Raw genomic sequence first — 114810 nt, 5'->3', positions numbered from 1 at the left:
AATTTTTCTAAATGTGAACAAGTACAATACTGCCCGACATTTTTATACCAAATTAGGCTTCAAAATTGTGAAAGACGAAGTAATTGAAATTGGCCGCGGTTACGTTATGGATGATTATGTAATGGAAGTTGAAATTTAACGATTTCTCGAACCGTAATTTCGTTTTCCAGTAAACTTTGCCTTGTTACTCGGTAAACTGGCTTCTTCTGTTTTAGATGATGGAGCGATAAGTTGGTTCAAATCGGTAATTTCCTTTTCAGTAAGTAAACGATAGGCTCCAACAGGAACGTCCAATGAAATATTGATGATACGAGTACGCTTTAAAGCCGTTACTTCGTAATCCAAATACTCACACATTCTTCGAATTTGACGGTTTAAACCTTGTGTTAAAACAATTCGAAACACATATTTGCTTACTTGTTCTACTTTACATTTACGCGTGATGGTTTCCAAAATTGGAATTCCATTTCCCATACGCTGGATAAAACGTTCTGTAATAGGTTTGTTTACGGTAACTACATATTCTTTTTCGTGATTGTTACGAGCGCGTAAAATTTTATTTACAATGTCACCGTCATTGGTAAGAAAAATTAAACCTTCGCTGGCCTTGTCCAAACGGCCAATAGGAAAAATACGTTCAGGATAATTGATATAATCAATAATGTTGTCACGAATTTCGGGATTTGTAGTGCACTCAATTCCAGGAGGCTTGTTGAAGGCTAAATACACAAAACTTCCTTTTTTTTCTTGAACAAGTTGTCCGTTTACGCGAACTTCATCATTTGGACCAATTTTAGTGCCCATTTCAGGGATTTCACCATTAATAGTAACTCTTCCTTGTTCGATTAATTTATCGGCTTCTCTGCGAGAACAAAATCCAGATTCGGATAAAAATTTATTAATACGTGTTAACTTTTCTTCCATACTGCAAAGATATATTCTTTTTGGTAATTGTTGTCTAAGAATGACTTTAAAACAAAAATCCCAATCTTTCGATTGGGATTTTTATATATTAAGATGCAATAAATTACATTTTTGCAAAAAGTTTTTCCATACTTTCTCTTACTTCATCAGCTAATACACTGTCAATTAAAATACGGCCACTGTGCTCATCTGTAATGATTTTTTTACGCCCAGCTATCTCCATTTGTGTTTGTGGTGGAATAGTGAAAAATGAACCAGCAGATGCACCACGTTCAATAGAAACAACAGCTAAACCATTACGAACACTTGAACGGATTCTATTATAAGCTTCTAACAAACGATCTTCAATTTTTCCTTGATATTCTGAAGATTTTTCCATCAAGAAATTTTCGTCTTTCTCAGTTTCAGCCATAATATCGCTTAATTCTGATTTTTTGTGTTTTAAGTGTTGTTGTTTAGCATCTAATTTTTCTTTTGATTGCCCCACAACTTCTTTTTTGTGTTCAATAGAAACTTTCATTTCTTTGATGTGCTTTTCAGCCAATTGAATTTCAAGTTCTTGAAACTCAATTTCTTTAGTCAATGAGTTAAACTCTCTATTGTTACGAACATTTTTTTGTTGCTCTAGATATTTTTTTATCGTTGCTTTATGTTCGTCAATAGCATTTTTTTTCTCTTTGATTTGCGTATCGATAACCTCTAAGTCATTTTTTAACTTGTCTAAACGTGTAGTAAGACCTGCTACTTCATCTTCTAAATCTTCTACTTCTAGCGGTAATTCACCTCTTACGTTTCTAATTTCATCTATTTTAGAATCAATAAGTTGTAAGGCATAAATTGCTCTTAATTTGTCTTCTACGCTTAGTTCTTTTGTGTTTGCCATATTAAAAATATTGAACCGGGTTTGTATTTTCTTCTGATAAAATGATTGCAAAATTAGTGATTTTTTCTTTAAGATAATCAACAATATAATTTTTTGTAAATCTTTCACTCTCAAAGTGTCCGATATCAGCTAAAAGGAGTTTGTTTTCGGCCTCGTAAAATTGGTGGTATTTCAAATCCGCCGTTATATAGGCGTCTGCACCAGAGGCGATAGCGTTATTAATAGCATAACTACCAGAACCACCCAAAACAGCAACTTTTCGAATTACTTTACCAGTAAGTGCACTGTGACGAATTCCTCCACATTGTAAATTATGTTTAGTTAAGGCGAGTAATTCTTGTTCAGTAATAGGTTTTTCAAATTCACCGATCATTCCTAAACCAATATTTTGATGTTGATTTTCTAATGCGTAAATTTCATAAGCCACCTCTTCGTAAACATGATGTTTGAATAAAGCTTTTAAAATTTTAGCTTCTAGATGTTTTTCAAAAGTAACTTCAATTTTTATTTCTTCATTTTCTACAAATTCAAAACGGCTTCCTACTTCTGGATTGCTATCTTCATTCCCCATATAAGTCCCAATTCCCTTACTATTGAAACTGCAGTCTTCATAGTTGCCTATTTTACCAGCACCTGCATCAAACAAAGCATTACGGAGTTCTGTAGCATTCTCAGGTAGGGTATAGGTAACTAATTTTTTAATAAAATTTCGTTTTGGTATTAATATGCGGGTATTTGTTAAGCCTAAAGAGTCACACAAAATTTTATTGACTCCTTTTTTATGATTGTCTAAGGCGGTGTGAATTGCATAAATAGCAATATCGTTTTTGATGGCTTTTAAAATAGCTCTTTCAACGTAGTTTTTACCTGTAATTTTTTTGATTCCACTAAAAAGAATGGGGTGGAAGCAGACAACTAAATTGCACTTTTTTGAAATGGCTTCATCAATTACCGTTTCAAGGGCATCGTGACAAACTAAAATTCCTGTAACGTCTTCATTTTGATTACCAACCAATAAACCGACGTTGTCAAAATCTTCGGCGTAGGCTAGTGGCGCCATTTCATCTAAAATCGTTAGGATTTGATTTAGTTTCATACTGCTTTATTTCTTTCAAACCTACATTTTTTTTGTAAATTCTCAAAGTTATTTTGGATAAAAGTGAAGTGCTTTAGTCTATTTTACCTCATTTTAATTTTAAGCCAATTATAAAAAAACGTACTTTCGTACTATGATTTTGTTACGAAAAATACTATTTCCATTTGCTATAATTTATTGGGTCATAACTTATGTACGCAATTGGTTGTACGATGTTGGTTTTTTTAAAAGTTCGACATTCAATTTGCCTGTAATAGCTGTGGGTAATTTGTCTGTTGGAGGAACAGGTAAAACACCACATATTGAAATGTTGATTCGGATGTTGAATGACTATAAGGTGGCTACTTTGAGTCGTGGTTATAAAAGAACTTCTGAAGGATTTGTTTTAGCAGATAATCAGTCTGATGCTGCAATTTTAGGCGATGAACCCTTTCAGTTTTATTCTAAGTTTCCTCATGTGTCAGTAGCGGTAGATGCGGATAGAAGAAATGGAATTCAAGAGTTGCTAAAAAGAGTGAATCCAGAGGTGATTTTATTGGATGATGCTTATCAGCATCGTAAAGTAAAAGCTGGTTTTTACGTTTTGCTAACGACATATAGTGATTTATTTTGTGATGATTATATTTTACCTTTTGGAAATTTGCGCGAGCCTTCCCGAGGTAAGAAGAGGGCTGATGTAGTAATCGTGACGAAGTGTCCGAGTGGTTTGTCTGAAACGGAGCAATCGGAAATTAAAAAGAAATTAAAAGTAGAAGTTCCAGTATATTTTAGTACGATTGAATATGATCAAAAGGTATATTCAGAGAATGGAACGCAAAGTGTTGCTGATTTGGATGATATTGTATTAGTGGCTGGAATCGCAAAACCGGATTTGTTTTTTGATTTTTTTGGAAAAGTGAAAATTGAGAAAATAATTTTTCCAGATCACCATAATTTTACGGAACAAGATTTGGAAAAAATTAAAAGTACAGCACAAAATCGAAAAATAGTTACTACAGAAAAAGATTATATGAGATTGAAAGGGAAACTGCCTTCTCATCAACTTTTTTATTTGCCAATTCAGTCTAAACTGATACATTCATCGGAAGTGTTTCAACAAACAATATTGCGTTATGTGGGATAAAGTACAAGCAACTGTTAGTTTTATTAAGGGTAAAACTGATTTTGTTCCAGAATATGGAATTGTTCTAGGTTCTGGTTTAGGTGGATTTGTGGAGGATATAGAAGTAGTTTATAAACTGTCTTATGCTGAAATTCCTAATTTTCCGGTTACTACCGTACAAGGACATGAAGGGGGCTTGTTGTTTGGAACCGTAGGAAAGACAAAAGTTGTTGCTATGCAAGGTCGCTTTCACTATTATGAAGGTTATACGATGCAGGAAGTTACATTTCCAATTCGAGTATTGAAATATTTGGGAGTAGATAAGTTGATTGTTTCCAATGCTTCTGGAGGGGTAAATCCGAATTTTAAAGTGGGGGATATTATGCTTATTACAGATCATATTAACATGATGCCTGAACATCCGTTGCGTGGGCATAACGATGAACGTTTTGGGCCCCGTTTTGTCAACATGAGTGAGCCTTATTCTGTTAGTTTGAATAATAGGTTGAAAAGGATTGCTGGTCAATGTGAAATTGAATTGCATGAAGGGGTGTATTTGAGTCTGCAAGGACCTACTTTTGAAACGCTATCCGAGTACAGAATGGTCTATCGTTTAGGAGGTGACTGTGTGGGAATGTCTACGGTACCAGAAGTTATTGTTGCAAAACATATGGGAATGCAATGTTTGGGTTTGTCAGTAATAACAGATGTAGGTAATGAAGCAGCAATTGGATCGGTTAATCATGAGGAAGTACTTGCAGCTGCCAACGCTGCTGAACCAAAAGTGCGTACTTTGATTAAGCGTTTTCTTCTCGATTAGCACGACTTAAAAAGCATGCTAATATTTGGTAGAAATTAGTAGGAACAAATGGTTTTGTGATTACATCATCCATCCCATACGACATGAGCATCTCTTTATTTTCATTTAAAGAAATGGCAGTTAAGGCAATAATTGGTGTTTGAGTGTTGAATTTTCTGATTTCTTCAGTTGCTTCAGTTCCGTTTATACCCGGCAAGTGGACATCCATCAAAATCAAATCGTAAGTATTTGTTTTTAAATGTGAAATTGCGTCTTCACCGTTTTCAATGATTGTACAGATAACGCCTTTTTTCTCCAGCATTTTATGTGTAATCATTTGGTTGATTTTATTGTCTTCAACCAAAAGTATTTTTTTGTTAACAAATAACAGATTGTTATCCTCAACGCTTACATTATTTACTAGAGGTTTTTGATGTAGCTCCCCTTTTTTAAAGTTCAATTCAAATTTGAAAGTAGTACCTTTATTGGTGTCGCTTTCCAACTCGATTTTTGAACCTAATAACTCGATAATCTTTTTTACAATAGATAATCCTAAACCGGTGCCACCGTACGTTCTGTTAATTTCTACTGAACCTTGACTGAAACTATCGAAAATAGCATCTTGTTTGTCTTTTGGAATACCAATACCATTGTCTTTAATTTCAAAAAAGAGGGATATATTATCGACACTCTTTTTGGATTCTTTTATAGTTAGCCATACATCACCATTCTTGCTGAATTTAATCGCATTATTGATTAAATTGATTAAAATTTGAGAAATCTTCGTTGGATCGCCTATGATGTTGTAGTTGATTCTATTGTCAATTTGACAATGGAAATTGATTTTATTTTCAATGATAAACTCATTAAAGGAAGTGTTGATATTGTCAACTAATTCTTTAATGTTAAAACTTATGTTTTCAACTAAAATTTTGTCGGATTCCAAGCGGTTAATTTCCAAAATGTCATTGATGAAATTGAGCAAGTAATTCCCCGAAAACTCCAATGATTTTAAATAATTGAGTTGGCTTGCCTTTGGTCTTTCATGTAGTAGTAAATAGGTGATACCATTAATAGCATTTAAAGGAGTTCTCAACTCGTGACTTACTGTTGCTAAGAATTCTGAACGTGCTTTTGAAGCTTGTTCTGCTTTTTCTTTCTCGATTATTAATTCTTTGTTCTTGTCTTTTAGTAAACGGTTGGTGCTAATTCTAATTTTGTTGTTTTTGTAGAGCGATAAACTCAAAAGTGATAAAATAGAAATTAGCGCGATACTCAATATTACAATTAATTTGGAAAAACGAAGTGTTTTTTGTTGGCTTTTCTTTTCCTTATCAAGTTCTTCAATTGTTTTTAATTGTTTGTCAAATTGAATTTTGTCAAAAGTGTTTTCAGAAACAAAGGTGTTGTAATATTTTCCAATAGAGTCTGATATTATAACATATTTTTGAAGACAAGCATTTGATTTTTCAAATTCGTTGGTTTCAAAATAGGCATCGCTCAATCGTTTTAAAACTTTCTTTTGTAATGCTATATTGTAATTTCCAGAAAGGTTCGTTTTTAGTGCTTGTTCGTAATAAATACTAGCAATGTCATAATGTCTTTTAAGGAATTCAATTTCGCCCAATTGAAAATAGGCTTCAACTTTGGTGTCGTTAAAAGCATCATTATTGCGAATTTTATTGATTGTACTTTTTAAAATACGTTCAGACTCAAATAGATTTCCTTTTTCCTTTTGAATGATAGCTTTTTGTAAATTGATAAGTTCAATTGCATCATTAAAGTTAATTTGTTCGTATAAAGAGGCTGACTTTTTAAAGTAAATTTCAGAAAGGTCGGCTTTGTTTTTTTCCAAATAACATTTGCCTAAATTATAGTAAGCTAGTGCTAAATTTGAATTAGGATTATCTTTTGAGTAGAGATTGATGCTTCGAATATAATTCTCGATAGCTTCATCATTTTTTTGTAAATCTTGGTAAATTCCACCTAAAATCAAATAACAATTGGCAAGTTTTGATTTGTCAGTATGCATCTTGGCAAATTCAATTGCCTTTTCGGTATAAACAATTGCTTTGTTGAATGATTTTTTGTCTTCCTTATTAAAAATTGCAATCTCTAAATAGTAGTCAATACTATCATTGATATGAGCCGTTTCTTTGTACAATGCTTGAGATTTTCCTACTATGGAAAACAGACAAAACAGCAATAAACAAAGTATTTTTTTCAATTTAGGTTAAGAATTGTGGGTTGTAAATTTTTATAAATATAATAAAAAAATTATTTACGCGCTAGTAGTGAAATTAAATCAATTAATCGTGAAGAATAACCTATTTCATTGTCATACCACCCAACAATTTTTACCATATTGTCAATTACGGAAGTGAGTTGTGCGTCAAATAGGCAAGAATTGGAATTGCCTAAAATATCTACAGAAACTATTGGGTCTTCTGTGTAATCTAAAATCCCTTTAAATGTTGTTTCTGAAGCTTTTTTAAAAGCTAAATTTATCTCTTCAATTGAAACTTTTCGTTTGACATTAAGAGTAATGTCGGTTAAGGATCCATCGGGAACAGGTACTCGTATGCCACAACCTCCAATTTTCCCATTCAAATCTGGAAATATTTTGGTGAGCGCTTTAGCCGCACCTGTTGTAGTAGGAACGATGGATTGAGAAGCACCACGCGCTCTACGTAAATCTTTATGAGGTTGATCGTGCAAGCTTTGATCGGTTGTAAAAGAGTGCACAGTAGTAATGTAGGCTTGTTCAATTTCACATAAATCCTGCATTACCTTTATCATGGGAGCGGCATTGTTTGTAGTACAACTGGCATTTGAAATAATAGTTTCAGAACCATCTAGTATGTTTTCGTTTACGCCGAGTACAACAGTCTTTATAGCATCGTCATCAGGTGGAGCAGAAAGAATTACTTTTTTAGCTCCAGCTTCTATATGTTGGTTTGCGGCCTCCCAAGTTTTAAATTTTCCTGTCGCTTCAATTACGAAATCTATGTTTAGTGATTTCCAATCTAAATTCTGGATGTCTCTTTCGTGAAAAAAAAGATATTCTGTGTCGTTGATAAGAATCGCTTTCTCGTTATAGCTGCAATTATAAGGCAATATGCCATGAATGCTATCGTACTTAAGTAAGTGGCTCATGGTTTTATTGTCGGCTAAATCATTTATAGCAACAACTTCAATTGTTGGGTGATTTAGTAATAATCGAAATAAATTTCTTCCTATTCTGCCAAAGCCATTTATTGCAATTCTTGTTTTCAAATTTTTAACTTTCGAATAAATTAATGAATGTGTTTTTCGGCATGGTATGAAGAACGCACTAATGCGCCACTTTCAACATGTCTGAATCCTAATTCTTTTCCTATTTTTTCGTATTTTTCAAATTGCTCAGGGCGAATAAATTCTTTAACCGGTAAGTGTTTTTTACTTGGTTGAAGGTATTGACCTATTGTTACAATATCAACATTAGCATCTTTTAAATCGTGTAGGGTTTGAATTACTTCTTCTTCCGTTTCTCCTAAGCCTAACATAATACCTGATTTTGTTCTTTTGATACCTTGTGCTTTAAGGTAACGTAAAACTTCAAGACTTCTTTCGTATTTTGCTTGAATACGGACTTCTCGTGTAAGTCTCTTTACGGTTTCCATATTGTGTGAAACCACTTCTGGAGCAACTTCAACAATACGATCAATGTTGCGCTCGATACCTTGAAAGTCAGGAATTAAAGTTTCAAGAGTAGTGTTTGGGTTCATTCTTCTGATGGCTTTAACCGTTTCAGCCCAAATAATTGAACCGCCATCTTTGATGTCATCTCTATCTACACTTGTAATAACGGCATGTTTGATGTTCATTAATTTGATAGAACGTGCTACTTTTTCTGGTTCATCCCATTCTACTGTTTCTGGGCGTCCTGTTTTTACACCACAAAAACCACATGAACGCGTACAGATGTTACCTAGGATCATAAAAGTTGCAGTACCCTCTCCCCAACATTCTCCCATATTTGGGCAACTTCCAGATGTACAAATCGTATTTAATTTGTATTTGTCAACCAATCCTCTTAATTCAGTGTATTTTTTTCCTGTAGGTAATTTTACGCGCAACCATTTAGGTTTCGGTTCTCTAGGAGGAAATACATTTTCAGTAACTGTATTCATAGCATTCAATTTGAAATGCAAAGATAATGAGAATTGCTAAAACATCAGAGTAATTATGAAGTTTTAAGATTTGTTTGTGTATTTGAAAAACTCTTAGAAAGATATTGTCTACTTTTTCTTTTTACCCTTTGTAATGACTTCAGCTAATAGTTTTTTAGCACGTAGAATTTTTATCTTGATGTTGTTTAAAGGTTCCTCAAGAAAATCAGCAATTTCTTGATAACTCATCTCCTGAAAATAACGCAGTTGAATAACTTCTTGATAAGGTGCTTTGAGTTGCTTGATGCAGTTAAGCAACTGTGATAAATTTTGCTTGGTAATTAAATCATCTTCAGCACTTGGACTATCGTCTATTACATTAAAAGCGTGACTATCATTCTCGTCGTTAATGTCAATAAAAAGAGAGGATTTTTTTTTGCGAAGCATATCAATGTGGACGTTCTTGGCAATAGCAATTAGCCAAGTGTTGAATCCAAATTCGGTGTTGTAATTGTTGATTTTGTCAAATGCTTTTGAAAAAGTTTCAATTACAATATCTTCGGCATCTGCTTCATTTTGGGTTCTTTTTAGCATAAAACCATACACTTCATTCCAGTAAAAATCGAGTAAAAAAGTAAAGGCAACTTGGTCGCCAGATTGTGCTCTCTTTATGTGGATTTGAATAATTTCGGGTGTTATTTCCAATGTGCAGGTTTCGAAAAAAGATTAGTAAAAAACAAATTCAACTGTGTGAAGATAATGAAAATTTCAATGAAAGGATACCAATACATGACATCTTTCTCATTTAATTTAGCAGCAGCATATCCCATCGATAACCAGGTGAATAAATAGCGTAGTGTAATTAAAGTGGTTACGATTATCCATTGGTGTTGAAAAGCTAATAAGAGAAAAGCTAATACTAAAAATGAAAGTTGTGAAATGTAAAAAAGGCCCAATTGAAAACGATCAAATGATTTGTAATATTTGGCAGTCGCAATATGTCTTCTTTTTTGTAAAAACCAACTAGCGTAGGTTGTTTTGGGCTTTGAACAAGTAAAACTGTCAGGCGTAAAGCAAATCGTTGTGTTAGTTTTTGAACTGGCTTGATTGATGAACAGATCATCGTCTCCAGAACGCACTTTCATATGGTCGATAAAGCCTCTAACTTTGAAAAATTCATCTTTATGGTAAGCTAAATTGCGGCCAACGCCCATGTATGGTTTGCCGATTTTAGCCCAAGCAAAATATTGTGTTGCAGTAAGTAAAGTTTCGTATCGAATAATTTTATTTAAAAAGGAGTTTTTAATTTTTTCGTAACTACCGTAACCTAATACTATTGTTCTTTTTAAAGTAAATTGGCTACTCATGTTGGTTATCCAATTTTGTGAAGTAGGGTAACAGTCGGCATCAGTGAATAATAAATAGTCGTTTTTAGCGGCTTTAATTCCTAATGTTAAGGCGTATTTTTTATTGCCCCAAAACGCTTCGTTATTGTCTACTTTTACCACTTTTACATTAGGGTATTGTTTAGCATATTCTTCAAATAAATCACGAGTGTTATCACTTGAGGCATCATCTATTAAAACAATTTCATAATTGGAGTAGTTTTGAGAAACAAGTAAAGGGAAGAATTTTGTGATGTTCTCTTCTTCGTTTTTAGCGCAAACTATTACCGAAATGGGAACGTTTTTAGTTGTAATATTTTGAGGCTTTGAAAATGAAAATTTTCCAAAAATTAGGACATAGTAAATGATTTGAATAAGCACAAAAAAGGCAAATCCAATGAACAAGATGTCAAGAATCATAAAAAGGTAGTGGTTAAGCGTGAGAACTTTCGTTACAGTCTTTCATTTGCTCAGGAGTTTTACCGCAAAAACTGCAGTTTTCTCCGTCAGGGTTTAAAAATGGACTTTGGCTAGCACAAGTGCCAGCAAATTTACCGTCTTTTTTTGCCCATATTTTTATTGCAATTCCAGCTACAGCTAAAAGTAAAATACCTACAGTAAGGAAAATAAGTTTCATCTTAAATGAATTTAGAGAACAAATTTACGAAACAATGCGTAACTGGCAATAGTTATTGTACTAAATTATGTTAACCTCTGCTTCAATAGGGATGCCGAATTTAGCTAAAATAGTTGCTTGAATGTCCTTTGAAACAGCTAATATTTCAGCGCCGGTCGCATTTCCATAATTTACTAAAACTAGTGCTTGGTTTTTGTGGATACCTGCATCACCAAAACGTTTTCCTTTAAATCCTGCTTGTTCGATTAGCCATCCTGCTGGCACTTTTACTTCGGTTTCGGATACTTTGTAGTGTGGCATTTCTGGGAAATTCAAAATTGCCTTTTCATAAAGTGACTTAGCGATAATTGGGTTTTTGAAAAAACTACCGCTATTACCAAGTTCTTTTGGGTCGGGAAGTTTGCTCTGCCTAATGGTAATTACAGCATTGCTGACATCTTTTATGGTTGGGATGCCAATTTTCCGATCGTTTAATTCGGTTTCAATGGCACCGTAAGCAGTATTTAATTTGTGGTTTGTTTTGGTGAGTTTAAAAATAACCGAAGTTATGATATATTTATTTTTTAATTCGTTTTTAAAAATGCTCTCGCGGTATGCAAATTTGCATTCTTCGTTTGTGAAAGTTTTAAATTCTTGTGTTGCAATATTTATTGCTTCGCAATATGCTAAAGTATCTTTTATCTCAACGCCATATGCGCCGATATTTTGAATAGGTGTAGTGCCAACATTTCCTGGAATAAGAGATAGGTTTTCAATCCCTCCATAGTTGTGCTCTAAGCACCACATAACAAACTCATGCCAGTTTTCACCTGCATTTGCTTTTACCCAAACGTAATCTTGATCTTCTTTTTCAATGGTAATTCCTTTTAAATTAACATGAACAACTAATTTTTCAATGTCCTTAGTAAGCAGCATGTTGCTTCCTCCACCCAAAACAAAGATGTCGTCATTCTGTTTTAACACAGTAGTTAGCTCTTCTGTATTTTGTACTGCAACAAAAGACTTGGCTTTAGCTGCAATTCCGAAAGTGTTGTATTCTCTTAAGGAGAAATTATTTTGAAGGATCATGTTTTTGGAATTTTCGAATTCAAAAATAAGCAATTAAAAAACAGCTTTACAAATTAAAAATACTGTACGATTGTTCGGTAGTTTGTATAATGGTTTCCGTACGTTCTTCATGGGTGTCCGAAATGAAAATTTGTCCAAAGACATCGTCGTTTACCATGGTGATAATTTTTTCAACTCTACTAGAATCCAATTTATCAAAAATATCATCGAAAAGTAAAATTGGCAATTCTCCACTTTTCTCTTTTATGAATTCAAATTGTGCTAGCTTTAAAGCGATCAGAAATGATTTTTGTTGACCTTGAGAGCCGAATTTTTTTATTGGATATTCATCTATTTCAAAAGATAAATCGTCTTTATGTATGCCAGAACTGGTGTATTGTAAAGCTCGGTCTTTGTTGAGGTTTTCTTTGAAAAGTGTTGCTAAATCATTTTCGATTAATTGACTTTGATATACCAAATGCACTTGTTCCGATTCGTCTGAAATGATGTTGTAATATTTTTTAAAAATAGGAATGAAGCTTTCTAAAAAGTGCTTTCTTTTTTCGAAAATAGCTGTGCCTATTGAAGTTAATTGCTCCTCGTAAATCGCAAGGTTATCTTTGTCGAAAGTTTGATTGAGTGCAAAATATTTCAACAACGCATTGCGTTGAGAAACCAGTTTTTGGTATTGTATTAATTGGTTTAAATAGTGTGAATCAGAAATTGAAATAACGCTATCGATAAATTTTCGTCGGGTTTCGCTTCCTTCAATAATTAAATCGGTATCTGAAGGTGAAATAATGACAAGAGGAATAAAACCAATGTGTTCCGACAGTTTTTCGTAGTTCTTGTTGTTGCGTTTAACAATTTTTTTTTGCCCTTTTTTTAAACTACAGGCTATTTTTTCTTCTTTTTCGTTTTTAATGAATGTCGCATCTATTAAAAAGAAGTCTTCGTTGTGCTTAATGTTTTGGGTCGATAGTGGATTGAAATAACTTTTGCCATAAGCTAGGTGGTAAATGGCGTCCAAGATGTTGGTTTTTCCAACGCCATTTTTTCCAATAAAACAGTTGATTTTGGATTCAAAATCAAAGGATTGGTTGCTGATGTTTTTGTAATTTAAAAGGGTGAGTTGTTTTAAAAACACTTTCGATTTTGTTTGTTATTAGGGTACAAAAGTAAGGGTAAAATATCAAAATATGAATATGAGTGAGTCGTTAAAATAATAACATATTTAATTTTATTCACCGTTGTTTTTTAATTAAAATGACTAAAATGTATTTTTAAATCAATTTTTTGCCGAGGTTTCAATAAAAATTATATTTTTGCAGCTCTAATAAATTTTAAATACATGGCAACATATAACAAAAGAGGTTACAAAGCCCCGAAACCAGAAGTAGTTGAAGATATTGAAAATGAATTTGAAGAAGTAGTAGAGACTGGTGAAAGTACTACGGAAGAGGTTTTTAATACCTTAGATGAAACAGCTTCTAAAACGGAAGAGTGGGTAGCAGGTAACCAAAAAATTATATTAGGTGTTGTAGGAGCAATTGCTGTGGCAACAATTTTATTTATAATGTATAATAATTTCATCGTTCAGCCTAAAGAGGATGAAGCATTAAATAGTGTTTATCAAGCGCAAACGTATTTTGATGAAGCATTGACAAATACACAAAGTACAGATTCATTGTTTAAATTAGCTTTAAACGGTGCAGAAGGTAAATTAGGTTTCGTAGGAGTTGCGGAAGAATTTTCAGGAACTAAAGCTGGAAACCTTGCCAACTACTATGCGGGTATGTCTTATTTGAATTTGAAAGATTTTCAAAATGCTGAAAAATATTTATTAGCATTTAAATCGGATGATCAAGTTTTAAAAGCATTGGCTCTAGGTGGAATTGGAGATGCTTATGTAGAAACAAACAAGATTGATGATGCTATGGCTTATTATAAAAAAGCAGCTGAAGCAAATGATAACGATTTTACAACGCCAAAATTCTTATTCAAAGCAGCGCAATTAGCAATGTTGAACAATAAGAATGAAGAGGCACACGGATTATTTTTACAGATAAAAGAGAAGTATGAAACTTCAAGAGAAGCTGCAAATATTGATGCTTTTATCGCTATGACTGAATAACAAATGGCAACAGAAAATAAAAATTTATCCAATTACGATAAAAACACAATCCCAAACGCGAATGATTTTCGGTTTGGGATTGTTGTTTCGGAATGGAACGATACAATAACAAACGGATTGTTTGAAGGAGCTAAAGCTGCATTAGTAGATTGTGGTGCTTTGCCAGAAAATATAATTCGCTGGGATGTACCAGGAAGTTTTGAATTAATTTATGGTTCAAAGAAAATGATTGAAACACAAAATGTGGATTGTGTAATTGCAATTGGTTGTGTTATTAAAGGGGAAACCATGCATTTTGAATTTGTTTGCGAAGGAGTAACACAAGGGGTCAAAGATTTGAATATGAAATACAATATCCCTACAATCTTTTGTTTGTTAACTGATAATAACATGCAACAGTCTATTGATAGAAGTGGTGGTAAGCATGGAAACAAAGGAACTGAAGCGGCTATTGCTGCTATTAAAATGGTTGATTTGAACAGAAAAGCATAATAAAGCTTTTTTACAATATTTTAAATCCCGCTAAAAGCGGGATTTATTGTTAACAAAAAATTGAGAGATAAACGCTCAAAAATCCTTATTTTTGGATAATAATTGCCAACGCCTCAATTTGTGTTTGAAATGAAATTAGGAAAGTCTTCAAAAAATAGAACTTTTAATTATCAGCCTCGATTTTCTGGAGATGCTAATTCAACTTCTACAGACAAAGATTTTGTTTCAAAATGGAAAGAGGCTCAAGGAAGTAGCAGAAAAGTAAAATCTGCTTTACCATTGAGTATTTTGGTGATTTTATTGGTATTATTATTGATTGGGATCTATTATCTAAATACATTCAGTAATAACTAAACTAATGCTATATGGGACTTTTAGCCAAAAGAAAAAACAAAAAATTTAGTTATCAACCTCGTTTTTATGATGATAAAGGCGAAGGTAATCCTTTTGAAATCAGGCATAAATTTGATGAATTTCGTGTAACTGTAGGTTCGGATAAAGGACTTAAAACGAAATTGATAAAGGCATTAAACGATTATAAAAACAACGAAAATAGAGAAGCTAATAGAAGAATATTAATCATAGTAGGCGTTTTACTATTGATTTTTCTATTCATCATTGACTTTGATTTATCGATCTTCAAAATAAAATAAATGTCGAGTATCATTCAGTTATTACCCGATCATGTCGCCAATCAAATTGCAGCTGGAGAAGTGGTACAACGACCTGCTTCTGTGGTTAAAGAATTGTTAGAAAATGCAATTGATGCCAAAGCAACCGATATAAAACTTATCGTAAAAGACGCCGGGAAAACTTTAATTCAAGTAATCGATAATGGAGTAGGAATGAGTGTTACGGATGCACGTTTGTGTTTTTCGCGTCACGCTACTTCCAAAATTCGACATGCTGAAGATTTATTTGATTTGCACACTAAAGGCTTTCGCGGAGAGGCTTTAGCTTCAATAGCGGCTATTGCCCATGTTGAATTGAAAACCAAGCAAGATCAAGAAGAACTTGGACATCATATCATTATTGAAGGCAGTAAATTTGTCTCGCAAGAAGTTGCTGTTTTGCCAAAAGGGACATCATTTTTGGTAAAGAATTTATTTTTCAATATACCAGCACGACGTAATTTTTTGAAATCCGACACTGTAGAAATGCGTCATATTATTGATGAGTTTCAACGTGTGGCGCTTGCGCATCCTGCTATTTATTTTACATTGATTCACAACGGAAGTGAGATGTTTAATTTGCCTTCGTCAAATTACCGTCAGCGTATAGTGAATATGTTGGGTGGAAAAACCAATGAAAAATTAGTTCCTGTTTCTGAGGATACTGAAATTGTTACCATAAGTGGTTTTGTAGGGAAACCTGAATTTGCTAAAAAGAGTAGAGGCGAGCAGTTTTTCTTTGTGAACGATCGTTTTATTAAAAGTGGTTATTTGCATCATGCCATCATGAGTGCTTATGAAGGTTTACTGAAAGAAGGCAACCAGCCGAGTTATTTCTTGTATTTAGATGTGCCGCCACATACCATTGATATTAATATCCATCCCACTAAAACGGAAATTAAGTTTGATGATGAGCAGGCATTGTATGCTATTTTGCGTTCGGCAATCAAACACAGTTTAGGACAGTTTAATGTTGCTCCTGTTTTGGATTTTGAACGTGATCCGAATTTGGATACACCTTATGAATACAAAGACTTAAAGTCATCTTTCCCAACGATTCAAGTGGATTCTAATTATAATCCATTTGCAACAGAAACAGTTTCAGCAAAAACTTCTTCAACTTCTAATTTTTCTGGAAGTTCGAATGGAAGTTCGTATAGTTCACGCGGAAATTATCAACCTAAAGAATCGGCATCTTGGGAGAGTTTGTATGTGGATTTGAAAACCGATACAGAAGCTGTAACCAATGTTTCTTTTGAAAGTGAAGAGGTTACCGGTTCTTTGTTCAATGATAACGAAATTGAAAAAGAAACATCACGTACCTACCAAATACACAAAAAATATATAGTGAGCTCAATTAAGTCAGGTATGTTGGTAATTGATCAGAATAAAGCGCACCAACGTGTTTTGTACGAGCATTATTTGCGCAATATCACCGTGAGTCAAGCTTCGAGTCAGCAATTACTGTTTCCTCTAGAATTATTTTTCTCTGTTGATGAAGTGCAATTTATAAAAGAATTACAACCTTCATTGGAAAATACTGGTTTTGTATTTGATACCATTTCAAATGATACCATACAAATATCAGGGATTCCTGTAAACGTTCAAGAAAGTGAAGTTTCTATAGTACTAGAAGAATTAATTAGTAATTTACAAAATGAAATTCCAGAAAGTTCTTTTTCTTTAAATGACGGAATTGCTAAATCAATGGCAAAAAGTTTATCGGTGAAAACCGGAACGTATTTGTCGGAAAAAGAACAAGAAAATTTAGTAAATTCATTGTTCGCTTGTAAAGATCCGAATGTATCACCTTTTAATAAACCAACTTTCATAACCTTGAGTGTGGAAGATTTAGATAAAAAGTTTGCTTTATGATAAGAATGACCGAAATGGTTAAGCATTTGCTAATCATTAATATTATTTTCTTTGTTGCAAGTTATGTAATGCCGCATTTACAAAGTCTTTTGGCTTTGTATTATTTTGAAAATCCTCAATTTCATTTTTGGCAGCCTCTTACACACATGTTTATGCATGGTGGGCCTATGCATTTGTTTTTCAATATGTTTGCCTTGGTTTCTTTTGGTAGTGCATTGGAACAGTTTTGGGGAGGCAAGAAATTTTTATTTTTTTATTTTTCGTGTGGATTAGGTGCAATGTTGCTTCATACAGGAGTTAATTATTACGAATTTAATTCAAGTTATGATGTTTTAGTGTCTAATGGTTTATCAAGTGAAAACATAGAAACATTATTAGAAAGAAGAGATTTAACAATAAAAGGATTTGAAAATATTATAGCAAGAATGTATGATAGTTATAATATACCTGCAGTTGGAGCTTCTGGGGCTATTTATGGTCTATTAGTTGCTTTTGCTTTTATGTTCCCCAATGCTGAGTTGGCTTTAATGTTTGTTCCTGTACCAATCAAAGCAAAATATTTTGTTCCAGGTTTATTGGCTATAGATTTGTATCTTGGCTTAAAAGGAGCTTCATTTTTTGGAAGTGGAGGAGGAACTGGAATAGCTCATTTTGCACATTTAGGAGGGGCTTTGTTCGGATATATCATGATGTGGTATTGGAAAAGAAATCAGTTTAACAATAACCGTTGGAACTAAAATGAATTTTTTAGACGACTTAAAATTACAATACAGAACAGGAGGCGTTGCACAACGTTTGATTTTCTGGAATGTCGGTATATTTTTATTTTCTTTACTTTTTTTCTACCGCTTCGCCAATGGTTTCTTTGTGTTGCCTAATTGGTTAGCATTAAATTCAAGTTGGAATATATTTAGCACTACACCTTGGACACTTTTTACCTATATGTTTTTACATGGCGGATTTTTACATCTTTTGTTTAACATGATGGTATTGAATTTTGCAGGACGATTGTTTACTACCTATTTCACAGAGCGTCAACTCTTAGGGTTGTATTTCTTAGGCGGTATGTTTTCTGGGATTGTCTTTTTAATATCATTTCTGCTTTTAGGGAGTGTCTCACAGTTGGTAGGAGCTAGTGGAGCTATAATGGCATTGTTAGTGGCTACTGCAGCTTATGCGCCTTATATGCTGTTGCGAATGCCACTTATTGGTACGGTAAAATTATGGCAGGTAGCTGCAGTAATTGTTTTAATCGATTTGGTTCAAGTACCTATGAATAACACAGGAGGACATATTGCGCATTTAGGTGGTGCTTTATTTGGATTTCTTTTTGTAAAACTTTTGCAACAAGGAACAGATTTGACAAGGGGTGTTTCAAACATTCAAGATGTTTTTGAGGAGAAAATGAAAGGCGCATCAAAACCCAAGACACCTTTTAAGAAAGTACATAAAAACCCTAAGAATACTACATTTAGTACATCATCTAAGTCATCAACGCATTATGACAAAGAATTGAATCAAAAGAAAATTGATGCCATTTTGGATAAAATAAGTCAGTCGGGTTATGATAGTTTGTCAAAAGAAGAAAAAGAATTTTTATTTAAAGTAGGGAAGTAAATGCAAAACGAATCATGGTTTAGTAAGTTTGTCTTTTTTATCAATAAGGTATTTGCTTTACTGACCTTTGTAGCTTATATATTGCCTTTTTTAGCACCTAAGTTGTTTCCTTTTTTGAGTGTATTGTCATTAGGTTTGCCCTTTTTCTTAATTGTGAATTCGATATTTTTTATCATCTGGGTTTTACAGTTGAAAAAGAAAGCGCTATTGTCTGGTATGGTTTTACTTATCGGTTTTACGTTCATCAATAAATTTTATAAATTTTCAGAAACTAATTTACCGCCATCATCAAACGATTTTAAGTTGATGAGTTTCAATGTTCGTTTGTTTAATATCTACGAGTGGTTACCTGCAAAGGATATTCCAGAGCAAATAACAGAAGTGATACAAGATTATAATCCCGATATTTTGTGTTTACAAGAATATTCGCCTAATAAACGTGTGAGATTGCGTAATTTTCCGCACCAATACGTGCAATTGTATGGTGGTAAGAATAAATATGGACAAGCCATTTTTTCAAAATACCCGATTATCAATAAAGGGGAAATTGATTTCCCTAAATCAAGTAATAACGTAATATTTGCTGATATTGTTAAGGAGCAAGATACATTACGCGTGTACAGCATGCATTTACAATCTATAAAAATCAGCACTGATATTCATGAAAAATTGGATGAAAATAAATCGAAATTTATTTTCAAAAGAATTAGTGGTGCTTTTAGTGAACAACAATTGCAGTCCGATTTAATTCGTGCACATTCTGACGCCTGCGATTATCCGAAGATCATATGTGGCGATATGAATAATAGTGCATTTTCTTTTGTGTACCGCAACATTAAAGGTGATTTGAATGATGCCTTTGAAGAAGCGGGTAGTGGTTTTGGAAAAACGTATAATTTCCAATATTATCCTGCACGAATTGATTATGTGTTTACTGATAAATCGTTAGAGGTAAAATCGTTTAACACTAACAATAAAGTGAAATTAAGCGATCATTTTCCAATTATGACTCGCTTATGTGTTAAAGATTAAAGTTGTTGTTGTAACAAATAATCTTTAGTATGACGTCCTTCATTGAATAGTAAATCCAAAATACTCAAATTAGGAATAAAGCCATTTTTTTCTTCAAAAACTTGTGTATAAGCTTCGTTTTGAAACGTGTCTTTTTTGCCGTTTACCAAATTTCTAAAGTCTTTTACTTTAGGATTATCAATTTCCAAGAAAAATTCTGTTGTCTTTTCAAAAGGAAGGACAATGCCTAAACATTCGTTTATAGTTTCGAAAATTTGAAAATTCAAATCCATCATAAAAGTATGCTCTTTTTCAAAAATGGGACGTATGTCATCTTCAAAAAACTCAAAGAATGGTGATGTTCTATAAGCCGCTTCTAATGATTTAAAGTGATTTTTTTGCCAGCCAAAAGCGTTCTCAATTTTAACATCTCTAAATTTTTGATGTGGTGCTGTTGAGTGTTTTACTGGAATGTTTAACATTTGCAATCCATTTGGACTGTAAATGTACATTCGGTTTCTATTGGTTTGTTTTTGAAAATTATCATCTACTTCAAAAGTAATTTTATCAGCTTGTAAAAGGGCTGTATAATGACTAATTGAAGGGAAATATGTTGGATGAAGTAAAACTTCCATAACGAGCTTATTTGTTTAATTCCTTTTCTTTTTTCTTTTTCTTCCAAAAATAATCTCCAACAAAATAGATGGCTAATAAAACTAAGAAATATTGGAAATACGATTGTGGTTGTCCTTTTCCATTTACGGTAGTAAATAAACGATCCCAACGTATTTTCCAGTTTTTAATACCATTGTTAATTCCATCAATACTCATCCAAATGAATACTGGTGTTCCTACGATGTGATTTTCCGGAGTATAACCAAAATAACGCGCGTCTAATGAGTTGTGACGGTTGTCTCCCATCATCCAATAGTAGTTTTGCTTGAAAGTGTAATCGGTAACAATTTGACCGTTAATTCTAATTTCGTTTCCGTTAACTTTTAAATCATTACCTTCATATTCAGAGATGATTTTTTTGTAAAAAGGTAAACTTTTTGAATCCAATTTTACGGTTTTGCCAGCTTCAGGGATGTAAATTGGTCCCATGTTATCTTTGTTCCAATCATTCGAAATTGAAGGTTTTCGATCACCAAAATCAGGGAAAATTCCATCTTCTGCACCATTTGAAATTACACGGGTTACTGAAGTGATCCCAGGAACATTTTTCAGGCGTTCTACCGATTGCATTGGTAATGCACTAAAGAATAAGGTATCTTTTGCAATTTGTCCGTATGCATCTGTAATATTAAGTTCTTTTTCTAAGTAATCTAAATTTACTGGAGTTTTTCCATCCCAAGATACTTTGTATGAATACTGTGGTTTTGCCCTTTCTGGTAAAATTGATTCTTTTCCATTAATGAATAAGATACCATTTTTAATTTGTAAACTGTCACCAGGAATAGCTACACAACGTTTTACATAATTGGTTTTTTTGTCAATTGGTTTGTCATAGCGTTTATCGGCTGCTTTGTACATGTTGTACAAGGTATCTGTAGGCCAGTTGAATACTACAATGTCATTACGTTCAATTTTCCTAAAACCTGGAAATCTAAAGTATGGTAATTGTGGCCACGAAGTATACGATTTGGTATGTACTACCGGTAATGAATCGTGAACCATTGGCGCAGCAATAGGCGTCATTGGTGTTCTTGCTCCATAATGAAATTTACTTACAAATAAAAAGTCACCCACTAAAAGTGATTTTTCTAACGATGAGGTTGGAATGGTGTAAGGCTGTATAAAATACGTGTGGACAAAAGTAGCAACAATAATGGCAAAAGCCAGAGAACCTGCAGTATCGATGGCTTTTGTAGGTGCTTTTAAATCACGGTTTGCATGATAGACTACTACTTGTGTATAGTTCACATAAGCAATGTATAAACCACAAGTTACCACACCCAAAATCATATCTGTAGTTGATTTTTTGTTGAATGTGCGTAATGTTTCTATCCATATAATAGGGAACATGAACAAGTTGATAATCGGAATGAAAAGTAACAACGTCCACCAAGTAGGGCGATTAATAATTTTCATTAAAACCATGGCGTTATACACAGGAACAAAAGCTTCACACGCTTTTTTACCTGCTTTTGTGTAAAGTTTCCAAGTTCCTAATCCGTGTATTATTTGTACTAAAACGATAAATAATAACCAACCTGATGCGTCCATATTTTGTCTTTTAAGCTTTTAACTATTTTTCTTATTTTAATCCTAATACATCTTTCATGGTAAAAATTCCCTTTTTACCCACAAGCCATTCCGCTGCTACAACTGATCCTAAGGCAAAACCTTCTCTGCTGTGTGCAGTATGTTTGATTTCGATTTGATCAACTTCACTATCGTAAAAAATACTGTGAGTACCAGGAATATTTTCAATTCTTTTTGCTGTAATTTGAATTTCTTCAGCTTTTGGAGTTTCCATTGTCCATGAGTTGTATTCGGTATTGTTGATGATACCTTCAGCTAATGAAATTGCTGTTCCACTAGGTGCATCTAGTTTTTGCGTATGATGGATTTCTTCCATTGAAACGTTGTATTGTTTCAAGTTGGCCATCATTTTTGCCAAATAAGCATTCAGTTCGAAGAATACATTAACGCCTAAACTAAAATTTGAACCGTAAATAAAACTACCGTTTTTAGCTTCACAAAGCGCTACCATTTTATTGTAATCTTCTAACCAACCTGTAGTACCTGAAACCACTGGAATTCCCATTTCAAAACAAGTAGAAATGTTGGTTACAGCACTTGAAGGAACGCTAAAGTCGATAGCAACATCGGCTTTTTCTAATCCGTCAAACGAATCGTTACTTCCTTTTTTTAGAACTATTTCATGTCCTCTTTCCAAAGCTATCCTTTCGATAACTTTCCCCATTTTTCCGTATCCTAAAAGTGCAATTTTCATTTTATATGAGTGTTGTTTTTGAATCTGTTGTTAGCCAATTAAGTGTTAAAAATTAAAAGTGAGTCGCAAACCTGTATTGAATCTATTGTCGATTTCGTTTTGGTTGAGTTCAGGGCGAAGAGATAAATTATCATTCACATTAAACTGCATTAAATGCGCGTCTACATTGGCATCAACTATGTTTAAAATATAAATACCAACGATGAATAAGGCTGATAAATCCCTATTGCGTTGGTGAAATTTTTGACCACGTATTAAACGATCGTTATCTAATGTCCCATAAATAGGGTCATTAGGATTGTATGTTCCATCTAACCTTTTCTTATACTCGTCTCGAAACTCATGGTATTTTTTTTGATTAAATGTATAGGAATAAATACTGACTCCCAATCCAGCATAAACCAGTGGGATTTTCCAGTATTTTTTATTGTAAGCTTGTCCTAATCCAGGAATAATAGCCGAATAGAATGCGGCTTTTGCTGGAGCTAAAGGATTAATAGTAGTCTTAACCGAGTCTTTTGCTTTGAGGTTGATTTCCTCTTGGGCAACAATTTGATTGCACCCTAAGAAAAATAAGGTCAATATGATTAAAAAAGAATGTTTCACTAACTGTTAATCAATTTCAAAATACGGTTAAAGTCTTCTTCCGAATGAAAAGGAATAGTAATTTTTCCTTTTCCGTTTCCTGCCACCTTCACATCAACTTTAGCACCAAAGAAATCTGTAAAAACTTTCTTTTCTGTTTCTTCAATTTCAAAACCGTTGCCTTTTGGTTTATCTGCTTTAGGTTTTAAACTGTCTTGATGTTTTTTTACCAAAGCTTCAGTTTCTCTTACCGATAAATTTTCAGTAACTACTTTGTGGTAAATTTGTGATTGCACATCTTCATCTTCAACAGAGATAAGTGCTCTACCATGTCCCATTGAAATAAAGCCGTCACGGATTCCTGTTTGAATAATCGGGTCTAATTTCAAAAGACGTAAATAGTTGGTAATTGTAGAACGTTTTTTTCCTACGCGATCACTTAACTCTTCTTGTGTAAGACTGATTTCATCAATTAAACGTTGGTACGAAATGGCAATCTCGATAGGGTCTAAGTCATGACGTTGAATGTTTTCCACCAATGCCATTACCAAGGATTCGTTGTCATTTGCCAAACGAATGTAAGCCGGTACTGTTTCAAGACCTGCTAATTTAGAAGCGCGAAGTCTTCGCTCACCCGAGATTAACTGATATTTGTTAAAGTCAAGTTTACGAACGGTAATCGGTTGAATTACACCTAATTCTTTAATGGAAATGGCTAATTCTCTAAGTGTTTCTTCGTTGAAATTACTTCTCGGTTGAAACGGGTTTATTTCAATTGCATCTAATTCAAGCTCAATAATATTACCTACAACTTTATCAGCACCTTTATCCTCAACCGATTTAATATCGTTTGCAGGGTCTTTTAATAGTGCTGATAAACCTCTACCTAGAGCTTGTTTCTTAACTGCTTTCGTCATCTTCTAATTGTTTTTCTTTATAATTTCTTCTGCTAAGTTCAAGTAATTGCTTGCGCCTTTACTTGTAGCATCATAATTGATAATACTTTCGCCAAAACTTGGTGCTTCACTCAATTTGATATTACGTTGAATGATTGTTTCAAATACCATATTGTTGAAGTGTTTTTGTACTTCTTCAACCACTTGATTGGATAAACGTAAACGTGAATCGTACATGGTTAACAATAGGCCCTCAATATCCAATTCTGGATTGTGGATTTTTTGAACACTTTTAATAGTGTTTAATAATTTACCTAGTCCTTCTAAAGCGAAATATTCACATTGAATAGGAATCACTACACTGTCAGCAGCTGTTAAAGCATTCAATGTAAGTAAACCTAATGAAGGCGCACAGTCAATAATAATATAATCGTATTCGTCTTTTACCGATTCTAAAGCTTGTTTCAGCATGTATTCACGGTTTTCTTTGTCGACCAATTCAATTTCAATAGCAACCAAGTCAATATGGGCTGGAATAACATGTACATTAGGTGCCGTACAGTTTATTGTAGCCTCTTTTGGGGTATTACTATGCTCTAAGATTTGATAAGTTCCAACTTCTACAGTTTCAATATCGATGCCCAAACCAGAACTTGCGTTGGCCTGAGGGTCAGCATCAATTAAAAGCACCTTTTTTTCTAAAACTCCAAGAGCTGCGGCAAGATTTACGGATGTTGTTGTTTTACCTACGCCACCTTTTTGATTGGCAATTGCTATGATTTTACCCATTTGTTGTTTAAAATTTTTGAATGGTAAAAATACAATTATTTATGGTTTATTCAAGTGAAATTTTTCAACAGCGAAAGGTTTTTCAATTTTATAATATCTTAGTTGAAAACTGACTTGTTTTTGATTTTTGAATTGTATTTTTGTGATAAATTTTTACAAAAATGAAGATTACAATTTTGACTCCTATGGAAATAGAACGCGAGAAAACACTTGTGGCAATTAGTGCTATTTCCGATAAAAAGCATGAATATGAAGTAGTTACTTGCGGCATAGGAAGAGAAGCTATTGCAAAGACAATGATGCAGTTGCCACAGTCGGACTGTACTGTTTTATTGGGGTTTGCAGCGATTGTGGGTCAGGAAGAAATTCAACCCGAAGCTTTACAAAAAGGAAATCCAGTCGAAATTACAGCAGCTTCATTATACGGTTATAAAGGGGAGTTGTTTGAAAATGGAAGTATTATTGTTTCCAATTCTAAAACGCAATTACCGTGTTTGTTTTCGTTGACGTCTGATAAATTTGTAAAAACCTCACACCTTACTATTGGAACTATAATTAATATGGAAGACTATACGTTTATGGCCTTAAAACGACCTCAAGATTTTGTGGTGCGTATCGTTTCCGATTTCTTGCCACATCTACACGAAATTGACTTTTTTAAAGAGGTAGAAGAAATTGATTTTTTACCTGCAGTGAAAGCAATTGAAGCAGCTATAGCTTAAAGCAAGCATAGTTTTTCAGCTGCGGCAATTAAAGTGTCATCCGTTTTAGCGAAACAAAAACGCAACATGTGTTTATCGGTTGCATCGGCATAAAACACGGAAATTGGTATTGCAGCTACGCCATGCTCGGTGATTAATTTTTTAGCAAAATCAATGTCATTCTCATTTGAAATGCTATTATAATTGACTACTTGAAAATATGTTCCATCGCATGGCATTAATTCAAATCTGCTGTCTTTTAATAGGTTTTGAAATAAATCACGTTTTGATTGGTACATTTTTGAAATGATATTGAAATCTACAAGATCTAAATATTCAGCAATGGCATGTTGGGAAAAGCTATTCACACTGAAAACTAAAAATTGGTGTACTTTTTTCATTTCGTGCATCAAATTTTCAGGTGCAATTAAGTAACCTACTTTCCAACCTGTTACGTGTAATGATTTTCCAAAAGAGGAAGCGATAATCGTTCGGTGTTTTAATTTTTCTCTGGTATTGAATGAAATATGTGGTTGAGTAAACGTAATGTATTCGTAAACTTCATCTCCTAAAATTAGAATTTCAGGATGTTTTTCTAAAATAGTTTCCAATGCTTCAAAATCACTTTCTGTCCAAATTCTTCCTGTAGGATTGTGCGGATTATTCACCACAATCATTTTGGTTTTTGACGTAATCGCGGCTTCAATTTTGTTAAAATTCGGGGTGTAATCTAAATTTAACGAAACACGGACGGGTTTTCCTCCAGCGACTAAAACAGAAGGTTCATAACTGTCATAACTTGGATCTAAAATAATGACTTCGTCATTCGCATTCACAAATGTATTAATGGCTGTAAAAACACCTTGCGTGGCACCAGCTGTAATCAACATTTCAGTAGCGGTGTTGACTTTTCTATGGTATTGTTTTTCCGTTTGATGCGCAATTTTTTCCAGTAGGGAAGGCAAACCCACCATGGGAGTATATTGGTGAATGTTTTCACGAATAATGCGCTCTGAAATTTTCAACAAGCGTTCGTCTTCTGGGAAATTTGGAAAGCCTTGTGATAAATTAATAGCGCCGTGTTGGTTCGCTAATTGCGACATTACGGAGAAGATACTAGTGGTGCTATTGGGTAGTTTTGACATTTTAAAAATAAAAAAAAACACCAACTGCTGTTGGTGTTTCAAATGTAATAAATATAATTTTTTATTCTTCCAATAAAACTTCTAAAATGGTAATAGCAGCATCACTAATTTTGGTTCCAGGTCCAAAAACCGCTACTGCTCCGGCGTCAAATAAATATTGGTAGTCTTGCGCTGGGATAACACCCCCTACAATCACCATAATATCTTCGCGCCCGTATTTTTTCAATTCTTCAATTACTTGAGGAACCAATGTTTTGTGTCCAGCTGCCAAAGAAGAAACCCCTAAAATATGTACGTCATTTTCAACGGCTTGTTTCGCGGCTTCTTGGGGTGTTTGGAATAATGGACCAATATCTACGTCAAAACCTACATCGGCATAACCTGTAGCCACTACTTTAGCACCACGGTCGTGACCGTCTTGTCCCATTTTGGCAATCATAATTCTTGGGCGACGTCCCTCTTTTTTAGCAAAGGCATCTGCTAATTGTTTTGCTTTTTCAAAGCTTTCGTCGTTTTTAATTTCTTTACTATACACGCCACTAAAACTTCTAATTTGTGCTTTGTATCTTCCGAAAACAGTTTCTAAGGCATCACTAATTTCACCTAAAGTGGCTCTATTTCGCGCTGCATCTACTGCTAAATCTAATAAGTTGCCGTTTCCTGTTTTTGCACATTCGGTTAGTTTGGCTAAACATTCGGCTACTTTTGCGTTATCTCGCGTTGCTTTAATTTGGTCTAATCGCTCAATTTGTTGTTTGCGTACCATTTGGTTGTCCACATCCAAAATGTGTAATGGATCTTCTTTTTCCAATCGGTATTTGTTAACTCCAACAATAATATCTTGTCCGCTGTCGATACGTGCTTGTTTACGAGCTGCAGCTTCTTCAATGCGTAATTTTGGGATTCCTGCTTCAATTGCTTTGGTCATTCCACCAAGTGCTTCAACTTCTTCAATTAAAGCCCATGCTTTTTCTGCAATTTCAGCGGTTAAGCTTTCGACATAATAACTTCCTGCCCATGGGTCAACGGTTTTGCAAATTTTGGTTTCTTCTTGTAAGAAGATTTGGGTGTTACGTGCAATACGTGCTGAGAAGTCAGTTGGCAATGCAATGGCCTCGTCTAAGGCATTCGTGTGTAACGATTGCGTTCCTCCAAAAGCTGCTGCCGCTGCTTCGATAGCTGTTCTAGCTACATTGTTGAAAGGATCTTGCTCGGTTAAACTCCAACCCGATGTTTGACAGTGTGTACGTAATGCTAATGATTTTTCGTCTTTTGGTTCAAATTGCTTCAATAATTTTGCCCAAAGCATACGACCGGCACGCATTTTGGCAATTTCCATGAAATGGTTCATCCCAATAGCCCAGAAAAAGGAAAGGCGTGGTGCGAACGTATCAATATCCATACCTGCAGCTAAACCGGTGCGGATGTATTCCAATCCGTCGGCTAAAGTATAGGCCAACTCGATATCGGCAGTAGCACCTGCTTCTTGCATGTGGTAACCCGAAATGGAAATCGAATTGAACTTCGGCATGAATTTACTCGTGTATTCAAATATGTCAGCAATGATTTTCATTGAAGGAGTAGGTGGGTAAATGTAAGTGTTACGCACCATGAATTCCTTCAAAATATCATTTTGAATGGTTCCGGATAAGAGGTTAGGTGCAACACCTTGTTCTTCGGCAGCTACGATGTAGAAAGCCATAATAGGTAAAACTGCACCGTTCATGGTCATTGAAACCGACATTTCGCCTAATGGGATTTGGTCGAAAAGTACTTTCATGTCTTCTACCGAGTCGATAGCAACTCCGGCTTTTCCAACGTCACCTACCACACGTTCATGATCTGAATCGTACCCACGGTGTGTTGCTAAATCGAAGGCAACTGATAACCCTTTTTGTCCAGCCGCTAAGTTTCTTCTGTAAAATGCATTACTTTCTTCAGCCGTTGAAAAACCTGCATATTGACGAATGGTCCACGGACGGCGTACGTACATGGTACTATAGGGTCCGCGTAAATTTGGTGCGAAACCTGCACCAAAACCAATGTGTTCTAGCTTTTCAATGTCTTCTTTCGAGTAGTTGGTTTTAACTTCAATATTCTCTGCAGTAACAAAAGACGCTTTGTTTATTGTTTCTGAATGTTGAGTTCCTAATTTTATATGTTGTATATCTTTTCTCATAGTATATAAACTATACTTATATTACAATTTTGTTCTGTATATATATTCATCAAAGCTTGTTGGTATGGGTGTTTCAAATGTTATGAAGGCACTTTTATTATTCTCGCTCATAAAATATACATGTTTGTAAAAATCTAATTCGTTATTTGGAACACGAAACTTAAAAATTGCTTTAAAAATTTGAGTTCTATTGTTGTTTTTAAATTCTGCTTCTATTTTTTCAAAATCAGTTGCTGTAGGCGAACTCATTCGAACTAAATTGCTTACAAAAGCTAACATAAATTGAGCATCCTTTTTGTTAAAAATCATATATTCAGTAGGTAGGATGTTTATTATACTAGCCGCTTCGATATATTCGAAGAAGTAAATATTTTCTTTGCTTTTTTCAATGGTGTTTAATCTTTCTAGTTCTCTACTTTTGGTTATAGTATCGTTTGAACGACTGATTAAATTTCGATAATCATTTAAAGAGATGAAATTAAATTCTTCGGGTAAGAAAACTCTAATTTTTTCTTTCTTTAGTGTATGGTATTTTCCAGGTACTTTATCTTTATTGTTTTTAGATAAAATATCAGCCGTTGATTTCGTGAAATTTTCACAAGAAAGCAATGAGAAAATGAAAAGAAAAAGAAATAGTTTTTTCATAATTATTCTTCTAGCGCTAAACGGTCTTGTTCTAATTTCTCAGCCAAACGTTTTTCAATTACAGGTGTAATTAATGTTTTTCGAGGGTTTTGTTTTACAAAAGGGAACAATTCTAATTCGTGTTTCATTTTGTCGTTTTTATTTGGGTACTTGTTTGTGCCTAATAAAATTTCTTTACCCGAATCGAAAAGTTCTTGTTCTTTGTCGGCGCTTTCTTTTATTTTTCGTTGAATCGTTCCTTCAATTAATTGCGTAATCAAACCGCCATTAGCTTCGATGTCTTTGAACAATGCTAATGCTTTTTCTGCCAATTGCTCTGTTAAAGTTTCAATGTAATAAGCACCATCGGCTGGATTGTTGACTTTGTCGAAATAACTTTCGTTTTTCAATACCAAAAGTTGATTTCTGGAAATACGATCGCCAAATTCATTGTCTTTATGGTAAATGGCATCATAAGCTAAATTACCAATTGCATTTGCACCTCCTAATATGGCTGACATACACTCTGTAGTGGTACGCAGCATGTTTACGTTGTAATCGTATAACGTTTTATTGCGTTTTGAAGGAGTAGCAACAATATGGCAATCAAAAGTATAATCATATTCTTTTTTTAAGGCGTCAAAAAGTATGCGTAACGCTCTTAGTTTGGCAATTTCAAAGAAATAATTTGTGCCTACCGCTACTTCAATAGTGATGGCGTGGTTAATTTTTTCAATTCTGTTGAAATACTCGTTGATATGCGCTAGCGTATAGGCTAATTGTTGTACCATGTTTGCTCCAGCATTTTGATAGATTCCAGATTTTATGCTTAAAAATGGAAATGCTGAGGTCTTGGTAATAGTGTTTAAATTTTCAAAATCCTTTTCAAGATTTTCAAACCAATTGCCTTCTGCAACCAATTGTCCAATAGCGTCATTTAGAAAAATAAAGTTGGCTTTGTTTGCTGTCGCAAATTGATTCAGTGCTGCACAATAATCTTTTGATAAAAAAGGTAAATTAAAATAATAAGTTACGTTTTCTAAAGGAAGATTAGCCATAAGTTCAGTAATAGCAACAGCTTCATTTTCGATTGTAAAACGAATGCTTTCTGCACCACGGCTTAAGCTGTTTTTAGCTTTTTCGTTTGATTTTGCTACGTCGTGAACAAATATGTTTTGTAGGATTTTAAACTCTGATACTGATGTATGAACCGTTACATTGTTTTCAAATTCATCATTGTGGTAAAAAGGTTTTACCTTAATACCTTCAAGGCTTTCCCAAACCAAGGTTTCATTATAATCGGCACCTTTTAATTCTGCCTGAATTTTATGTTTCCACTCCTTTGAGGTTAGTGTTGGAAATGCTTCAAATAATTTTTGACTTGCCATTATGCATTTATTTAATGGTTTAAAAAACATTTAGTTTTATGAAAAAGTTTAAAGATTGGATTGTTCTTCCTTTTCTTCTCCTTCAAACTCGATGAGATAGATGTCTTCGTTTTTACGTTTCATGTAATACTTTTCTCTAGCATACCTTTCAATCTGATCGTTGTTTTTTAATTTTTTAATTTTTATACTGTCTTTTTTGATTTCTTTTCTGTAGTAATCGATGTTGTCTTCTAATTCGTCTATTTCTTTATTGAGAACACGATGGTCAAGGTACGAATAATTGTCCAAAAAGAGCATCCATACTGTAAATAAAAGCAATCCCAATACGTATCGATTTCCAAATAATTTTAGAAAAGGATAACGTTCTATTATTGCTTTAATTTTTTTCATGTTGCTAATTTAAACGTTGGTTAATTACGGCACGAACTACGTCGATGGCTACGGTATTGTATTTGTCATTCGGAATAATAATATCGGCAAATGATTTAGTAGGTTCAATAAACTGCTCGTGCATTGGCTTTAAAGTGTTTTGGTAGCGGTTTAAAACTTCTTCCATATCTCTGCCTCTTTCGGCAATATCACGTTTCAATCGGCGTATTAAGCGTTCGTCTGAATCGGCATGAACAAAAATTTTAATATCAAACATATCACGTAATTCCGGATTGGTTAAAATCAAAATACCTTCCACTATCATTACTTTTTGGGGATGTGTAATGATTTTGTCATCGGTTCTGTCGTGTGTTACAAACGAATAAACAGGTTGTTCAATAGTTTTGCCTTCCTTTAAAGCTTTAAGGTGTTTTACTAATAATTCAAAATCAATAGCTCTAGGATGATCGAAATTTATTTTAGTACGCTCCTCGTAATTAAGGTGATGCGTTTCTTTGTAATAGGAGTCTTGCGAAATGATGCCTACCTCCGTTGCAGGTAGTTCATTCATGATTTGATGTACAACAGTAGTTTTGCCACTTCCGGTTCCACCGGCAATTCCAATCACAAGCATTTCTGTTCGAATTTATTTTGACAAATTTAAGTATTTGTATTTAAAATTGGGGCGATAATTTTATTCGATATTTTTTTATTTTTTATTTGCGAGTATGAATATTAGTCCTATATTTGCACTCGAATTACACGGGGTGTAGCGTAGCCCGGTTATCGCGCCTGCTTTGGGAGCAGGAGGCCGCAGGTTCGAATCCTGCCACCCCGACAACACCTGAGTAATTTACAAACACCGTTAGTCTTTGATTAACGGTGTTTTTTTATGCCTAAACTGAATTTATTTGGTGTAATTGTTTGAATTGCAACAGATAATTTTTTTTATTCTGTATTCCTTTTACTAGAACTTCATTTTTTCAACAAGATTATTTTTTATTCTGTGTCACAATTTGTGTAATAAAAGTTGTATATTTAACATCCTGAATAAAATGTAGCTTAACCTAAACTAATTGCATAATAAAGTAATCACTTTTTAAATAATAGTAAATTTTAAAAATACTTGTAATTATGAAATTAAAATCGATTCTTTTATTACTTTTTTTGAGTGTTACAGTTGGGGTATCTGCTCAAAACAAAAAAAAGCCCAATATTTTAATTATTTGGGGAGATGATGTTGGGATGTTTAATATCAGTGCTTATCACCGTGGGTTAATGGGAGGCACAACTCCTAATATTGACAAGATCGCTAAAGATGGTATGATTTTTATGGATCATTATGCGCAAGCATCGTGTACTGCAGGTCGTGCTTCTTTTATTACAGGTCAGTATCCAGTACGAACTGGTTTGACTACAGTAGGTTTACCTGGAGCTAAGGAAGGGATTCAATCTAAAGATCCTACTCTTGCGGAATTGTTAAAACCACTAGGATATGCTACTGGACAGTTTGGTAAAAATCACTTGGGTGACCGTGATGAACATTTGCCAACAGCTCACGGTTTTGATGAATTTTATGGTATTTTATATCACTTGAATGCAGGAGAATATCCAGAGCAATATGACTATCCAAAAGATGAAAAAGTATTAAAAGAGCGTAATCTTATAGAGCGAGGTATTATTCATTCTAAAGCATTAGGAAACGGTAAACAAGATGTTAAAGATTTAGGTCCATGGGGAGCTGAAAAACAAAAAACATTGGAATGGGATGTATTAGATCAATCCAAGCGTTTTATTCGTCAGGCTGCTGCAGATGATAAACCATTTTTTGTATGGCACAATACCACGCGTATGCACTATAAAACGAATTTAAATAACAAGTATTTAAATAAAAGTGGTTACGGTATTTATGCTGACGGGCTTATGGAAATGGATGATATTGTAGGTGAATTAACAGCTTTGATTAAAGAATTAGGATTAGAAGAGAATACTATCGTTATGTTTTCTACTGATAATGGTGCTCCAGCTAACAGTTGGCCGGATGGGGGAAATCATCCATTTCATGGTGAAAAAGGTGTTGGTGGCTGGGAAGGAGGCTTTAGAGTTCCTATGTTAGTAAAATGGCCAGGTCATATTCCTGCTGGAACTGTAACTGGTGAGTTTATGACTATGGAGGATTGGATGCCTACATTGATGTCATGGGTTGGAAAACCAAATACAAAAGATGATTTGTTAAAAGGTTTGAAGGCAGGAAGTGTGACATATAAAGTACATTTAGATGGCTATGATCAAAGTGATATTTTATTGAATAATGGTAAATCGAAACGAAAAGAGTTTTTCTATTTTACCGAAACCACTTTACATGGTTTACGATATGGTGATTACAAAGTGCTGTTTAGAGATCAAAAAAAATGGTTCCGTTCTACACAAGATGTTTTAACAACTCCTTACATCATAAACTTAAAAATAGATCCATTTGAGCGTTTTGTCGAAGCTAGAGGTTATGATGAATGGGCTGAAAATCATAGTTGGATTATAGGTCAAGTAGGCAGTGTTCTTGGACCTTTCCTTGCTAGTTTTAAGGATTATCCGCCAAGTCAAGAGGGTTTGTCAGTACAAGTTGGAGATTTTTATAGTATGATTCAAAAAGTATCAAACTAAAAAGTATGGAATATATTTAAAAAGGCTGTCTTATTTTAAGATGGCCTTTTTGGCTTTATTTGTTGAAGTTTTGTGTTTTTTGGAGTATTGAAATGTTGTAACTTTACTTGAGTAGTGCGGTTACTATTTAATAAAAAACGTAATTTAGTGTAATTTAACAAAACGTAATATTCAATACTATGGAATTAATTAATAATACAGCGAAGAATCGTTTGGAATTGCATATTGATGGATATGTCGCATTTGAAGATTATAAAATACAAGAAGATTCTATTTCGTATTTGCATACCGAAGTACCAGCAGAGTTAGCAGGAAATGGGGTGGGGTCTACTTTAGCGAAAATGATTTTGGATTTTGCTGCAGAACAGCATTTGAAAGTAAAGCCCATCTGTCCTTTTATTAAAGCTTATATTGATAAACATCCAAATTATCAAGCAAATTCTGTATTTCATAATCCTGATTTATAATAAATGTAGTTTTAGATTTTGAAGTGAAAATTAATGCACGTTTTGAAAGAATCAATTAAATTGATTGGACCATTATTTTTTGTAATTTAAATAACATTCCATTTCTTTCAAAATCATTACTTTTGGGACTTCAAAATAAAACATATAATCATGTCAGATACTATAGAAAGAGTAAAGTGCTTAATAATAGGTTCAGGTCCTGCGGGTTATACTGCAGCTATTTATGCGGCTAGAGCCAATATGAGTCCAGTATTATATCAAGGACAACAACCAGGCGGTCAGTTGACAACAACTAATGAAGTAGAAAATTTCCCGGGTTATCCTGATGGAATTACAGGTCCAGAAATGATGGTGCAATTGCAAAGTCAAGCAACGCGTTTTGGAACCGATATTCGTGATGGATGGGCTACGAAAGTTGATTTTTCTGGTCCAGTTCACAAAGTATGGATTAATGAAACTACAGAAATTCATGCCGATACTGTAATTATTTCAACAGGGGCTTCTGCAAAATATTTAGGATTACCATCTGAGCAAAAGTACTTAAACTTAGGTGGAGGTGTTTCGGCTTGTGCAGTATGTGATGGGTTTTTCTATAGAAATCAAGAAGTAGTTATCGTTGGAGCAGGAGATAGTGCTTGTGAAGAAGCACATTATTTATCACATATTTGTAAAAAAGTAACGATGTTGGTTCGTAGTGATAAATTTAGAGCATCTGTTATTATGGAGGAGCGTGTACGTAGAACGCCAAACATTGAAATTTTGATGCATACTGAAACAGATGAGGTTTTAGGAGATGGTCAAGTGGTAACAGGAGTACGTGCTAGAAATAGAGCTACTGGTGAAACAACAGAAATTCCTGCAACAGGATTTTTCGTAGCTATTGGACACAAACCAAATACCGATATTTTTGCTGATTACTTGAATTTAGATGAAACAGGATATATTATAAATGTTCCAGGTACGGCTCAAACGAATGTTCCGGGGGTTTTTGTAGGTGGTGATGCTGCGGATCATGTTTATCGTCAGGCTATAACAGCTGCAGGAACAGGTTGTATGGCGGCTTTAGATGCAGAACGTTACTTAGCTGCTAGAGAATAAAGTTATATCTGTTCAAATAATAAAAAAATCCAGCGTTAGCTGGATTTTTTTATTATATCAAGTTCTATGGATTATAATTCTTTTTTGTAAAGGGTAGTGGTATTGGAAAACTTTGTAATTTCAATTTGAGGCTCGCCAAATAATCTAATTTCAGATTTTCCAGCAGCACTGATTGTAATGTCATTTACAACATTAACTTCTGATTTGGCATAGCCTTCAATCGTTAAGTCTAAACTTTTTGTTGTGAATTTGCTAGCGGCCAAAAAACTACTGTTGTCTATGCGCATTTTTACATTTTCAGCATCGCCTTCTATTCTAGCATCGCTATTTTGATACATGTCTAATTTTACTTCTGGTGAAGCAACCAAAGCTTTCAGCTCGGAATCTTTACTTAATTCCAAAATGGTGTTTTGCGCTTTTAGGTTTAGTTCTGCTTCTGCTTTGTCATTTAGGATAAGGGTGAAAAAGTTACAATCGGCATTCAAATAAGAAGCAGAACGATCGTAATTTTTAATAGTAATATTTTCCAACTCAATTGCGGCAAGAGCATGTAGTTTTGCTTCTCCTTTTACGGAAACGAGTTTTAAATTGTTGTTATAATTAACACGAATAGAGAATTTTTTAGCACTAATGACTTCTTTTTGAGAAGTGATACGCAATGTGTTTCCCATTACCGAGTAGTTAATGGCATCATGTAAGTTATCATCGGCTTCAATTTCTAAGGTAGGAGAATCTCCTTTTACTAGAAATATTTCCAAATTGTCTTCAATTTCGATATTTTCATATGGTTCTAATTCTTTAACACTTACCGTTATAATTTTAGATCCTTTTATTTTTTCCTTTTTTTGAGCAAAAGTAATTATAGAACATAGTAGCAGTGTGAATAATGTTATTTTCTTCATGTTTTGTTTGTTTTATTTTGCGAAACAATAATTGTTCCAATTATCCGGAGCAGTAGCAAACCTACATAAAAAAAAATATTTTGCATAGTTTTTAAAACGTAAATAAAAAAAACATCAGTGTAAACTGATGTTTTGCTTTTACTTGCTTTTTACGCTTCCTCCTGAACTTTCTTCAATACTGATTTGTTTTGGTTTTCCAACGTATTTGATTGTACTTCCACTGGATGCGTTTGCACTTATTGTTTCTGAAGCGTTCACATAACTGCTACTGCCACTAGAAGCGTTCGCTTTTGCTATCGCAGCATTTAGTTTACTCAGGTCTATTTCGCTACCACTTGAAGCATCTGCTTTTACAGAAGTTGCTTTTCCTGCAACGGTTATTTCACTACCACTACTGCTTTCGCAAGTTAGTTCTTCACTACTTACTGTAATGTCGATCTCACTGCCGCTACTTGATTCTAAGAGTAGTTGAGGAGCTGTAATTCCGTTTTTTGTGGTAACAGTTGCTCCGCTACTTGATTTAATGGCATTAATATCTTCTACTTGAACATATACCTTTTGAGCTGACGACTTAACGATTGAAGCATCACAGTATATTATTAAAACACCGTTTTGAATTTCTGTTATAATATGATTTTGTAAGTTTTGATCTGCTTCTACTATAATAGAAGCGGTGTTGCCTTGTTCAATAATTACATCCAATCCAGTTTTGGCTTCAATTGCACTAAAGGATTCTGTTACAGCTCTTTTTGTGGTTTCAACATTTCCATTACCTGAAATGCCGTTGAAATTTCCACAAGAATGTAGTACTACCACCAAGAGTAGTGCTACTAGCAATTTCGAAAATTCAATAATTATTTTAATCATGATATTGTTTTTTTTAATTGTTAATCACGAATGCTAATTTCTTTTTCAAATCTTGTTTTGGTATCATGCTCAATTTTTTTAATTGTTTTGTAGATAAAAGCTAAAATTATAATTTCAAAGGCTGGGTAGAATTTATAATCTTTGAGTAAAACAGGTAAAATTAACATTGAAATGAATGAAATAGTAAAGCCGATAAATACAAAAAGTTTTGTAATTGTGACTGCATATTTTTTTTCTAACAAAATTGCAAATGAACTTAAATTACTTAATACTAAAGTTGTTATTATGATGATTCCAAATAAAGATATTGGATCATTTGTTGTCAGTCCAAAAGCTGAAATTTTTAAATTTGGACTGACTTTACCTTGTATAAGAAAATAAGCTATAATTAGAGATAGAATAATTGTAAAAAGGCTTAATAATTTCATCCATAATGGATATATCGAATTGTTGAAAATTATTCTCCAATTTAAGTTTTCATTTCTGTTAATTTCTTTTTCCATAAATTGAGATTCAATAAGGTTAATCATTCACTTTTTAAATAGATAATGTTTAGTTTGCGCGAATATTTACTTCGTTGTCCTTAACATTGATGTTAAGTTCTTTGTCGTTAATTTTAATAGACATGTTTTCATTTAAACTGTCGTTTTCTTTTTCAATGGGGCAACTTAAACATTTCATTTCATCACCTTCTACAGTGTAATATTCGCCTTCATTACCATAATAAATATTAATGTCTGAATTATGAGACGTTAAAAATTTACTGATGCTCTTGTCTGGGAAAACTATAGTTCCTTCAGGTAGATAAATATAAATGTGAACTTCTTGATCTCGGAATTTGTTTTTAAAATCAGTGATAAAATAATTGTCTAATTTAATGGTATTCTCTTGAATGTCAAAATTATACTTTATTTTTTCAGCTCTTTTTCTCGCGTCTTCATAAGTTTTGCCGTCTGCGTTTTTTTCAATCTGAATGAATGGTGTTTCATTTTCGGTATTCATTAAATGAATCATAACCGTATTAGAATAAATGATAGGGTTATTGTTTTCATCGTGTGTGTAAAGATTTGATTTTTTTCGATGTACATTTTTAGCATAGAAATCGTTGAAATCCATTTTCAAGAATAGGGTATCCGTTGGTTGGGTAAACAATTGTTCTTTTTGTGCAACCTTTCCAGTAAATCCAACTTCAGTAGCTTGTTTAATTCCAATATAAATGGATGTTATTAAAGCAACAATCCAAACGGCTAACAAAGAATATTTCAAATAACTATTCAAAGGTCGCATATTGTTAACTACTAATTTTAATCCTAAAATAATTAAGAATAAAAGCGGAATACCAACAGTTAGGATAAGTAATATACCTTGTACCCAAAGTGGATAGTCAAATGTTAAAGGAGTGTCCATTTTATTGAAAATAAACGCATCTGATAAGGATGATGAAAATATCATAACAATCCCACCAATGAATATTCCTATTAAAGTTAATCCTGAAAAAAAGATGATGAATACCCCTAATATCTTAGCAATTACTTTAAATAAGTTAATAAAAATATCGCCTAAAGTGCTTACTACTTGATTGGCTCCTGATCTTGCGTTTCGCGTTAATTTTTGATGATCAATGTTGTTTATTTTGCCAGTTATTTCATCAAAACCTTCCTTTACTTTTTTTTCTATATTGGAGATGTTAATAGGTTCTCCTCGCATTTCTAATTTTTGAGACGTCGTTACCGCTTCAGGAATTAAAACCCATAATAAAATATAGATTAATAATCCTGTACCAAATCCAAAGAATAAAATCACCATAATAATACGTAACCATAATGGATCAATTCCGATATAATGGCCTAAACCTGCTAGTACACCACCAAGCATTGAATTGTCTTTGTCACGATACAATTTTTTTGGTCTTGCATACGAAGTATAAGCTGTGTTAGGATTGTCTTGATAATTTTTATCTTCGTCAATCCTATAATCTTCAGGTTGTCCCATGATAGCGATAATTTCATCAACTTCTATTATACTAACAACTTGTTTCTCGTTTTTCAAACGCTCCTGAAAAAGCTCTGCAATTCTACTTTCAATATCCTTAATGATTTCTTCTTTTCCTTCAGGGGAAAGCGAATGTTTCACGGCATCAAAGTAGCGTGTTAATTTCTGATAGGCATCTTCGTCTATATGGAAGAAAAATCCACCTAAATTTATACTTATTGTCTTGTTCATGATGTTTAGTTTTGGCTGGTTTGCGTTATGATGTTCACGGCGTCTGATAATTCAGTCCAAGTCGTGTTTAATTCTTTCAAAAATTCATTCCCTTCATCGGTTAGTCCATAATATTTTCGTGGTGGTCCCGAAGTTGATTCTTCCCAACGATAACTTAATAAGCCATCGTTTTTTAATCTCGTTAGTAAAGGGTATACGGTTCCTTCAACTACTAAGAGTTTTGCGTTTTTTAGCGTTTCAAGTATTTCGGAAGTATAGGCATCTTTGTTTTTTAATACTGATAAAATGCAAAATTCCAAAACACCTTTCCGCATTTGAGCTTTAGTGTTTTCAATGTTCATGATTTTTTTCTTTTTTAATCTGAATAATTTCAGAAATAATTAAACTGTTCATTTTTTGATTGATGATTGATGTGATTGATGATTGAAACTGTCTTTATTGATTATTTTATAAAATTAATGGTCAATGGATAGTTATAATGTTCGTTGTTTGCTGCTTTCGTAGCGCCGTAAATCAGTAAAATGAATTCTGTAACCTTCATTATCACTAAAAGTACTATTGCTGTAATTCCTACAATTAGTGGTCCTGTAATATTTTGTGTGCTTAAAACTTCTGTTACATCAAAATTGTTTTGACTGAAGTCAATTTTATTAATAGTCTCTACTGAGAAACATAAAAAAGCAGATATACTTACGGCCACAAATACTAAGGTATAAACCAGAACACTCAATTGAAAATTCAATACTTGTTTACCATTGAAGTCTATAAACTTCGATTTGTCTTTGTTTGTTGACCAAATTAATATGGGAAAGATATAATTTCCTAAAGGAATGATATACTGACTTAAAGCACTCAAGTGTGTTATTGTGGCTAAACTTTTTTCGTTTGTTGTTTCCATAATATACTATAGCTAATAATTTCTTATACAAAGATAAGTCTAAAAGCAAGTATTATGTTACGCATAGTACTAATAATTAACAAAATATTAACATTTAAAAAATATTATGAACGCATAGTATTTTTTGTATTTTTACTAAAATTATAAGTTTATGAAATTTACGCCGTCAAAATTAAATACTTTCATGTTTTTCAAGCTTCCCTCTGCTTATTGGAGTGGGGTGCGCGTTAAATCGATATCCGAAACAGAATGTCAAACTATGGTTAAGCACCGATGGTTCAACCAAAATCCTTTTAATTCGATGTATTTTGCAGTGCAAGCAATGGCTGCTGAGTTTACAACGGGAGCTTTGGTTATGTTTCAAATTAAAAAAAGTGGCGCTAATATTTCCATGTTAGTAGCGAATAATAAAGCTTCTTTTACCAAAAAGGCTACAGGGCTAATTACATTTAAATGTAATCAAGGTGATTTGATTGAAGCAGCTATTCAAAGAACTATTGCAACAAAAGAAGGTCAAACACTTTGGTTGACTTCAATAGGTGTTAACGCTGAGGGGGTGCAAGTTTCTGAAATGCAATTTGAGTGGACAATTAAGGTGCGTTCATAGATAAAATTTGTAGTAGTAATCATCTGTTAACAAAAGTTAATTTACTTCATTATCGAGTTTATCCTTTGTAAATTTGATTAAAAACAAGGTATGAAAGTTTTAATTACAGGTGCTACTGGGCTGTTAGGAAGTGAATTAGTAAAATTGTTGCTTCAGAACGGTGTTAAAATTCATTATTTGACTACTTCCAAAACGAAAGTAGACAAAGAAGAGAATTTTAAAGGATTCTATTGGAATCCGCAAACCAGTGAAATTGACGTGGAAGCTTTTGATGAAGTGGTAACAATAATTCACTTGGCAGGTGCACCTATAAATCAGCGATGGACTTCAAAAGGAAAGCAAGAAATTATTGAAAGTAGGGTTTTATCGGCTCGTTTGTTGTTTCAAACCTTATCAAAACGAAGTCATACTGTAAAACATTTTATTTCTGCATCCGCAATTGGAATTTATCCACATGATTTCAATAAAATTTATACTGAAACCGAAAATGAAATTGATGATTCATTTCTAGCTAACGTTGTAGCAAAATGGGAAGACGAAGCAGATCAATTTGCGCGCTTAAGTATTTTGGTTTCTAAGGTTCGTATAGGATTAGTTTTGGCAAAAGAGGGAGGAGCTTTAGTAGAATTTATAAAACCCATTAAATTAGGTCTTGGTGCATCTTTTGGAACGGGTAATCAATATCAGTCTTGGATACACATTCATGATTTGGCCGCGTTATTTTATTTTATACATCAAAATGAGCTAGAAGGAACTTTTAATGCAGTTGCTCCTTATCCGGTTACCAATTCGGAATTGACAAAAGCAATAGCTAAAAAAATGTCAAAGCCATTGTTTTTGCCTAATTTACCAAAAGGAATGTTGAAGTTGTTGTTAGGTGAAATGCATACGGTTTTGTATACCAGTCATCATGTGAGTGCGCGTAAAATTCTTGATAAAGGTTTTCAGTTCAAGTACGCTTCCATAGACAAAGCCTTGCAACATTTGTTATAAACAAAAAACTCCCATTTCAAAATGGGAGTTTTTTATTATTATCCTTTTGTTGCTTTAACTTTGACAACAAGTGAGATATCATCATCTACAAATTTGTCTTTTAAATCATCAAAAATTGATTTTGAAGCATAGTTTACATTCCAAACGGTTCTGTTGATTTTGAATTCATCAGAAACTAATGAAACTTCATCATCGTTAACCGAAATTTCAGCAGGGAAGTTAACTTCTTTCGCAATTCCTTTCATAGTTAAAATTCCTTTTACAAAATAAGCACCATTTGCTTCGCTTAATGATACAATTTTAAATGTACTAGTAGGGTATTTTGTAACGTTAAAGAAATGATCTTCACTTTCTTTTTCTCCTGTTCCTTTTAGATGCATTTCCAAGTTATTTTTGTCGTCTCCTTCTAAATCCGTTACTGTAATTGAAGACATATCAATAGTGAAACTTCCACCAGTTACTTTGTTGTCTTCAGTTGTAAAACCTCCGTCGAGTAATGAAATTGTTCCCATGTGTTTGCCAGTGGGTTTAGAACCAGTCCAAGAGATAACAGAGTTTTCCTTGTTAATGGTGTAATCACCATTAGTAGTTTCTTCCATTGTAGTTTCAACTACCGTAGGGTCATTTGTAGTTGAATTTTCTTTTTTACAACTTGTAAAGCAAATCATAGCAATTACTGCCAAACTGAATACTGTTTTTTTCATAAAAATTGAATTTATTAGTTTTTAGTTATTTGTTTTATGATGTATTTCAAATATATACAATTTTTTTTAAGAATAAAGTAATGTTTTGTAAGGAAATCTACTTAGTTGAAGAAAGTTGCAAAAAAACTAAATGACAATTTGGCATTTAACGAGGTTTGGCAATACATTTGCAATCTTTTACAAAATGTAAAAATGTTTAAAAAAATATTTAAAAATATGAGTCAAGAGAATACTGAAAACATTGAGAAAGATAATCTAATGGACGATAATGTTTCAGAAAATCAAGAAACAGCTCAAGAAGAACTATCTGTTGAAGAGCAGTTACAGCAAGAATTAGCAAAAGAAAAAGATAAATTTTTACGCTTATTTGCCGAATTTGAGAACTACAAAAAACGTACTTCAAAAGAGCGTATCGATTTATTTAAAACTGCCAATCAAGAAGTACTTCAGGCCATGTTGCCAGTTTTGGACGATTTTGACAGAGCTTGGACTCAAATTTCAAAATCAGAAGACGATGCATTGGTAAAAGGAGTAGAGTTGATTCAAGAAAAATTGAAATCAACATTGGTTGCAAAAGGGTTAGAGGAAGTTGAGTTAAAAGCAGGAGATGTTTTTAATGCAGATTTTGCTGAGGCAATTACCCAAATCCCAGCACCTTCTGATGAATTGAAAGGTAAGATCGTTGACGTTATTGAAAAAGGATACAAATTAGGAGACAAAATTATTCGTTTTCCAAAAGTGGTTATTGGTCAATAATTGAAAATATTAATGTAACGGAGGAAATTGATTTCATTCGGGTTATAATTAAAATATGAAAAAAGATTTTTACGAAATATTAGGAATTTCTAAAGGAGCTTCTGCTGAAGAAATTAAAAAAGCATATCGAAAAAAAGCCATCCAGTATCACCCTGATAAAAATCCTGGAGATAAAGAGGCTGAAGAAAACTTTAAGTTAGCTGCTGAAGCTTATGAAGTATTAAGTGATGCTAATAAAAAAGCAAGATACGACCAATATGGACATGCGGCATTTGATGGTGCAGCAGGTGGCGGTTTTGGTGGTGGCCATATGAATATGGACGATATCTTTAGTCAATTTGGAGATATTTTTGGAAGTGCATTTGGTGGTGGCTTCGGTGGTGGTTTTAGTGGTGCAGGTCAACGTCGTGTAAAGGGGAGTAACTTGAGAATAAAAGTGAAACTTACGCTTGAAGAAATTGTCAATGGTGTTGAAAAGAAAGTAAAAGTAAAGCGCAAAGTTCAAGCTAAAGGTGTAACCTACAAAACCTGTCCTACATGTAATGGTAGTGGTCAAATAATGAAAATTACCAATACCATTTTAGGGCGTATGCAAACGGCAACTACGTGTACAACGTGTAGTGGATCGGGACAAATTTTGGATCATAAACCACAGGGAGCAGATGTCTACGGAATGGTAATGGAGGATGATACAGTATCAATCAAAATTCCTGCTGGTGTTGTTGACGGAATGCAATTGAAAGTATCGGGAAAAGGTAATGAAGCACCTGGTAGCAATAGTATTCCTGGTGATTTAATCGTAGCAATTGAAGAGTTAGAACACGAGTTTTTAAAGCGTGAAGGTGAAAACCTACACTTTGATTTATATATTAGTTTTGCTGAAGCAGCTTTAGGGGTTTCAAAAGAAATTGAAGCTGTAGGGGGTAAAGTTCGTATTAAATTAGACGAAGGTATTCAGTCAGGTAAAATTTTACGTTTAAAAGGGAAGGGTATTCCTAGCTTAAATGGATATGGTAGTGGGGATTTATTAGTGCATGTTAATGTGTGGACTCCGAAAACTTTAAATAAAGAGCAAAAAGCTTTTTTTGAGAAGATGTTAACGGATGAAAATTTTATGCCAGCTCCCGAAAAGAACGATAAGTCTTTTTTTGAAAAAGTAAAAGATATGTTTTCATAATTAAAGAAAAATCTATACATTTGAATTTCACTTTTTTAGGAAAGTGATTTTCTTTTTCATAGCAATTTTCCCATCCTGTGTAAAAATAGGGTGGGTTTTTTTATAACTTTTCAATACATTTACACTTTATTCTTACACAACAACTTAAAAAATTAGCATGGGCAATATTCTTGAAGTACGCGATGTGGTTAAGCAGTATGGAGATTACAGAGCGCTTAACAGTGTTTCGTTAGAAGTTCCTAAAGGAAGTATTTATGGTCTTTTAGGTCCAAATGGTGCAGGAAAAACAACACTTATTCGAATTATCAATCAAATTACCATGCCAGATTCGGGTAAAGTATTTTTAGATGGAGAACCATTACAACCAGAACATGTGCATTACATTGGTTACTTGCCGGAAGAACGTGGATTGTATAAGACAATGAAAGTAGGTGAGCAGTGTCTGTATTTGGCACAGTTAAAAGGGTTGTCCAAACAAGAAGCTCAGGCACAATTGAAATATTGGTTTGAAAAGTTCGGCATACAAGATTGGTGGAATAAAAAAATTCAAGAGTTGTCCAAAGGAATGGCACAAAAGATACAATTTGTGGTTACAGTACTCCACAAGCCAAAATTGTTGATATTGGATGAGCCTTTTTCAGGTTTTGACCCTGTTAATGCTAATCTGATAAAAGATGAAATTATCGAGTTGAATAAGCAAGGAACATCAGTTATTTTTTCAACCCACCGAATGGAAAGTGTTGAAGAAATGTGTGATCATATTGCTTTAATTCATAAATCCAATAAACTCATTGAAGGGAAACTTTCGCAGGTAAAACAACAATATCGTACCAATACTTTTCAAATAGGGATTCTTACTCAAAATGTAGAAGGTTTGATGTATCAGTTAACGCAGCGTTTTACAGTTGGTCAAACCAATTTCAAATCACTTAATGATGATTTAAAACTCGAAGTAAATTTAGGGGATAAAAATTCAAATGAATTGTTGAGTATATTGACAGGCTTCGGTCAAGTAACTCATTTTGTTGAGAAGATTCCAAGTGTTAACGATATTTTTATTCAAGCGGTTTCAAAATAGATTTTAGAACTAGGGTTGTAAAATCACAAAATATAGATAAATGAACAAATTGTTTTTAATTATAAAAAGAGAATTCATTGCTAAGGTTCGCAATAAATCGTTCATTGTAATGACTTTTTTAAGTCCATTACTATTTGTAGGTATGGCCGTTTTGATTGGATTTTTGGCAAATATGAACAAAGATTCTGTAACTCAAATTGCAATACATGATGAAGCAGGATTGTTGAAAAAGGATTTTAAAAGTGACAAATTTACACGCTATACCGATTTGTCTGCCATGCCTTTTCAAATTGCAAAAGATACCGCTGCAAATAATTATGAGGGGCTTTTGTATATTCCTAAAGTAGATTCGATACAGTTGCTTTTAGAACGTGTAGAATATATTTCTGATGATAGTCCAAGTATTGATTTCATTAGCGATGTAGAAACGGTTGTAGATTCTGTATTGACGTCTGAAAATTTAAAAATTTATGGTTTTGACCAAAATAAGATAGATGAAGCTCGTGCCAATTCAACATTAAAATTATCAAAATTTTCTGGGGAAGAGAGCTTAAAAGGGCTGAATGAAATCAAAGTAGCCATTGGAGGTGTCATGGGATATTTGATTATGATGTTCATCATCATTTACGGTAATTTTGTTATGCGAAGTGTAATTGAAGAAAAGACAAATCGTATTATCGAAATTATCATATCTTCTGTAAAACCTTTTCAATTGATGATGGGGAAAATTATAGGAAATTCGCTAGCAGGAATTTTACAATTTTTAATTTGGGTGGTTGTAGGTTTAATTTTGGTATTTGTTGCGCAAAGTGTTTTTGGTTTGCAAATGGGAGCAGGAGCTTCGGTATCACCAGAGATGATGGATGCCGCTCAACAATCTGCAGGAATAGCAAAATTACAATCGTATTTCAATGAAATTATGAATCTGCCTTTAGGTTTAATGATAGGGTCTTTTATCATTTATTTTATCGGGGGATATTTTTTATACAGTTCGTTATATGCGGCAATTGGAGCGGCGGTAGATTCTGAAACCGATTCACAACAGTTTATGTTACCTATCATCATGCCATTAATGCTAGGGGTATATATTGGATTCTTTACAGTGATAAATGATCCGCATGGTACAGTAGCTACGGTGTTTTCTATGATTCCTTTTACATCGCCTATTGTGATGTTGATGCGTATCCCATTTGGGGTGCCAATTTGGCAACTAATATTGTCTATGGTTTTATTGTTTGCTACTTTTACATTTGTGGTTTGGTTTGCATCAAAAATTTACCGTGTAGGTATTTTGATGTATGGAAAAAAAACAAATTGGAAAGAGCTTTATAAATGGTTAAAGTACTAGTATTTTATGCGAAAGCAAATTTTAGAAATTTTAAAGTTTAAATTAATAGATACGGATTCTATTGCGTTTACTATTGGCAATTTAATAGTATTAATTGCTGCACTGATTTTTGCTTCCATTTTTTTAAAAATAGTACGTCGGTTAATTACGCGTAAGCTTCCACAAGAAGACAAAAATAAGTTTATAAGCGTTTTTCAATTTATTGGATATGTAGTATACGTGTTGGTTTTTATGTTTACTTTGGATTATTCTGGAGTTAATATGAATGTCTTTTTTACAGCTTCTGCAGCATTGTTTGTAGGTGTTGGATTTGCGTTACAAACCTTTTTTCAAGATATTATTTCTGGAATTTTAATGATTTTAGACCAATCACTCCATGTTGGTGATATTATTGAAGTGGATGGTAAAGTTGGTGAAGTAAAGGAAATTAAATTGCGTACAACCCGAATGGTTACTCGTAATGATAGAGTAATGGTAATTCCGAATCACAAGTTCATGACGGAGGCACTATTCAACTGGACGCAAAATAAAGTGACCAACAGGGAACAAGTTGATGTAGGTGTTGCGTATGGAAGTGATGTGCAATTGGTGAAAAGACTGCTTGAGGACAGTGTTAAGGGTATTCCAGGTATAATAGAATCTGAAGGTGTAACGGTTTTGTTTAATGATTTCGGAGATTCTTCTCTTGACTTTTCATTGTATTTCTATGTTCAAAATGGACTCTTAAGTCCGAGAGTTAAAAGTGACTTACGCTTTAAAATAGATGAACTTTTCAGATTGCATAAAGTTTCCATTCCATTCCCACAACGCGATGTGCATATTATAAACAATTCATAGGAGTTAGAGGTGTTTTTACATTTTCCCTATATTTCTAAAGGTTAGATTTTCTCTGCTAATTTTGCTAACTTTACACTTTAAGAAAACGTTTAATAAATACTATTAATGCCTAAAATTTTAATCATTGAAGATGAAGCGGCTATCCGCAGAGTTTTAAATAAAATATTATCGGAAGAAAGTGATACCTATGTTGTAGAAGAAGCTGAGGACGGTTTACAAGGATTAGAAAAAATTAAAAATGATGATTTCGATCTAGTACTTTGTGATATTAAAATGCCCAAAATGGATGGTGTTGAGGTTTTAGAAGCGGTTAAAAAAATTAAACCCGAAATCCCGATGGTCATGATTTCTGGGCATGGTGATTTGGAAACGGCAATTAATACAATGCGATTAGGGGCTTTTGACTATATTTCAAAGCCACCAGATTTGAACCGCTTGTTAAATACCGTTCGAAATGCTTTAGACCGCAAGCAATTAGTAGTTGAAAACAAGATTCTTAAAAAGAAAGTAAGTAAAACCTATCAAATGATAGGAGAGAGCGAGGCTATCAATCAAATTAAAACGATGATTGATAAAGTAGCGCCTACAGATGCTAGAGTATTGATTACTGGACCAAATGGTACAGGAAAAGAATTGGTTGCACATCAATTGCATGAAAAGAGTGAGCGTTCTGCGGCACCTATTATTGAGGTTAATTGTGCGGCTATTCCATCGGAATTGATAGAGAGCGAATTGTTTGGACATGTTAAAGGTGCTTTTACTTCTGCTGTAAAAGATAGAGCAGGAAAATTTGAAGCAGCTCATAAAGGAACAATTTTTCTAGATGAAATTGGAGACATGAGTCTTCCGGCACAAGCAAAAGTATTGCGTGCTTTACAAGAAAATTTAATACAGCGGGTAGGTGCTGATAAAGATATAAAAGTCGATGTTCGTGTAATTGCGGCGACCAATAAGGATTTAAAAAAGGAAATAGAAGAAGGTCGTTTTCGAGAAGATTTGTATCACCGATTGGCAGTTATTTTAATTAAGGTACCTTCGTTAAACGATAGAAGAGAAGATATTCCATTGCTTTTGGAACACTTTACAGAAAAAATTGCCCAAGAGCAAGGAACAATTACCAAAACTTTTTCTAAGGAAGCAGTAAAATTGTTGCAGGAATACGATTGGACAGGAAATATTAGAGAATTGCGTAATGTAGTGGAGCGTTTGATTATTTTGGGTGGAAATGAAATTTCTGAACAAGATGTGAAAATGTTTGCGAGTAAATAAGAACGCTTAATTTTTAGCATATAGCTTTATAATGAAATTAAAAAAAATAAACGAAAACTTACAGCAAAGGTTAATTGAGGTTGGTTTAGTAGAAGCCAATGATTTGCAACAAGGAAGCTTTTCAACAATAAAGAGTGGAACAGATGCTGTAATTCAGTCTGAAAAAGGAAGTGGAAAGACAACTACAATTGTTATAAATGTGATTCAACGTTTAGTGCAACCAACAGAGGAATCACCAAGGGCCTTGATTATTGTACAAGATAAACCTCAGGTGTTAGAAATGTTGGATTTGTTCAATCAATTGGGGAAAAATAACGACCTAAGAGTGTATGGTGTTCATGAGAAAACGGATTTGGATGAGGACAAAAATCAAATTTCTTTAGGAATTGATGTTTTAATTGGAACCCCTAATAAACTTAATGTAATGTTTTCAACGGCAGGATATAATGTCAATCGTTTGTTGATGTTTGTTGTGGACGATGCAGATATTCAGTTTAAAAACAGAATGGATGCCGTTATTAAAAGAATTTCTGATAGTATTACAAAAGTACAACGTGTTTTTTTCTGTAATTCCATTACAGAACGCGTAGAGGTACTAGCTGATAAAATAATGATAGAACCATTATTTTTAGAAGCAGAAGACGAATAGTATAAATTAAAATTAAAGACCATGGCATTAAAAAAGATTTTTTCGGGGAGTGAGATTATTGCAGCTGGTTTGCAACAAAAATTAGAGGAAATAGATATCTTTCCTGTGGTTAAAAATAATCTTCAGGCTGCAAGAGTTGCAGGTTTTGGAAATATTGGACAAGCTGTAGAGCTGTTTATTGAAGAGCGTGATTTGCCTAAAGCAGAAAAGGTAATAGAGAATTTTAAAATGAATTTATAAAAAAAAATGCCCCATTATGGGGCATTTTTTATCAGTTTATCGTTGGTTGGTTTATTCAAATTGAATAGAACCACTAATAGCTACATCACTCCATGTTTTACTAACACCATCTGCTCCTTTGTGTAAATCAAAACATGCTTTGTTAATTGATTCCACAGCGCCTAATGCATCAAAATCTTCTAAGTTGATGACACCGTTGACTGCAAATTTATTGTTTTTAAAAGTAGTTTCAACTGGTACATCTTTAGTAACACCATTTATCGTTAAAGCTAAAACAGTATTATCACCTTTGAAGTGAATTTCACCTTTAATTAATTCCGTGTTTTTTAAAGCATTGAAAAAGAAGTTGATTAGTTTTCCATCTCTTTCTGGGTTGTTAGTAAACACACTAGTAGCAGGTATTGAGAATACAGACCCTTCTAAAACTTCTTGGTAGGTATTTCCTTCTTGAGTTCTTTGTAATTCAATCTGCGTAAAACTACCACCTACAGGTACTTTTTCAGTTGTTTTATAAGCTGTCCAACTTACTTGAGTTGAATCAGCTACAATTTGTAAACCCGTAGCTTCAGTTTTTACCTCTTCAGCAGGGATTTCTTGTTTTTCTTCTTTTTTACAACTTACTGTTAGTAATCCTAATGCAAATACAATTACAGCTATTTTTTTCATTTGATAGATTTTTTAAAATTTACCCAAAGGTAATAAGAAAAAGAAGGTTAATCAAACCACAGTTGTTAAAGATTAATTAAGGCAGTAAAATCAAAATTAACTGGTTTTCAAATTACTTATTTACATTATCTTTGCAGCTTCAAAAAATAAAAGCTGATATGATAACGGTTAACGATATTGCTGTAGAATTTGGGGGGACAACACTTTTTAGTGATGTGACTTTTGCTATTAATGAAACGGATAAAATTGCCCTTATGGGTAAAAATGGAGCTGGAAAATCCACTTTACTTAAAATTGTAGCGGGACAAAATAAACCTACTCGCGGAGGAATTTCTGCACCTAAAGAGGCTGTAATTGCTTATCTACCACAGCATTTGTTAACCACTGACAATGCTACAGTTTTTGAAGAAACTTCCAAGGCTTTTGATGAAGTTTTTAAAATGAAAGCAGAAATTGATGCTATAAATGAAGAATTAACAGTACGTACCGATTATGAAAGTGATGGGTATATGAAGTTAATTGAACGTGTTTCGGATCTTTCTGAAAAATTCTATGCTATTGAAGAAGTTAACTATGAAGCGGAAGTAGAGAAAGTATTAAAAGGTTTGGGTTTCGAAAGAGAAGACTTTAACCGTCCTACAACTGAGTTTTCTGGAGGTTGGAGAATGCGTATCGAATTGGCTAAAATTCTTTTGAAAAAACCAGATTTGATTTTATTGGATGAGCCGACGAACCACTTGGATATGGATAGTATTCAATGGTTGGAAGAATTTTTGATTACGCAAGCAAAAGCGGTTATGGTTATTTCGCACGATAGAGCTTTTGTTGATAATATTACCAACCGTACCATAGAAGTTACTATGGGAAGAATCTACGATTACAAAGCGAAATATTCCGATTATCTTGAGTTAAGAAAGGATAGAAGAGCACACCAACAAAAAGCATATGACGAGCAGCAAAAGTTTATTGCAGAAAATCAAGCTTTTATTGAGCGCTTTAGAGGGACTTTTTCAAAAACGGAGCAAGTGCAATCACGCGTACGTATGTTAGAAAAATTAGTTTTGGTTGAGGTGGATGAGGTTGATACTTCAGCTCTTCGATTGAAATTTCCACCTTCTCCGCGTTCTGGACAGTATCCAGTAGTGGTGGAAGAATTATCAAAATCATATGGTGATCATGTAGTATTTAAAGATGCTAATATGGTAATCGAGCGTGGACAAAAAGTGGCTTTTGTTGGGAAAAATGGAGAAGGAAAGTCGACTATGATTAAAGCCATTATGAAAGATATTGAATTTGAAGGAGGGAAATTAGAAATTGGACATAATGCTCAAATCGGTTATTTTGCACAAAATCAAGCCGCTTTATTGGATGGTGAAGCTACAGTTTTTGAGACCATCGATAGAATTGCAGTAGGAGATATTCGTACTAAAATTAAGGATATGCTAGGTGCTTTTATGTTTGGTGGTGATGATGTTCATAAAAAGGTTAAAGTGTTATCGGGGGGTGAGCGAACGCGTTTGGCATTGATGAAATTGTTATTGGAGCCTGTTAACGTGTTAATCCTCGATGAGCCTACAAACCACTTGGATATGAAAACTAAGGATATCATTAAAGATGCACTTCGTGATTTTGATGGTACTTTAATTTTAGTATCGCACGATCGTGATTTCCTTGATGGTTTAGTGACTAAGGTTTTTGAATTTGGAAACAAACGTGTTCGTGAACATTTTGAAGATATTAAAGGTTTCTTAGCGCATAAGAAAATGGAAAATTTAAAAGAAATTGAAAAATAACGATTAACCTTAAAAGGGTTATTGAAATAAAAAAGCTCCTATTAAGGAGCTTTTTTTATAAAGAGTTAGATAAATTTATTCTTGGATATTTTTTTGGATGCTTTTGAAATACTCTACCAATGCTTTTTTTGAAGCATCATCTAACACTGCGTCTTTATGCATAATGGTATAGCTCGATAAAGGCATTTCGCCCTTTTCAATCAATTCAATTGATTCTTCCAGTTTGTGCGCTTGCTTTTTGGCACTATAACTTCCAAATTCAGAAAAATTTAGTTCGTGTCTTCCCTCATCAATGTGATGTTTTAAAAACCATCCTGCTGGCTGTACGTTAGCATACCAAGGATAAAGACTTTCATTGGAATGACAATCGTAGCAAGAAGCTTTTATTTGAGCTGTAATTTCAGGAGAAGGACTGTATGTTTTTAAAAAATCTTGACTTTCATCAACAGTTGGATTGGTTTTGTCAATTTGAATAAACTGTATGACCACAAGCACAACTGCAAGGGCAAAAAATATTTTTTTCATAAAAAATGGAATTTCGATAAATGTACTAATTATTCTATTTTTTTGAAAAAATCATTTCATTTTTTCTGATTCCTTTGATTGCGTTTCCATGTATCAAAGCCCATTGCATTTGTTTTCATTTTACTTTGCCAATTGTTACCAAAATTCACATTCAAAGCATCGAAAACTTTCCAATTTAATTTTTCGTATTTTTTGATATTGGGTGGTACAACACAACCAAATTCAGAATAGGTAATGTTGAATTCTTTAGCAAAAGCTATATCTGCTTCTGTAATTGTTGAAGCAAAACCGCCCAAAAGATATATGGTTTTGGGTGATGCTGTTTCATTTTGTGCATAGGTCATGCCACAATATATTAGAAAAAGAAATAAAATTATTTTTTCCATGATGAGTTAATTTACCGCTTCAATTAATCGAATAAATTCAGCTTTATATCCCTCATTGTCGTAGGATTTACCTTGTAAGGCCAATGCTTTAATATCGGTTTTAGAAGTTTTATCGATTAATTTGGAATCACGTAGTTTTAAACCAAACCATGCTACTGCCGTACTGAATTTGAAATCTTCTGAAGCTTGTTGTAATTTTTTTGCTTGGTTGTTGATTACATTAACCATTTCTATACTTTTATCACCATCGGGTTTTTTATAGCGAAATTTAATGGTAGCTAATTCTTCCGAAAAAGTGTTATTACTATTTGTATTGGAATATTTTAAAGTGTCAATATCTTTTGCATAGTCACTTTTTACCCCTAGAGGAATAATCTCATACAAGGCAGTAACGGTATGCCCACTTCCTAATTCGCCCGCGTCAATAGCATCGTTTTTAAAATCTTCAGGACGTAATTTTCGATTTTCATAGCCAATTAAACGATAATTTTGAACGTGTTTCGGATTGAATTCAATTTGAATTTTTACATCTTTGGCTATCGCAAACATACTCCCTTTGAACTCTTTACCAAGAAAGCGATTGGCTTCTTGTATATTGTCGATATAGGCGTAATTACCGTTTCCTTTATCAGCTAAAATTTCCATTTTGCTGTCTTTGTAATTGCCCATGCCGTAGCCTAGGCAAGTTAAGAAGACACCGCATTTACGTTTTTCTTCAATTAGTGTTTCCATATCGGAATTTGAAGATGCCCCCACATTAAAGTCGCCATCGGTTGCAAGAATAACGCGATTGTTGCCTCCTTTAATAAAATTTTCTTCCGCGATTTTGTAAGCCAATTCTATTCCAGCACCACCAGCGGTGCTTCCACCAGCTTGCAGTTGGTCTAGCGCCTTTATGATGGTTTCTTTTTGATTTCCTGAAGTGGGTGGAAGTACTAAACCAGCAGCACCTGCATATACTACAATGGCTACCTTATCGTTCTTACGCATTTGCTTTATCAAAACTTTCATTGATTCTTTAAGAAGTGGCAATTTGTTTTGCGCATTCATAGAACCCGAAACGTCAATTAGAAAAACAAAACTGGAGTTGGGTAAATTATCGGTAGGAATTTCTTTTCCTTGTAGTCCTATTTTTAAGAGTTTATGATTTTCATTCCACGGACAATCACTGTATTCGGTGTTTATAGAAAAAGGGTGTTCGTTACTTGGTTGGCTGTATTTGTAGTTGAAAAAATTAACCATTTCTTCAACTCGCACAGCGTCTTTAGGGACAGTTTGACCTTGGTTTATAAACCTGCGAATGTTCGTATAGGAAGCATTGTCAACATCAATTGAAAAAGTCGAAAGGGCTTCATGTTTCGGATTGGTAAAAGGATTTTCAATGAATGAGTCATAGTCTTCATTATTGATGTCATCTAAGTTCTTAACGTTACTGTAGGAGTCATAATGTATTTCCTTTTCTTTAATTGAAACACTACCTTTAATGTATGCATTCGAACTACTTGGACTTAAGTTTGAACTTGATATAGTTGAATAGTTGGTCAAGATTGTAGCTTCTTTTTTTCTATCAATAGCGTAGGCAGCAACTACTGTAACTTCCTGAAGTGTTGATTCATTTTCGAACTTAATATTTATGATATTAGATTTTGTTATTTTTATGGTTTGCGTTTTCATCCCAATATAGCTGAATTCTAGTGATTGACCTTCAGAGGCTTGAATGCTATATTTGCCGTCAAAAGCGGTTGTCGTGCCAGTAGTTGTACCTTTAATCAGTACACTTACTCCAGCTAGAGGTCCAAGATTATCGGAAACAGTACCTGTAATGGTTTTTACTTTGGTTTGTAAAGAAAATAAAGGGTCAATGGTTTTAAAACTTAGGAACAAAAAGAGCATAGCGATTCCTAATGAAAAGATTTTTACATTTTTCATAATAGTATAATTTAAATGAAACGTTAATTTTATTTAGCGAATGTGATGGTTAATTTTTTGGTTTTCCGTTCTTAGTAGTGATAATCACAACACCTTGTTGACCTTTACTGCCGTACTTTTGAACGGCTTCTTTTGTTTGTAAAACGGTGGTTTTGGTGATGTCTTGTTTATTTAAAGGAGCATAAGGACTTGTAGGATTTGGACCAAAAAGTTCTTTTTCGGTATATTCTACTCCGTTGATAATGTAAAGCGGATTGGGTAAATATAGTACTGAATCTACTTCTGTTTCATGTAGCTGTTTGAGTGTTTTGCTAGGTACTGCTTCTCCGTCAATGACTATAAGTGGATCGTGTATTTTGGATTGTTTGTTTGGTTGGGTAACCACTACTTCAGCTGCTGAAAAATTAGAAATCATTTCTTTTTTCATTTTGGCAGATTCAGGCATAAAGCTTGAAATTTGTTGGTCTGGTTCTGCGGTACTTTTGACTTCTTTTTTAAGTTCTTCGTAACCATTTGCACTATCGTCTGGTATTGTTTCTTCTTGGGTTTCTTTTTCAGTTAATACCTCTTTATGCTCATATTGAACGGCTACTGTGTTTTGGTTTAGTTTACTTTGATTTTCAATGAGTGTAACGGCTTCTTTTTCGGGTATAATGGTATTATTTACTTCAGTTTCAACCAATGGTGTATCTTGATTTAAAGGTGTTTGTAAACTATCCTGATTTACAATTGGGCTTCTAAAAGCATCAACTTGAGGTTTGGTATTGAAAAAAGTATAGGTAATAGTACTGACAATTAGAATAGCCGCAGCTACAGCAATTTTCTTCCAATTGTTATTTTGTTTTTTTAATGCATTGGTCTCAAGTTTGTCTTCGATTCGCGACCAAACTTTATCCATAGCATCAAAATTGGGCGTTTCGCCTTTGTTGGAAGCGGATTTGATTTTGTGGTATATTTTATCTTCTGGATTCATGACTTATTTTGCTTTTTGGTAATAAAAAGTGGTAACCAATTCTTTTAACTTTGTTTTGGCCACATTTAATTGCGATTTTGAAGTGCCTTCTGAAATATTTAGTTGGGCTGCAATTTCCTTATGACTGTAACCTTCTATGACAAACAAACTGAAAATGGTCTTGCAACCTTCGGGGATGTATTGTAGCAAATTCAGTAAATCGGCTTCTTCCAAATCGGTTACTTCGTCAGCTAATGGTTGTTGATTATAGCCTACATCTTCGATGTATAAGTTGAAATTTAAGTTCTTTTTGAGCTGTAAAAGACATTGATTAACTGTTATTCTTCTGGCCCAAGCTTCAAACGCAAAATGGTCTTTTAATTGATCAATTTTGGTGAAAATGATATAAAAAGAATCGGCCAACACTTCTTCGATCTCTTCTTCTTTTTTAAGATATCGTTTACACAAAAAGTACAATTTAGGAGCCATATATTCATACAAACTACGCTGCGCATTGCGTTGTTGTTTTTTGCAGTCTTGTATTATTTTTTCATCCATCACAATTGATTGCTTTCTTATATAGAGTACTATTTTTATAAAAAGGTTGGGAGCAGGGTGATTTTTTTAAATAAAAAAAGCCTACCCTGTGGTAAGCTTTTGTAAATGGGGTTTTATAAAGATATATTATTTTTTGATGAATTTGAAGTTTTGGTTATTGTTTATAATAGCCATATAAACTCCCTGATTCAATCGGCTCACATCAATGCTAGTCTCAGCTTCATTTTCAAAATTTTCAGTGATAACAACTCTTCCAGAAAGATCAATAATTTGAATATTTGAAATAGTATCTTCACTAGTGAAGTTGATTATATCTGTTGCTAAAGTTGGATAAACAGAAATTTTATTTTTAGTAAACGATGTAGCACTTAAAGTTGCTCCTCCCCAGTTGGAAACATTTCCAGTTAAGGCAAAGTTTGTAAGTGTTCCGTTTGCATTTGACATTTCGTCGTTTAAAGTAGTCAATCCAGCATTATTACCATATGGAGTACCTTGGTCGAATTTATAATACGCCTTTAAATTTGTTTCAGCTTGAGGGTTTGGAATTTCGCCATCATTACTTATAATTGTTGTAATTTCTGATTGACTCAACGCTTTGTTCCATAAACTAGTTTCATCTACATAGCCATCATGATACCAGTTATATGTTTGAAATGGGATGTATCCTATTTTAAAAGTACCGCTATTTGAACTTGGAACACTACCCGACGCAGCAACAGATCCTACTTCGGTACCATTAGCGTATAGTTTTAAGGTAGAACCATTATATACTAAAAAGAAATGCGTCCACTGGTTCAAAGTTAAACTGTTATAAGTTATAGTAAAAGCACTACCACTTGAATTTCTGAATCTAGCTTCAAGTTGTGTTGAAGAAAGTTGAATCAGATAAAAATCAAAATTGGATTCATTTCTATAACCTGCAAATCCACTAAAATCAGGAAAACCTGAAGAAACATTTTGAGGATATACTTTACAACCTAACGTTATTGCTGTCGCATTGGCTAGTAAATTTTGAGAGTTTGTAACATTTACATAATCATTTGTGCCATCAAAATCCAAGTAGTTGCCTTGTGAAAAAGAGTAGTGAATTCCTGAAAATAGCGTTAAAGCTACAAGTAGTTTTTTAATCATAAGAACTGGTTTTAGTTTTGGTTGTTAAACTGTAAATAAATTAGTTAGGGAAAATTAGTAAAAAATATTATTTATTTAAGAAAATTATTGAGTTAAAATTTTAATTATGACATAAAATTTAATTTAAGTTCATAGATTTAAGTAAAAATGAAATTTTATTCTATTTTAGAAGTATATTTTGTAATATCATCATATCATGAGAAATTTAAAATTAACAGACTTTAAAGCAGATGAAACAATTGTTTTAAATAAAATACAGACGCATATTAACATCGAAGCTTCTGAGCAAAAGAAAGAAAAGGAACTGCAGAAAATTCGTCAAAAATTGAGTAAGCTACAAGATGTGATGTATGCGCATAATAAATACGGTGTATTGATTTGCTTGCAAGGAATGGACACTGCGGGGAAAGACAGTCTTATCCGTGAAGTTTTTAAAGAAATCAATGCGCGTGGTGTGGTGGTACATAGTTTCAAAACACCCAATTCCACAGAACTAGAACACGATTACTTATGGCGTCATTATTTGGCATTGCCAGAGAAAGGGAAATTTTCGGTTTTCAATCGTACGCATTATGAAAATGTTTTGGTAACCCGTGTGCATCCTGAGTATATTTTGAATGAAAGGAATCCAAAAATCAATTCTGTAGATGATATTACACCTGAGTTTTGGGAAAATCGTTTTGAGAGTATAAATAATTTTGAAAAACATATTACTTCCAATGGTATAATTGTTTTGAAATTTTATCTGCATTTGAGTAAAGAAGAACAGCGACAAAGGTTATTGCGTCGTTTGGAAACGGAAAAACACAATTGGAAGTTTTCTCCAGGTGATTTAATGGAACGCGATCTTTGGGATAATTACCAAAACTGTTATGAAGAAGCCATTAATAAAACCTCTAAAACTCATGCGCCTTGGTATATTATTCCAGCGGATAATAAGGAAACCAGTCGCTATTTAGTGGCGAGGGTAATTTTGGAAGAATTACAAAAGTATACCGACATCAAAGAGCCTGAATTGGAGCAGGAAGTACAAGATAATATTAAAATGTATCACGATAAATTGGCCTCAGAACAATAAACTTTATTTTGGTTGTTTTTTTGTTAAAAAAAATATTCCATTTGCAATTTAGCTACCTTTGTAGACAAATTGCAAAAAAATGACGTTGTCGGCTTATACTAAAGAGTTTTCATATAATTTACGTCTGGCTTATCCTATAATATTGGGTATGTTAGGACATACTGTTGTAGGGATTGTGGATAACATCATGGTCGGAAAATTAGGGCCTACAGAATTGGCTGCTGTTTCTCTTGGGAATAGTTTTGTATTTATTGCCATGTCGTTAGGGATTGGTTTTTCTACTGCCATAACACCTTTAGTAGCTGAAGCGGATGGAAAAAAAGATGTTGCTAATGGAAGAAGTGCTTTTCATCACGGACTGTATTTATGCACTATTTTAGGCGTGCTCCTTTTCGGAATTATCTATTTTTCAAAACCCTTAATTGCTTACATGGGGCAACCGGAGCATGTAGTAGAATTAGCAAAGCCGTATTTGGATATTGTAGCATTTTCATTAATACCTTTGATTATGTTTCAAGCCTATAAGCAATTTGCCGATGGCATGAGCGAGACTAAGCTTTCCATGTGGGCAACAATTTTAGGTAACATTGTCAATGTAGTATTGAATTATTTATTAATTTATGGAATTTGGTTTTTTCCAGAATTAGGGATAGTAGGAGCAGCAATTGGTACTATAGTTTCACGTTTTGTGATGCTCGGGTACATGCATTATATGATGAATTTAAAAGAGAAGTTTCATCCATTTTTCAAAGGTTTTTCATTCCATGAAATCAAACGAGATGTGAACCTAAAAATTATAAAATTAGGTTCTCCATCGGCTATGCAAATGTTTTTTGAAGTTGCTTTGTTTACTGGGGCTATTTGGCTTTCAGGCCGATTAGGAACAACCAGTCAAGCAGCAAATCAAGTAGCACTAAGTTTAGCCTCTTTTACCTTTATGTTTGCCATGGGATTGAGTGTAGCTTCTATGATTCGCGTAGGAAATCAAAAAGGATTGGAAGATTATAAAAAGTTACGTTTGGTTGCTTTTTCAATATTTTTATTGGCGACTTGTTTAGAAGTTGTATTTGCACTGATATTTCTGTTGTTTCACAACCAGCTGCCAACCATTTTTGTAAACATGAACGATGCAGCAACTTTGATGGCAAATACTGAAGTGGTTTCTATTGCAGCGCAATTATTATTGGTAGCTGCTGTTTTTCAAATTTCAGATGGTTTACAAGTAGTAGTTTTGGGGGCTTTGAGAGGTTTGCAAGATGTTAAAATACCAATGTATATAACTTTTGTATCGTATTGGGTCGTTGGTTTTCCAATCTCAATTTACTTAGGCTTGTTTACCTCATTGGCTGCTACAGGAATATGGATTGGTTTATTAGCAGGATTATCTTCTGCTGCAATTTTATTGTTTTTACGCTTTAATTATCTAACAAAAAAACTAATTTTGAATGCTGATTCTTAATTAGAAAAGTTTAACCTTATACAATTATTAATATGAACTTACCAAAATTCGTAATAGCAGACAATTCAGATTTTCCAGATGATATCTTTATTATACACTTAGATTTCCCTCAATTTATTATCAATTTAAAAGATGATGAAGTGGAGTTTTTAGAAGATATAGAAGATGAAGATGAGAAAGAATTAGAAAGTGAAATGGAGCATTTGATTACACTTGCTGGTGAATTCTACGATAGAGAAATGGAACGCTACGAAGAGTAGTTCTGTATTATTTTCTATTGTTAAAATACTGATTTAACAAAAGCTGAGCGGCTGCAAAAGGTGATACTTCATTATTTTGTACCGCTTTTTTATTTTGTTCTAATAAAGTTATAATTTCAGGATGGTTGTAAAAATGAGTTTTCAATTGCTCGTTTATGGTTTCCATCATCCAAAACTGATTTTGCTCCTTTCGCTTGTAATCAAAATAGTCATTTTCTTTAACCAATTGAAAATAGTCTGTTATAATGCTCCATACATTGTCTATTCCCGTTTTTTCAAAGGCACTGCATGTGGTTACTTTAGGAGTCCAACCACTATTTTTTGCTGGAAATAAATGTAGAGCTCTATTGAATTCTGTTTTGGCTAATTTGGCTTTAGCAATATTGTCACCATCGGCTTTGTTAATAACGATAGCATCAGCCATTTCCATAATACCGCGTTTAATACCTTGCAATTCGTCTCCTGCACCTGCAATTTTTAATAATAAAAAGAAATCCACCATACTGTGAACCGCTGTTTCACTTTGTCCTACTCCTACGGTTTCTATAATGATAGTATCGAAACCGCAAGCTTCACATAAAATAATAGCCTCTCTTGTTTTGCGTGCAACACCACCCAAACTATCACCGGAAGCACTAGGCCGGATAAAAGCATTTTCATCTTTTACTAGTTCTTCCATTCTAGTTTTATCACCCAGTATACTACCATGACTTATGGAAGAGCTAGGGTCAACGGCCAACACGGCTACTTTTTTTCCTAGAGAAGTAAGGTGTTTCCCAAATGCTTCTATAAAAGTACTTTTTCCAACCCCTGGCACACCTGTAATGCCTATGCGAACCGATTTGTTAGCATGAGGCAGACAACCTTGAATAACTTCATTGGCTTTTGCCAAATGATCAACATTGGTACTTTCAATTAAAGTAATAGCACGACTCAAAGCGGTTTTGTCTCCTTTTAAAATGTTAGAAACCAATTCAGCTGCAGAAGGTTGTTTTCGTCTGAAATTTTGAATTTGTCGGGCAACAGCATCACTAACTGAATTGGGTTGGTTAATTCCGTTAACTTCTGAAAGTGCTGATTTTTTTTCTGGATTTTTCAAGACTAGAATGCTTTTTGTAAAAGTACGACTTTTTTGAAAAAATGGAAGTAACCACATGATAATTGGAAATTGCTTTTACCTTTGTGCCAGTCGCGTATTATGGAAAATATTATATTAATTTTTGTTTGCTTGTTGACCGGAGTAGCCTTTCAATATATCAAAGCTTTTCCTAAAAACATGTATGTTGCATTGAATCAATTTGTTATTTATGTTTCGTTGCCAGCTCTGGCATTGTATTACATTCCAAAAATTGAAATATCCGCTACATTGTTATATCATCTTGGAGTTGCTTGGTTGGGTTTTGGTTTGTCGTTTTTGTTCTTTTTTGCATTGGGAAAGATCTTTGGTTGGTCCAAAAAGTTAACAGGTTGCCTTATTTTAACAGCGGGTTTGGGAAATACATCTTTTGTTGGATTTCCAGTAGTTGAAGCGTTATTCGGAAGTAAAGGACTGGAAACAGCGATTGTTGTCGATCAGCCCGGTTCTTTCGTAGTAATGGCAACATTAGGAATTATTGTCGCAACTTTGTTTTCAAGAGAACAACCAAGCATGAGTTCAATATTGGTTAAAATTTTATTATTCCCACCTTTTATCGCTTTTGGAATTGCTTTGTTACTGAATGTTTTTGATTCGGATTTTCCTACCGCTTTTCAGACCGTTTTTCAAAGAATAGGAGGTACGGTAACGCCCATCGCTTTAGTAGCAGTTGGACTTCAATTGAAAATTGAAAGTAGGAGTAAACATTGGTCTTTTTTAGGTTTAGGTCTTTTCTTTAAGTTGATGATAACCCCAGCGTTTTTCTATATTTTATACCGTAATGTTTTGGGAGGGGAAGGCTTAGTTGTTGATGTTTCTATTATTGAAGCTGCTATGGCTCCTATGATTACCGGAGCAATTTTAGCATCTAGTTATGGTTTAAAGCCAAAGTTAAGTAGTATGATGGTTGGCATAGGAATTCCATTATCTTTCGTAACTTTAGCTTTTTGGTATTGGGTATTAATTACTTTTTAATTTGAAATGGAAATAAATCAAAATATTATAGTTGCTTTAGCCGCAATTGTTGGAGAAAATAATGTTTTTACCGATGAGGCAACACGCATAGATTATGGGCATGATGAAACGGAAGATTATAATTTTCCACCTCATGTTGTAGTAAAGCCAGGAACAACGGAAGAAATTTCGGAGATAATGAAATTGGCAAATAAGCATAAGCTACCGGTTGTGCCAATAGGTGGACGCACAGGTTTGAGTGGAGGAGCTTTATCAATTTCAGGGGGTATTGGTTTGTCTATGGAACGTTTTGCTAAAATTTTGGATATCGATACCCAAAATTTACAAGTTACTACAGAACCCGGTGTCATTACACAAGTTTTAAAAGAGGCGGTTGCAGAACACGGTCTGTTCTATCCTGTAGATCCAAGTAGTATGGGAAGTTGTTTTATAGGGGGTAATATCGCTGAAAACTCGGGTGGTGCACGTGCTGTAAAATATGGGGTTACTAAGGATTATGTATTGAATTTGGAAGTGGTTTTGCCTACCGGAGAAATTATTTGGACTGGTGCTAATACGCTTAAAAATTCTACAGGATATAACTTAACCCAACTAATGGTAGGAAGTGAAGGGACTTTGGGAGTTGTTACCAAAATTGTATTGAAATTATTACCGCAAAATTCGCATAATGTTTTGATGCTCGTCCCATTTTATAAAGCGGAGCAAGCTTGTGAAGCCGTTTCTGCAGTTTTCAGAGCGGGTATAGTACCAAGTGCTTTAGAATTTATGGAACGCGATGCTCTAGAATGGACGATGCGCTTTGTAGAAGGTGTAAGTGTACCTTTGAAGGATAATATTCAAGCACATTTGTTAATTGAAGTTGATGGTAACTATCCGGATGTTTTATTTCAAGAAGCTGAAAAAATTATGAGCGTGGTGGAAGCATTTGAAATTGATGAGGTTTTATTTGCCGATACGGACGATCAAAAAAATGCCCTTTGGAAAATGCGTAGAGCAGTAGGAGAAGCGGTAAAATCCAATTCTATTTACAAAGAAGAAGATACGGTTGTACCACGATATGAATTGCCTACTTTACTGAAAGGCGTAAAAGATATTGGGAACAAATATGGATTCCAGTCGGTTTGTTACGGTCATGCTGGTGATGGAAATTTACACATTAACATTGTGAAAGGTGAGATGTCAGATGAAAATTGGGAAACGGAAGTACCAAAAGGAATAGTTGAAATTTTTGAGTTAACGGTTCGTTTAAAGGGAACACTTTCTGGAGAACACGGTATTGGGTATGTACAAAAGAACTTCATGCCTTTAGCATTTGATGTGACGCAATTAAATTTGATGAAAGGGATTAAGCAACTTTTCGATCCGAATAATATTTTGAATCCGGGTAAAATTTTACCAGATAATTTATAATAAAAAAGACCTCAATTTGAGGTCTTTTTTATTGTTTATTATTATAAAATAAATAGTTACTTTTATAAACATAATGCTTGAAGTGTTGTTTTTTTAATATTTTAAATTTTATAATAACTCATTGATATGAAGAAAATCATTCTGTTTTTGATGGTTGCATGTACAACATTCAGTTGTTGTAATGATGATGACAATAAAACAATTGCCGAAATTGATAAATTACCACCATTAACAACAACAGGGACTAATAAAGCAGGGTGTTTGGTAAATGGTGTTGCTTTTCTTCCAAAAGGTTATTCTCCTAACGGAAGTAATACGCAAGTATATTATGATGGAGAGAGTTTTACATTAAGTATAACGCAGAACACGGATATAGATTTAAAAACTATTGGGATTTTTTCAAACAATACAGAGTTACATAATAATGTTAGTATTCCTTTGATACTTTCAGAATTTGCTAATAATTCAAGATACGGTCTTTATACAATACTGAATGATAATTATCAAAATAATCAACAATATCAAACAACTGATTTGATTACTGGTGAACTAAAAGTAACTTATCATAATTATGAAGAAGCAATTATATCCGGAACATTTTGGTTTGATGCAATTAATAGTGACGGAGAAAAAGTTGAAATACGTGAGGGACGTTTTGATATGAAATATTAATCAAAAAAATGTGAATATTTATTTTGTAAACATAATGCTTGAAGTGTTGTTTTTTTAATATTTTAAATTCTATAATAACTCATTGATATGAAGAAAATCATTCTGTTTTTGATGGTTGCATGTACAACATTTAGTTGTTGTAATAACGATGACAATAAAACAATTGCCGAAATTGATAAATTACCACCATTAACAACAACAGGGACTAATAAAGCAGGGTGTTTGGTAAATGGTGTTGCTTTTCTTCCAAAAGGTTATTCTCCTAACGGAAGTAATACGCAAGTATATTATGATGGAGAGAATTTTACATTGAGCATTACTGAGAACTTAAATGGAGAATTGAGAAATTTTTTATTAGCATATAAAAATGAACTTTTACAAGAAGGTATAAATTATCAACTCACAGAAAATTTTAACACAAACTTACAAACTCCTTTCGGATATGTTTTTTTTACAGATTCTAATTCTGAATTCAACACAAATGAAACAAATTATGGTGAACTTAAAATAGTAAATCACAATTATGAAGAAGCGATTATTTCGGGTATATTCTGGGCTGATGCAATTAATAATGACGGAGAAAAAGTTGAAATACGAGAGGGACGTTTTGATATGAAATATTAATCTAGAAGATGTAAATTAATAATAATGGATACAAAAACTGCCTCATAAGAGAGGCAGTTGTATTGATTTATTTTCCTAAAAACTCTAATAAGATGGGGTCTGCATTTTTAAAAGTCGGCGCTTGCTCTGTAATAGAAGCGACTCTCTTTTTGTTCAATTTCATTGTGATATCGGCCTCTGTGGTAAATAACAAACACGAAAGGAACGGGTTGTTAATACAAGGAATTAATTCTTTTTCCATGTCATCAATCTCACAAATTTTAACCAATTCCTGTAAACCGTTTTTGTAAATCTTAAAAGTAAGAGCTAATTTTAAAACATTATCTTCAACAGTAGTGCGAACATAAATATTTTGTAATTCAGGCTTGCCAACGGTTTTGGCTAATGTAAGTTTTGCAAAAGTACCAGCAGCGATGCTTTCTTTTACGGTATTGAAGAAGGTGGTGTAAACAATATTGTTTTCCATAGTTAAAGCCCTAAAGTTGTTTTTATCTTTTCATCAAAAATCAGACTGAATAATTTGTTTTCCTTGTCTTTGTTTAAAAATTTCCATTTTTGGTTGGTTGAGTCATCCGCAACTGCAATTAAAGTGGAGCGCAACTTGATGGTAAATGCATTTTTAGTTTTATCATAGGAAACTTCTTTTGCTTCCATATTGGTTTTAAAAATATCAATCATCATTTCAGCATCTTCCATTGGTTCTTTAAAAGTCATTTCCATTACGTTGTTATGGTCAACTAAGCAAAAAGTTTTGTTTTCTATTTTTTTGATGTCCCCAAAAGTAAATTCTGGAAGCACTTCAATCAATTGTATTGAAAATTGGTCGTTTTCCATCATCTGCTCAAACATGTCTTTCATGGATTCTTTTGGAACAATATCAAATACTTTTGGATACGTAGTTTCAAAAATCTTTTCGTAATCCATATTGGAAGCCGCTTTGTAAGCTTTTGCAGCTTCAATCTTTAAGCTAGCCATATCTTGTGCAAATGTGGTTAAACTTGCTAAAAGAAATAGGCTGAATACTATTATTTTCTTTTTCATGGTAGTGATTGTTTTTTTCAAATATAAAAAATCCCTAACGGCTTTGGGCTATTAGGGATTGATTTTTAAAAAGTTGATTTTTATTCGTTAACGATAACCCATTCGCCAGAAGCGACCATGCTTTCTGCTTTTTTGTATTTCATGGTTTCACTTTTTCCTGTGATAACATGTTTAATGGTAACGGTGTCGTTACGATTAATTTTAGGCATATCGCGCGTTATAGTTTCTGTAACTTGAGGTTGTTGTTGCGTTTGACCTGCTTGTCTGCTGCGAGCGGCCAATTCGTCTGTGTTTAAAATTTCCTCTTTTGTTTCAGTATAACTTTCTTTTGTAGGTACTTCTTTTGCCTCACTGATATTGTTAGGATTTTGAGAAGGTAAATCAGCTTTAAACAAGAACGAAATAACATCTTTGTTTACTTGATTCATCATGCGTTTGAACAATTCAAAAGCTTCAAATTTGTAAATCAATAAAGGATCCTTTTGCTCGTGAACGGCTAATTGAACCGATTGTTTCAATTCGTCCATTTTACGCAAGTGCTTTTTCCAAGCTTCATCAATGATGGCTAATGATACATTTTTCTCAAAGTCCGTCACCAATGATTTTCCTTCACTTATGTAAGCTTTTTCCAAATTGGTAACTACATTAAGCGATTTGATTCCGTCTGTAAAAGGTACTACAATACGTTCGTATTGACCGTTGTTGTTTTCGTACACATTTTTAATCACAGGGAAAGCTTCATGTGCATTACGCGCAGATTTTTCCGTATAATGTGCTAATACCGCTTTATAAGTTTGACCAACGATGTCACGCTCTTGCATTTTAGCAAATTCAGCAGCAGTAACTGGCGAACTGATAGAAAAATAACGGATTAATTCGAATTCAAAGTTTTTGAAGTCACCTGCTAGTTTATTGTTTTGTACAATTAATTCACAAGTATCATACATCATGTTTGCGATGTCAACTTTTAAACGCTCTCCGTGTAAAGCGTGGCGACGACGTTTGTAAACCACTTCACGTTGCGCATTCATAACGTCATCATATTCTAATAGACGTTTACGTACTCCAAAGTTGTTCTCTTCTACTTTTTTCTGAGCTCTTTCAATAGACTTGGTCATCATAGAATGTTGAATAACTTCACCTTCTTTTAAGCCCATTCTATCCATTACTTTGGCAACTCTTTCAGAACCGAATAAACGCATTAAGTTGTCTTCTAATGATACGTAGAATTGAGAACTACCAACATCACCTTGACGACCTGCACGACCACGTAACTGGCGGTCTACACGACGTGAATCATGACGCTCTGTACCAATGATAGCTAAACCACCTGCTTTTTTAACTTCGTCTGATAATTTAATATCGGTACCACGACCTGCCATGTTTGTTGCAATGGTTACAACTCCTGGTTTACCCGCTTCTGCAACAATTTCAGCTTCGCTTTTGTGCATTTTAGCATTCAAGACATTGTGCGGAATGTTTCTCATTTTCAACATTCTACTCAATAATTCTGAAATTTCAACCGATGTTGTACCAATTAAAACCGGACGTCCCGATTTTGATAATCCTACTACATCTTCAATTACAGCATTGAATTTTTCACGAACGGTTCTGTATATTAAATCTTCTTTGTCTTTTCTTGCAATTGGACGGTTTGTTGGAATTTCAACAACATCCAATTTGTAGATTTCCCAAAACTCTCCTGCTTCAGTTACAGCTGTACCTGTCATACCGGCAAGCTTGTTGTACATACGGAAGTAATTTTGAAGTGTAACCGTTGCGAAAGTTTGCGTAGCAGCTTCAATTTTTACATTTTCTTTCGCCTCAATCGCTTGGTGTAATCCGTCTGAATAACGACGGCCATCCATAATACGACCTGTTTGCTCATCTACAATCATGACTTTGTTGTCCATGATTACATACTCCGTATCTTTTTCAAATAAAGCGTAGGCTTTTAACAACTGCGTAAGGGTGTGAATACGTTCTGATTTTACAGAGAAGTCTTTGTATAATTCTTCACGTCTTTCTGCGTCTTCTTCAGTAGAAAGATTTGCTTTTTCAATTTTAGCAATCTCTGTTCCGATGTCTGGAAGTACGAAGAAATTCTCGTCTGTATCTTTTGATAAGAATTGAATACCGTTATCGGTTAATTCAACTTGGTTGTTTTTTTCTTCAATAACAAAGTACAATGCTTCATCAATTTTAGGCATTTCTCTGTTATTATCTTGCATGTAGAAGTTTTCCGTTTTTTGAAGTAATTGCTTAATTCCTTCTTCTGATAAAAACTTAATTAATGCTTTATTTTTAGGTAAAGCTCTGTGTGAACGTAAAAGATAGAATCCACCATCTTTAGTATTGCCTTCTTTGATTAATTTTTTTGCCTCTGTTAAACAGTCAGTAGCCAATTTACGTTGCAAGGTAAATAAATTTTCAACTTTAGGTTTAAGTTCGTTGAATTCATGACGGTCTCCTTGCGGAACTGGTCCTGAAATAATTAATGGTGTACGTGCATCATCAATCAATACAGAATCGACCTCATCGACAATAGCAAAGTTGTGTTTTCTTTGTACTAAATCAGCTGGCGAATGCGCCATATTATCACGTAAATAATCGAAACCAAATTCGTTATTTGTTCCGTAAGTAATGTCAGCATTATAAGCATTTCTACGTGCAGCAGTATTCGGTTGGTGATTGTCAATACAATCAACTGTTAACCCGTGGAACTCAAACAAAGGAGCTTTCCATGTGCTATCACGTTTTGCCAAGTAGTCATTTACGGTTACTAAGTGTACCCCATTACCAGTTAAGGCATTTAAATATAATGGAAGGGTTGCAACCAATGTTTTTCCTTCCCCTGTTTGCATTTCCGCAATTTTACCTTGGTGTAAAACCACACCACCTATTAACTGAACATCATAGTGAATCATATCCCAAGTGATGGCTTTTCCAGCAGCATCCCATGAGTTTGCCCAGCTTGCATTATCACCTTCAATTGTGATATAAGGTTTTAAAGCTGATAACTCACGGTCTTTAGCAGTAGCAGTAACGGTAATGTTAGTATTGTCTTTAAAACGACGTGCAGTTTCTTTTAAAACAGCAAAAGCTTCAGGCAGTATTTCATTTAATACATTTTCTGAAATTTCATACGCTTCTTTTTCAAGATTATCAATTTCAGTATAGATGTCTTCACGTGCATCAATATCTTCTGTTGTTTCAGCTTGTTGTTTTAAAGCCTCAATCTTGTTGTCTTTTTCAGCGCGTGCTGTTTTAATTTTTTCTTTGAATTCAGTTGTTTTAGCACGCAATTCATCGTGTGAAAGCGCCATTAAAGCTGATTCAAATGTTTTTACTTTGTTTATTAAAGGTTGAATAGCTTTTACGTCTTTCTGGGATTTATCCCCTACGAAAGCTTTCAATATCGAATTTATTAAACTCATGATGGTTTATATTTTTATTCTAAATACGTGTTCAAATTTACAAAAAAAAGCCTCTTTAAGAGACTTTTCTAATGTTGTGTTTTTATTTGCTAATACTCATCCTCGTTCCAAAGGTAATCTTCGTCAGTAGGATAATCTGGCCATATTTCTTCCATTGATTCATAGATTTCTCCTTCATCTTCTATTGATTGAAGATTTTCTACTACTTCAAGAGGAGCTCCTGTTCTAATGGCGTAGTCGATAAGTTCGTCTTTGGTAGCTGGCCAAGGTGCATCACTCAAATAAGATGCTAGTTCTAATGTCCAATACATTTTTTTACCGATTTTAATTTATGCAAAAATAATTTTTTAACTTAAAAAGTCAAGTTTTTTTTACTTTATTTTTAAATATTTATAAGAACGTTTTTTTTAGCTGTCCATTTTAATTCAAATTCGCCAGAAAAAAACATATTTTACTTTCTCGGAATCCACTTCACTTCGTCAGCGTGCAAATCATGAGACAACTTCCGTGCCAACACAAAAAGGTAGTCAGAAAGTCGGTTTAAATAAGTTAAAACGCGCTCGTCAGTAGGTTCTATTTCATGTAAATGCACAACCAAACGCTCCGCTCTACGGCACACACAGCGGGCTATATGACAATATGACACGGTAGTGTGTCCGCCTGGTAAAACAAAATGTGTCATTGGAGGCAATTCACTATCCATTTTGTCAATTTCGCTTTCTAAATATTGAATATCCTCATCGGAAATTCGATTGATGTTCAAACGTTGTTGTCCATTTTTTAAAATTTCTTTTTCAGGTGGTGTAGCCAAAATGGCCCCTAAAGTGAACAAACGATCTTGTACTTCAATAAGCACCGCTTTGTATAATGGATTAATCTCTTGATCGCGAATTAAACCAATATAGGAGTTCAATTCGTCTGTAGTACCATAACTTTCAATGCGTATGTGGTGTTTCGGCACACGCGTACCTCCAAATAGAGAAGTGGTTCCTTTGTCACCTGTTTTAGTATAAACTTTCATGATTTTGATTGTTTCTTTGTTTTTTTCGATGATCGGATGGTGAACTTTTTTCTGTGGTTCAAACTGCGATGCTGTTTTTTTGTAACCAAACGTAAAATAAGGTACAATGCCGCTAATATCCCAATCAGATAAAACATGATTTTTAAAATTTATCAAATATAGCAAAAACTAAATTTTACTAAAGTGCTATTTTTTTACTTGAATAATCTGTATTTAGAATGATTATAGGAGTCCTCTAAAAATTTCTGCTACTGCAGCTTCGTAGTTTTTACTATTACCTGCTTTCTTTATTTTCTTTAGCGTTTTTTGTGGATCAGGAAATGAAGTGGAAAAATACTCCCAAAAACCTAACATTTTCATTTTTATAGGAGTAGGTCCTGATAAGTAAGCGTCGTATTCGCTATAAATAGTATCGTGAAACTCACGGAATATTTCAAAACGATTCTTTGGGTATTCGGTTGTATCGGCTTTAATCATGCTCGGTAAAAAGGGATCGGCAATAAGTCCTCGGCCTATCATCCAATGGTCAATTGCAGGAAAGCGTTCTTTCAATTCTCTGAATTTTTCAACTGAAGTGATATCACCGTTATAGTATATTTTTTGTTTGGAATGGTCCAAACAACGTTGGAACGAATCCAAATCTACACAGCCTTTGTACAATTGTTTGCCAATACGAGCATGAATGGCAATGTTTTTTATAGGGTATTTTTCTAAAACTGGAAATACATCCAGAATCTCGGTTGGTTCATCATAACCCATCCTCATTTTCATCGAAACAATGATGTTGGTTTCTTGATGGGCGCGATCTAATATATGGTCAATTTGGGAAAAATTTCGAATCAATCCTGAGCCCATACCAGATTTTGCAACCATAGGGTAGGGGCACCCTAAATTCCAATTGAGTTCGTCATAGCCTAGTTCTTTTACATATTTTGCTACAAAAAGAAACTCTTCCGCATCGTTGGTAATAATTTGCGGTATAACTGTTAGAGTTGAGTTGTTTTCGGGTAAAATATCACGTTCATAAGAACCTTTGATTGCTAACTTTCCATTCAAGCGAATATAAGGAGAATAAAATGTGTCAATTCCACCAAAGTATTTTTGGAAAGCATTACGAAAGCGAAAATCGGTAAACCCTTGAAGTGGCGATGATAATAAAGTATTTGTCATAACTAAATTTGAAGCGACAAAGATAGTTGAAAATACAGTGATACAGTACTAGACTGTAAATAGATAAATTAACTTATTTTGCTTTTCGATTTGTAATATCGCTTTCAATCAGTCCATCACGAAGGCGAATAATACGATGTGCATGTTCCGCAATATCTTCCTCGTGCGTTACTAAAATAACAGTATTTCCGTTAGCATGAATTTCGTCAAAAAGATTCATGATTTCTAACGAAGTTTTACTGTCTAGGTTTCCTGTTGGTTCATCAGCAAGTATCATGGCAGGTTTGTTAACAAGCGCTCTTCCAACCGCTACACGCTGACGTTGTCCTCCAGAAAGTTGATTCGGTTTGTGATCCATACGATCGGCTAAACCAACCTGTGTTAATACTTCTGTTGCACGTTCATTACGTTCTGATTTTGGATGTCCCGCATAAACCATAGGAAGCGCAACATTATCAAGGGCTGTGGTTCTAGGCATTAAGTTAAAAGTTTGAAACACAAAACCAATTTCTTTGTTTCTGATTTCTGCTAATTCGTTATCGTGCATTTCAGAAACTAATTTGCCGTTTAAGATATAACTGCCTGAAGTAGGAGTGTCCAAACAACCCAAAATATTCATAAGTGTTGATTTACCAGAACCCGAAGGGCCCATGAGAGCAACATATTCTCCTTTGTTAATGGTTAAATCAATGCCTTTTAAAACATGAATTATTTCTTCTCCAAGTTCAAAGTCGCGTTTGATGTTTTTAATTTCAATTATAGGTTCTGCCATTAGAGAGCGATATTTTGAGTTTTAAATCTTAAACTAAGATGCTGTTCATAAGTAGAGTAATAAAGAATTTTGTTACAATTAAATTTTTATTTTTTCAAAAAGGAAAGAACTCAAGTTTTTTTCTGGATTGATAATAAAGTGTTCCTTGTTTTGTTCTTTTCTAAAGATAATCATGCCCCATTGAAAAGTGTCAATACTAACAGTTACTGCTGGGTGATTTTGTATTTGTTTCCAGGCTTCATTCATATCAGGGGACCAATGGATGTCATCAAAAATCCACAAGGTATCATTGTTTATGGTGGGAAGTAATAATTCAAAATATTCCAAAGTAGCTTCTTTGGAATGGTTACCATCAAAATAAACAAAGTCGTATGTAATTTCTCTGTTTTCGGTTAGGTATTTTGAAAATTCAGTATTGATAAAGTTTATATTTGGGTTTTCAAACTTAAGCTGCTCAAATTGTTGTTTGGCCGTATTCAAAGTTTTTGGGCAGCCTTCCAGAGTGTTTACTTTTGCTTTAGGATTTCCAAGAGCTAAAGAATTTGTTGCGAGTCCTAATGAAGTTCCTATTTCTAAAATCGAATTTGGTTGGAAATAACGTACGATGCGGAATAATAATTCTGCATTTTTTGTAGAAATTCCTGCATTTTTTGCAATAGCAGCTATTGTGCGAGAGTTTGATGTAAAAACTCTTGATCCGGCTCCAAAATCAGTAACTTCAATGCTGCTTTTGTTTTTTAAAAGCGATTGTCGGTATTGTTTTAAAAGTTGATATTCTGGATAAACGGTTTTATCGTAAAAGCATTTCGTAACCAAATTAAACACAAAAGGCGAATGAATTCCATGTTCGTTACTGGATTTTAGGATAAATTTTAAGTAAGATTGGAGCTGAAATACCATATTTAGAATAAAACAGAAATTAATTTGTTGGCTAAATTTACAAAGCAGAAGATTTTTCTTTCAATTCTCTGATTTTTATTTTTAACTCAGCGTTTTCTTTTTTCAAATCTATGATTCTTTCTTTCTGAAGTTCAATGACATAATCGAGATGATTGATGTCTACATTTGGACTTTCTTTTGATACACCTCGAAACAACCAATTGGCATCCAGATCTTCAAATTCGTTCAATATTTTGAACATCTTGTCTGTACCAAAAACTTTTCCGTTTTTAATGTTGCTAATTTGACTTCCAGATAAGCCTAATAATTTCGCAGTATCGTTTATTCCTAAGTTTCTGCTTTTTAAGAATTTGTAAAATCGGATGCCTAGTTCGTTAAAATTATCCATTAAAATTAATCGTTTAAAGTTTGGAAGGTATTCAAAATAATTTACATTTGTACAATAAGATGAACAGCGTTTCATTAAATGCAAATTTAAGAATTAATTGATAATTTAATAAAACTAAAATTTATGTCGGATTTTTTAAGACAGTTTGGACAAGATTTAAAAGCGAACGTTTCGGGGTATATTGCAGTAGCAGTTACTGAAGTAAAAAGTGGTATTTCATATTATTCAGACTCGGTTTTGCCAAGTTTTGATCCTGAGTTGGCATCTGCTTATAATTTAGAGGTGGTAAAAGCTAAACTTAAGGCTATTGATGCTTTAAAATTAAATCAGTCTATCGATAGTATCATGATTACTTTAACAGGTCAAATCCATATTATTGATATATCTGATGATAAAAGATATTTTATTTATATGGCTGTTGATTCTACTAAGTCTAATTTAGGAATGGTAAAAGCGTTACTGAATAAATACAAAAACGATATTACAGGTAAACTTTAATTTATTCTCAAAAAAAATCCCTAATACTTACTTCTGTTTTAGTAGATATTAGGGATTTTTTATTAACCTTCCATTTTAGCGCTTAATTCAAACCAGCGTTCTTCTTTAGCTTCAATTTTTTGGATGATGGTTTGTAATTCATTTGCTTTTATTGCAATAGCGTCATCGGCTACTTTTCCATCTGAAAATAATTGTTCTATTTTTACTTTTTCCAGCTCTAAGTCCTTGATTTCACGTTCAATTTTTTGATATTCTTTTTGTTCGTTGAAAGTTAATCCTGTGGTGTTGTTTTGTTGTTTCCAGTCTTTTTTCTCCGCTTTATTGTCTTCTTTTTGTTGTACATCAGCCGAATCTTCATACGCTCTAAAATCAGAATAATTTCCTGGGAAATCTTCTACTTCTCCTTGTCCACGGAAAACAAATAAATGGTCTACAATTTTGTCCATAAAATAACGATCGTGTGAAACGACTAATAAATTTCCTGGGAAATCCAATAAGAAACTTTCTAAAACATTCAATGTTACAATGTCCAAATCGTTGGTAGGTTCATCCAGAATTAAAAAATTTGGATTTTGAATTAAAACCGTACACAAATACAAACGTTTTAATTCGCCTCCGCTTAATTTTTCAACATAATCGTATTGTTTTTTGGCATCAAATAAGAAACGTTCCAATAACTGTGAAGCAGAAATAATTTTTCCTTTTGTAAGTGGAATATATTCCCCGTATTCTTTGATGATGTCAATAACTTTTTGCCCCGGCTTTGGGTTGATACCGCTTTGCGTGTAGTAACCTATTTTAATAGTATCGCCAACAATCACCTTTCCTGAATCAGGAGGCATGGTTTGGGTCATGATGTTTAAGAAGGTCGATTTCCCGGTTCCATTTTTACCAATAATTCCAATACGTTCTCCTCGTTGAAAAGCGTAACTAAAATCGTCTAGAATAACGCGGTCTTTGAAACTTTTGTTTAGCTTAACCAATTCAATGATTTTGCTTCCCATACGTTCCATGTTGATTTCCAGTTCGACTACATTTTCTTTACGGCGACTTTCTGCTTTTTCTTTGATTTTGTAAAAATCATCTTGTCTCGATTTTGACTTTGTTGTACGGGCTTTTGGTTGACGACGCATCCAAGCCAGTTCTTTTACAAATAAATTTTGGGCTTTGTCGATACTTGCGTTTTCTGAAGCAATGCGTTCTTCTTTCTTTTCTAAGTAATACGAATAATTACCTTTGTATTGGTATAATTTTCCATTGTCTAATTCTATGATTTCGTTACAGACACGCTCCAAAAAGAAACGGTCGTGCGTTACCATAAATAAGGTTATGTTTTCTTTTGCAAAATAATCTTCAAGCCATTCAATCATTTCCAAATCCAAGTGGTTGGTAGGCTCATCCAAAATTAATAAGTCAGGACGATTGATTAAGATGATAGCTAAAGCCAAACGTTTTTTTTGTCCCCCAGAAAGACTTTTTACTTTTAGCTTTAAGTCTTCTAGTTTTAACTTGGATAAAATTTGTTTGTATTGCGTTTCGAAATCCCAAGCATTGTGGCGGTCCATGTCATCAAAAGCACGTTGGTATACTTCTTCATCTTCTGGGTTTTCTAGTGCTTTTTCGTAACGTTCAATTACTTTTAAAGTTTCATTGTCTGAAGCAAAAATACTTTCTTCAATGGTTAATTCATCTTGTAAGTTGTTGTCCTGCGATAAAAACGCCATTTTGATATCTTTACGCACAACAACTTGTCCAGTATCGGGTTCATCAAAACCATTTAGCATATTCATGATGGTGGTTTTACCAGAACCGTTTTTGGCAATAAAAGCTATTTTTTGATCCTTATTAATTCCAAACGAGATGTTTTCGAATAAAACACGTTCGCCATAAGATTTTGATATGTTTTCAACTGAAAGAAAGTTCATAATGTAATTTTGAAATGCAAAAGTACTATTATTTACGCTAGGATTAGGTTTCAAATTTTCAAATTGAATATTTTTCACGTTATATTTGTGCAATGCAACTATCGGTTATCATACTCAATTATAATGTACGTTATTTTCTAGAACAATGTGTTTTAAGTGTTCAAAGGGCGCTTGAAGGTATTGATGGCGAAATAATTGTGGTAGATAATAATTCTTCAGATGATAGTTGTGCTATGATGCGCAGTCGATTTCCAAATGTGAAATTAATTGAAAATAATGATAATCTTGGATTCCCAAAAGGAAATAATCTTGGGGTTGCGGAAGCAAAAGGGGAATATATTTGCATTTTGAATCCCGATACCGTTGTAGCGGAAGATACTTTTTCTAAAGTTTTACAGTTTGTTAAATCTAGTAAAGTAAATCAATCAGAGTTGGGAATAGTAGGGTGTAAGTTGGTGGACGGTACAGGGACTTTTCTGCCAGAGAGCAAGAGAGGAGTGCCAACACCTTGGGTTGCATTTACTAAGATTTTCGGATTGTATAAAATGTTTCCAAAGTCGCATTATTTCAATAAGTATTACGCGCAACATTTGACAGACTCGCAAACGGGAGAAGTGGATATTTTGGTTGGTGCCTTTATGGTATTGAAAAGAGATTTGTATTTGGAAGTGGGAGGTTTTGATGAAAACTGTTTCATGTATTCCGATGATATTGATTTGAGTTATATGGTGCAGCAATTAGGACGTAAAAACTACTATTTTGCCGATACTACTATTATACATTATAAAGGGGAAAGCACTGTTCGTGATGGCACTTATATGAAACGCTTTCGGGAAGCAATGCAGTTTTTCTATAAAAAGCACTTTAAGAAATCGGTGTTTTTTGATGTAATGATGCAAGTTGGGAGTTTTGTTTTTGCCTTATTAAAGAAGAAACAACAAAAAGTGGAAGGACGGAAAATAGATGAATATGTTGTTTTTACTAAGGAAACTTTAAAATTAAACTTAACTAAAGAGACTACTTATTTTGCTGATTTTGATACTTATAAAGGTAACGTAGGAGGTAATGTTGAGTTTGTTTTTGATGTTGATAGTTTTAGTTTTCAACAATGTATAGCTTATATGGAGCAGCATAAAGCTAAAAATAGTACTTTTAAAAACTTTTTAAAAGACGGTCGTTATTTGATTGGAAGTAATAATTCTAACGATAGAGGACAAATAATTTTATTGTAAATAATTATTGAATTCGTGGTAAATTGAAGGTAAAATTATTAATTTTGCACACGAAATAGAAAAACACAACTTTAGTTTAAAGATATGGCAAAGTTTGAATTGAAATTACCTAAAATGGGTGAAAGTGTTGCGGAAGCAACGGTTACTAACTGGTTGAAAAATGTTGGTGATACAATTGAAATGGATGAACCAGTGCTTGAAATTGCTACTGATAAAGTAGATAGTGAAGTGCCTTCTGAAGTTTCTGGAACACTTGTTGAAATACTTTTTAATGTTGACGATGTTGTTCAAGTTGGACAAACAATTGCAATTATCGAAACTGAAGGTGGTGCTGTAGCGGCTACGCCTGTAGTAGCGGAAACGGTTGCGGCTCCAGTAGTTGAAATTACAAAAACTATTGAGGTAGCTAAAGAAACAGCTACAGCTGTCGATTTTTCTGATTCAGATAAGTTTTTCTCACCATTGGTTAAGAATATTGCAAAAGAAGAAGGTATTTCTTTAGCAGAATTAGAAACTATTCCAGGTACTGGAAAAGATGGTCGTGTAAACAAAGATGATATTTTAAATTATATTAAAAATAGAGGAAGTCAACCAGCTCCAGCTCCAGCTGTTGCAGCTAAGCCAGCTCCAGTTCAAACTTCAGCTCCAGCTGTACCAGTTTCGGTTAATGGTGGAGATGAGATTGTAGAAATGGACAGAATGCGTAAGTTGATTTCTAAATACATGGTGGAGTCTATCCAAACTTCAGCTCACGTACAATCATTTATAGAAGTTGATGTTACAAACATTGTTAAATGGAGAGATAAGGTTAAAAATACTTTTGAAAAACGTGAAGGTGAGAAGTTGACGTTTACACCAATATTCATGGAAGCAGTTGCGAAAGCATTACGTGATTTCCCAGGAATGAACATTTCAGTTGATGGTGAAAGTATCATCAAACGTAAAAATATTAACTTAGGTATGGCGGCAGCTTTACCAAACGGAAACTTAATTGTACCTGTAATTAAAAATGCTGACCAATTGAATTTGGTTGGTATGGCAAAAGCGGTTAACGATTTAGGAAATCGTGCAAAAGCAGGTAAATTAAAACCAGATGATACACAAGGTGGAACTTATACAGTGACGAATGTAGGTACTTTTGGTTCAGTTTTCGGAACACCTATTATCAATCAACCACAAGTAGGTATTTTAGCGCTTGGAGCAATTCGTAAAGTGCCTGCGGTTATTGAAACACCAGAAGGTGATTTCATTGGAATCCGTCAAAAAATGTTCTTATCGCATTCGTACGACCATAGAGTAGTAGATGGAGCTTTAGGAGGAAGTTTTGTAAAACGTGTTGCGGAATACCTAGAAGCATTTGATGTAAACAGAGATGTTTAATCTTTAGATAAATATTTTAAAAACCCGATAGTTGTAAAAGCTATCGGGTTTTATTTTAAAATTGAAAATGCTTCAACTATATTTGTTGAAATTACAATCAAAATAAAATGGAATTAAAATTAAACAGACCTATTTGTTTCTTTGATTTGGAAACGACAGGAATTGATGTAGCTAGAGATAGAATTGTAGAAATTTCGGTTTTTAAAGTGTATCCAAATGGGAATAAAGAAAGTAAAACGTGGTTGGTAAACCCTACGATTCCTATTCCACCACAAACGACAGCAGTGCATGGAATTACAGATGAAAAAGTAGCCAATGAGCCAACGTTTGCAGAATTAGCGTCACAAGTATACAATATGATAAAAGACGCCGATTTGGCAGGTTTTAATTCCGATCGATTTGATATTCCATTATTAGCAGAAGAAATGCTTCGTGCAGGAGTTGATTTTGATATGAAAAACAGGGTTTCTGTTGATGTGCAGACCATTTTTCACAAGAAGGAAGAGCGTACTTTGAGTGCGGCTTATAAGTTTTATTGTAAAGAGAGTTTGGAAAATGCACATAGTGCTGAAGCGGATACTATGGCAACTTATGAAATCTTGAAAGCACAATTGGAGCGTTACGAAGATTTGGAAAATGATATTAAAGCTTTGTCTGAATTTACAACCCGTAAAAAATCGGTTGATTTTGCAGGATTTATTGCGTTAAATAAGGAAGGACAGGAAATCTTTTCTTTTGGAAAACACAAAGGGGCGTTGGTAGAAGAGGTGTTAGAAAAAGAACCGGGCTATTTTGGTTGGATTCAAAATGCTGATTTTCCTTTGTACACAAAAAAGGTACTTACGGCAATTAAATTGCGTAAATTGAATACAAAATTGTAATATTTGTCTTTTAATTTTGATAATTCGTAGCGATGAAAATAATTTGTATTGGTAGAAACTATGTAGATCATATTTCGGAATTAAATAACGAAAGGCCGTCAGAACCTGTAATCTTCTTGAAACCAGATACAGCTGTGGTGTTGAAAAAGTTCCCATTTGTAATTCCTGCTTTTAGTGAAGATGTACATCATGAAGTAGAAATTTTAGTTAAAATAAACAAAGTGGGTAAATACATCGATAAAAAATTTGCACATAAATATTATGATGAGATAGGATTGGGTATCGATTTTACAGCCCGTGATGTGCAAAATGAATTGAAAAGCAAAGGTTTACCTTGGGAAAAAGCGAAAGCTTTTGACGGTTCAGCGGTTATTAGTGACTTTGTGCCGAAAAATACGGTGGCTTCTGTAGAAAATATTAATTTTGAGTTAAGGAAAAACAATGAAATTGCACAACAAGGAAATACAGGTTTAATGTTGTGGAATATTGATGAAATTGTTTCTTATGTGTCCCAATATTTTACTTTAAAAAAGGGTGATATTATTTTTACTGGTACTCCTAAAGGTGTGGCTTCTGTAAAAGAAGGTGATGTGCTGGAAGGATTTATTGAAGGGAAACAGATGTTTAAAATTAATGTAAAGTAACATGGCACTACAGTATAATTTATCAAAGGTTTACGAAATATCAGAAAATGATGTTGAGTTTGCGTATCAGATTGTTAATCTTTTTTTATCAGAAGTTCCTGACGAAGTGAAGTCGATGAAAGTAGGGATTAAAGAAAAAGATTATACACGAGTTTATACTTCTGCTCATAAAATTAAACCATCACTTGATTTGTTAGGGATGGATATTGCTTATGATGAAAATTTGCAAGTTATGGCTTGGTCAAAATCAGAAGGTAAACGCAAAGAAATTAAAGATACTTTTGATTCATTACGTGAAAGAGTGCAAGCTGCTGTAAAAGAAATAAGAAAAGATTTCAAAATTTAACCTCCTTTAATTGTATTCATGAAAGCCTCAATCGTTACTATTGGTGATGAAATACTCATTGGTCAAATAGTAGATACCAACTCTTCTTTTATAGCTAAAGCACTGGATAAAATTGGAATAGAAACTGTAGAAATGGTTTCAATTTCCGATGATAAAGAGCATATTTTAGCAACACTAAAAAAGTATCAAAACAAAACGGATGTGGTTATCGTTACAGGTGGTCTTGGTCCTACTAAAGACGATGTAACCAAAAAAACATTTTGTGAGTATTTTCATGATGATTTGGTAGTTGATGAACAAGTTTTGGTTCATGTAACAGAACTTATTGAAGGGATTTATAAGCGTCCGATAACGCAGATTAATAAAGATCAAGCTTTGGTGCCTTCTAGGGCAAAAGTATTGTTCAATAAAGTTGGGACTGCTCCCGGGATGTTAATGGAAGAGGGAGGGACTGTTTTTGTGTCACTGCCAGGAGTTCCTTATGAAATGAAATATTTGATTGAAAAGGAATTGGTTCCTTTTTTGGTTAAAAAATTTAAACGCCCGTATATTGTTCATAAGACTGTACTTACATATGGTCGGGGCGAAAGTTTGATTGCGGAACAAATTGAAGAATGGGAAAATAGTCTTCCAGAATTTATAAAATTAGCCTACTTACCAAGTCCGGGTAGGGTAAGGTTACGTTTAACGGCTCGAGGTCTTGATGAGGCTTTGTTAAATGAAGCTGTAGCAAGGGAAGTAGAAAAACTAAATGTGCTAATAGGTGATATAATTGTGGGGTATGATGAGGAAGCTATTGAAGTGGTTGTAGGTAGATTGTTATCCGATAAAAAAATGACTCTTGCAACTGCAGAAAGTTGTACCGGTGGAGCGATAGCGCATTTGATAACCGCTGTTTCGGGAGCTTCAAATTATTTCAAAGGTTCTGTAGTTAGTTATGCTACGCAAGCCAAAATTGATGTTTTAGGAGTTTCTGAGGAAAGTATTACAAAACATTCTGTAGTGAGTACAGAAGTTGCTGAGCAAATGGCGCGCGCTGTTCAAGCAAAATTTAAAGCAGATTATGCAATTGCAACCACTGGAAATGCGGGTCCTTCCAAAGGTGATGCAGATGCGGAAGTGGGTACTGTTTTTATTGCAATAGCCACGCCAGACCACATTATAGTTGAGGAATTTAACTTTGGACAACCGCGCGAAAAAGTGATTGATAGAGCTGTTAACAAGGCTTTGGAAAAACTTTATAAAGAAATTTTAAAAAATTAATAAAAGATTGTTGTGTAATTGAATACTATTTTGTTTCTTTGCACCCTGATTTTGAATAACGAAATAAAGATTAGTAATAATGTCAAGAGTTTGTGAACTAACAGGTAAAAGAGCAATGGTGGGAAACAATGTTTCTCATGCTATGAATAAAACTAAGAGAAAATTTTCTGTAAACTTAGTTAAGAAACGTTTTTATATTCCTGAAGAAGATAGATGGGTAACTTTAAAGATATCTACTGCTGCGTTAAAGACAATTAATAAAAATGGTATTGCTGCTGTGTTAAAACAAGCAAAAGCAAACGGAATTGTAAAATAATTCTGGTAACCCTTAAAAAAATAAATTAAGATGGCAAAGAAAGGAAATAGAATCCAAGTTATTTTAGAGTGTACTGAGCATAAAGCTTCAGGTGTAGCAGGTACTTCTCGTTACATTACTACTAAAAACAAAAAAAATACTCCAGATAGATTAGAGATTAAAAAATTTAATCCAATCTTAAAAAGAGTAACAGTTCACAAAGAAATTAAATAATTACAAATTTTAATTTTCACTAAAATTAATTGGTGATTCTTAAAATTCAAATAACTTTTAATCATGGCAAAGAAAACCGTAGCAACGTTACAAACATCATCAAAGAGATTAACTAAAGCCATCAAAATGGTAAAATCTCCAAAGTCTGGTGCTTATACATTCGTTGAGTCTGTTATGGCTCCTGAATTAGTAGATGAATTCTTAAAAAAGAACTAATTCTTTTTTTAAATTATATCAAAAAGCTACTTTCATTTGAAAGTAGCTTTTTTATTTTTACATTTGTTGCTAATTAATACATTAAGGAAATGAGTTTTTTTAAAAGAATTTTCTCTTCTGATAAAAATGACCCAAGTAAAAATCAAGAGGCTAAAGAATCACTTGATAAAGGGTTAGAAAAATCGAAAACTTCTTTTTTTTCAAAATTATCAAAAGCTGTAGTCGGAAAGTCAAAAGTAGACGATGAGGTTTTAGATAATTTAGAAGAGATTTTAGTCTCTTCTGATGTAGGGGTAAATACCACACTTAAAATTATTGAACGTATCGAAGCTCGTGTGGAAAGAGATAAATATCTTGGAACAGATGAGTTGAATAGAATACTTCGCGAAGAAATTGCAGGTTTGTTATCGGAGAATAATAGTGATAATCAAGCTCAGTTTAATATTCCAAAAGAAACTAAACCTTACGTGATAATGGTGGTTGGTGTAAATGGAGTAGGAAAAACTACTACTATAGGTAAATTGGCATACCAATTAAAAAGTGCTGGGTACAAAGTAGTGTTGGGAGCAGCCGATACTTTTAGAGCAGCCGCAATTGATCAATTGCAAGTTTGGGCCGATCGTGTAGACGTTCCAATTGTACGTCAGCAAATGGGATCAGACCCAGCTTCAGTAGCATTTGATACCTTGCAATCGGCGGTAGCTCAAGATGCTGATGTGGTAATTATAGATACAGCAGGGCGTTTGCATAACAAAGTGAATTTGATGAACGAACTTTCAAAGGTTAAGCGTGTTATGCAAAAGGTTGTAGGTGATGCACCACACGATGTAATGTTGGTTTTAGATGGTTCTACAGGACAAAACGCATTTGAGCAGGCGAAACAATTTACAGCAGCGACAGAAGTAACGAGTTTAACGGTTACAAAATTAGACGGAACGGCAAAAGGAGGAGTGGTTATAGGTATTTCGGATCAATTTAAAATACCAGTACGTTATATTGGAGTTGGAGAAGGTATTCAAGATCTTCAAGTTTTTAATAAATTCGAATTTGTAGATTCTTTCTTTAAATAATTAAAAATCCTGCATTTGCGGGATTTTTAATTTATAACAGCATGAATGTATTGCTAAAGGGTATTGTTAAAGTTTTCTAGCTATTATAATCATAAACTTTGTTTTGAATATTCAAATAGCCTTCTTGTTCCGCAATGTCTGTAAGTGAAGCGGTAAACGTTTTGCCAGCGCTTGCCCAATACCAAGGTGTTATTGCAGTACGTTTGTTAAAATATGCTTCAATAACAATGCGACCGTTGTGAAGAACAATAAAACTTTTCGTGTTTTTGTTTTGCAAATATGTTAATAAATCAAGTATTTTACTCTCATCCCAATCTAATTCAGATGGTTCTATTATTTTCCATACCGAACTGTTATTTGAAGGGAATTACAGGCTTTCTAAATTCGAAGCACTATTAATCTCATCATAGAATGGCTACATCCTAATTAAAGAAGTATTCCGAAAATAATTACAATTCGCCACATTTTGTATATCTTTATAAGGTTGGATGTTAAAAGTAAAAAATAGTTTAATGGGAAACGATGATAATTGTAATTTTATCCCATCAAATCAAATAGGATGAAAAAGAATTTAGTTGTTTTCTTAGTTTCAATTTTATTGTTTTCTTGTTCTTCAAAAGTAGAGCAGAAAGATCTTAATTGGTTAAATGGATATTGGGAAATAGAAAAAGTAATTTTTCCTGATGGTCAAGAGAAGGTGTATAAGATTAATGAAACTATTGATTATTTTGAGGTAAATGATAAAAATGAAGGTTTTAGAGTAAAAGTAATACCTCAAATTGATGGAGGATTTGTTTCAAACAAAGTAAAAGAATATTTTAAAGTTGTTGAAAATGATCAAGTATATTTTTTGGAATACAAAATGGATTATGCCAATTGGAAAGAAGAGCTTTTGAAGATATCAGAAAAGACATTTGAAGTAAAAAACGAAAACGAAATCATTTACCAATACAAAAGAAGTCCTAAAGTAGAAGAATAAAATGGCAAAGACGAAACGTTTTAACGAAGAAAATTCAATTGAAGATGTTTTAAAAGCATTTATTGAGGTTAATAAATTAAGTGCAGGAATTGAAAAAGTAGATGTAAGAGAAGCTTGGTTTAAGTTGATGGGAACTGGAATTACGAATTATACGGATGAAGTTTTGTTGAAAAATGGGACTTTATATGTACGAATAACTTCATCGGTATTACGTGAGGAATTAAGTTATGGTAAAGATAAAATAGTGGCAATGCTCAACGAGGAGTTAAAGAAAGACGTTGTAACCACTTTGGTATTAAGATAAAAAAAGCGACTCATTGAGTCGCTTTTTTTATAAATAGTTTCTAATAATTAGAATTGCTCTCTTCCTGCAAAATGGAAAGCTCCTTCGATAGCTGCATTCTCGTCAGAATCTGAACCGTGAACAGCGTTTTCACCGATTGAAGTTGCATATTTTTTACGGATAGTTCCTTCAGTTGCTTCAGCTGGGTTTGTAGCACCAATTAAAGTTCTGAAATCTTCAACAGCATTATCTTTTTCTAAGATAGCCGCAACAATAGGACCTCTTGTCATGAATTCAACTAATTCACCAAAGAATGGTCTTTCGCTGTGTACAGCATAAAATGCTTGCGCATCAGCTACAGTTAATTGCGTTAATTTCATTGCTACAATTCTGAAACCTCCTTCAGTAATCATATTCAAAATTCCGCCGATGTGTCCGTTTTCAACTGCATCTGGCTTGATCATTGTAAATGTTCTGTTTGTCGCCATTTTATTTAAATTTTTGGCAAAAGTACTACTTTACCAAGTAAAAACAATATAAGTTTTTAAAATTATAGAATAACTACGGTAAATTCATTGGAAAGCGGATTAAATCGCGCTTTTAAAGTATTTAACACTGTAGTGATTCCAAATTCTAAAACGATTTCTGAAAAATTCAATTTTCGTTCTTGTAACGATTGACCAGGAAAAAGTTGGTTTTGTAAAGCTACAATTTGAGATAATTTTTCTTGATGTATTCGCTTTTCCGCTTTTAACAATCTTTTTTCTAAATTTTCCAATCCTTTTAGTTGCTTTTTTTCCTGAGCCGCTACCGCACCAACAAACGATTGGTCGGTTTGATTGGCAATTTGATACAAGGCTTCAAATTGTTTTTTTAGATGTTCTTTTTGCGGAGTGAAATCAATTGTGAATTGCGATAAAGATTGGATCTCTTTATTTTTCAAGACTTCTTGTTTTAAAAACAAGTCATTCCAATTCAGATTTAATTTGGCGATTTTTTGATTTTGCTTTTCCGTTGCAATTACGGCAGAATTGCGAAGTAATAAAATGGGGAAGGTTACATTTTGATGTTCAAAATTTGATTTTAATTCCAACCAATACGCCAATTCACCACCACCTCCGATGTAACACAAATTAGGAAGAATGACCTCCTGATATAATGGGCGTAAAATTACATTTGGGCTAAAACGTTCCGGATAATTTTCAAGCTCTGTAAGAATCTCGCTTTTACTAAAAGAAAGTCCCGTATTGTTTATTAAATAATGTCCATTTTCAAATACGATACGCTCTCTTAAATTGTCGTGAATGTAAAAAAGGTTAATTTCTCTTGGGTTAACCTGAACATTATATTCTTTTAATAGTGGAATCGTTTTCTCTACTTGAGTAAAAGAACTTTGCTGTTCTAATTCGTCCTTTACATATGGACTGAATATTCTTTTTAAGCTACTGTCATCACCATCAATGATTACCAGACCGTCTTCTTTGAAAAGTTCGTTAGCTAGGTAACGTGTTGCATCCGCTAAATTTTCATGTTGGGTATACGCTTTTTCAAATAAGTTACGAAGATAATTTGCATTCTCACCCAATCCAAGATCTAATGAAAAAACATCAAAAACTTCTTGTAAGCCTTTAGTATCAAAACGGCCAACAGGTCCTTTGGCATCTTTTTCCCAATGTATTTTTTTTGATTTAAAATTGAAATAATTGATTTCCTCAAAATCATGATCCTCTGTAGCCATCCAATACACCGGTACAAAATGATAATTGGGATATTGCTTTTTTAAATCCTTACAAAGGTTGATAACTGAAATAATTTTATACAAAAAATACAGTGGCCCTGTAAACAGATTCAATTGGTGACCTGTCGTAATCGTAAACGTATTTTCAGATTTTAAAGCTTCTACATTTGTTGCTGTAGCATCAGAAATTTTAAAATTGGCATATTGCTTTTGTAAAGCATCAGCTAAAATTGTTCTATTGGAAACAGGAAAGTTTTGTTCCTTTTCAGCTATCTGAAGTTTAAAATTTTCAATTGTAGGGAAGCGATTGTATAACGGTTTTAGGTTTTCCTTTTGATCTAAGTAATCGACGATTAATTTTGAAAAATATCCTGAATTTTGATAGGTTATACAGTCGCTTGGCATATTGAAACTCTTTTTTTGCTAAAGTACTAAAAATTACTTTTTGAAAAATAGCTTTAACAAAGGCTTAGGAGTTTCGTAATTATTTACCTTTGCAAAAACATTTCCTTTGAAAGATATTTTACTTATTACACCGCCTTTCACACAGCTGAATACACCATATCCAGCTACAGCATATTTAAAAGGATTTTTAAATACTAAGGGTATTGATTCCTATCAAATGGATTTGGGAATAGAGGTGATTTTAAAATTGTTTTCAAAAGAAGGATTGCTAAATATTTTTGAAAGTGTTGACTTAGCAGAAAATGATTTTTCTGAAAACGTTTTACGAATAATTGCACTTCAAAACGAATATATCAAAACAATAGACACTGTTATTGCCTTTTTACAAGGGAAGCAACCCACATTAGCACGACAAATTTGTTCGGGTAACTTTTTACCTGAAGCATTTCGATTTTCCCAATTGGATGATATGGAGTGGGCGTTTGGAAATATGGGAATGCAGGACAAAGCGAAGCATTTAGCAACACTATATTTAGAAGATTTATCGGATTTTATTGTGGAGTGTGTCGATGAAAACTTTGGTTTTAGTCGCTATGCGGAACGATTGGGGAGAAGTGCTAATTCGTTTGACGAACTCTACTCGGAATTAGAACTTTCACCAACTTACATAGATAAAATAACCTTACAGATTTTAAAGGAAAGAATAGAAGAAGTAAACCCTAAATTAGTTTTGTTTTCGGTTCCTTTTCCTGGTAATTTGTATAGTGCATTTCGATGTGCGCAATACATAAAACTGCATTATCCTTCCGTGAAAACTGGAATGGGTGGCGGTTTCCCCAATACAGAGTTACGTGATTTAAAAGACAAGCGTGTTTTTGAGTTTTTCGATTTTATTACATTAGATGATGGAGAACTACCTGTAGAGCTATTGCATAAAAATGTGGTTTTAAATGAAGCTCCTCAATTGTATAAACGTACATTTTTGCTTGAGAATGGAGAGGTGGTTTATAAAAATGATATGCTTCAAGCGGATTACAAACAGAGTGAAGTAGGAACACCTGATTATTCCGATTTACTACTAGATCAATACATATCGGTTATTGAGATAGCGAATCCTATGCACAGTTTGTGGAGTGATGGGAGATGGAATAAATTGACGATGGCACATGGTTGTTATTGGGGTAAATGTACTTTCTGTGATATTTCATTGGATTACATCAAACTGTACGAACCGATTGCTGCCAAAATGTTGGTGGATCGTATGGAAGAACTCATTGCACAAACAGGTGAAACAGGTTTTCATTTTGTGGATGAGGCTGCGCCACCTGCGCTTATGCGTGAATTGGCTTTGGAAATCTTGCGTCGTAAACTTGCGGTAACATGGTGGACAAATATTCGATTTGAGAAGAGTTTTACGCAAGATTTATGTTTGTTGTTAAAGCTTTCAGGCTGTATTGCCGTTTCAGGAGGGTTAGAAGTAGCTTCCGATCGTTTATTGGCTCTTATTAAAAAGGGGGTTACTGTGGAACAAGTTGCGCAAGTAACACGCAATTTTACAGCATCGGGTATTATGGTACATGCTTACTTAATGTACGGCTATCCAACACAAACCGTTCAAGAGACGGTAGATAGTTTGGAGATGGTGCGTCAGTTGTTTGAAGTTGGGGTGTTGCAATCGGGTTTTTGGCATCAATTTGCCATGACGGCTCATAGTCCTGTTGGGATGAATCCGGAAGAGTTTGGTGTAGTACCGCAGCTAAATGAAATTACCTTTGCGAATAATGATGTAGCTTTTAAAGATAAAACGGGTATCAATCATGATAAATTTAGTTTTGGACTAAAGAAGTCTTTGTTCAATTACATGCACGGTATTTGTTTTGATTATGAGCTGCAGGATTGGTTTGATTTTAAAATTCCGCGAACAAAAATAGCTCCCGATTTTATTCAAAACGCATTGGAAAAAGAAGCAATTCTCACCTCAAAAAACAATGCTAAAATTGTCTGGACTGGAGGGAATCCAATAACTGCAAAATTTACCAAATCGAAGAAAGGGAGTTCTTGGGTGATGTTGAAAATGACCTTTCATCAGCTTACCCATACTTTTGATATAATGCTAGAGGAGGAAAAAGGGTTATGGTTCGTTGAAAAATTGAATTCACTGGCTGTTACAAATGAAAAAACAACAACATTCCAGCAATTGAAAGCTGACTTTGAGTCACATTTTGACGACTTTGAATTGTTTTGGTATTCTAAACCGTTGTTGACTTTAAAAGATTACGGCTTATTAGTTTTGTAGACATTTAACGCTGATCCTTTTATCTAAACAATTTCTTTTTAGTATTTTTACGCCTCTTAAAAGTAAAAATATGAGTAATCATTATAAGTTAAACGTAAACAATACGTTTCAATTTGATGTTGAAAGTGATGTTGTGGCGCAATTAGACGCAGTAAGTGTTGAAAAAAATAAATTTCACATTTTAAAAAACAATACGCCTTACCAAGCTGAAATAATAGCAACCGATTTTATCAATAAAACCTATACAGTAAAAGTTAATAATGAAACCTATACTGTTGCCATTGCTAATGCTTTGGATATTCTTATCAAAGAAATGGGCTTTGAGATTGGTTCGGCAAAGCAAGTAAATGCTATTAAAGCACCAATGCCCGGTTTGATTTTAGAAATTTCGGTAGCAGTAGGTCAAGAAGTAAAAGAAAACGATCCTTTATTAATTCTAGAAGCGATGAAAATGGAAAACAGTATTGTGTCGCCTCGTGATGGAGTAATTAAATCAATAAGCATGACAAAAGGTGCTGCGGTTGAAAAAGGAGCTTTATTAATTGAATTCGAATAAGATGAAAAAGATATTAGTTGCAAATCGTGGTGAAATTGCCATAAGAGTTATGCAAACAGCAAAGAAAATGGGAATTAAAACCGTTGCTGTTTATTCGGTAGCCGATAGAAATGCGCCTCATGTTAAATTTGCAGATGAAGCGGTTTGTATAGGGGAAGCACCATCGAATCAATCCTATTTAAGGGGCGATAAAATTATTGAAGTTTGTAAAACACTTGGAGTGGATGGTATTCACCCTGGATACGGATTCTTGAGTGAGAATGCAGATTTCGCCGATTTGGTAGAAAAAAACAACATCACTTTCATCGGACCTAAGTCGAAAGCGATGCACATGATGGGAAATAAATTAGCAGCAAAAGATGCGGTTAAAGATTATGAGATTCCTATGGTGCCTGGTGTTGATGAAGCAATTACAGATGTTGCCAAAGCAAAAGAAATTGCAGTTCAAATTGGTTTTCCTATCCTGATTAAAGCTGCCGCTGGAGGTGGTGGAAAAGGAATGCGCGTGGTGAATAATGAAGCAGAATTCGAATCGCAAATGAATCGTGCTATTTCTGAAGCAACTTCTGCTTTTGGAGACGGTTCTGTTTTTATTGAGAAATATGTGGGGTCACCACGTCACATTGAAATTCAAGTAATGGCCGATGGTCATGGAAATATCTTGTATTTATTTGAAAGAGAATGTTCGGTACAACGTCGTCATCAAAAAGTAGTGGAAGAGGCTCCTTCTTCGGTATTAACACCTGAAATTCGTAAAGCAATGGGTGAGGCAGCTGTAAAAGTTGCTAAAGCGTGTGATTACATTGGAGCAGGAACAGTTGAGTTTTTATTGGATGAAAATAAAAATTTCTATTTCCTTGAAATGAATACGCGTTTGCAAGTAGAGCACCCTGTTACGGAAATGATTACCGGAATGGATTTGGTTGAAATGCAAATTCGTGTAGCTAGAGGGGAAGCACTTCAAATAAAACAAGAAGATTTAAAAATAAACGGTCATGCTATGGAGTTGCGTGTATACGCGGAAGACCCGTTAAATGACTTTTTACCGAGTGTAGGTAATTTGGAGGTATACCAAATTCCAGTTGGTAACGGAATTCGTGTAGATAACGGTTTCGAACAAGGTATGGATGTGCCAATTTATTACGATCCAATGTTGGCAAAATTGATTACTTATGGAAAAACACGTGAGGAGTCAATTGAGTTAATGATTGAAGCTATTGCGAATTATAAAGTTGAAGGTATTAGTACTACTTTGCCTTTTGGAACTTTTGTAATGGAGCATGAAGCATTCCGTTCAGGAGATTTTGATACGCACTTCGTTAAGAAATATTACGATGCAGAAGTATTAAAAGCACAAGCTGAAAAGGAAGCTGAAATTGCTGCTGTAGTAGCCTTAAAGCAATATTTGGAAGATCAAAAAATCTTACGTTTACCAATCAACTAATCAGGATGGAAAATAAAATTAAAACATTAGAAGATAAATTAGCTCAAGCCTATTTAGGTGGAGGTGAAAAGCGAATAGCAAAGCAACATGAAAAGAAAAAATTAACGGCTCGTGAGCGTGTTAATTATTTAATGGATGAAGGTTCTTTTGAAGAAATTGGCGCTTTGGTAACCCATCGTACTACTGATTTTGGTATGCAAAAAGAAGTGTACTATGGTGATGGTGTAATTACAGGTTACGGAACAATTAATGGTCGTCCTGTGTATGTTTTTGCACAAGATTTTACAGTTTTTGGAGGTGCACTTTCAGAAACACATGCAGAGAAAATCTGTAAAGTAATGGATATGGCCTTAAAAGCGGGTGTTCCAATGATTGGATTAAACGACTCAGGCGGTGCACGTATACAAGAAGGTGTACGTTCCTTAGGGGGTTATGCAGATATCTTTTACCGTAACGTACAAGCATCAGGTGTAATTCCTCAAATTTCGGCTATCATGGGGCCTTGTGCTGGTGGAGCCGTATATTCGCCTGCCATGACGGATTTTACCATGATGGTAGAAGGGAGTAGTTATATGTTTGTGACCGGTCCAAACGTGGTAAAAACGGTTACCAATGAGGAAGTGACTTCTGAAGAATTAGGAGGAGCAAGTACACACTCTACAAAATCTGGAGTTGCGCATATTACCTCTTCAAATGATGTAGAATGTTTGGAAGATGTTAAACGTTTGTTGAGTTACTTACCACAAAGTAATAAAGAAGTAACGATAAAAGTACCTTTTGAATTGGGGAATGAAATTCGTGAGCAATTAACGTCTATTATTCCAGATAATGCGAATAAACCATACGATATGCACGACGTAATCCAAGGTGTAATTGATGAAGATTCGTTTTATGAAATTCATAAAAATTATGCTGAAAATATCATTGTTGGTTTTGCACGTATCGGAGGTAGAAGTGTTGGGGTAGTGGCCAATCAGCCTATGTTTTTAGCAGGTTGTTTGGATGTGAACTCATCAATAAAAGCGGCTCGTTTTACTCGTTTTTGTGATGCATTCAATATCCCATTGTTGGTATTAGTGGATGTGCCAGGTTTCTTACCAGGAACAGACCAAGAATGGAATGGTATTATTGTTCATGGTGCGAAATTGTTATACGCGTTGAGTGAAGCTACGGTGCCAAAAGTAACGGTTATTACGCGTAAAGCTTATGGTGGTGCATATGACGTAATGAATTCAAAACATATCGGAGCTGATTTTAATTTTGCTTGGCCAAGTGCAGAAATTGCAGTAATGGGAGCAAAAGGAGCATCAGAAATTATCTTTAAGAAAGAAATTGCTGAAGCAGATGATCATGAAGCGAAGCTATTGGAAAAAGAAGCAGAATATGCTGAAAAATTTGCAAATCCATATAGTGCAGCGCAACGTGGATTTATTGATGAGGTTATTTTACCACAGGATACAAGACGAAAATTATTAAAAGCATTTAGTATTTTAGAACATAAAACGGTTGATACTCCAAAGCGTAAACACGGAAATATTCCTTTATAATATTGAAAACCACCGTAAGGTGGTTTTTTTATTCAGAAGTGTAATAAAAGTTTAAATATTACGTTTGAACTTTTTGTTTATTAGCCCAATTAAAAATGCCATTGCATACCCAAATTCGTAAATGAAATTATTTAAAATAGCCTTTGTTGTGGCATTTCTAAGCGCTTTTTCAGTCTTAGGGCAGGAAAACGTAAAACATAAAGTTACTAGTGGAGAAACCATTTTTGGTATAGCAAAGCAGTACAAAATAAAAGCTTCTGAGATTTATGCTTTGAATCCTAGTATAAAGGAAAAGGCCTTGCAGTTGGGAACTATTTTATTGTTGCCTTCAAAGTCGCATTCTCAAACAAAGAGTTCACCAGAAATCCATACTATTGCAAAAGGGGATACTTTTTATGGAATAGCTAAAAAATACGGCATTACTACGGTAAAAATTACAGAGTACAATCCTAACTTAAACCCCTCCGATTTGAAAGTAGGAGATTTAGTTTATTTAAAACCGCAAAAAAAGGATAGTTCAGTTGTAAATGTTCCAAAGGTAAAAGAGGCTTTGACAAAAGAAAGTCAAGTCGAAAATGTTGAAAATTTAGAAGATGATGAAGAATTTTCAAATGACGTAATTCACGTGGTTAAAGCAAAAGAAACTTTATATAAAATTGCCAAACAGTACGATACGACCATTTTGAATTTAAAAAATTTAAATCCTGAAGTAACAGCAACTTTACCTGTAGGATATCACTTGGTCATTAAAAAGGGCAATCAACCCGATTTACCTGTAAAACCAATAGATGATAACGAATTACCAGAAGCATTACCATTGGATGAATCTTCTTTAGCTCAAGCTGATCTTTTAATCAATACTGCCAGTCAATATCTAGGTTCTCGATACAGAAGTGGGGGGACTACAGCAGCAGGATTTGACTGTTCAGGATTAATGTATACTACTTTTAAAGAAATTGAGCTAAACTTGCCTCGAAATTCAAGTGGGCAAGCTACGGTTGGTACAAAAGTAAAACGTAAACAAGCTCAAAAGGGTGATTTGATTTTCTTTGCCACCAATCGTAAACGTACAATAAGTCATGTGGGAATGATTACTGAGGTAAGTGAGACCGAAATTAAATTTATACATTCTTCAACTTCAGCAGGGGTAATCATATCTTCTTTGAACGAACCGTATTATGCAAAACGATTTGTACAAATCAATAGGGTTTTAGATTAAATTACAGGATAGGAATCCAAATTTCTTCTTCACTGTTTGGGTTTTCATGACCATAATAATTGTCTCCCATAACGGCGAAATGTGGTCGGTTATCAAGTAGGTATTGGCTATTTGGTAGCCATTCTTCAAATATAAATTGTAAAGTTTTGTAAAAATCAGCACTTGTGCCTTTGTGAAGGAAACCTGCATATTGTCCTTGAGAAATCTTAAATGTAATAAATTGATCAGGAATCAAATCGTAATTTTTGACTTCAACTAGGGCGTATTTGGTAAACGTTGTATGGGATGTAAAGTATTGGAAGCTATTAATATCATATACTTGAACGGAAAATAAATCGGCATTGACTGCATTTTTTACTTCTTTAAGCCTAGGCATTAATTGGCGCCAGATTAAAGGAGTTTTATCATCTGCAAGTGATGTAAGTGTTGCAAAACCAATTAGTTTTTTGGTCTCTATTTGTGTTATTTTTAAAAACATTATTTTGTAAAAAGATTGTCAATTGCTTTTGCTAATGAAAAATCTTTTTCAGTAACAATATTTCCTTTGTCGTGAGTAGTAAGTTTAATTTCGACTTTGTTGTATACATTTTTCCATTCCGGATGATGATTCATTTTTTCGGCCAAAAGTGCAACTTGTGTCATAAAAGAGAACGCTTCAATGAAGTTTGTAAATTCAAAACGTTTTATTAAATAGTTGTTTTCTTCAATCCACATAATAATTACTTTTTATCAAAAATAAAAAATCCTTTCCGAATGTATCGAAAAGGATTTAAATTGTTTACGTAGTTTAAAAAATGCACTAATTAATCCACGTAAAGATTATTATTCGAAAGCTAAATTATTGTAAAGCGGAAACAAAAAATATGATAATTATCATGTATTAAAAAAAATCTCACTTTAAAGTGAGATTTTTGAGTTTATTTTGAAAGCAAATAGAATTATTTTGTACTTGCCGTTAGTTTTTGATATTTAGCAAATTGTTTTGCTGATAATACGTTCTGAACTTCAGTATTGTAGTTTTCATTTAAATAGCTTAAACGGCCACTTTTATCAAGATCTTTGGCTGAAAGATTTGATTTTTCTAAAGCTGATTTGTTGTCAAAATATTCATTAACTATTTTGTTTAATTTAGTCTCTTGATCAGCATTAATTTGTAATTCATTTTTGAAAAATTGCATGGTTTTTACAGCATCTTTTTCTTGAGAAAACCCAACTAAAGTTGCTAATAAAAATGCGAAAACTAATATTTTTTTCATTTTATGTAAATTTTGAATTTTTATAACAAAGTATAAATATAATTATTTTTTCTTCTTTTTATTCATAAAATCTTCATATTTTAAAAATTGTTCCTCCGAAAGGACTTTTTTGAGTTCACTTTTGAAGTTTTCACCTAATAAAAGGAATTGGTCTTTCTTTTCAAAATCAGCAGCTTCAGATATACTTATTTTTTTCGCATTATCTTCGTAATCATTCAACAGGTTTCTAATAACAGCTTCCTGAAAAGAGTCAACTTTTATCTTTTCTTTAAAAAAGTTGAGAGTCTGTTCTGTGAAATCTACTTTTTTGTTATTATTTCTAGAAGGATTCTCGTATTGTCGATTACTATTTCTCCTGTCTACTTGAGAAAAGGAAAAAATAGAAAATAATAATATTGTGATGAGAAGTGCTTTTTTCATTTTATTGGTTTATAACAGGTTCTGCATATAAGTCAAATTCTGTAGCATCGGTAATTTTTAAATCGATGAAATCACCCGTTTTTAAGTAGTATTTAGAAGCTTCTACTAATACTTCATTATCAACATCTGGACTATCAAATTCTGTACGGCCAATGAAATATTCTCCTTCTTTGCGATCAATAACACATTTGAAGACTTTGCCAATTTTCTCTTGATTCAATTCCCATGAAATTTGAGCTTGGATATCCATAATTTCCATTGCTCTTTGTTGTTTTACATCACTTGGGACATCATCAACCAAATTATAAGCATGGGTGTTTTCTTCATTCGAATAGGCAAAACAACCCAAACGTTCAAAACGCATTTCGGTTACCCAATCTTTTAAAATTTGAAAATCTTCTTCAGTTTCACCAGGGTAGCCAACGATTAGTGTTGTACGAATCGCCATTTCTGGTACTGCCTTTCTGAAATCTTTTAAAAGGTTGGTTGTTTTTTCATAAGTTGTCCCTCTACGCATTGATTTTAAAACGCTATCCGAAATATGTTGTAATGGAATATCAATATAGTTACAAATCTTTGGTTCTTTTTTCATTAGCTCTAAAACTTCCATAGGAAAACCTGTTGGGAAAGCGTAATGTAAGCGTATCCACTCAATTCCATCTACTTTTACTAGATTTTCTAATAATTCAGCTAAGCTTCTTTTTTTGTAAATATCCAAACCGTAGTATGTCAAGTCTTGCGCAATAAGAATTAATTCTTTAACACCGCTTTTGGCTAATTTTTCGGCTTCAATTACTAAATTTTCAATTGGAGTCGAAACGTGTTTTCCACGCATTAATGGGATGGCACAAAAACTACATGGTCGATCACAGCCTTCTGAAATTTTTAAATAAGCATAATTTTTTGGAGTAGTGGTTAAACGTTCTCCTATTAATTCGTGTTTATAATCAGCACCCAAAGCTTTTAATAAAAGTGGAAGTTCAGTTGTTCCAAAAAATTGGTCAATATTTGGGATTTCTTTTTCTAAATCGGGTTTGTAACGTTCACTTAAACAGCCTGTAACAAATACTTTGTCAACCAAACCTTGTTCTTTCTTCTCAGCATACTCTAAAATGGTATTAACCGATTCTTCTTTTGCATTATCAATAAATCCACATGTGTTAATTACAATAATGTTCCCTTCATCTTTAGTGGCTTCATGGGTAACTTCTTTTCCGTTAGCTTTTAATTGTCCCATTAATACTTCACTGTCGTAAACATTTTTAGAACAACCCAACGTAACTACATTGATTTTATTTTTCTTTAACGATTTGGTTCTCATATACTTAAAATTGAGGTGCAAAATTACATAAAATTATCCATTGGGCATATTTTACTACTATTGTTTTTTGGAACAAATTAGTCAGTTGTATATTTTGAAATAGTAAAGTGTTACGAATTGATAAAAAATAAAAACCGTCAACAAATTATTTGTGACGGTTTGGTATTGTTATTATTGAAATTAGAAATGGAATGAATACGTCAACAATACATTGTTAGTTTTGTTGTTGATATTTGCAGTATCATTCATTCCAGAAGTAATTAGAGACTGGCGGTAATCGCGTTCAGAATACGAATACGCTAAATCCAAGCGATTATTACCGAAACTGTATCCTATACCAGTCGAATATCCAATTAAATCGCTCATATAGTAATCGTTTTTATAAGGACTTTCTTCGAAACGATATCCTAGTCGGAAACTAGCTTGCTTGTATTTGTATTCTGTTCCAATTCGGTATTCAAGTGCATTGTTTAGCGTGCTGCTCATTTGTTGATTTAAATTGCTGTATACAATTTCATTCTTAGGTTTGAATGCGGTATTGCTGTAGTCTTTACTAGCGATATCAAAACTAATCAATCCACTTGAACCAAAAATATAAGCAAAACTACCGGTTAGTTTACTCGGGGTTTGAAGCTTGTATACAGGGTATATGTTAACAACTCCTGGATTATAGAAGTCATTATAAACATCAGGTCCGTTTGTTGAAACTGTTTCGATGTATTGCTGTAGTTCATCTCTCAAACGGTACCAAGTAGGGGACTCGTATGCGATTCCTAAACGTAATGATTTTGTTGGTTTTACAATAGCTCCTACATTTAAAGAGAAACCAGTTCCGTAAGTGTATACTTCGTTTTCAAAATCTATTTTCTGTATGCCTAGATTAGGATTATTACTGTTGGATTCAAATAGAGAGGTTCTTTTGATATAATCTGTAAAATGTACATTTAGATTCGCACCTAAAAAAAGGATGTCTTTAAAAGAAGTAGCAAAATTACCAGTTACTTTTCCGTTAAACCCAGTTGTTGAAATTAGATTTTGCTGTCTGTAATTCCCTCCTGTTGGAACGTTGGATACATAGCTATTCGAACTATTTGGATCTGGGTTAGGGTCAATAAGGTAAGATTGATAGGCTAATGAAGCTTGCTGACCTTCGAAACCAAAATCAAGATAATCATAATTTGCTAAATCAGCTTCGGGAATTCCTTGAGCAAAATTTAAAAAATATTGGTCAATTGAATGGGTTGGATTGGTTCCAGCGATGTAAATATTGTTGTTGAAATTCCCTAAGTTTTCATAGGTTAGTCCAAAGCTTATTTTTTTCCAATCGCTATCTGGGTTGTTGTTATTGAATATAAATACAGCTCCCGCCTGATTCAAATCAATTGCACTGTCGCAATCTTTGGCTGCTGTTCCGAAATAGTTAGACTTGTTACTTTTGCTAAATACGCCACCTGTAAAGCTAGCAAAGTTGTTGTTAAAGAATAAACTTCCAGCAGGGTTAATGCTTATTGCGGATAAGTCTCCACCTACAGCTCCAAAAGCACCGCTCATTCCTTGAAATCGAGCAGTACCATTTAAATCGGTAATTGCATAGCGAAGCGCATCTTGTTGTGATATTTCTTGCGCATTTGTAATGTAGCTACATAATGCTACTAATGAAACTAAAAATATTTTTCTCATAATCATAGTCGTTTAAACATTAACCTCTTCCTCCGCGACCTCCACCGCTGCGTCCACCGCCAAATCCTCCGCTTCGGCCTCCTCCAAAACTACCACCGGAACTTCTAGGAGTTGAAAAACTATTGTTGCGGGGTGTACTAGTTCTAGGTGTGCTATTTCTGGGAGTTGAATAATTGTTGTTGCGAGTTCTAGGTTGTGGTGTGTTTAAGTTTCTAGGATTGTTATAAGTGCTTCTAGAACGGTTATTATTTAAATTTCGGTTTAAGTCTACGCGATTTGAATTTCTAACATTATAACGGTTACTATTGTTTCGGTTGCTGGTGTATCGGTTGTTGTAGTAATTTGAGTTTCCTCTAGGACGATTATTGTAAACAACTCGATTTCCATAGCGTCCATATCCACCATAATAATTACCCCAGTATCCATTGTAGTATGGGTTGTAAAAGCCTCCCCAGCCATAGTATCCTCCCCAACCCCAGTTTGGGCCATACCAAGAGTTCCAGCCTAAGCCCCAACCCCAGTTTGCACCATAGTATCCATACCAACCTGAGTAATAAGGGTTATAGAAGCCCCATCCCCAGTTTGGGCCATACCAATTGTTCCATCCCCAGTAATTATCGTAATAGTTTACCGTTACAGCACTACTGTTGCTTCCCCAACCAGCATAGCGGTTGTTTTCGTAATTATTATTGTAAACGGTCACTACGCTGTCATTTTCTTCAGAAGTATATTGGTCTACATCGGTAAAATAGGTGTAGTCATCCTGCATATTTCTGAATTCTTGAGCATATCGATTGGAACCTTGGTTGCTTTGTTGGTCAACTTTGCTGTATTGGTTTCGATTGTCACCATAAATACCATCATTATCATAATAAGATGCATTTTGATAAGAGCTACAGGAAGTGATAAGTATGCCTAGTGTTCCTATTAAGGAAAACACGTGTATTTTTTTCAAAAAAGGTAGATAAGTCTTCATAACGCTTTTTTTTATTGTTGGACATTACAAAAATAGTTAGTTTTGTCAAACTATTTAGTTAAAATAAATGTAAACAATTTTTGTGCCAAAACCTTTATAATGAGCAAGAACTTAACAAAGAGAGAAGAAGATTATTCAAAATGGTATAACGAGTTGGTGGTGAAAGCCGACTTAGCCGAAAATTCAGGTGTAAGAGGCTGTATGGTAATCAAACCGTATGGTTATGCAATCTGGGAAAAAATGCAAGCAGAACTTGATCGAAAGTTTAAAGAAACGGGTCATAGTAATGCGTATTTTCCTCTTTTTGTGCCTAAAAGTATGTTTGAAGCGGAAGAGAAGAATGCAGAAGGTTTTGCAAAAGAATGTGCAATCGTTACCCATTATCGTTTAAAAACAGACGAGGAGAATAAAGGAAAGTTGATTGTAGATCCTAATGCTAAGCTTGAGGAAGAGCTTATTGTGCGTCCTACTAGTGAAGCTATTATTTGGAGTACTTATAAAGGATGGGTGCAATCGTATCGTGATTTACCCTTGTTGATCAACCAATGGGCAAATGTTGTGCGTTGGGAAATGCGTACGCGTTTGTTTTTACGTACCGCCGAATTTTTATGGCAAGAAGGACATACGGCTCATGCTACAAAAGGAGAAGCATTGGAAGAGTCAGTAAAAATGATGAATGTATATGCTGATTTTGTCCAAAACTTTATGGCAATACCGGTAGTGAAAGGGGTAAAAACGGAAACAGAGCGTTTTGCTGGTGCTGAAGAAACATATTGTATCGAAGCTTTGATGCAAGATGGTAAAGCTTTGCAGGCGGGTACATCTCACTTCTTAGGACAAAACTTTGCTAAAGCGTTTGATGTGAAGTTTGCTAATAAAGAAGGAAAACAAGAACACGTTTGGGGAACTTCATGGGGGGTTTCCACACGTTTGATGGGGGCTTTGGTGATGACACATTCTGATGATAATGGTTTGGTGTTACCTCCAAACTTAGCACCAATACAAGTGGTGATTGTGCCTATTCATAAAACAGATGAGCAATTGGATGCTATTGCAGATCAAGTGGATGAATTAGTGAAAGAATTACGCGGAATGAATATTTCAGTTAAGTTTGATCACAGAACTACGCACAAACCAGGATTTAAGTTTGCAGAATGGGAATTGAAAGGAGTGCCTGTACGTTTAGCAATAGGTCCAAAAGATTTAGAAAATGGAACGTATGAGGTGGCACGTCGTGATACTTTAACAAAAGAAGTAGTTTCTAAAGATGGGATAACAACTTATATTCAAAATTTATTAGCGACAATTCAACAAGATATGTTCAATAGAGCGGTTGATTACAGAACGGAACATACTACGGAAGTAAATAATTTTGAGGAATTTAAGGATGTTTTGGAGAATAAAGGAGGCTTTGTTTCAGCACATTGGGATGGAACTGCAGAAACCGAAGAGAAGATAAAAGAATTGACAAAAGCAACCATTCGCTGTATCGCTTTAGACCGTACTGAAGAGGCGGGAAGCTGTGTGTTTACTGGTGCTCCGTCAAAAGGAAGAGTGCTTTTTGCTAAGGCATATTAAAAAAATAAAAAAAAGTTTGTCTAGCTATTGCAGAAATAAGAAATAGGTGTATCTTTGCACCGCATTAGAGAAATGAAGATGCTCTTAGTGAAACAGACGGTCCGTTCGTCTAGGGGTTAGGACGCCAGGTTTTCATCCTGGTAACACGGGTTCGATTCCCGTACGGACTACAAAAGTTTCTTGGCCCGTTCGTCTATCGGTTAGGACGCCAGGTTTTCATCCTGGTAAGAGGGGTTCGATTCCCCTACGGGCTACTTTAAAATATTTCTCTCTGGCCCGTTCGTCTATCGGTTAGGACGCCAGGTTTTCATCCTGGTAAGAGGGGTTCGATTCCCCTACGGGCTACAAATTAGTTGTGAATAAGTTTTATAAAATAATACTTTAGTGTCTCAAAGTGTTATTTTATTGGTTAAAACCAAAGTGATTGCTTAAGTGATTGTGGGAGGTTTTTCTTTTTTAACTAGTATTTATAATAATTATTACAATTAAAAAAAGAACAAGATGGCAAATCATAAATCTGCTTTAAAGAGAATTAGAAGTAACGAGAAAAAAAGAGTGTTAAATAGATACCAACACAAAACTACTCGTAACGCGATCAAAGCTATTCGTTTAGCTACTGATAAAGCTGAAGCTTCTGCTAAATTAGCTACAGTTATTTCTATGATTGATAAATTAGCTAAGAAGAATATTATTCATTCGAATAAAGCTTCTAACTTAAAATCAAAGTTAACAAGACACGTTGCTAGTTTATAATAACTAAGAACATATAATATTTAAAAAGCTCTCATTTTGAGAGCTTTTTTATTTTAATAAAACATTAAATTTAATTGCTAAAGTGTTGATTGCTATTGTTTTTATATAAAAATAAAGCGTACCTTTGCAACTTCAAAAAAAATAGTTAAATGACATCTATTAGAAACATCGCAATTATTGCTCACGTTGACCACGGTAAGACTACATTGGTTGACAAAATTATGTATCACTGTCAATTATTTCGTGAAAACGAAAATACAGGTGATTTAATCCTTGACAACAATGACTTGGAGCGTGAAAGAGGTATTACTATTACTTCAAAGAACGTTTCTGTGGTTTACAAAGGAACAAAGATTAACATTATCGATACTCCTGGTCACGCCGATTTCGGAGGGGAAGTAGAACGTGTATTAAACATGGCTGATGGTGTTTGTTTGTTAGTAGATGCATTTGAAGGACCAATGCCTCAAACGCGTTTCGTATTGCAAAAAGCTATTGATTTAGGTTTAAAACCATGCGTGGTTATCAATAAAGTAGATAAAGAAAACTGTACGCCAGAAGAAGTTCATGAAAAAGTATTCGACTTAATGTTCGAATTAGGTGCTACAGAAGCACAATTAGACTTCCCAGCAGTTTACGGTTCAGCTAAGAATAACTGGATGTCTGATGATTGGAGAAACCAAACTGAAAATATTGAGCCTTTATTGGATATGGTATTGGAAAACGTTCCTGCACCAAAAGTATCTGAAGGTACCCCTCAAATGTTAATTACTTCTTTAGACTTCTCTTCTTTTACTGGTCGTATCGCTATCGGTCGTTTAGAAAGAGGTGTTTTGAGAGAAGGTATGCCAATTTCTTTGGTAAAAAGAGATGGTAAAATAATCAAATCTAGAATTAAAGAATTACATACTTTTGAAGGTTTAGGTCGTAAAAAAGTAGAAGAGGTAATTGCAGGAGATATTTGTGCTGTTGTAGGAGTTGAAGGTTTTGAAATTGGTGATACTATTGCTGATTTTGAAAATCCTGAAGCATTAGCTTCAATTGCAATTGATGAGCCAACAATGAGTATGTTGTTTACTATCAACGATTCACCTTTCTTTGGTAAAGAGGGTAAATTTGTTACATCTAGACACATTCGTGAAAGATTGACAAAAGAATTAGAGAAAAACTTGGCAATGCGTGTTGCAGATACTGATTCTGCTGATAAATTCATGGTTTTCGGTCGTGGTGTATTACACTTATCGGTACTTATTGAAACAATGAGAAGAGAAGGATATGAGTTACAAATTGGTCAGCCACAAGTTATTATTAAAGAAATTGATGGTGTGAAATGTGAGCCAATCGAGGAGTTAACAATTGACTTACCAGAAAATCTTTCAGGTAGAGCTGTTGAGTTTGTATCGGTACGTAAAGGAGAAATGCTTTCTATGGAAGGTAAAGGTGAAAGAATGATTGTGAAATTTAATATTCCATCACGTGGAATCATTGGATTACGTAACCAATTGTTAACGGCTACCGCTGGGGAAGCTATTATGGCACACCGTTTTATTGGATACGAACCATTCAAAGGTGAAATTCCTGGAAGAAATAGCGGTTCTTTAATCTCTATGGAAAATGGTAAAGCAATTCCTTATTCAATTGATAAATTACAAGATAGAGGTAGATTCTTTGTTGATCCAAATGAAGATATTTACGAAGGTCAGGTAATTGGTGAGAATACTCGTAGTGATGATATGGTTATCAATGTAACGAAAACTAAAAAATTATCAAACGTACGTTCTTCTGGAGCGGATGATAAAGCGAGAATTATTCCTGCAATAAAATTCTCTCTTGAAGAAGCTTTAGAGTACATTCAAAAAGATGAATATGTAGAGGTGACACCAAAGTCGTTACGTTTGCGTAAAATTTATTTGAATGAAAACGATAGAAAACGTTTTAAAATGTAAATAAACTTAAATCCCGATTTTTATATCGGGATTTTTTATATTAAACTGATATATGGAAATAAAATTAAAATACGGAATTGACAAACTTCTTTTTGGAATGAAACAAAAGGATGTTGAAGCACTTTACGGAAAGCCAAATGCTCAGTATGAGGATGAGGAAGATAATATTGTTTATGTTTACAACGAACATAAAATGCGTTTAACCTTTTACGATGAAGAGGAAATGCGTTTGGGGTATATAACGTCTACTAATCCAAATTTAGAGCTGTTTGGTACTACTATTATTGGTAAACCATGGGTTGAAGTAAAGGCTTTGTTACAAGACAATAAATTGACGAAATTTGATACGGAAGTAGTTGACGGCACTGAAAATTACTTTTTTGAGGAGAATTGGCTGTTTGTGAATGTTGATTACACTGAAGTTTTCAAAATAGAAATTGGTGCTATTTTCACGGATGATGATGAATTCGATTGGAAATTTAAAGCATAAAAAAAGGCTCTCAATTTGAGAGCCTTTTTTTATTTTTCTAATAATTCAACTTCAAAAATTAAATTGGCATTAGGTGGGATTGTGTTCCCAGCACCTTTTTCACCATACGCTAGTTTTGAAGGAATAAAGATTAAAGCTTTATCACCAAAACTTAATTGGTCAAGTCCTTCTGCAAAACCTGGAATAAAACGGTGTTTTCCAATTGTTGAAGGAAGTGGTGTATATCCATTTGCTTTTGCTCTTTGCTCGTTGAATGTACCATATGTTTTGGCCACTTCAGGGTCGCTAGTATCAAATAATTTACCATCTTCAAAATAACCTGAATATTTTACCTTAACTGCTGTGCCTGCCTCAGGTTTTATACCAGTTCCTTTTTCTACAATAGTATATTCAAGACCCGATTCTAGTTTAATGCTGTTTGCTTTTTGAGCATTCATAGTTGCTGCTTGACTAGCATATACAGCGGCTAATTTAGCTTCTAATTCTGCTTTTTTCTTAGCTTCTAATTCTGCTTTAGCTTTTTGCTTTTCTTGTTGAATTTTGCTAATATTTTTGCGCGCTTCTTCGTTTAAAGTAGTAATTCTTTTATTTTCTTCTTCTTTATTTTTGAAGTAGTTTTCAAAAATTTTTGCAGCTTTGAATTTTTTAGCTTCTTTTCCGTTGCGAATAATCGTAACCGTTTCGATAATGTCATTTTGTTGAATAGCATCAACAACGTCTTGTCCTTCTACTACATGTCCAAAAACAGTGTGTTTTCCGTCTAACCATGCCGTTTCAACGTGTGTAATGAAAAACTGGCTACCATTAGTTCCAGGACCTGCATTTGCCATCGATAAAACTCCTGGGCCTTCGTGTAATAAGTCGGTAATTTCATCTGTAAATTTATAGCCTGGATCACCAGCACCTGTTCCTTGTGGATCACCACCTTGAATCATGAAGTTTGGAATTACACGGTGAAATTTTAATCCATCATAAAAACGTTTTCCTTTTAATTCGTCTTTTACAAATTCATTTTCACCTTCAGCAAGGCTTACGAAATTGGCAACTGTAATAGGAGTCTTTTGGAATTCTAATTCAAGAAGAATAGTGCCTTTTGATGTTTTCATTTCAGCAAAGAGTCCTTCTTTTTTATCCTTTTTCTGTGAAAAACTTAAAGTAACAAATAAAGTTACTATGAGTGTTGCAATAGATTTAATATTCATGAGTTTATTCTTGAGTTGGCATTTCTTTTAACATTTCAATTTCAAAAACAATATTTGAATTTGGTGGAATTACATGACCAGCACCTTGTGCACCGTAACCTAAAATAGATGGAATGTAAACAACTGCTTTATCGCCATACGACATATTGTCTAATGCTTCAATAAAACCTGGTATTAAACCTTGTTTTTTTCCATATGGAAAAGGGAAGGGCTGATACGCATTTGCTGCTGCTTTGTTTCGGTCTAATTTTCCGAATTCTTCCGCGATTTTCTCGTAACTTGTATCAAAAAGCTCTCCATTTTCAAGATAGCCTGCATAGTTGATGTAAACTTCAGTTTCTTTTTTAGGTTTTTCCCCATTTCCTTTTTCAAGGATTTGATAAATTAAACCTGTTTTTGATTTAGTTCCAGAAGCTTTTAACGCTTCAATCTGTGCTTGTTTGTCTAGTCTTGTTTTTTCTGCTTTTTCAGCTAGTAGTTTTTGCTCTTTTGCAGCATTTTCATAATACTCTTTGAAAATTTTAACGGCATCAAATTTTTTAGCATCTTTTCCTTTTCTGATGATGGTTACTTTTTGAATAACATCGTCTTGTGCAATAGAATCAACTATAGGCATACCTTCCACAACTTGTCCAAATACACTGTGCATATTGTCTAACCATGGTGTTTCTTTATGCGTAATAAAAAATTGGCTACCATTTGTACCAGGACCAGCATTGGCCATTGATAAAACCCCTGCTTTGTCATGCTTTAAGTCTGGGTGAAACTCATCGGTAAATTTATAACCAGGACCACCTGATCCGTCACCAAGAGGATCTCCACCTTGAATCATGAAATCTGCAATTACACGGTGAAATTTAAGACCATCATAAAATGGTTTGTCTTTGAATTGGCTCTCCACAAATGGATTTTTACCTTCTGCTAAGGATACAAAGTTGGCTACAGTATTAGGAACTTTATCAAAATGCAATTTTAAAATGATGTCTCCTTTACTGGTTTTAATATCGGCGTATAGTCCGTCTTCTAAATTATCGTGTTCCTTTTTACAAGAGAACAATGCGGTTAATGTAAGTAGGCTTAAAAATAGATTTTTTAGTTTTCTCATACTTTGAATTAGTTAGTTTTAGTAGTATCGGGTTGAATATCTCTTAATATTACAGTGCAAATTAACGGTTCGTTTGTAGAAATACGCTCGTCATCACCATGGTAACCAAATGCCATGTGCGATGGGAATAGGAAAGTTACCGTTTCCCCTTTTTTCATAAGCTTAATTCCATCTCGAAGCCCCATTAAAATATTTTGTTTGTCTACATAATATTCTTGAGGTTTTAATTCTTCTTTGGAATAAATGATTTTATTGGTTAAGTCTTTGATTTCGTAGTCAAAAAAGGCGATATCACCTCTAACAGGAGTTGGAGTACTTTCTTCTACTTTGGTTTCGTATTTATACCAATAACCTTTTGTTGATGCAATATAGTTTTTCAAGGAATCTTTTTCAATAACATCATTAATTAAGCGCTCTTCGTTAGCAATTAATTTTTTATTGCGTTCAATGGATTCGTTTATAAAATTACCGTTTGTTTGGGAAACGGGTTTTCTGGCTTGTTGTTTAGAACAACTTACTAGCAACAATGATAGCGCCAATATGTGGAGTACAGATTTCATAATTAGTTATTTTCTTGCGCTAAAATAGCAATAAATTGATTGATAGTTTCTTGTAAGCTTGAAAAAGATTTACCGCCAGCAGCATTGATATGTCCACCACCATTAAAGTGGGTACGTGCAAATTGATTGACATCAAAATCCCCTTGTGAACGGAACGATATTTTTACAATACCTTCTTCTTTGTTTTCAATAAAAATAGCGGTTACATGCACACCTTTAATAGTTAAACCATAATTAACAATACCTTCAGTATCACCTTTTTCATAATGGAACGTATCCAAATCTTCTTGCGATAGCGCAATATAAGAAGCATTGTATTCTGGTAAAATCTTTAAGTTTTGCAAAGCCCTGCCTAATAATTGTAAACGATTATAAGACGAGTTATCGTATAAAAGGTTGTAAATTTCGCTATTGTTGACACCGCGCTCAATTAATTCTGCTACACAACGGTGGGTTTCAGGTGTAGTCTTTGGAAAGCGGAATCCTCCTGTATCGGTTAAAATACCCGTATAAATACAAGTAGCAACATCTTTATTGATAAGATGATTGTACCCCAAAGCATTGATAAAATCATAGACCATTTCACAAGTAGAACCATAGTTTACATCGGAAAAGGTGTATTTTGCATAAGGATCAGGCAATTGGTGGTGGTCAATCATGATCATTGGAACGGTTAATTGCTCCAAAGTTTTTTGCATGATTTCCCCCGTACGATGTAAAGCATTAAAATCCAAAGTGAAAATTAAATCACTATTTTCTAAAATCGGAATGGCCTTTTCTGATTCACGTTCAAATGCAATTGCAGCATCAGCTTTTGGTAACCAAGCTAAGAAATTTGGATGTTCGTTTGGCGTTATACAAGTTATAGTATGCCCCAATTGTTCCAATGCATGTTGAACAGCCAATGAAGACCCCATGGCATCGCCATCGGGATTTCGGTGACATACAATACTGATATTTTTTGGAGATTCTAAGAAAAGTTTTAATTCGTTGATTTCTGGAATTGATAGCATATTATTTGGATAAATAGATTCCTAGCCCTACACATAGGATACCAATTATAATTGATAATCCTAAGTACAATAAGGTAGTACTATAATTATGGGTTTGTAATAAATTGTAATTTTCTAATCCGAAAGCGGAAAATGTGGTAAAACCTCCACAAAAGCCCGTTATCAATAAGAGCTTAAGAGTTTGATGATCAGTTTGGTTTTTTTGAAAATACCCGAATAATAACCCAATGCACAAACAACCTATTATATTGACTAAAAAAGTAGCATAATAGAGTTTTGAAGGCCATATTTTAGTAACACTTACGTTGGCAAGGTATCGTAATGCACTACCTAATCCACCACCTAGCGCTACTAAAAGAAGATTTTTAATCATAGGGTTAACGTATTAAAGTAAAATGGTTTTTGATAACTCTTCCATTGGGTAACTCCAAAACAAACCAATAATCCGAAGATGGAAGTTTTGTTCCATTAAAAGTACCATCCCAACCGCTTTCATTTTTACCGATTTGCTTGAGTAATTTTCCGTACCGATCAAAGATATAAATTTTACTGTTTTCTAGACCGCTTTTCTTCAAATTTGAAATGTTCCATATGTCATGATGCCCATCATCATTTGGGGAGAAAAATTTAGGATAATCCAAAATATAAAATGTGCTTTCAACCACACCACAACCGTTTTTATCTTTTACGTATGCCGTATAACTACCAGGATTTAATCCATCAAAGTATGGTGTGTCTTGGTAATGAACACCATCAAGTGAATATTCATAATCGCCGCTACCAGTTGCAATGATGGTGACGGAATTATTGTCACTAAAATCATTAATGGTAATTTTTTGTAGGGTTGCAGCATCCGAGCTGATTACAGTAAAGGTTTTTACTTTGGAACATCCGTCAGCATTGGTTAAGGTTACACTATAATTTCCAGGCTGTGCAACCGAAATAGAAGCCGTTGTTTGTACTGGATTGGTATTCCAAGAATAAGCTGTAAAATTATTGCCAGCAGTTAAAATAACTGGTGCATTGTTGCACGTTTTTACAATTGCATCGCTATAATCCTCATCAAAAGTATTCACCGATAAAGTGATGGGGAAATTATAGCAATCGGCTTCCAATATTCCAGCATAAACTATTTGTGCGTAAGCGTTAGTATTGGAAAAAGGAAATGCAATTGGAGTTGTATGTTGTGAATCTATAAAATAGGTGAGGGTATAATTATTAGGAATATTCAATTGATTGGCAATAGTATCAAAATCATTTGGAGTGAACACAGTCAAACCATCTTGCACAGCATCTTCGTCACATTTTGTATAAGATGCGGTAAGAGTTCCCAAATCTTCTGTAAATTCTAGTGCAATTGAAGTAACAGCAGGCGTACAATTTCCTAATGTTATAGCAACAGTGTAATTCCCGTTTTGCGATGTAGTATAGGGAGGTGTAAACAAAAGGGTTGGGTTCGTTGCTCCTGGTATATCTTGATTGTTGAATTGCCATTGATAGCTCGTGGCTCCGGTTGTGGTAGCATCTAAAACAAAATTTTCATCGTAACAAATAGGGTTGTTATCGGCAAAAGTTCTGTCTTCTCCTAAGTCAACTCCCAAGTTGAAACTGCCACCTTTTAAAAATATGGCGGAGTCATATCGGTAATTGCCTTCATCAGCAATGACTAATTTTATATGATAGGTTGTTCCTGGAGTAACATTAGTTTGTGCAGTCAATACTTTGGTTTGACCGTTATAATTGGTAGGGTGATTGGAACCGTTGAAAGCATCAAAATACTGTTCGTTTTGAGGGCCACACCCACCTGGAATATTAGGGTGTACAGTAGTAACTTTAACTGGTATGTTGGTATTCGGAATTAAAGCTAAGTTTTGATAAGTCGTAGCCCCAACTTCTTTCAATAGAAAAGCAAAACCGTCTGAATAGGTACAAGTTGCAGTGCCGTGATATTCTTCGGATGCAAAAATATAATCAAACTGTATATGATTGCCTAGTGGTACAAAGTCAAATTCTAAAATGGTAGCATTTAGAGAATTGGAAATATTTAACGCTTGATCCAAATCGTTATCGCCACTCCAGCCCATACCACCGCCATCATCAGAAATGTAAGTATTCGGACCAGGCGCATTATTAATCTTTCCGGTGCTTAAAATAATCCCATTTTGAAAAGGAAAGTTAGTACCATTGCCGTCAAAATAGCCGAATGATTTTGCTCCTGAAGCGAAGTTACCCCCAGAAGCGGTAATATTGGTTACCGATACACAACTGCTGTTTAAAAGTACATTTTCAACTAGCTCCTGAGCGGTGTAATTTTCGCCAACTGTAATGTATTGTGCTTTAATGTGATTACAGTAAAGCAACATTACAAAAATGAAGTGAAATAGCCGTTTTTGCATAACAGCACAAAGATACTATAAATCTCTTCTTTTAAGAATCCAATAGGATGTTAAGATAAAGATAAATGTCCACACAATCACGATGATAGCATCTGAAAAATGAACACTGTAATCTTTTACATTTTCAATACCTACTTGATCGCCTATTGTTTTTACAAAGTTCAAACGCGTAATGGGCTCCACAATTAAATTCGACATAGCTTCAAGCGGCAAAAAGCTGTAAATCGTATCAATAAAAGAAGCACTTTCTTTGGTTTGGCCTAAGATACCAAACTTTAAAATGGCAAAAGAGATGTTTTCAAACATGTACCAAAAGAATAAAAAACCCAGTGCAAAAGCCGAACGTTTGATTAATACACCCAAGAATAAACAGAAAGAAAAGAAACAACTCAACTTTAAAAAGTAAGCCAAAAGGTATTCCAATTCGGAGAAGACAATACTCGTTTCGGTAAAAGACGAATAGCTGTAACCCAAAATAAGGGTAACTACAAATACAAATAGTGTGGAAATAAGTGCAAAGCTAATAACGGTAAGAAACTTGCTTAAAACCACTTCTTTCTTACTCAATCCATCGATGAGGTTTTGTTTGAGTGTGCCATACGTGTATTCGTTTGCCATCATGGAAACAATTACTACGGCAAGGAAAATTTTGAAATAATCGGCAACATAGGTATTAAAATGCCAGATGTAAGGAAAATTGAAAATTCCTTGATCGGCTATGTTAATGTGAATAGGACCAATGTCAAAATTAATGTTACTGATTAAAAAAAGTAAAAATAGGAGCGAAAAATAGATAATAATTAAAACTTTGCTGGCTCTATTTTTAAATAATTTTTGGAACTCTATCGAAAGTAAACGTTTCATAATGTTAGTGGTTGTTGGTTAATTGTAAAAACTGCTCTTCTAAACTGAGTTTTCGTTTAACCAAATGACTCAAGACAATTTGGTGGTGGAACAAATACTGATTTAATGCTTCAGCCGGAAGAGGCTCTTTTAGGTAAACCAATAATTTTTGATCCACAATTTCGGTTTTTTCTACTGCTGTATGCGATTGTACGACTTCTTGCAATTGCCCCATATTGTTAGCTTGTATTTCAAAGAACCCTTCATTGGATAGCATGCCGTCAACCGAACCTTGGTACAACATTTCGCCTTTTCGCAAAACCACTACATGAGTACATACTTTTTCCACTTCATCCAGTAGGTGAGAAGCAAGTAAAATGGTAGTGCCTTGTACGGCAATAATTTTGATTAAATCGCGAATTTGTCGAATTCCCTGTGGGTCTAAACCGTTTGTAGGTTCATCCAAAATTAAAATTTCGGGATCATTTAAAAGGGCAGAGGCAATAGCCAATCGCTGCTTCATACCCAAGGAATACGTTCGGAATTTATCTTTTTTGCGCTCCAACAAACCGACCAATTCCAACTTTTCAGCAACTTTTGCAAAGGGGATGTTTTTAATTTTACATACCAATTGCAAGTTTTCTTCTGCCGTCATGTACGGATAAAAGTTAGGACGTTCAATAATAGCGCCTACTTTTTTAAGGGCATCATGGGTTTGTATAGCCCCATCAAACCATTTGTAATGACCGGAAGTTTTGTTGACAACATTCAGTACAATGCCCAGTGTAGTTGACTTTCCAGAACCATTAGGACCCAAAATTCCGTAGACATTGCCTTTGTGAATTTCAAAGGATAAGTTTTTAACCGCATGTACACGCTTGTTGTAAACCTTGTTTAGGTTTTGAATGGTAAGAATTTTTTCCAAAATAATTGCGTTTTACTACAAGACGGAAAAAAGACGAATTTGTTACAGGATAGTAAATTAAATGGATTATAGGTTAAGGTGGAACGGGGTAAGGAATCGTTTTAATTTTTCTTTTTTAAAATTGAAATTATTTCACATGGTAAAATATTTTCTGAACTTAAAATTAGATTTCTATAATACTCCGAATCTAATAAAATTTTATTTGAAGGTTCAAATTCATCTAACATTTCTATAGTATCAATCGCATTTTTATCATTTAATTCAAAGGCTTTAACTAAAAAATAATAAGCAAGTTCTTCTTTATAAAAATCCTTTTCAAAATCTCCGTAAGACAATAAGTAATAAATATCATAGTATGCTCTAGTATATGAATATTTCTCAATCATTTTAATTGATATACATATAAAATCATTGTAATGTCCAGAACTAACATAATCTCTAAATATTTTTTTATAAGAAACAGTATCTCCCTCTTCAATGGATAAATTTATGAGTTTATTCATTAATTCCTTTTTATCAAAGTCTGAAGTTACTTCTAACGATTCTTCATTTTTTTGTAAAATAATTTTATCTTCTTCTCTATGTTTACATGAAAAGATTATAACTAAAAGTGAAATTGAAACAACTTTTTTCATTGCTTAAAATTAGGATTATTTGCATTTTGAAATTGAATGTAAGAATCGTAATTTATCTTTTTGTCACCTTTGTAAAATATCATTATTATTTAGTTATTTCCAATAAAATAAGTGTACGAATCCACACGAAAGTCAATTAAAAATAAAACTTAAAACCCTTCAAATACTCCCAAACCAAATAAGGCGAAATCATATTGTACAGGATCACTAGGGTCTAGTTTTCGTAAATTTTGGTCTAATTCCGCTAAGGCTTTGGCATCGTTTTGTTTGCGGGTCAATAGGTTCAATTTTCGGGCTACATTTCCAGAGTGTACATCTAACGGACAAGAGAGTGCGCACATTGGAATGGTATTCCAAATGCCTAAGTCGACACCTTTATTGTCGTTACGAACCATCCAGCGCAAATACATATTAAGGCGTTTGGCAGCGGAATTGTTCAGCGGATCGGAGATGTGTTTGGTACTGCGCGGTTGGTGTTCGATTTCAAAAAAGACCTTTTTAAATTCGGAAATGCTTTTTTGCATGGAATCGGGTGTAGCATTTTTGGAAAAAACGGCTTCTAAACCTTCGTGCTTGGTATAAATGTTTTGCAATGCTTTTATAAAAGTAAAAGCATCAATGCTGTTGAACGTGCGGTGGACAAAATTTTCCAATCGTACTAAATCCTCCTCCGAATGCTCCATGACGAAATCAAAAGGGGAGTTGCCCATAATGTGCATCAATTTCGTAGCATTGTTGATGATCA

General features: G+C 33.9%; 123 protein-coding genes and 4 tRNA genes (2 of these 127 only partly in view). 59 read left to right on the top strand and 68 right to left on the bottom strand.

The annotated features are described in order from the left end of the window. A protein-coding gene (locus ACFS5J_RS06370) for a GNAT family N-acetyltransferase (RefSeq protein ID WP_379811224.1) crosses the window boundary here: on the top strand, nucleotides 1–139 show its end. It extends 353 nt beyond the left edge of the window; only the last 139 of its 492 coding nucleotides appear in the window; the start codon falls outside the window, past its left edge; its stop codon occupies nucleotides 137–139. Here ACFS5J_RS06370 and rluF read toward each other — a convergent pair. The 3 genes from rluF to ACFS5J_RS06355 form a co-directional block, all read right to left on the bottom strand. Beyond that, on the bottom strand, nucleotides 136–924 hold the full coding sequence (gene rluF, locus ACFS5J_RS06365) for a 23S rRNA pseudouridine(2604) synthase RluF (RefSeq protein WP_379811223.1): 789 nt from the start codon (nucleotides 922–924) through the stop codon (nucleotides 136–138). The two genes, ACFS5J_RS06370 and rluF, sit on opposite strands and share 4 nt — an antisense overlap. Before the next feature lie 103 nt (nucleotides 925–1027). Continuing rightward, the gene (locus ACFS5J_RS06360; protein WP_379811222.1) at nucleotides 1028–1807 is read right to left on the bottom strand and encodes a zinc ribbon domain-containing protein; all 780 of its coding nucleotides are present in this window, start codon (nucleotides 1805–1807) and stop codon (nucleotides 1028–1030) included. 1 nt (nucleotide 1808) lies between these two features. Then, entirely contained in the window at nucleotides 1809–2903 is a 1095-nt protein-coding gene (locus ACFS5J_RS06355) for a Nif3-like dinuclear metal center hexameric protein (protein ID WP_379811221.1), read from the bottom strand. A gap of 133 nt (nucleotides 2904–3036) precedes the next feature. Here ACFS5J_RS06355 and lpxK point away from each other — a divergent pair, with 133 nt between their 5' ends. Then, complete coding sequence (gene lpxK / locus ACFS5J_RS06350) at nucleotides 3037–4026, top strand: tetraacyldisaccharide 4'-kinase (RefSeq protein WP_379811220.1); 990 nt, start codon at nucleotides 3037–3039, stop codon at nucleotides 4024–4026. After that, nucleotides 4016–4825 (top strand): purine-nucleoside phosphorylase, encoded by an 810-nt coding sequence (locus tag ACFS5J_RS06345; RefSeq protein ID WP_379811219.1) that lies wholly within the window; start codon nucleotides 4016–4018, stop codon nucleotides 4823–4825. Before lpxK ends, ACFS5J_RS06345 begins: the two co-directional genes overlap by 11 nt. On the opposite strand, the gene ACFS5J_RS06340 is transcribed toward ACFS5J_RS06345, so the two are convergent. The 8 genes from ACFS5J_RS06340 to recF form a co-directional block, all read right to left on the bottom strand. Beyond that, nucleotides 4803–7031 carry a tetratricopeptide repeat-containing hybrid sensor histidine kinase/response regulator gene (locus ACFS5J_RS06340; protein ID WP_379811218.1) on the bottom strand — a complete coding sequence of 743 codons (2229 nt, stop codon included), beginning with the start codon at nucleotides 7029–7031 and terminating at the stop codon, nucleotides 4803–4805. The genes ACFS5J_RS06345 and ACFS5J_RS06340 overlap by 23 nt on opposite strands. A 50-nt stretch (nucleotides 7032–7081) precedes the next feature. After that, nucleotides 7082–8080, bottom strand: coding sequence for a type I glyceraldehyde-3-phosphate dehydrogenase (gene gap / locus ACFS5J_RS06335; RefSeq protein ID WP_379811217.1), 999 nt, complete (start codon nucleotides 8078–8080; stop codon nucleotides 7082–7084). A 20-nt stretch (nucleotides 8081–8100) separates the two neighbouring features. Further along, entirely contained in the window at nucleotides 8101–8976 is an 876-nt protein-coding gene (lipA, locus tag ACFS5J_RS06330) for a lipoyl synthase (protein WP_379811216.1), read from the bottom strand. A 108-nt stretch (nucleotides 8977–9084) separates the two neighbouring features. Beyond that, nucleotides 9085–9660 carry an RNA polymerase sigma factor gene (locus tag ACFS5J_RS06325; protein WP_379811215.1) on the bottom strand — a complete coding sequence of 192 codons (576 nt, stop codon included), beginning with the start codon at nucleotides 9658–9660 and terminating at the stop codon, nucleotides 9085–9087. Further along, a complete protein-coding gene (locus ACFS5J_RS06320; RefSeq protein WP_379811214.1) occupies nucleotides 9651–10760 on the bottom strand; it encodes a glycosyltransferase in 1110 nt (369 codons plus the stop codon). Before ACFS5J_RS06320 ends, ACFS5J_RS06325 begins: the two co-directional genes overlap by 10 nt. A gap of 13 nt (nucleotides 10761–10773) precedes the next feature. Then, nucleotides 10774–10977 (bottom strand): membrane or secreted protein, encoded by a 204-nt coding sequence (locus tag ACFS5J_RS06315; RefSeq protein ID WP_379811213.1) that lies wholly within the window; start codon nucleotides 10975–10977, stop codon nucleotides 10774–10776. A 60-nt stretch (nucleotides 10978–11037) separates the two neighbouring features. Then, nucleotides 11038–12045, bottom strand: a complete 1008-nt coding sequence (murB, locus tag ACFS5J_RS06310; protein ID WP_379811212.1) for a UDP-N-acetylmuramate dehydrogenase — start codon at nucleotides 12043–12045, stop codon at nucleotides 11038–11040. Nucleotides 12046–12091: 46 nt separating this feature from the next. Beyond that, nucleotides 12092–13171: a DNA replication/repair protein RecF gene (gene recF, locus ACFS5J_RS06305; protein WP_379811211.1), complete on the bottom strand. Its 1080-nt coding sequence runs from the start codon at nucleotides 13169–13171 to the stop codon at nucleotides 12092–12094. Nucleotides 13172–13375: 204 nt separating this feature from the next. Here recF and ACFS5J_RS06300 point away from each other — a divergent pair, with 204 nt between their 5' ends. The 8 genes from ACFS5J_RS06300 to ACFS5J_RS06265 all read left to right on the top strand — a co-directional run bounded on the left by ACFS5J_RS06300 (nucleotide 13376) and on the right by ACFS5J_RS06265 (nucleotide 19845). Continuing rightward, nucleotides 13376–14158, top strand: a complete 783-nt coding sequence (locus tag ACFS5J_RS06300; protein ID WP_379811210.1) for a tetratricopeptide repeat protein — start codon at nucleotides 13376–13378, stop codon at nucleotides 14156–14158. 3 nt (nucleotides 14159–14161) lie between these two features. Further along, entirely contained in the window at nucleotides 14162–14650 is a 489-nt protein-coding gene (ribH, locus tag ACFS5J_RS06295) for a 6,7-dimethyl-8-ribityllumazine synthase (protein WP_379811209.1), read from the top strand. Between the two features lie 129 nt (nucleotides 14651–14779). Next, the gene (locus tag ACFS5J_RS06290) at nucleotides 14780–15004 is read left to right on the top strand and encodes a hypothetical protein (RefSeq protein WP_379811208.1); all 225 of its coding nucleotides are present in this window, start codon (nucleotides 14780–14782) and stop codon (nucleotides 15002–15004) included. 11 nt (nucleotides 15005–15015) lie between these two features. Next, nucleotides 15016–15303: a riboflavin synthase subunit beta gene (locus ACFS5J_RS06285; RefSeq protein ID WP_379811207.1), complete on the top strand. Its 288-nt coding sequence runs from the start codon at nucleotides 15016–15018 to the stop codon at nucleotides 15301–15303. Beyond that, the gene (mutL, locus tag ACFS5J_RS06280; RefSeq protein ID WP_379811206.1) at nucleotides 15304–17196 is read left to right on the top strand and encodes a DNA mismatch repair endonuclease MutL; all 1893 of its coding nucleotides are present in this window, start codon (nucleotides 15304–15306) and stop codon (nucleotides 17194–17196) included. It begins immediately after the preceding gene. Next, nucleotides 17193–17933 (top strand): rhomboid family intramembrane serine protease, encoded by a 741-nt coding sequence (locus ACFS5J_RS06275; RefSeq protein ID WP_379811205.1) that lies wholly within the window; start codon nucleotides 17193–17195, stop codon nucleotides 17931–17933. Before mutL ends, ACFS5J_RS06275 begins: the two co-directional genes overlap by 4 nt. Nucleotide 17934: 1 nt before the next feature. Next, nucleotides 17935–18813, top strand: a complete 879-nt coding sequence (locus ACFS5J_RS06270; RefSeq protein ID WP_379811204.1) for a rhomboid family intramembrane serine protease — start codon at nucleotides 17935–17937, stop codon at nucleotides 18811–18813. Then, nucleotides 18814–19845: an endonuclease/exonuclease/phosphatase family protein gene (locus ACFS5J_RS06265; RefSeq protein WP_379811203.1), complete on the top strand. Its 1032-nt coding sequence runs from the start codon at nucleotides 18814–18816 to the stop codon at nucleotides 19843–19845. On the opposite strand, the gene ACFS5J_RS06260 is transcribed toward ACFS5J_RS06265, so the two are convergent. The 6 genes from ACFS5J_RS06260 to ACFS5J_RS06235 are packed head-to-tail and all read right to left on the bottom strand — an operon-like array spanning nucleotide 19842 to nucleotide 25053. Beyond that, the gene (locus ACFS5J_RS06260) at nucleotides 19842–20459 is read right to left on the bottom strand and encodes a WbqC family protein (RefSeq protein WP_379811202.1); all 618 of its coding nucleotides are present in this window, start codon (nucleotides 20457–20459) and stop codon (nucleotides 19842–19844) included. The two genes, ACFS5J_RS06265 and ACFS5J_RS06260, sit on opposite strands and share 4 nt — an antisense overlap. Nucleotides 20460–20466: 7 nt before the next feature. Then, nucleotides 20467–22050, bottom strand: a complete 1584-nt coding sequence (gene lepB, locus ACFS5J_RS06255) for a signal peptidase I (RefSeq protein ID WP_379811201.1) — start codon at nucleotides 22048–22050, stop codon at nucleotides 20467–20469. 31 nt (nucleotides 22051–22081) lie between these two features. Further along, on the bottom strand, nucleotides 22082–22783 hold the full coding sequence (gene dapB / locus ACFS5J_RS06250) for a 4-hydroxy-tetrahydrodipicolinate reductase (RefSeq protein ID WP_379811200.1): 702 nt from the start codon (nucleotides 22781–22783) through the stop codon (nucleotides 22082–22084). A 45-nt stretch (nucleotides 22784–22828) separates the two neighbouring features. Then, a complete protein-coding gene (locus ACFS5J_RS06245; protein ID WP_379811199.1) occupies nucleotides 22829–23389 on the bottom strand; it encodes a DUF5683 domain-containing protein in 561 nt (186 codons plus the stop codon). Further along, nucleotides 23389–24285, bottom strand: coding sequence for a ParB/RepB/Spo0J family partition protein (locus ACFS5J_RS06240; RefSeq protein WP_379811198.1), 897 nt, complete (start codon nucleotides 24283–24285; stop codon nucleotides 23389–23391). Before ACFS5J_RS06240 ends, ACFS5J_RS06245 begins: the two co-directional genes overlap by 1 nt. Nucleotides 24286–24288: 3 nt before the next feature. Next, nucleotides 24289–25053, bottom strand: coding sequence for a ParA family protein (locus ACFS5J_RS06235; RefSeq protein WP_379811197.1), 765 nt, complete (start codon nucleotides 25051–25053; stop codon nucleotides 24289–24291). A 161-nt stretch (nucleotides 25054–25214) separates the two neighbouring features. Here ACFS5J_RS06235 and ACFS5J_RS06230 point away from each other — a divergent pair, with 161 nt between their 5' ends. Next, nucleotides 25215–25775, top strand: coding sequence for a hypothetical protein (locus tag ACFS5J_RS06230; RefSeq protein ID WP_379811196.1), 561 nt, complete (start codon nucleotides 25215–25217; stop codon nucleotides 25773–25775). Here ACFS5J_RS06230 and ACFS5J_RS06225 read toward each other — a convergent pair. The 6 genes from ACFS5J_RS06225 to udk form a co-directional block, all read right to left on the bottom strand. Further along, nucleotides 25772–26899, bottom strand: a complete 1128-nt coding sequence (locus ACFS5J_RS06225; protein ID WP_379811195.1) for a methionine aminotransferase — start codon at nucleotides 26897–26899, stop codon at nucleotides 25772–25774. The genes ACFS5J_RS06230 and ACFS5J_RS06225 overlap by 4 nt on opposite strands. A gap of 61 nt (nucleotides 26900–26960) precedes the next feature. After that, nucleotides 26961–29078, bottom strand: a complete 2118-nt coding sequence (gene scpA, locus ACFS5J_RS06220; RefSeq protein ID WP_379811194.1) for a methylmalonyl-CoA mutase — start codon at nucleotides 29076–29078, stop codon at nucleotides 26961–26963. A gap of 21 nt (nucleotides 29079–29099) precedes the next feature. After that, entirely contained in the window at nucleotides 29100–29723 is a 624-nt protein-coding gene (locus ACFS5J_RS06215) for a hypothetical protein (protein WP_379811192.1), read from the bottom strand. A gap of 2 nt (nucleotides 29724–29725) precedes the next feature. Beyond that, nucleotides 29726–31090: a methylmalonyl-CoA mutase subunit beta gene (locus tag ACFS5J_RS06210; protein WP_379811191.1), complete on the bottom strand. Its 1365-nt coding sequence runs from the start codon at nucleotides 31088–31090 to the stop codon at nucleotides 29726–29728. 48 nt (nucleotides 31091–31138) lie between these two features. Beyond that, nucleotides 31139–31480, bottom strand: coding sequence for an FtsB family cell division protein (locus ACFS5J_RS06205; RefSeq protein WP_379811190.1), 342 nt, complete (start codon nucleotides 31478–31480; stop codon nucleotides 31139–31141). A 4-nt stretch (nucleotides 31481–31484) separates the two neighbouring features. Next, entirely contained in the window at nucleotides 31485–32093 is a 609-nt protein-coding gene (gene udk / locus ACFS5J_RS06200) for a uridine kinase (RefSeq protein WP_379811189.1), read from the bottom strand. A gap of 129 nt (nucleotides 32094–32222) precedes the next feature. Here udk and ACFS5J_RS06195 point away from each other — a divergent pair. From ACFS5J_RS06195 to trxB, 4 genes are all read left to right on the top strand, one after another. Next, nucleotides 32223–32297: transfer RNA gene (locus ACFS5J_RS06195), tRNA-Pro, on the top strand. A gap of 296 nt (nucleotides 32298–32593) precedes the next feature. Beyond that, nucleotides 32594–34120, top strand: coding sequence for an arylsulfatase (locus ACFS5J_RS06190; RefSeq protein WP_379811188.1), 1527 nt, complete (start codon nucleotides 32594–32596; stop codon nucleotides 34118–34120). A gap of 179 nt (nucleotides 34121–34299) precedes the next feature. Next, the gene (locus ACFS5J_RS06185) at nucleotides 34300–34587 is read left to right on the top strand and encodes a GNAT family N-acetyltransferase (protein ID WP_379811187.1); all 288 of its coding nucleotides are present in this window, start codon (nucleotides 34300–34302) and stop codon (nucleotides 34585–34587) included. 150 nt (nucleotides 34588–34737) lie between these two features. Continuing rightward, nucleotides 34738–35685 carry a thioredoxin-disulfide reductase gene (trxB, locus tag ACFS5J_RS06180; protein ID WP_379811185.1) on the top strand — a complete coding sequence of 316 codons (948 nt, stop codon included), beginning with the start codon at nucleotides 34738–34740 and terminating at the stop codon, nucleotides 35683–35685. A 71-nt stretch (nucleotides 35686–35756) separates the two neighbouring features. Here the strand turns inward: trxB and ACFS5J_RS06175 are convergent, their stop codons facing one another. From ACFS5J_RS06175 to ACFS5J_RS06150, 6 genes are all read right to left on the bottom strand, one after another. Next, entirely contained in the window at nucleotides 35757–36587 is an 831-nt protein-coding gene (locus ACFS5J_RS06175; protein WP_379811184.1) for a GIN domain-containing protein, read from the bottom strand. 138 nt (nucleotides 36588–36725) lie between these two features. Next, entirely contained in the window at nucleotides 36726–37454 is a 729-nt protein-coding gene (locus ACFS5J_RS06170; protein ID WP_379811183.1) for a head GIN domain-containing protein, read from the bottom strand. A gap of 20 nt (nucleotides 37455–37474) precedes the next feature. Further along, nucleotides 37475–37957: a hypothetical protein gene (locus ACFS5J_RS06165; protein WP_379811182.1), complete on the bottom strand. Its 483-nt coding sequence runs from the start codon at nucleotides 37955–37957 to the stop codon at nucleotides 37475–37477. A gap of 49 nt (nucleotides 37958–38006) precedes the next feature. Then, nucleotides 38007–39677 carry a PspC domain-containing protein gene (locus ACFS5J_RS06160; protein ID WP_379811181.1) on the bottom strand — a complete coding sequence of 557 codons (1671 nt, stop codon included), beginning with the start codon at nucleotides 39675–39677 and terminating at the stop codon, nucleotides 38007–38009. Between the two features lie 5 nt (nucleotides 39678–39682). Next, nucleotides 39683–40018 carry a PadR family transcriptional regulator gene (locus tag ACFS5J_RS06155; protein ID WP_379811180.1) on the bottom strand — a complete coding sequence of 112 codons (336 nt, stop codon included), beginning with the start codon at nucleotides 40016–40018 and terminating at the stop codon, nucleotides 39683–39685. Between the two features lie 101 nt (nucleotides 40019–40119). Continuing rightward, nucleotides 40120–40575, bottom strand: a complete 456-nt coding sequence (locus ACFS5J_RS06150) for a DUF4870 domain-containing protein (protein WP_379811179.1) — start codon at nucleotides 40573–40575, stop codon at nucleotides 40120–40122. 151 nt (nucleotides 40576–40726) lie between these two features. Between ACFS5J_RS06150 and ACFS5J_RS06145 the strand changes: the two genes are divergently transcribed. Beyond that, nucleotides 40727–41182: a DUF4442 domain-containing protein gene (locus ACFS5J_RS06145; protein WP_379811178.1), complete on the top strand. Its 456-nt coding sequence runs from the start codon at nucleotides 40727–40729 to the stop codon at nucleotides 41180–41182. Between the two features lie 90 nt (nucleotides 41183–41272). Beyond that, the gene (locus ACFS5J_RS06140; protein WP_379811177.1) at nucleotides 41273–42175 is read left to right on the top strand and encodes a TIGR01777 family oxidoreductase; all 903 of its coding nucleotides are present in this window, start codon (nucleotides 41273–41275) and stop codon (nucleotides 42173–42175) included. Between the two features lie 38 nt (nucleotides 42176–42213). Here ACFS5J_RS06140 and ACFS5J_RS06135 read toward each other — a convergent pair whose 3' ends face one another. Continuing rightward, nucleotides 42214–42879, bottom strand: a complete 666-nt coding sequence (locus tag ACFS5J_RS06135) for a YceI family protein (RefSeq protein WP_379811176.1) — start codon at nucleotides 42877–42879, stop codon at nucleotides 42214–42216. Between the two features lie 192 nt (nucleotides 42880–43071). Between ACFS5J_RS06135 and ACFS5J_RS06130 the strand changes: the two genes are divergently transcribed. The 8 genes from ACFS5J_RS06130 (at nucleotide 43072) to ACFS5J_RS06095 (ending at nucleotide 50233) form a co-directional block, all read left to right on the top strand. Further along, entirely contained in the window at nucleotides 43072–43635 is a 564-nt protein-coding gene (locus ACFS5J_RS06130) for a nucleotide exchange factor GrpE (protein ID WP_379811175.1), read from the top strand. A 55-nt stretch (nucleotides 43636–43690) separates the two neighbouring features. Then, on the top strand, nucleotides 43691–44812 hold the full coding sequence (gene dnaJ, locus ACFS5J_RS06125; protein WP_379811174.1) for a molecular chaperone DnaJ: 1122 nt from the start codon (nucleotides 43691–43693) through the stop codon (nucleotides 44810–44812). Between the two features lie 157 nt (nucleotides 44813–44969). Beyond that, complete coding sequence (locus ACFS5J_RS06120) at nucleotides 44970–45890, top strand: ABC transporter ATP-binding protein (protein ID WP_379811173.1); 921 nt, start codon at nucleotides 44970–44972, stop codon at nucleotides 45888–45890. Nucleotides 45891–45930: 40 nt separating this feature from the next. Beyond that, nucleotides 45931–47238, top strand: coding sequence for an ABC transporter permease (locus tag ACFS5J_RS06115; RefSeq protein WP_379811172.1), 1308 nt, complete (start codon nucleotides 45931–45933; stop codon nucleotides 47236–47238). Nucleotides 47239–47244: 6 nt separating this feature from the next. Continuing rightward, a complete protein-coding gene (locus ACFS5J_RS06110) occupies nucleotides 47245–48075 on the top strand; it encodes a mechanosensitive ion channel family protein (protein ID WP_379811170.1) in 831 nt (276 codons plus the stop codon). 105 nt (nucleotides 48076–48180) lie between these two features. Next, on the top strand, nucleotides 48181–49344 hold the full coding sequence (locus tag ACFS5J_RS06105) for a sigma-54-dependent transcriptional regulator (protein WP_379811169.1): 1164 nt from the start codon (nucleotides 48181–48183) through the stop codon (nucleotides 49342–49344). Nucleotides 49345–49375: 31 nt separating this feature from the next. Then, nucleotides 49376–49993, top strand: a complete 618-nt coding sequence (locus tag ACFS5J_RS06100) for a DEAD/DEAH box helicase (protein ID WP_379811168.1) — start codon at nucleotides 49376–49378, stop codon at nucleotides 49991–49993. A 21-nt stretch (nucleotides 49994–50014) separates the two neighbouring features. Continuing rightward, entirely contained in the window at nucleotides 50015–50233 is a 219-nt protein-coding gene (locus ACFS5J_RS06095) for a putative signal transducing protein (protein WP_379811167.1), read from the top strand. A gap of 51 nt (nucleotides 50234–50284) precedes the next feature. Here ACFS5J_RS06095 and ACFS5J_RS06090 read toward each other — a convergent pair whose 3' ends face one another. Further along, the gene (locus ACFS5J_RS06090; RefSeq protein WP_379811166.1) at nucleotides 50285–50899 is read right to left on the bottom strand and encodes a YceI family protein; all 615 of its coding nucleotides are present in this window, start codon (nucleotides 50897–50899) and stop codon (nucleotides 50285–50287) included. A gap of 158 nt (nucleotides 50900–51057) precedes the next feature. Between ACFS5J_RS06090 and ACFS5J_RS06085 the strand changes: the two genes are divergently transcribed. After that, the gene (locus tag ACFS5J_RS06085; RefSeq protein ID WP_379811165.1) at nucleotides 51058–52692 is read left to right on the top strand and encodes an ABC-F family ATP-binding cassette domain-containing protein; all 1635 of its coding nucleotides are present in this window, start codon (nucleotides 51058–51060) and stop codon (nucleotides 52690–52692) included. 75 nt (nucleotides 52693–52767) lie between these two features. Here the strand turns inward: ACFS5J_RS06085 and ACFS5J_RS06080 are convergent, their stop codons facing one another. From ACFS5J_RS06080 to ACFS5J_RS06055, 6 genes are all read right to left on the bottom strand, one after another. Then, entirely contained in the window at nucleotides 52768–53217 is a 450-nt protein-coding gene (locus ACFS5J_RS06080; protein WP_379811164.1) for a heme-binding domain-containing protein, read from the bottom strand. A 56-nt stretch (nucleotides 53218–53273) separates the two neighbouring features. Further along, the gene (locus tag ACFS5J_RS06075) at nucleotides 53274–53603 is read right to left on the bottom strand and encodes an FEKKY domain-containing protein (RefSeq protein ID WP_379811163.1); all 330 of its coding nucleotides are present in this window, start codon (nucleotides 53601–53603) and stop codon (nucleotides 53274–53276) included. A 6-nt stretch (nucleotides 53604–53609) separates the two neighbouring features. Beyond that, nucleotides 53610–55532, bottom strand: a complete 1923-nt coding sequence (locus ACFS5J_RS06070; RefSeq protein WP_379811162.1) for a vWA domain-containing protein — start codon at nucleotides 55530–55532, stop codon at nucleotides 53610–53612. A gap of 49 nt (nucleotides 55533–55581) precedes the next feature. Beyond that, nucleotides 55582–56505 (bottom strand): hypothetical protein, encoded by a 924-nt coding sequence (locus ACFS5J_RS06065; RefSeq protein WP_379811161.1) that lies wholly within the window; start codon nucleotides 56503–56505, stop codon nucleotides 55582–55584. A gap of 3 nt (nucleotides 56506–56508) precedes the next feature. After that, a complete protein-coding gene (locus ACFS5J_RS06060; protein ID WP_379811160.1) occupies nucleotides 56509–57042 on the bottom strand; it encodes an RNA polymerase sigma factor in 534 nt (177 codons plus the stop codon). A 126-nt stretch (nucleotides 57043–57168) separates the two neighbouring features. Then, nucleotides 57169–58173 (bottom strand): LamG-like jellyroll fold domain-containing protein, encoded by a 1005-nt coding sequence (locus ACFS5J_RS06055; RefSeq protein ID WP_379811159.1) that lies wholly within the window; start codon nucleotides 58171–58173, stop codon nucleotides 57169–57171. A gap of 196 nt (nucleotides 58174–58369) precedes the next feature. Here ACFS5J_RS06055 and ACFS5J_RS06050 point away from each other — a divergent pair, with 196 nt between their 5' ends. The 3 genes from ACFS5J_RS06050 to ACFS5J_RS06040 all read left to right on the top strand — a co-directional run bounded on the left by ACFS5J_RS06050 (nucleotide 58370) and on the right by ACFS5J_RS06040 (nucleotide 60970). Then, nucleotides 58370–59251: a PPK2 family polyphosphate kinase gene (locus ACFS5J_RS06050; RefSeq protein ID WP_379811158.1), complete on the top strand. Its 882-nt coding sequence runs from the start codon at nucleotides 58370–58372 to the stop codon at nucleotides 59249–59251. A 79-nt stretch (nucleotides 59252–59330) separates the two neighbouring features. Next, on the top strand, nucleotides 59331–60710 hold the full coding sequence (locus ACFS5J_RS06045; protein ID WP_379811157.1) for an MATE family efflux transporter: 1380 nt from the start codon (nucleotides 59331–59333) through the stop codon (nucleotides 60708–60710). Nucleotides 60711–60742: 32 nt separating this feature from the next. After that, entirely contained in the window at nucleotides 60743–60970 is a 228-nt protein-coding gene (locus ACFS5J_RS06040; protein WP_140998851.1) for a hypothetical protein, read from the top strand. Nucleotides 60971–60977: 7 nt separating this feature from the next. On the opposite strand, the gene meaB is transcribed toward ACFS5J_RS06040, so the two are convergent. Further along, on the bottom strand, nucleotides 60978–62126 hold the full coding sequence (meaB, locus tag ACFS5J_RS06035) for a methylmalonyl Co-A mutase-associated GTPase MeaB (RefSeq protein ID WP_379811156.1): 1149 nt from the start codon (nucleotides 62124–62126) through the stop codon (nucleotides 60978–60980). Nucleotides 62127–62168: 42 nt separating this feature from the next. Between meaB and ACFS5J_RS06030 the strand changes: the two genes are divergently transcribed. The 4 genes from ACFS5J_RS06030 (at nucleotide 62169) to ACFS5J_RS06015 (ending at nucleotide 65786) form a co-directional block, all read left to right on the top strand. Beyond that, the gene (locus tag ACFS5J_RS06030) at nucleotides 62169–63080 is read left to right on the top strand and encodes an AEC family transporter (protein ID WP_379811155.1); all 912 of its coding nucleotides are present in this window, start codon (nucleotides 62169–62171) and stop codon (nucleotides 63078–63080) included. Nucleotides 63081–63086: 6 nt separating this feature from the next. Beyond that, nucleotides 63087–64490: an FAD-binding oxidoreductase gene (locus ACFS5J_RS06025; protein WP_379811154.1), complete on the top strand. Its 1404-nt coding sequence runs from the start codon at nucleotides 63087–63089 to the stop codon at nucleotides 64488–64490. 126 nt (nucleotides 64491–64616) lie between these two features. After that, the gene (locus ACFS5J_RS06020) at nucleotides 64617–65162 is read left to right on the top strand and encodes a hypothetical protein (protein WP_379811153.1); all 546 of its coding nucleotides are present in this window, start codon (nucleotides 64617–64619) and stop codon (nucleotides 65160–65162) included. Between the two features lie 87 nt (nucleotides 65163–65249). Then, nucleotides 65250–65786, top strand: coding sequence for a hypothetical protein (locus ACFS5J_RS06015; RefSeq protein WP_379811152.1), 537 nt, complete (start codon nucleotides 65250–65252; stop codon nucleotides 65784–65786). A gap of 67 nt (nucleotides 65787–65853) precedes the next feature. On the opposite strand, the gene ACFS5J_RS06010 is transcribed toward ACFS5J_RS06015, so the two are convergent. The 9 genes from ACFS5J_RS06010 to ACFS5J_RS05970 all read right to left on the bottom strand — a co-directional run bounded on the left by ACFS5J_RS06010 (nucleotide 65854) and on the right by ACFS5J_RS05970 (nucleotide 74590). After that, nucleotides 65854–66252 carry a hypothetical protein gene (locus tag ACFS5J_RS06010; RefSeq protein WP_379811151.1) on the bottom strand — a complete coding sequence of 133 codons (399 nt, stop codon included), beginning with the start codon at nucleotides 66250–66252 and terminating at the stop codon, nucleotides 65854–65856. Nucleotides 66253–66254: 2 nt separating this feature from the next. Further along, nucleotides 66255–66827, bottom strand: a complete 573-nt coding sequence (locus ACFS5J_RS06005; protein WP_379811150.1) for a hypothetical protein — start codon at nucleotides 66825–66827, stop codon at nucleotides 66255–66257. A gap of 80 nt (nucleotides 66828–66907) precedes the next feature. Beyond that, nucleotides 66908–70264 carry a preprotein translocase subunit SecA gene (secA, locus tag ACFS5J_RS06000; RefSeq protein WP_379811149.1) on the bottom strand — a complete coding sequence of 1119 codons (3357 nt, stop codon included), beginning with the start codon at nucleotides 70262–70264 and terminating at the stop codon, nucleotides 66908–66910. 89 nt (nucleotides 70265–70353) lie between these two features. Beyond that, a complete protein-coding gene (locus ACFS5J_RS05995) occupies nucleotides 70354–70575 on the bottom strand; it encodes a DUF2795 domain-containing protein (protein ID WP_002986941.1) in 222 nt (73 codons plus the stop codon). Between the two features lie 140 nt (nucleotides 70576–70715). After that, the gene (locus tag ACFS5J_RS05990) at nucleotides 70716–71285 is read right to left on the bottom strand and encodes a cob(I)yrinic acid a,c-diamide adenosyltransferase (protein ID WP_379811148.1); all 570 of its coding nucleotides are present in this window, start codon (nucleotides 71283–71285) and stop codon (nucleotides 70716–70718) included. 222 nt (nucleotides 71286–71507) lie between these two features. After that, nucleotides 71508–72455, bottom strand: coding sequence for a tRNA dihydrouridine synthase (locus ACFS5J_RS05985; RefSeq protein WP_379811147.1), 948 nt, complete (start codon nucleotides 72453–72455; stop codon nucleotides 71508–71510). A gap of 73 nt (nucleotides 72456–72528) precedes the next feature. Continuing rightward, a complete protein-coding gene (locus ACFS5J_RS05980; protein ID WP_379811146.1) occupies nucleotides 72529–73227 on the bottom strand; it encodes an ABC transporter ATP-binding protein in 699 nt (232 codons plus the stop codon). A 78-nt stretch (nucleotides 73228–73305) separates the two neighbouring features. Then, nucleotides 73306–74127, bottom strand: coding sequence for an O-methyltransferase (locus ACFS5J_RS05975; RefSeq protein WP_379811145.1), 822 nt, complete (start codon nucleotides 74125–74127; stop codon nucleotides 73306–73308). Between the two features lie 37 nt (nucleotides 74128–74164). Continuing rightward, nucleotides 74165–74590, bottom strand: a complete 426-nt coding sequence (locus ACFS5J_RS05970; protein WP_379811144.1) for a helix-turn-helix domain-containing protein — start codon at nucleotides 74588–74590, stop codon at nucleotides 74165–74167. A 48-nt stretch (nucleotides 74591–74638) separates the two neighbouring features. On the opposite strand from ACFS5J_RS05970, the gene ACFS5J_RS05965 reads away from it, so the two are divergent. Further along, complete coding sequence (locus tag ACFS5J_RS05965) at nucleotides 74639–75013, top strand: hypothetical protein (protein ID WP_379811143.1); 375 nt, start codon at nucleotides 74639–74641, stop codon at nucleotides 75011–75013. Nucleotides 75014–75075: 62 nt separating this feature from the next. Here the strand turns inward: ACFS5J_RS05965 and ACFS5J_RS05960 are convergent, their stop codons facing one another. Continuing rightward, the gene (locus tag ACFS5J_RS05960; RefSeq protein ID WP_379811142.1) at nucleotides 75076–76938 is read right to left on the bottom strand and encodes an ABC-F family ATP-binding cassette domain-containing protein; all 1863 of its coding nucleotides are present in this window, start codon (nucleotides 76936–76938) and stop codon (nucleotides 75076–75078) included. Between the two features lie 92 nt (nucleotides 76939–77030). On the opposite strand from ACFS5J_RS05960, the gene ACFS5J_RS05955 reads away from it, so the two are divergent. The 10 genes from ACFS5J_RS05955 to ftsY all read left to right on the top strand — a co-directional run bounded on the left by ACFS5J_RS05955 (nucleotide 77031) and on the right by ftsY (nucleotide 84499). Beyond that, nucleotides 77031–78170: a glycosyltransferase family 2 protein gene (locus ACFS5J_RS05955; protein ID WP_379811141.1), complete on the top strand. Its 1140-nt coding sequence runs from the start codon at nucleotides 77031–77033 to the stop codon at nucleotides 78168–78170. 84 nt (nucleotides 78171–78254) lie between these two features. Beyond that, nucleotides 78255–79550 carry a dihydrolipoamide acetyltransferase family protein gene (locus tag ACFS5J_RS05950; RefSeq protein WP_379811140.1) on the top strand — a complete coding sequence of 432 codons (1296 nt, stop codon included), beginning with the start codon at nucleotides 78255–78257 and terminating at the stop codon, nucleotides 79548–79550. 107 nt (nucleotides 79551–79657) lie between these two features. Beyond that, nucleotides 79658–80431: an exonuclease domain-containing protein gene (locus ACFS5J_RS05945; RefSeq protein WP_379811139.1), complete on the top strand. Its 774-nt coding sequence runs from the start codon at nucleotides 79658–79660 to the stop codon at nucleotides 80429–80431. A 32-nt stretch (nucleotides 80432–80463) separates the two neighbouring features. After that, the gene (locus ACFS5J_RS05940; RefSeq protein ID WP_379811138.1) at nucleotides 80464–81075 is read left to right on the top strand and encodes a fumarylacetoacetate hydrolase family protein; all 612 of its coding nucleotides are present in this window, start codon (nucleotides 80464–80466) and stop codon (nucleotides 81073–81075) included. 1 nt (nucleotide 81076) lies between these two features. Continuing rightward, nucleotides 81077–81421: an Hpt domain-containing protein gene (locus tag ACFS5J_RS05935; protein WP_379811137.1), complete on the top strand. Its 345-nt coding sequence runs from the start codon at nucleotides 81077–81079 to the stop codon at nucleotides 81419–81421. Between the two features lie 18 nt (nucleotides 81422–81439). Further along, on the top strand, nucleotides 81440–82684 hold the full coding sequence (locus tag ACFS5J_RS05930; protein WP_379811136.1) for a competence/damage-inducible protein A: 1245 nt from the start codon (nucleotides 81440–81442) through the stop codon (nucleotides 82682–82684). Between the two features lie 79 nt (nucleotides 82685–82763). Beyond that, nucleotides 82764–83000, top strand: a complete 237-nt coding sequence (gene rpmB, locus ACFS5J_RS05925; RefSeq protein ID WP_379811135.1) for a 50S ribosomal protein L28 — start codon at nucleotides 82764–82766, stop codon at nucleotides 82998–83000. 30 nt (nucleotides 83001–83030) lie between these two features. Further along, a complete protein-coding gene (rpmG, locus tag ACFS5J_RS05920) occupies nucleotides 83031–83213 on the top strand; it encodes a 50S ribosomal protein L33 (protein ID WP_035640032.1) in 183 nt (60 codons plus the stop codon). A 63-nt stretch (nucleotides 83214–83276) separates the two neighbouring features. Beyond that, complete coding sequence (locus ACFS5J_RS05915; protein ID WP_379811134.1) at nucleotides 83277–83429, top strand: DUF4295 domain-containing protein; 153 nt, start codon at nucleotides 83277–83279, stop codon at nucleotides 83427–83429. Nucleotides 83430–83518: 89 nt separating this feature from the next. Then, nucleotides 83519–84499, top strand: coding sequence for a signal recognition particle-docking protein FtsY (gene ftsY, locus ACFS5J_RS05910; RefSeq protein WP_379811133.1), 981 nt, complete (start codon nucleotides 83519–83521; stop codon nucleotides 84497–84499). Between the two features lie 76 nt (nucleotides 84500–84575). Here the strand turns inward: ftsY and ACFS5J_RS05905 are convergent, their stop codons facing one another. Next, nucleotides 84576–84776, bottom strand: a complete 201-nt coding sequence (locus tag ACFS5J_RS05905; protein ID WP_379811132.1) for a hypothetical protein — start codon at nucleotides 84774–84776, stop codon at nucleotides 84576–84578. Nucleotides 84777–85058: 282 nt separating this feature from the next. Here ACFS5J_RS05905 and ACFS5J_RS05900 point away from each other — a divergent pair, with 282 nt between their 5' ends. Both ACFS5J_RS05900 and ACFS5J_RS05895 read left to right on the top strand, forming a co-directional pair. Further along, nucleotides 85059–85478 (top strand): hypothetical protein, encoded by a 420-nt coding sequence (locus ACFS5J_RS05900; RefSeq protein WP_379811131.1) that lies wholly within the window; start codon nucleotides 85059–85061, stop codon nucleotides 85476–85478. Between the two features lies 1 nt (nucleotide 85479). Continuing rightward, nucleotides 85480–85782 (top strand): DUF721 domain-containing protein, encoded by a 303-nt coding sequence (locus ACFS5J_RS05895; RefSeq protein ID WP_379811130.1) that lies wholly within the window; start codon nucleotides 85480–85482, stop codon nucleotides 85780–85782. A 47-nt stretch (nucleotides 85783–85829) separates the two neighbouring features. Here ACFS5J_RS05895 and ACFS5J_RS05890 read toward each other — a convergent pair whose 3' ends face one another. Continuing rightward, nucleotides 85830–86249 carry a nucleoside-diphosphate kinase gene (locus tag ACFS5J_RS05890; protein ID WP_379811129.1) on the bottom strand — a complete coding sequence of 140 codons (420 nt, stop codon included), beginning with the start codon at nucleotides 86247–86249 and terminating at the stop codon, nucleotides 85830–85832. A 62-nt stretch (nucleotides 86250–86311) separates the two neighbouring features. Next, entirely contained in the window at nucleotides 86312–87904 is a 1593-nt protein-coding gene (gene bshC, locus ACFS5J_RS05885) for a bacillithiol biosynthesis cysteine-adding enzyme BshC (RefSeq protein WP_379811128.1), read from the bottom strand. Between the two features lie 106 nt (nucleotides 87905–88010). Here bshC and ACFS5J_RS05880 point away from each other — a divergent pair, with 106 nt between their 5' ends. The 5 genes from ACFS5J_RS05880 (at nucleotide 88011) to ACFS5J_RS05860 (ending at nucleotide 94966) form a co-directional block, all read left to right on the top strand. Further along, nucleotides 88011–90200 (top strand): B12-binding domain-containing radical SAM protein, encoded by a 2190-nt coding sequence (locus ACFS5J_RS05880; RefSeq protein WP_379811127.1) that lies wholly within the window; start codon nucleotides 88011–88013, stop codon nucleotides 90198–90200. Between the two features lie 70 nt (nucleotides 90201–90270). Then, a complete protein-coding gene (locus ACFS5J_RS05875; protein WP_045972031.1) occupies nucleotides 90271–90756 on the top strand; it encodes an acetyl-CoA carboxylase biotin carboxyl carrier protein subunit in 486 nt (161 codons plus the stop codon). A 1-nt stretch (nucleotide 90757) separates the two neighbouring features. Beyond that, nucleotides 90758–92200: an acetyl-CoA carboxylase biotin carboxylase subunit gene (accC, locus tag ACFS5J_RS05870; protein WP_379811126.1), complete on the top strand. Its 1443-nt coding sequence runs from the start codon at nucleotides 90758–90760 to the stop codon at nucleotides 92198–92200. Between the two features lie 5 nt (nucleotides 92201–92205). Further along, on the top strand, nucleotides 92206–93747 hold the full coding sequence (locus ACFS5J_RS05865) for an acyl-CoA carboxylase subunit beta (protein WP_379811125.1): 1542 nt from the start codon (nucleotides 92206–92208) through the stop codon (nucleotides 93745–93747). A gap of 121 nt (nucleotides 93748–93868) precedes the next feature. Beyond that, nucleotides 93869–94966, top strand: coding sequence for a LysM peptidoglycan-binding domain-containing protein (locus tag ACFS5J_RS05860; protein ID WP_379811124.1), 1098 nt, complete (start codon nucleotides 93869–93871; stop codon nucleotides 94964–94966). Between the two features lies 1 nt (nucleotide 94967). On the opposite strand, the gene ACFS5J_RS05855 is transcribed toward ACFS5J_RS05860, so the two are convergent. From ACFS5J_RS05855 to ACFS5J_RS05825, 7 genes are all read right to left on the bottom strand, one after another. Then, the gene (locus ACFS5J_RS05855; protein ID WP_379811123.1) at nucleotides 94968–95444 is read right to left on the bottom strand and encodes a GyrI-like domain-containing protein; all 477 of its coding nucleotides are present in this window, start codon (nucleotides 95442–95444) and stop codon (nucleotides 94968–94970) included. After that, nucleotides 95444–95680: a 4a-hydroxytetrahydrobiopterin dehydratase gene (locus ACFS5J_RS05850; protein WP_379811122.1), complete on the bottom strand. Its 237-nt coding sequence runs from the start codon at nucleotides 95678–95680 to the stop codon at nucleotides 95444–95446. The genes ACFS5J_RS05855 and ACFS5J_RS05850 overlap by 1 nt, the downstream gene beginning before the upstream one ends. Before the next feature lie 224 nt (nucleotides 95681–95904). Then, nucleotides 95905–96222, bottom strand: coding sequence for a hypothetical protein (locus ACFS5J_RS05845; RefSeq protein WP_379811121.1), 318 nt, complete (start codon nucleotides 96220–96222; stop codon nucleotides 95905–95907). Between the two features lie 42 nt (nucleotides 96223–96264). After that, nucleotides 96265–96642 carry a hypothetical protein gene (locus ACFS5J_RS05840; RefSeq protein ID WP_379811120.1) on the bottom strand — a complete coding sequence of 126 codons (378 nt, stop codon included), beginning with the start codon at nucleotides 96640–96642 and terminating at the stop codon, nucleotides 96265–96267. A gap of 1 nt (nucleotide 96643) precedes the next feature. After that, nucleotides 96644–97963 carry a 30S ribosomal protein S12 methylthiotransferase RimO gene (rimO, locus tag ACFS5J_RS05835; protein WP_379811119.1) on the bottom strand — a complete coding sequence of 440 codons (1320 nt, stop codon included), beginning with the start codon at nucleotides 97961–97963 and terminating at the stop codon, nucleotides 96644–96646. 180 nt (nucleotides 97964–98143) lie between these two features. Continuing rightward, a complete protein-coding gene (locus tag ACFS5J_RS05830; RefSeq protein WP_379811118.1) occupies nucleotides 98144–99643 on the bottom strand; it encodes an OmpP1/FadL family transporter in 1500 nt (499 codons plus the stop codon). A gap of 19 nt (nucleotides 99644–99662) precedes the next feature. Beyond that, a complete protein-coding gene (locus ACFS5J_RS05825) occupies nucleotides 99663–100619 on the bottom strand; it encodes a hypothetical protein (protein ID WP_379811117.1) in 957 nt (318 codons plus the stop codon). Nucleotides 100620–100718: 99 nt separating this feature from the next. Here ACFS5J_RS05825 and proS point away from each other — a divergent pair, with 99 nt between their 5' ends. From proS to ACFS5J_RS05790, 7 genes are all read left to right on the top strand, one after another. Next, nucleotides 100719–102197 carry a proline--tRNA ligase gene (gene proS, locus ACFS5J_RS05820; RefSeq protein ID WP_379811116.1) on the top strand — a complete coding sequence of 493 codons (1479 nt, stop codon included), beginning with the start codon at nucleotides 100719–100721 and terminating at the stop codon, nucleotides 102195–102197. Between the two features lie 98 nt (nucleotides 102198–102295). Further along, nucleotides 102296–102367: transfer RNA gene (locus tag ACFS5J_RS05815), tRNA-Glu, on the top strand. A gap of 12 nt (nucleotides 102368–102379) precedes the next feature. Further along, nucleotides 102380–102451, top strand: a tRNA-Glu gene (locus ACFS5J_RS05810). Between the two features lie 19 nt (nucleotides 102452–102470). Further along, nucleotides 102471–102542: transfer RNA gene (locus tag ACFS5J_RS05805), tRNA-Glu, on the top strand. 156 nt (nucleotides 102543–102698) lie between these two features. Next, on the top strand, nucleotides 102699–102950 hold the full coding sequence (gene rpsT / locus ACFS5J_RS05800) for a 30S ribosomal protein S20 (protein ID WP_379811115.1): 252 nt from the start codon (nucleotides 102699–102701) through the stop codon (nucleotides 102948–102950). 149 nt (nucleotides 102951–103099) lie between these two features. Continuing rightward, on the top strand, nucleotides 103100–104896 hold the full coding sequence (gene typA, locus ACFS5J_RS05795) for a translational GTPase TypA (RefSeq protein WP_379811114.1): 1797 nt from the start codon (nucleotides 103100–103102) through the stop codon (nucleotides 104894–104896). Nucleotides 104897–104948: 52 nt separating this feature from the next. Continuing rightward, the gene (locus ACFS5J_RS05790) at nucleotides 104949–105386 is read left to right on the top strand and encodes a hypothetical protein (protein WP_379811113.1); all 438 of its coding nucleotides are present in this window, start codon (nucleotides 104949–104951) and stop codon (nucleotides 105384–105386) included. A 29-nt stretch (nucleotides 105387–105415) separates the two neighbouring features. Here ACFS5J_RS05790 and ACFS5J_RS05785 read toward each other — a convergent pair whose 3' ends face one another. The 10 genes from ACFS5J_RS05785 to ACFS5J_RS05740 form a co-directional block, all read right to left on the bottom strand. Further along, nucleotides 105416–106588 carry a peptidylprolyl isomerase gene (locus ACFS5J_RS05785; protein WP_379811112.1) on the bottom strand — a complete coding sequence of 391 codons (1173 nt, stop codon included), beginning with the start codon at nucleotides 106586–106588 and terminating at the stop codon, nucleotides 105416–105418. Nucleotides 106589–106592: 4 nt separating this feature from the next. Next, nucleotides 106593–107693: a peptidylprolyl isomerase gene (locus ACFS5J_RS05780; RefSeq protein WP_379811111.1), complete on the bottom strand. Its 1101-nt coding sequence runs from the start codon at nucleotides 107691–107693 to the stop codon at nucleotides 106593–106595. 8 nt (nucleotides 107694–107701) lie between these two features. Beyond that, nucleotides 107702–108253, bottom strand: coding sequence for a gliding motility-associated peptidyl-prolyl isomerase GldI (gldI, locus tag ACFS5J_RS05775; RefSeq protein WP_379811110.1), 552 nt, complete (start codon nucleotides 108251–108253; stop codon nucleotides 107702–107704). Between the two features lie 2 nt (nucleotides 108254–108255). Then, nucleotides 108256–109266 carry a DHH family phosphoesterase gene (locus ACFS5J_RS05770; RefSeq protein ID WP_379811109.1) on the bottom strand — a complete coding sequence of 337 codons (1011 nt, stop codon included), beginning with the start codon at nucleotides 109264–109266 and terminating at the stop codon, nucleotides 108256–108258. 1 nt (nucleotide 109267) lies between these two features. Then, nucleotides 109268–109639 carry a fluoride efflux transporter CrcB gene (gene crcB, locus ACFS5J_RS05765; RefSeq protein WP_379811108.1) on the bottom strand — a complete coding sequence of 124 codons (372 nt, stop codon included), beginning with the start codon at nucleotides 109637–109639 and terminating at the stop codon, nucleotides 109268–109270. Between the two features lie 4 nt (nucleotides 109640–109643). Further along, nucleotides 109644–111662, bottom strand: a complete 2019-nt coding sequence (locus tag ACFS5J_RS05760) for a T9SS type B sorting domain-containing protein (RefSeq protein ID WP_379811107.1) — start codon at nucleotides 111660–111662, stop codon at nucleotides 109644–109646. Between the two features lie 15 nt (nucleotides 111663–111677). Continuing rightward, the gene (locus tag ACFS5J_RS05755; protein WP_379811106.1) at nucleotides 111678–112526 is read right to left on the bottom strand and encodes an ABC transporter permease; all 849 of its coding nucleotides are present in this window, start codon (nucleotides 112524–112526) and stop codon (nucleotides 111678–111680) included. A gap of 4 nt (nucleotides 112527–112530) precedes the next feature. After that, a complete protein-coding gene (locus ACFS5J_RS05750) occupies nucleotides 112531–113430 on the bottom strand; it encodes an ABC transporter ATP-binding protein (protein WP_379811105.1) in 900 nt (299 codons plus the stop codon). 101 nt (nucleotides 113431–113531) lie between these two features. Continuing rightward, a complete protein-coding gene (locus ACFS5J_RS05745) occupies nucleotides 113532–114065 on the bottom strand; it encodes a hypothetical protein (protein WP_379811104.1) in 534 nt (177 codons plus the stop codon). Nucleotides 114066–114214: 149 nt separating this feature from the next. Then, nucleotides 114215–114810, bottom strand: the 3' portion of a protein-coding gene (locus ACFS5J_RS05740; RefSeq protein ID WP_379811103.1) for a TIGR02757 family protein. Its footprint extends 169 nt past the window's final position; 596 of the gene's 765 nt are visible here — the last part of the coding sequence; its start codon lies off the right edge, out of view; it ends in the stop codon at nucleotides 114215–114217.

This window comes from Flavobacterium chuncheonense (assembly GCF_042686145.1).
Classification (GTDB): domain Bacteria; phylum Bacteroidota; class Bacteroidia; order Flavobacteriales; family Flavobacteriaceae; genus Flavobacterium; species Flavobacterium chuncheonense.
The sequence above is the reverse complement of the archived record's forward strand: the minus strand, read 5'-3'. Positions and strand labels throughout refer to the sequence as shown.

Coding starts and splice junctions, on each gene's coding strand:
- rluF (WP_379811223.1), bottom strand. CDS start 924: ATGGAAGAAAAGTTAACACGTATTAATAAATTTTTATCCGAATCTGGA.
- ACFS5J_RS06360 (WP_379811222.1), bottom strand. CDS start 1,807: ATGGCAAACACAAAAGAACTAAGCGTAGAAGACAAATTAAGAGCAATT.
- ACFS5J_RS06355 (WP_379811221.1), bottom strand. CDS start 2,903: ATGAAACTAAATCAAATCCTAACGATTTTAGATGAAATGGCGCCACTA.
- lpxK (WP_379811220.1), top strand. CDS start 3,037: ATGATTTTGTTACGAAAAATACTATTTCCATTTGCTATAATTTATTGG.
- ACFS5J_RS06345 (WP_379811219.1), top strand. CDS start 4,016: ATGTGGGATAAAGTACAAGCAACTGTTAGTTTTATTAAGGGTAAAACT.
- lipA (WP_379811216.1), bottom strand. CDS start 8,976: ATGAATACAGTTACTGAAAATGTATTTCCTCCTAGAGAACCGAAACCT.
- ACFS5J_RS06320 (WP_379811214.1), bottom strand. CDS start 10,760: ATGATTCTTGACATCTTGTTCATTGGATTTGCCTTTTTTGTGCTTATT.
- ACFS5J_RS06315 (WP_379811213.1), bottom strand. CDS start 10,977: ATGAAACTTATTTTCCTTACTGTAGGTATTTTACTTTTAGCTGTAGCT.
- murB (WP_379811212.1), bottom strand. CDS start 12,045: ATGATCCTTCAAAATAATTTCTCCTTAAGAGAATACAACACTTTCGGA.
- ACFS5J_RS06300 (WP_379811210.1), top strand. CDS start 13,376: ATGGCAACATATAACAAAAGAGGTTACAAAGCCCCGAAACCAGAAGTA.
- ribH (WP_379811209.1), top strand. CDS start 14,162: ATGGCAACAGAAAATAAAAATTTATCCAATTACGATAAAAACACAATC.
- ACFS5J_RS06290 (WP_379811208.1), top strand. CDS start 14,780: ATGAAATTAGGAAAGTCTTCAAAAAATAGAACTTTTAATTATCAGCCT.
- ACFS5J_RS06285 (WP_379811207.1), top strand. CDS start 15,016: ATGGGACTTTTAGCCAAAAGAAAAAACAAAAAATTTAGTTATCAACCT.
- mutL (WP_379811206.1), top strand. CDS start 15,304: ATGTCGAGTATCATTCAGTTATTACCCGATCATGTCGCCAATCAAATT.
- ACFS5J_RS06275 (WP_379811205.1), top strand. CDS start 17,193: ATGATAAGAATGACCGAAATGGTTAAGCATTTGCTAATCATTAATATT.
- ACFS5J_RS06270 (WP_379811204.1), top strand. CDS start 17,935: ATGAATTTTTTAGACGACTTAAAATTACAATACAGAACAGGAGGCGTT.
- ACFS5J_RS06265 (WP_379811203.1), top strand. CDS start 18,814: ATGCAAAACGAATCATGGTTTAGTAAGTTTGTCTTTTTTATCAATAAG.
- ACFS5J_RS06260 (WP_379811202.1), bottom strand. CDS start 20,459: ATGGAAGTTTTACTTCATCCAACATATTTCCCTTCAATTAGTCATTAT.
- lepB (WP_379811201.1), bottom strand. CDS start 22,050: ATGGACGCATCAGGTTGGTTATTATTTATCGTTTTAGTACAAATAATA.
- dapB (WP_379811200.1), bottom strand. CDS start 22,783: ATGAAAATTGCACTTTTAGGATACGGAAAAATGGGGAAAGTTATCGAA.
- ACFS5J_RS06240 (WP_379811198.1), bottom strand. CDS start 24,285: ATGACGAAAGCAGTTAAGAAACAAGCTCTAGGTAGAGGTTTATCAGCA.
- ACFS5J_RS06235 (WP_379811197.1), bottom strand. CDS start 25,053: ATGGGTAAAATCATAGCAATTGCCAATCAAAAAGGTGGCGTAGGTAAA.
- ACFS5J_RS06230 (WP_379811196.1), top strand. CDS start 25,215: ATGAAGATTACAATTTTGACTCCTATGGAAATAGAACGCGAGAAAACA.
- ACFS5J_RS06225 (WP_379811195.1), bottom strand. CDS start 26,899: ATGTCAAAACTACCCAATAGCACCACTAGTATCTTCTCCGTAATGTCG.
- scpA (WP_379811194.1), bottom strand. CDS start 29,078: ATGAGAAAAGATATACAACATATAAAATTAGGAACTCAACATTCAGAA.
- ACFS5J_RS06215 (WP_379811192.1), bottom strand. CDS start 29,723: ATGAAAAAACTATTTCTTTTTCTTTTCATTTTCTCATTGCTTTCTTGT.
- ACFS5J_RS06210 (WP_379811191.1), bottom strand. CDS start 31,090: ATGGCAAGTCAAAAATTATTTGAAGCATTTCCAACACTAACCTCAAAG.
- ACFS5J_RS06205 (WP_379811190.1), bottom strand. CDS start 31,480: ATGAAAAAAATTAAAGCAATAATAGAACGTTATCCTTTTCTAAAATTA.
- udk (WP_379811189.1), bottom strand. CDS start 32,093: ATGCTTGTGATTGGAATTGCCGGTGGAACCGGAAGTGGCAAAACTACT.
- ACFS5J_RS06190 (WP_379811188.1), top strand. CDS start 32,594: ATGAAATTAAAATCGATTCTTTTATTACTTTTTTTGAGTGTTACAGTT.
- ACFS5J_RS06185 (WP_379811187.1), top strand. CDS start 34,300: ATGGAATTAATTAATAATACAGCGAAGAATCGTTTGGAATTGCATATT.
- trxB (WP_379811185.1), top strand. CDS start 34,738: ATGTCAGATACTATAGAAAGAGTAAAGTGCTTAATAATAGGTTCAGGT.
- ACFS5J_RS06175 (WP_379811184.1), bottom strand. CDS start 36,587: ATGAAGAAAATAACATTATTCACACTGCTACTATGTTCTATAATTACT.
- ACFS5J_RS06170 (WP_379811183.1), bottom strand. CDS start 37,454: ATGATTAAAATAATTATTGAATTTTCGAAATTGCTAGTAGCACTACTC.
- ACFS5J_RS06165 (WP_379811182.1), bottom strand. CDS start 37,957: ATGGAAAAAGAAATTAACAGAAATGAAAACTTAAATTGGAGAATAATT.
- ACFS5J_RS06160 (WP_379811181.1), bottom strand. CDS start 39,677: ATGAACAAGACAATAAGTATAAATTTAGGTGGATTTTTCTTCCATATA.
- ACFS5J_RS06155 (WP_379811180.1), bottom strand. CDS start 40,018: ATGAACATTGAAAACACTAAAGCTCAAATGCGGAAAGGTGTTTTGGAA.
- ACFS5J_RS06150 (WP_379811179.1), bottom strand. CDS start 40,575: ATGGAAACAACAAACGAAAAAAGTTTAGCCACAATAACACACTTGAGT.
- ACFS5J_RS06145 (WP_379811178.1), top strand. CDS start 40,727: ATGAAATTTACGCCGTCAAAATTAAATACTTTCATGTTTTTCAAGCTT.
- ACFS5J_RS06140 (WP_379811177.1), top strand. CDS start 41,273: ATGAAAGTTTTAATTACAGGTGCTACTGGGCTGTTAGGAAGTGAATTA.
- ACFS5J_RS06135 (WP_379811176.1), bottom strand. CDS start 42,879: ATGAAAAAAACAGTATTCAGTTTGGCAGTAATTGCTATGATTTGCTTT.
- ACFS5J_RS06130 (WP_379811175.1), top strand. CDS start 43,072: ATGTTTAAAAAAATATTTAAAAATATGAGTCAAGAGAATACTGAAAAC.
- dnaJ (WP_379811174.1), top strand. CDS start 43,691: ATGAAAAAAGATTTTTACGAAATATTAGGAATTTCTAAAGGAGCTTCT.
- ACFS5J_RS06120 (WP_379811173.1), top strand. CDS start 44,970: ATGGGCAATATTCTTGAAGTACGCGATGTGGTTAAGCAGTATGGAGAT.
- ACFS5J_RS06115 (WP_379811172.1), top strand. CDS start 45,931: ATGAACAAATTGTTTTTAATTATAAAAAGAGAATTCATTGCTAAGGTT.
- ACFS5J_RS06110 (WP_379811170.1), top strand. CDS start 47,245: ATGCGAAAGCAAATTTTAGAAATTTTAAAGTTTAAATTAATAGATACG.
- ACFS5J_RS06105 (WP_379811169.1), top strand. CDS start 48,181: ATGCCTAAAATTTTAATCATTGAAGATGAAGCGGCTATCCGCAGAGTT.
- ACFS5J_RS06100 (WP_379811168.1), top strand. CDS start 49,376: ATGAAATTAAAAAAAATAAACGAAAACTTACAGCAAAGGTTAATTGAG.
- ACFS5J_RS06095 (WP_379811167.1), top strand. CDS start 50,015: ATGGCATTAAAAAAGATTTTTTCGGGGAGTGAGATTATTGCAGCTGGT.
- ACFS5J_RS06090 (WP_379811166.1), bottom strand. CDS start 50,899: ATGAAAAAAATAGCTGTAATTGTATTTGCATTAGGATTACTAACAGTA.
- ACFS5J_RS06085 (WP_379811165.1), top strand. CDS start 51,058: ATGATAACGGTTAACGATATTGCTGTAGAATTTGGGGGGACAACACTT.
- ACFS5J_RS06080 (WP_379811164.1), bottom strand. CDS start 53,217: ATGAAAAAAATATTTTTTGCCCTTGCAGTTGTGCTTGTGGTCATACAG.
- ACFS5J_RS06075 (WP_379811163.1), bottom strand. CDS start 53,603: ATGGAAAAAATAATTTTATTTCTTTTTCTAATATATTGTGGCATGACC.
- ACFS5J_RS06070 (WP_379811162.1), bottom strand. CDS start 55,532: ATGAAAAATGTAAAAATCTTTTCATTAGGAATCGCTATGCTCTTTTTG.
- ACFS5J_RS06065 (WP_379811161.1), bottom strand. CDS start 56,505: ATGAATCCAGAAGATAAAATATACCACAAAATCAAATCCGCTTCCAAC.
- ACFS5J_RS06060 (WP_379811160.1), bottom strand. CDS start 57,042: ATGGATGAAAAAATAATACAAGACTGCAAAAAACAACAACGCAATGCG.
- ACFS5J_RS06055 (WP_379811159.1), bottom strand. CDS start 58,173: ATGATTAAAAAACTACTTGTAGCTTTAACGCTATTTTCAGGAATTCAC.
- ACFS5J_RS06050 (WP_379811158.1), top strand. CDS start 58,370: ATGAGAAATTTAAAATTAACAGACTTTAAAGCAGATGAAACAATTGTT.
- ACFS5J_RS06045 (WP_379811157.1), top strand. CDS start 59,331: ATGACGTTGTCGGCTTATACTAAAGAGTTTTCATATAATTTACGTCTG.
- ACFS5J_RS06040 (WP_140998851.1), top strand. CDS start 60,743: ATGAACTTACCAAAATTCGTAATAGCAGACAATTCAGATTTTCCAGAT.
- meaB (WP_379811156.1), bottom strand. CDS start 62,126: ATGTGGTTACTTCCATTTTTTCAAAAAAGTCGTACTTTTACAAAAAGC.
- ACFS5J_RS06030 (WP_379811155.1), top strand. CDS start 62,169: ATGGAAAATATTATATTAATTTTTGTTTGCTTGTTGACCGGAGTAGCC.
- ACFS5J_RS06025 (WP_379811154.1), top strand. CDS start 63,087: ATGGAAATAAATCAAAATATTATAGTTGCTTTAGCCGCAATTGTTGGA.
- ACFS5J_RS06020 (WP_379811153.1), top strand. CDS start 64,617: ATGAAGAAAATCATTCTGTTTTTGATGGTTGCATGTACAACATTCAGT.
- ACFS5J_RS06015 (WP_379811152.1), top strand. CDS start 65,250: ATGAAGAAAATCATTCTGTTTTTGATGGTTGCATGTACAACATTTAGT.
- ACFS5J_RS06010 (WP_379811151.1), bottom strand. CDS start 66,252: ATGGAAAACAATATTGTTTACACCACCTTCTTCAATACCGTAAAAGAA.
- ACFS5J_RS06005 (WP_379811150.1), bottom strand. CDS start 66,827: ATGAAAAAGAAAATAATAGTATTCAGCCTATTTCTTTTAGCAAGTTTA.
- secA (WP_379811149.1), bottom strand. CDS start 70,264: ATGAGTTTAATAAATTCGATATTGAAAGCTTTCGTAGGGGATAAATCC.
- ACFS5J_RS05995 (WP_002986941.1), bottom strand. CDS start 70,575: ATGTATTGGACATTAGAACTAGCATCTTATTTGAGTGATGCACCTTGG.
- ACFS5J_RS05990 (WP_379811148.1), bottom strand. CDS start 71,285: ATGAAAGTTTATACTAAAACAGGTGACAAAGGAACCACTTCTCTATTT.
- ACFS5J_RS05985 (WP_379811147.1), bottom strand. CDS start 72,455: ATGACAAATACTTTATTATCATCGCCACTTCAAGGGTTTACCGATTTT.
- ACFS5J_RS05980 (WP_379811146.1), bottom strand. CDS start 73,227: ATGGCAGAACCTATAATTGAAATTAAAAACATCAAACGCGACTTTGAA.
- ACFS5J_RS05975 (WP_379811145.1), bottom strand. CDS start 74,127: ATGGTATTTCAGCTCCAATCTTACTTAAAATTTATCCTAAAATCCAGT.
- ACFS5J_RS05970 (WP_379811144.1), bottom strand. CDS start 74,590: ATGAAACGCTGTTCATCTTATTGTACAAATGTAAATTATTTTGAATAC.
- ACFS5J_RS05965 (WP_379811143.1), top strand. CDS start 74,639: ATGTCGGATTTTTTAAGACAGTTTGGACAAGATTTAAAAGCGAACGTT.
- ACFS5J_RS05960 (WP_379811142.1), bottom strand. CDS start 76,938: ATGAACTTTCTTTCAGTTGAAAACATATCAAAATCTTATGGCGAACGT.
- ACFS5J_RS05955 (WP_379811141.1), top strand. CDS start 77,031: ATGCAACTATCGGTTATCATACTCAATTATAATGTACGTTATTTTCTA.
- ACFS5J_RS05950 (WP_379811140.1), top strand. CDS start 78,255: ATGGCAAAGTTTGAATTGAAATTACCTAAAATGGGTGAAAGTGTTGCG.
- ACFS5J_RS05945 (WP_379811139.1), top strand. CDS start 79,658: ATGGAATTAAAATTAAACAGACCTATTTGTTTCTTTGATTTGGAAACG.
- ACFS5J_RS05940 (WP_379811138.1), top strand. CDS start 80,464: ATGAAAATAATTTGTATTGGTAGAAACTATGTAGATCATATTTCGGAA.
- ACFS5J_RS05935 (WP_379811137.1), top strand. CDS start 81,077: ATGGCACTACAGTATAATTTATCAAAGGTTTACGAAATATCAGAAAAT.
- ACFS5J_RS05930 (WP_379811136.1), top strand. CDS start 81,440: ATGAAAGCCTCAATCGTTACTATTGGTGATGAAATACTCATTGGTCAA.
- rpmB (WP_379811135.1), top strand. CDS start 82,764: ATGTCAAGAGTTTGTGAACTAACAGGTAAAAGAGCAATGGTGGGAAAC.
- rpmG (WP_035640032.1), top strand. CDS start 83,031: ATGGCAAAGAAAGGAAATAGAATCCAAGTTATTTTAGAGTGTACTGAG.
- ACFS5J_RS05915 (WP_379811134.1), top strand. CDS start 83,277: ATGGCAAAGAAAACCGTAGCAACGTTACAAACATCATCAAAGAGATTA.
- ftsY (WP_379811133.1), top strand. CDS start 83,519: ATGAGTTTTTTTAAAAGAATTTTCTCTTCTGATAAAAATGACCCAAGT.
- ACFS5J_RS05900 (WP_379811131.1), top strand. CDS start 85,059: ATGAAAAAGAATTTAGTTGTTTTCTTAGTTTCAATTTTATTGTTTTCT.
- ACFS5J_RS05895 (WP_379811130.1), top strand. CDS start 85,480: ATGGCAAAGACGAAACGTTTTAACGAAGAAAATTCAATTGAAGATGTT.
- ACFS5J_RS05890 (WP_379811129.1), bottom strand. CDS start 86,249: ATGGCGACAAACAGAACATTTACAATGATCAAGCCAGATGCAGTTGAA.
- bshC (WP_379811128.1), bottom strand. CDS start 87,904: ATGCCAAGCGACTGTATAACCTATCAAAATTCAGGATATTTTTCAAAA.
- ACFS5J_RS05875 (WP_045972031.1), top strand. CDS start 90,271: ATGAGTAATCATTATAAGTTAAACGTAAACAATACGTTTCAATTTGAT.
- accC (WP_379811126.1), top strand. CDS start 90,758: ATGAAAAAGATATTAGTTGCAAATCGTGGTGAAATTGCCATAAGAGTT.
- ACFS5J_RS05865 (WP_379811125.1), top strand. CDS start 92,206: ATGGAAAATAAAATTAAAACATTAGAAGATAAATTAGCTCAAGCCTAT.
- ACFS5J_RS05860 (WP_379811124.1), top strand. CDS start 93,869: ATGAAATTATTTAAAATAGCCTTTGTTGTGGCATTTCTAAGCGCTTTT.
- ACFS5J_RS05855 (WP_379811123.1), bottom strand. CDS start 95,444: ATGTTTTTAAAAATAACACAAATAGAGACCAAAAAACTAATTGGTTTT.
- ACFS5J_RS05850 (WP_379811122.1), bottom strand. CDS start 95,680: ATGTGGATTGAAGAAAACAACTATTTAATAAAACGTTTTGAATTTACA.
- ACFS5J_RS05845 (WP_379811121.1), bottom strand. CDS start 96,222: ATGAAAAAAATATTAGTTTTCGCATTTTTATTAGCAACTTTAGTTGGG.
- ACFS5J_RS05840 (WP_379811120.1), bottom strand. CDS start 96,642: ATGAAAAAAGCACTTCTCATCACAATATTATTATTTTCTATTTTTTCC.
- rimO (WP_379811119.1), bottom strand. CDS start 97,963: ATGAGAACCAAATCGTTAAAGAAAAATAAAATCAATGTAGTTACGTTG.
- ACFS5J_RS05830 (WP_379811118.1), bottom strand. CDS start 99,643: ATGAGAAAAATATTTTTAGTTTCATTAGTAGCATTATGTAGCTACATT.
- ACFS5J_RS05825 (WP_379811117.1), bottom strand. CDS start 100,619: ATGAAGACTTATCTACCTTTTTTGAAAAAAATACACGTGTTTTCCTTA.
- proS (WP_379811116.1), top strand. CDS start 100,719: ATGAGCAAGAACTTAACAAAGAGAGAAGAAGATTATTCAAAATGGTAT.
- rpsT (WP_379811115.1), top strand. CDS start 102,699: ATGGCAAATCATAAATCTGCTTTAAAGAGAATTAGAAGTAACGAGAAA.
- typA (WP_379811114.1), top strand. CDS start 103,100: ATGACATCTATTAGAAACATCGCAATTATTGCTCACGTTGACCACGGT.
- ACFS5J_RS05790 (WP_379811113.1), top strand. CDS start 104,949: ATGGAAATAAAATTAAAATACGGAATTGACAAACTTCTTTTTGGAATG.
- ACFS5J_RS05785 (WP_379811112.1), bottom strand. CDS start 106,588: ATGAATATTAAATCTATTGCAACACTCATAGTAACTTTATTTGTTACT.
- ACFS5J_RS05780 (WP_379811111.1), bottom strand. CDS start 107,693: ATGAGAAAACTAAAAAATCTATTTTTAAGCCTACTTACATTAACCGCA.
- gldI (WP_379811110.1), bottom strand. CDS start 108,253: ATGAAATCTGTACTCCACATATTGGCGCTATCATTGTTGCTAGTAAGT.
- ACFS5J_RS05770 (WP_379811109.1), bottom strand. CDS start 109,266: ATGCTATCAATTCCAGAAATCAACGAATTAAAACTTTTCTTAGAATCT.
- crcB (WP_379811108.1), bottom strand. CDS start 109,639: ATGATTAAAAATCTTCTTTTAGTAGCGCTAGGTGGTGGATTAGGTAGT.
- ACFS5J_RS05760 (WP_379811107.1), bottom strand. CDS start 111,662: ATGCAAAAACGGCTATTTCACTTCATTTTTGTAATGTTGCTTTACTGT.
- ACFS5J_RS05755 (WP_379811106.1), bottom strand. CDS start 112,526: ATGAAACGTTTACTTTCGATAGAGTTCCAAAAATTATTTAAAAATAGA.
- ACFS5J_RS05745 (WP_379811104.1), bottom strand. CDS start 114,065: ATGAAAAAAGTTGTTTCAATTTCACTTTTAGTTATAATCTTTTCATGT.